Source organism: Georgenia halophila (assembly GCF_039541595.1).
In genome coordinates, this window is record NZ_BAABGN010000002.1 from 630,230 (window position 1) to 744,705 (window position 114,476).

Sequence of the window (114,476 nt, forward strand, 5' to 3'; positions counted from 1 at the left end):
GCGTACCACCGCGTCGGTGGCGAGCTCGATCCGAGGCCCCTGGACCGCCCCGACGTAGACGCTCAGGTGCCCGGAGGGGTCGGCGACCAGCACCTCGAGCTCGGTGGGGTCCGGTGACGGCGCGCCGGCGGTCGTCCGTACTGGTCGTGGCTGGCCGTCACCTTGGCCGTCCTTCGGCGGCGAGGCGACCGGACGCCAGTACGAGGTCTCGGTCGACCACAGCTGGCCCGGCACCAGGTTGGAAGCACCCTCGCGGCCGGTCATCTCGCGTTCGACCGGCGCTGAGGCCTCGGCGTCGGCCAGGTGGATGGTCGTGGTGGACCGGAGGTAGGGGCCGCCGTCGTGGTCGACCACGAGTTCCTGGACGAACGCGGCCTCGGGCACGCCGGGGTAGCCGAGCATGCCGAAGCCGCGCCAGGAGCCGAGCAGCCACGCGATCGGGTAGCACTCCGGGGCAAGGTCGTCGGGCAGAGAGATGGGCACGGCCCCAGGCTATCGCTCAGATGCCGGGGACACCGGACGTGAGGAGGCGGCTGACCAGGTACACCGGCACGCCCGAGACCAGCACGAGCAGGAGGGAGGCAGACACGGCCGGGCGTACCCGCCTGGAGGCCGGGAACTGGCCGAACAGGATGTGCAGGGCGGCGGTGAGGATGCCGGCCGCGAGGCCGACGAGAAGCCCGGGGACCATGCCGACGTCATCGAGCAGGAAGCCGGTCACCAGGCCCACGCCGCCGCCCGCCACCGCGGCGAGGCTGCCCACGACGGCGATCGACGCTCGTAGCGCCGTCACGGCGGCCGCGGCGGCGATGGTGGCCGCCGCCGTGACGACGAGCTCTGTGCTGGCCTGGTTCGCCTCGATGGCGACCCATCCGGCGGCCGAGACGGTCACGACGGCGCCCGAGACGACGCCGGAGATCGACTCGACCAGCCGCGGACGGCCGTCGCGGCGCAGCATCTGGTGCAAGATCGCCGCGACGACGGCGAGGCCGGTCACCAGCGACAGCTGTGCGAAGTCACCGAACCGGACCAGGAGCACGGACGCCAACGCCGCCAGCGCGATCACGAGGCTGCCACCGTGCGCCGTCGGGAGGTCGAGCAGACGGGGCCATCCGGCGGCGAACACCAGGCCGAGGGCGAGGACGACGCCCTGGAGCAGGTCGGCGGAGAGGAACCCGGCGACGGCGAGCGCGGCGGCGCCGAGCGCGGTCACCGCCGCTCGGCTCGCGGCCCCCATCATGGGCGTCCACCGCCCCGTGGGGTCGCCCCACCCGTTCCGGACGACGGGACGGACGTGACCACCCCGCGATTGTGGCAGATTCGTCCCGCGCGTCGCGCAGAGGTCGCGCCAGACCCAGCGCCGGACCGGGGCCCGGGCCGGCGCGGGACCCGGCCGCGGGCCGCACTAGAGTGGCCCGCACCCGTGAGGAGGGGATCCGTGGCGCAACTCGTGATGTTGACTGCCGAGTCCGGTGGCGCCGCCCGTGTGCTGCCCTCGTTGACGCTTCTGGGACATCACGTGACGGTCAAGGCCATGTCCCCGTCCGCCCTGGTCGAGCACGGCGACGCCTCGGTCGTGGTGCTGGACGCCCGCAAGGACCTGGTCGCCGCGCGCACGCTGTGCCGGATGCTCAGCGGCCCGGTCCAGGCGCCCCCCGTCCTGCTGGTGCTCGCGGAGGGCGGCTTCACCGCCGTCTCCCGCAGCTGGGGCGCGGCGGACATCATCCTGTCCAGCGCGGGGCCGACCGAGGTCGAGGCGAGACTCCGGCTGATCGCCGAGCTCGAGCGCCATGACGACCGCGGTCCGAGGCCCGACCCCGACCGGATCGAGGCCGGCGAGCTGGTCATCGACGCCTCCGCCTACACGGCCCGGGTCCGGGGCCGAGCGCTCGATCTGACCTACAAGGAGTTCGAGCTGCTCAAGCACCTCGCCCAGAACCCGGGCCGAGTGCTCACCCGCGCACAGCTGCTGCAGGAGGTCTGGGGCTACGACTACTTCGGCGGCACCCGTACGGTCGACGTCCACATCCGCAGGCTGCGCGCCAAGCTCGGCAACGAGCAGGAGCAGCTCATCGGCACGGTCCGCAACGTCGGATACCGGTTCGAGCTACGGGGGCGCAGCCACGACACCGACGACGACGACGCGTCGGCCCGTTGAACCGCCCGCGGATCGACCGGCGGAGCCACGGCTCCAGGGGGTTGCACGCACACTGTGCTGACGTAGAGTTGGGGGCGACGCCGGGTCGCGAAAGCCCCGGGCTCCAACATCAGCCGCTACGAGCGGCCTTCGCGCCGACTGGCGCTCTCCGGCCCGGCGTCCTCACTCCCCCACCGGTTTGCCGCCGACGTCGCTGTCGGGCCTAGCCTGTGCCCTGTTGTTCGCCCGGCCTTCGGGCGCCCGTCACCTCAGGAGCTCATGGTGCGATTCCGCCTCACCCCGCGCGACGGCGCCTTCTTCGATCTGCTGGCCAAGACCGCGGTGGAGGTGGTGCGCGGCACTGAGATCCTGACCCGCATGCTCGGCTCCGACCGCACGCAGCGCCTCGAGCTCGCCGAGCAGCTCCGTGCGGCCGAGAACGCCGCCGACGAGACGACTCACGAGTTCCTCCGCCGGCTGAACCAGACGTTCGTCACACCGTTCGACCGTGACGACCTGTACCACCTCGCCTCGTCCCTCGACGACTGCATGGACGACATCGAGGAGGCCGGTGACCTGATCGTGCTCTACGACATCGGCACCCTGCCGCCCGGCGTGGACAAGCAGGTCTCCGTCCTCAGCCGCTGCGCCGAGCTCACCGCGGAGGCGATGCCCAGGCTCGCCTCCCTCGACGGCCTGCGGGACTACTGGGTCGAGATCAACGGGCTCGAGAACCAGGCCGACCGGGCCTACCGACATCTGCTCGCGGACCTGTTCCGGGACGAGCCCGACCCGATCTCCGTCATCAAGCTCAAGGGGGTCATCGACGCGCTCGAGTCGGCGGCCGACTCCTTCGAGCATCTCGCGAACGGCATCGAGACGATCGCCCTCAAGGAGTCCTGAGCCGACGTGGACCTCGTTCTGATGCTCGTCGTGGTCGTCGTCACGATCGCGCTGGTCTTCGACTTCACGAACGGTTTCCACGACGCCGCCAACGCCATCGCCACCTCGGTCTCGACCCGGGCTCTGACGCCGCGCGCGGCCGTGGTGCTCGCCGCGGCGATGAACCTGCTCGGCGCTCTTCTGGGCACCGGTGTGGCGGAGACGATCGGCTCCGGCATCATCACTCCGCCCGACGGCGCGCACGGGTTGGGCGTGGTGCTGGCGGGACTGATCGGCGCCGTGGTCTGGAACCTCGTCACCTGGCGGCTCGGTCTGCCGTCCTCGTCCTCGCACGCGCTCATCGGCGGGCTCCTTGGGGCCGGAGTCGCGTCCGCCACCGACGTGCACTGGACGGTCATCGCCGAGCGGGTCGCGATCCCCATGGTCGCCTCGCCGCTCGTCGGGTTCGTACTGGCCTACGGCCTGATGGTCGGCGTGCTGTGGCTGTTCCGGGCGAGCCCGTTCCACCGGACCATGCGCCGCTTCCGGCTCCTGCAGACCGTCTCGGCGTCGGCGATGGCCCTCGGGCACGGCCTGCAGGATGCTCAGAAGACGATGGGGGTCATCGTGCTGGCCCTCGTGGCGGGCGGTTTCCACGAGGGCAGCAGCATCCCGTTGTGGGTCAAGCTGGCCGCGGCGGTGGTGATCTCCGCGGGCACCTACGCGGGCGGGTGGCGCATCATGCGGACCCTGGGCCGGCGGGTCATCGAGCTCGACCCGGCCCGCGGGTTCGTGGCCGAGACCGTGGCGGCCTCGGTTCTCTACACGACGGCGTATCTCTTCCACGCCCCGATCTCCACCACCCACACGATCACCTCGGCGATCATGGGCGTCGGCTCGACCCGTCGGCTGTCGGCCGTGCGGTGGGGGGTCGCGGGCAACATCGTGGCCGCGTGGGTGCTGACCATCCCGGCGGCGGCCGCCGTCGCGGCGGGGCTCTACCTGGTGCTCGCACCCGTCCTGCCGTGAGCGCGCGCGACGCGTCCCTGGACCTCCTGCTGCCACCGTGCGCCAGCCGCTACGGTGGTCGCGAACCCCGAGCCTAGGAGCCTCTGTGCGCGCTGCAGCACTGCCGTCTGTCGTCGCGACTGCCCTGCTGGTGGTCCCGCTCGCCGCTTGTGGCAGCGGAAACGTGATGTCCCTCGAGCCGGGCGACTGCCTCGACCAGTCCGACCTGGAGGGCGCGCAGGTCACCGACGTCGAAATCCTCGAGTGCAGCGAGGAGCACGATGCCGAGGTGTTCGCGGAGGTCACGCACTCCGGTGAGGAGTTCCCCGGAAACGACGCCGTGAAGCAGGAGGCGGAGGCGGAGTGCACCACGAGCTTCGAGGAGTTCGTCGGCGTGCCGTACGCGGAGTCGGAGCTGACCTTCTCGACCCTCAGCCCGAGCCAGGAGAGCTGGGAGAGCGCGGACGACCGGACATCCCTGTGCATCCTCACCGTGGACCAGCCGATGAACGGCTCGCTGGAGGGCGCGAACCGCTGACCCGTCGGGTCACGCGGCTCAGCCGAAGCGGCCGGAGATGTAGTCCTCGGTCGCCTTCTCCTTCGGCGTCGAGAACATCGTCTCGGTGTCGTCGTACTCGATGAGGCGGCCGGGCTTGCCGGTGCCCGCGATGTTGAAGAAACCGGTCTTGTCCGACACGCGCGCGGCCTGCTGCATGTTGTGCGTGACGATCACGATCGTGTACTCGGTCTTCAGCTCGGCGATCAGATCCTCGATGGCGAGTGTCGAGATCGGGTCGAGCGCTGAGCACGGCTCGTCCATCAGGAGCACCTCGGGGCGAACCGCGATGGCCCTCGCGATGCACAGACGCTGCTGCTGACCGCCCGAGAGGGAGGAGCCCGGCCGGCTGAGCCGGTCCTTCACCTCGGCCCACAGGTTGGCGCTGCGCAGGGTTCGCTCCACCAGGTCGTCGGCGTCGGACTTGGACATCCGGCGGTTGTTGAGCCGGGCGCCCGCGAGCACGTTGTCCGAGATGGACATCGTGGGGAACGGGTTCGCGCGCTGGAAGACCATCCCGATCTGGCGCCGCACCTGCACGGGGTCGACGGCAGCGCCGTAGAGGTTCTGCCCGTCCATCAAGGCCTCACCGGCGACCCGGGCCCCGGGGATGACCTCGTGCATGCGGTTGAGCGTTCGCAGGAACGTCGACTTCCCGCACCCGGACGGGCCGATCAGAGCGGTGACCGACCGGGGCTCGATCGTCATCGTGACGTCCTGCACGGCGAGGAAGTCGCCGTAGTAGACGTTGAGGTCCTTGACGTCGATGCGCTTAGACACGGTGGGTCCTTCCGGGACGAGCAGGGCGAGACCGGTGGGTCACGACATCCCCTTGGGGGCAAAGTAGCGGCCGACGAGGCGGGCGACGATGTTGAGCAGCATGACGATCGCGATGAGGGTGAGAGCGGCCGCCCAGGCGCGTTCCATGTTGATGCCGCCCTGGGCGAACGAGCGGTAGACGTACACCGGCAGCGTGGCCATCCGCCCCTCGAACGGGTTCTCGTTGATCGTGGTGATGAAGCCGACGGTCAGCAGCAGCGGGGCCGTCTCGCCGATGACACGGGCGATCGCGATCATGACGCCCGTGGTGATGCCGGCTACGGCGGTGCGCAGCACGACCTTGACGATGGTCAGCCACTTCGGCACGCCGAGCGCGTAGGAGGCCTCCCGCAGCTCGTTCGGGACGAGCCGGAGCATCTCCTCGCAGGACCGGACGACCACCGGCGTCATGAGCACGGCGAGGGCGACGGATCCCATGAACGCTGACCGGTACTGCGGGTCGAAGCTGGTGAACAGGACGAAGGCGAACAGACCGGCGACGATCGACGGGATGCCGGTCATCACGTCGACGAGCAGCGTGATGGCCCGCTTGAGCCGTCCCTGGCCGTACTCGACCAGGTAGATGGCGGTGAAGATCCCCAGCGGGATGGAGAAGAGCGAGGCCAGGCCCGTCACCCACGCGGTGCCGATGATGGCGTGCAGGATGCCGCCGCCGCGCAGGTCCCCGTAGATGCCCGTCATGTCCGAGGTGAGGAACTCCCAGGACATCATGGGCACGCCGCGGGAGACCACGAGCCAGATGAGAGCAAGAAGCGGTACCACCGCTACGAGGAACGCCGCGGTCACCAGCGAGGTGGCGAGCCGGTCGGTCGAGCGCCGTGCCCCCTCGACGATCCGCGAGACGAGCCAGGAGCCGGCGACGAAGAGCGCTCCCCCGAGTACCGCCACGGCAACGGGAGTGGGCTCGGATAGCACGGCGAGCGCCAGGTACGCGAGGGCCAGGGCACCGACGAGCATCGCCCACGGCGCGTAGGCCGGCAGACGCCCGGCGGTGGCGAGCGGGGGGCGCTTCGTGGATGTGGTCGCAGTCATCAGTTCGCTCCCGAGAACTCGGCACGTCGGGCGATGACCCATCGGGCGAGGAGGTTCACTCCGAAGGTGATGATGAACAGAGCCAGGCCGGTGGCCATCAGCACGTCGGCGGAGAGGCCGCTCGCCTCCGGGAACTGGTTCGCGATGTTCGCGGCGATCGACTGGTGCTGCCCCGGCTGGAGGAGGTAGAAGTTGATGAGGTAGCCGGGTGACAGGATCATCAGCACGGCCATCGTCTCGCCGAGGGCACGGCCGAGGCCGAGCATCGAGGCGCTGATGATGCCGGACCGGCCGAACGGGAAGACCGCCTGGCGGATCATCTCCCAGCGGGTGGACCCAAGAGCCAACGACGCCTCTTCGTGCAGGCGCGGCGTCTGCAGGAAGACCTCACGGATCGTCGCGGTGATGATCGGCAGGATCATCACCGCCAGCACGATCCCGACCGTGAGGATGTTGGTCGCCGGCCGCGTGTAGCCGGCGAAGAGCGGGATGAAGCCGAGCGTGGCGGAGAGCCACTGGAAGAACGGCTCGAGAAAGGGCATGAGCCAGGCGTAGCCCCACATCCCGTAGATCACTGACGGGATGGCGGCCAGCAGATCGATCAGGTAGCCGAGTCCCTGCGCGGCCCGTCGGGGCGCGTAGTGGGAGATGAACAGGGCGATGCCGATGCTCAGCGGCACGGCGATGAGCAGCGCCAGCACGGACGAGAGCGCCGTGCCGAAGATCAGCGGGGCGATGTAGCCGAGCAGGTCGTGCCCGCGCATGAAGTCGATCTCGGCGTACTGGTCCGTCTCGGCCACCAGCGCCGGCCAGGACCGGATGAGCAAGAATCCGGCGACCGCGGCGAGCACGGCGAGGATGACGAGGCCGGCGCCGGTGGAGATCCCGGCGAAGACGATGTTCCCGGTCTTGCCCGGCGCGTCGCGCAGGGCGGAGGTGCGATCGCGTGGGACGTCAGGTGCGGCAGATGCCACGAGTCCTCCGGGTTCTCGCTTGTCGTATCAGGCTGAAAGGTACGGCGTCGCCGCCACGGCGGCCAGCCTCCCGCAGGCTAGGCAGAGCCGGTGACCGGCAGGAAGGCGCAAGGTGAACGCACGGTGAACGTGACCTGTCACGTCGCTCACACATGGCGGCCAGCCCTTACCGGGCCACGCCGATCTGGTCGATCGCCCCGTACACCCGCTCGCGCAGGTCGTCGGAGATCGGCGCCGACCCCGCGACTGTGGGATCTGCGGCGAGCTGCTGCCCTTCCGGCGAGGCGACGTACCTCAGGAATGCCGTGAGGTTCTGAGCGTCCTGCTCGCTCTCGTAGCGCGAGCAGGCAATCGTGTAGGACACGAGCACGATCGGGTAGACCCCCGACTCGGTGGTGTCGCGGGCCAGGTCGATCGTCAGCCGCAGGTCGGTCGCACCCTCCGCCGGTTCGGACACGTCCACGACCCGTGCTGCCGCCTCGGATGAGTACGGCACGTACTCGTCCCCCACCTGCACGGCGACCGTCCCGGCGTCCTCCGGGACCTGGGCGGCATCGACATAGGCGATCGTGCCTTCCGCCGCCTGCAGGGTCTGGACGACGCCGTTGGTCTGGGCACCCGACTGCGTGCCGGAGATCGGCCACGTCTCGCTGGGCTCGTGCGGCCAGGCGTCACCACCAGCCTCGGCGAGGTACTCGGTGAAGTTCTCCGTGGTGCCGGAGTCGTCCGAGCGGTTGACGGGCACGATGTCCATGGACGGAAGCTCGGCGTCCGGGTTGTGCTCGGCGATGGCCGGGTCGTCCCAGGCGGTGATGTCGCCGTTGAAGATCTTGGCCAGCGTCTCCGGGTCGAGATTGAGGTGCTCGGACCCGAGGCCGGGCAGGTTGTAGGCGACGGCGATCGGCGAGATGTACAGCGGCAGCTCGATCACGCTGCCGCCGTTGCAGCGTTCGCGTCCGCGTTCGAGCTCCTCCGGTTCCATGGCGGCGTCCGAGCCGGCGAAAGCGGTCGCTTCGTTGAGGAACATCTCGCGGCCGCTGCCGGACCCGACGGGGTCGTAGGACACGAGCACGTCCGGATGCCGCTCGTTCATGCCGGCGATCCACGCCAGCATGGCGAGCTCCTGGGAGGACGCTCCGGCACCCGGCAGCGTCCCGTTCAGCCCCGGCCCGTCTTCCTCGCCGCAGGCGGTCAGCCCGGCGGCGACCAGTCCCGCGGCGGACAGCGCCACGACACCTCTGACTACGGTCCGCAGCCGGTCCCGCACACATCCGTTGGCTCGTCCCACGCCCGCAACCCTAGAGGGCGCGGACGGAACCGGCCTCCACGCGCCACGGCGGGCCCGTCCGAGGGGACGGGCCCGCCGCGCGGGTGGACCTCGGTCAGGAGCTGGCGACCGCGATCTGCTCGACCGCCGAGCCGATGCGCTCGCGCAGGTCGTCGGAGATCGGTGCGGATCCGGCCACGGACGGGTCCGAGGCGATCTCCTGGGCCTCCGCCGAGCTGATGTACTCGAGCAGGGCCTTGACGTTGTTGACGTCCTGCTCGTTGTCGTACTGCGAGCAGGCCATCGTGTACGAGACGAGCACGATCGGGTAGACGCCCGACTCCTGGGTGTCGCGCGCCAGGTCGATCGTCAGCCGCATGTCCGTCGCGTCCTCGGCGGGCGGGGACGCGTCCACGACCGCGGCCGCCGCCTCCGAGGAGTACGGGACGAACTCCTCGCCCACGCCGATGGCGACGGTGCCGAAGCCCTCCGGCACCTGAGAGGCGTCCAGGTAGGCGATCGTGCCTTCGGCCGCCTGCAGCGTCTGGACGACACCGGAGGTCTGGGCGCCGGACTGGGTGCCCGAGACCGGCCACGTCTCGCTCGGCTCGTGCGGCCAGGCGTCGCCTGCGGCCTTCGCGAGGTAGTCGGTGAAGTTCTCGGTCGTGCCCGAGTCGTCCGACCGGTTCACCGGGACGATGTCGCTGGACGGCAGGGTCGCGTCCGGGTTGTCCTCCGCGATGGCCGGGTCGTCCCAGCTGGTGATGTCGCCGTTGAAGATGCCGGCGAGGGTCTCCGGCGTCAGGTTAAGGTTCTCCACACCGACGTCGGGAAGGTTGTACGCGACAGCGATGGGCGAGATGTACATCGGCAGCTCGACCACCTCGCCGCCGAAGCAGCGCTCGGAGCCGGCCTCGAGCTCTTCGGCGTCGAAAGCGGCGTCCGTCCCGCCCCAGAGCGTGGCGCCGTTGAGGAACTGCTCTCGTCCGGTTCCGGAGCCCACCGGGTCGTAGGTGGCCTGGACCTCGGGGTACTGCTCGGTGAACCCGGAGAGCCAGGCGTTGACGGCGTTCTCCTGCGAGGACGCACCGGCACCGGGCAGCTGGCCGGACAGCTCGGCGGTCTCGTCTCCGCCACCGCCGTCCCCGCTGCCGCTGCCGGCGGCGTCGGATCCGCTGTCGCTGCCGCCACAGGCCCCCAGCGTGAGCGCGAGGGCGCTGATCGCAGCAATTCCCGCCAGTCGGCGGCTACCTGCAAGCTTCACGGTCATTCCATCCTTTGCGTCGGTGGGCTCAAGACGGGAGGGATGCGTTGTTGTCCTGGCCGTGCCCGACGCTAGGCAGCGATGGTGTCTGCCGAGCGGTCACTCGATGAACGGCGGGTGAATCCCGCGTGTTCATTGCGTCACAGTTCGGCTACGAGCCCCGGGGACTTGTCGGTCAGGCCTGCGCGCGGTGCTTCTCGAGCGCGGCGACGACGGCGCTGCGTCCGGGGCGCTGAGCGACGTGTACGACGAGGATCTCGGCCGTCTTCAGCCACGGGTCGGAGGCCGGGACCTGCTTCATGATGCGGTTCGGCGTGCGCTCGGCGATCTCTCCGACGATCGTCGGCAGGACCGGCCGGTGGGCGCAGATGGCGACCGGGACGTCACGGGCGGTCAGAGCGTGCCGGACGAGGTTGCGCACCGGCCCGGCCTTCTTCTGGTGGGCGGTCTCGGTGAGCTCAGGCGCCAGGATGGCGCCGACGCCGGTGGCCTCGAGGTAGGGCCGGACGGTGGCCGCGCAACGTTCCCAGGGCGAGGTGATGACCTCCTCGGTCCCGTACGCGGTCAGCAGCGGCACGAGGTGCTCGGCCTGCGCCTGGCCGGCGGGGGTCAGGGGCCGCGTCTCCTCGGCGCCGTGCCAGGCCGCCCGCTTTCGGGCACGCGCGTGCCGGACCAGGACCATGGTCCACGTCCGCAGCCGCTCGTCCTTCCACTGGTCGAGGAGGTGACCGAGGGGCTCACGGTCCTGGCGGTACGTGAGCAGGTCACCGGCTTCCTTGGCATCGACCCAGCGGACGCCGTCGATCTCGGAGGCGGTGGCGGGCTGCACGGCCCGGTGGCGGACGCTCTGGGCGCCGTCCTCGAGCTCCTGCGCCGCCCAGTAGTAGGTGACCTTCCGGCGGCCGTCGGCCAGGCGGTACCGGACGCCGGGCAGCGGCTGGCCGAGAGCCACGTGGACGCCGGTCTCCTCGGCCACCTCCCGGGCGGCGCACTCGGGAAGCGACTCCCCCGTCTCCAGCTTGCCCTTGGGCCACGACCAGTCGTCGTAGCGGGGACGGTGGACGAGGAGAACCTCGAGGCTGCGGCCGTTCGGGCGCCAGACGAGTGCCCCTGCGGCCCGGACGTCGGGCCGCTTCGTCACGGCGCCCTCACCGCGAGGCCGCGACGCGTCGGCGGGCCTTGGCCATCAGCACCTCCTGCAGGTCCTGGAGGGTCTGACCGTCGGGACCGCGGCTCACGCGGCGCCAGCCGTCGGCCTCCAGGTGCCAGGAGGAGGTGGTGTCGGCCATCGAGCGGTCGATCAGCTCGACGAGCTGGTCGACCTGGCTCGGGTCGTCGATCCGGATCAGGGCCTCCACGCGCCGGTCGAGGTTGCGGTGCATCAGGTCGGCGGAGCCGATCCAGACCTCGGGATCACCGCCGCCTGCGAACGCGAAGACACGGGCGTGCTCGAGGAACCGGCCGAGGATCGACCGCACCCGGATGTTCTCGCTCAGGCCGGGCACACCGGTACGGATCGCGCAGATGCCGCGTACGACGACGTCGACCGGCACCCCGGCGCGACTGGCCCGGTAGAGGGCGTCGACGATCCGCTCGTCGACGATCGAGTTGACCTTGAACTTCACCCATGCCGGTTTGCCCGCGCGGTGGTTGGCGATCTCCTGCTCGATGCGTTCCAGCAGCCCGGCACGCGCCGACCGTGGCGCGACGAGCAGCCGGTGGAACCGGGTGCGGGGCGCGTAGCCGGACAGCTGGTTGAACAGGCGGGTGAGATCCTGGCCGACGTCACGGTCGCAGGTGAGCAGGCCGAGGTCCTCGTAGCCCCGGGCCGTCTTCGGGTGGTAGTTGCCGGTGCCGACGTGGCAGTACCGGCGCAGCCCGTCGGACTCCTGGCGCACCACGAGGCAGAGCTTGGCGTGGGTCTTGAGCCCCACCATGCCGTAGACGACGTGCACGCCGGCCTGCTCGAGCTTGCGCGCCCAGGTGATGTTGGCCTCCTCGTCGAAGCGGGCCTTGATCTCGACGATGGCGAGCACCTGCTTGCCGGCCTGGGCGGCGTCGATGAGTGCGTCGATGATCGGCGAGTCGCCGGAGGTGCGGTACAGGGTCTGCTTGATCGCGAGCACCCGCGGGTCGGCCGCGGCCTGGGAGATGAATTGCTGCACCGACGTCGAGAACGAGTCGTACGGGTGGTGCAGCAGAATGTCCCGTTCCTGGATCGCGGCGAAGATGTCGGTCGGGTTCGCCGACTCGACCTCGGCCAGTCCCTGCGCCGTGACACCGACGAACTTCGGGTACTTCAGCGACGGCTTGTCGAGGTCGTGGATGATGTTGAGGCCCGTGAGATCGAGCGGGGCGGGCAGTCGGAAGACGTCCTGCTCGCTGACGCCGAGCTCGCGGACGAGCAGGTCGAGGACGTGGCTGCTGACACCGGTCGCGACCTCGAGCCGGACGGCCGGGCCGAAGCGGCGCCGCATCAGCTCCTTCTCGAGGGCCTTGAGGATGTTCTCGGCGTCGTCCTCCTCGACCTCGACGTCCTCGTTGCGGGTGACCCGGAAGGTGTGGTGCTCGACGATCTCCATGCCGGGGAACAGGGCGTCGAGATGGTGGCCGATGACCTCCTCGAGCGGCACGTACGCGGTCCGCCCGCCGGCGTCGGAGGGCACGTCCTCCGGCCGGTACGGCACCCCCTCGGCGTCGACGGCGATGAACCGTGGCAGCAGCGGCGGCACCTTGACGCGGGCGAAGTGCTCCTTGCCGGTGGCGGGATTGCGCGCGAGCACGGCCAGGTTCAGGGAAAGTCCCGAGATGTACGGGAACGGGTGCGCGGGATCGACCGCGAGCGGGGTCAGGACGGGGAAGATCTGCTTCTTGAAGAACTTGCGCAACCGGTCCCGCTCGCTCTCCCTGAGATCGTCCCAGTGGAGCAGGTGGATCCTTTCCTCGGCGAGCTTCGGCTGGATGTCCTCGGCGAACATCCGGGCGTGCCGCTCGGCCTGGTCGCGCGCGCGGCGCGAGACCGCCTCCAGCACCTGCCGCGGGGTGAGCCCGGACGCCGCGGTGACGGCCATGCCGGTGGCGATGCGTCGCTTCAGGCCGGCGACCCGCACCATGTAGAACTCGTCGAGGTTCGAGGCGAAGATCGCGAGGAACCAGGTTCGTTCGAGGATGGGCAGGCTCTGGTCCCCGGCCTGTTCGAGCACCCGCTCGTTGAAGGCGAGCCAGCTGAGCTCGCGGTCAGCGAAGCGGTCCTCGGGCAGGTCGTCGGCAGGCTCCGCGACCGTCGGCAGCTCGTCCGGCTCACCGCCGGGCGGGGGTGCTGGCGCCTCGGCCGACTGCTGAGACCCCGTGGCCACCTTGTCCTCGTCGACGGTGGCGCGCGAGAGCGTGCGGGCCTGGGCCACCAGCTCGTCCTCGTCGTCGGCCTCGAGACCGTCGAGCTCTGCCTCCTCGGCCTCTGCGATGTCCTGGGCCTGCAGCCCGTCACCGCTCACCGGACGGGTCGCGCCGTCACGCTCCCAGACCTCCTCAGCGCTGCTCATGGCACTCATAGTCCCATCAGAAAGTGACGATTGGGTGACCGGCGGACGCCAGCCGACACGTCTCATCGATACTGGACGTCGGTGGCGACGCACCTGAAGCCATTCCTCTCGTAGGTCCGCAGCGCCGGGGCGTTGTCGCCCTCGACGTAGAGCGTGGCACGGCGCAATCCTCTGGCAGCCATCTCCGCCAGCGCCAGCGACGTCAGCCGTCCGCCGAGGCCCCGGCCCTGCGCGTCGGGATGGACGCCCAGGGCGTAGATCTCGCCCTCCACGGGCGCCCCGCCGTCGTGGGGCTCGATCTTGACCCACATCGAGGCGAGCAGGCGCTCGTCGCCACCGCGCGCCTCGGGGTCCGGGACGAGCCACAGCACCGACGGGTCGAACCAGTCCTCCGCCTGGCGGGCGCGCAGGTCCTCCACGGTCATCCGACCCTGCTCCGGGTGCGTGGAGAACGCGCGGGCGTTGAGGCGGACCCATGCCTCCTCGTCCTGACCGGACCGGAAGGTCCGCACGCGGGTCAGCCCGTGCGCCGCGGGACGGGTGTCGTCGGGGACGCCGAGGACCGGCAGGTCGACCGCCATCTGCAGCAGCTCCCTGACGCGCTCCATGTCGGCGGACGCGGCGAGGGCGCGTGCGGCCGGCAGGTCGCCGTGGGCCCAGACGGCGACGCCGGGCGCGAGGTCGCGGACGGCGTCCAGGAGCGCCCGGCCGATGCCGCGGCGCCGGTGCCCGGGGTGCACGGCGAGCTCGGCGCTGCCCGCCACCACGTCCAGCTGGGCGTAACCGGCCAGCGCGCCGGACGGGTCGTCGTCGCCGCCGACCAGCACGTGGCGCACGTCGCGCACGGGATGTCGCAGCTCGAGCAGCGGCTGCTCGGACAGCGCCGCCACGCCGTCGTGCCCGGCGACGTCCTCCGCGAGCATCAGCACGCGGCCGGCGACCTCATCGGTCAGGCGTTCGAAGGTCCGCACGCTCAGTCGAGGCGCCCGGCGCGATAGAGCGCGGCCGCTTCCTCGAGCTCTTCGGCGGTGGTCAGCAGCGCGCCGGCGCGGCGGGTGACGCGGAAGGCGAGGTCGTCGTCGTCCTCCTCGATCCAGTCGGCGTCCAGCGCGGACCCGGTGGCGAGGACCCGGAGGAAGGCGCTGGCGCGGTCGAGGGCCACGCCGAGGTCGCCGTCGAAGAGCCCCGAGAGGACGCGGTCGACGACGTGGGTGACCTCGTCCGGACCGGGCGGTTCGGCCACGCCGGCGACCGCACCGGCGACCTCGGCGCGCTGGAGCCCGCGCCGGTACCGGTCGGCGACCGCGTCCGGGCCGCGGCGCACCCACTCCCGGAGCAGGTAGAGGCGCCAGAGGGTCCCCGGCAGGGTGGTGTGCGGGCTGCGCGACCACAGCGCCGCGACGGCGTCGAGTCCCTCGTCGTCGACGAGGGTGACGAGGCGGCGGACGAGCTCGACGTCTTCGCTGCCCTCCCGTCCACCGCGCACGAGCGCCTGGGCCGAGGTGTGCGCGACTTCCGACCGCAGGGCCGGATCCTCGTCGCCCTCGATGAGCTCGGCCTGGGCCGGGTCCAGCATCGCCGGCCGACGAAATCGACGTTCGCTCATGGGATCACGCCCCTCCTCGCTGGGCTCCTGCCTACATCCGCACGGTACTCGCCCATACCCTTGGCCCGTGCGATCTGACCTCTCCACACGCGGCCGGGTGGGCTGATGTCCACGGACCCCGAGGCGACGTGGGAGCAGCGTCTCGCCCTCCCTGTGCTGATCGCGGCACTCGTGTCCGTCCCGGCCGTCTGGCTGACGCTGCTCGAGGAGCCGTACGCGACCGTCGGGCGGGTGGGCAGCTGGCTGACCGGTGCGGTGCTCGTCGCGGAGACGGTCGTTCTCTTCTTCGTCACCGGGGACAAGATCGACTGGCTGCGGCGGCACGTGTGGTTGGTCCTGCTCACTATCGGCGTGGTGATTGCCGTCGTGCTGGCCGTCGGACCGGCACAGCTGCTTCGTCTGGTACGCCTGGTGGGGGCGCTGCGGGTGCTCCGAGTGCGGCACATCGTGCGTGCCGGCCGCACCCTGCAGGACCGGACCGGGCTGGGAAAGCGGTGGGAGCGTGTGACGACGGTCGTGGTGACCCTCGTGGTCGCCGCATTCGTGGCCATCATCTTGGCGGACCCGACCTCACGCACTCGTGTCCTCATCGAGAACTTCCTGGGTGAGGTGGGTTTCACGACGGCCGTGGTGCTCGCCGGGTTGCTCCTGGGTCTGGCGGTCTTCATCCTCGTGCGCAACCGGGGCCGGTCCGACGACGAGGCGGATCGCGAGACAAAGGACCGCGACGCACCCACGACCGAGTGAACCTGCGGAAGTGGTCGTTCACGACCACTTCCGCAGGCTCGTTCGGCGGGTCCGGTCAGGCGCCGGCCCGCTCGATGAATTCGAGCTGTTCGGGGCTCGGACCGCCGTGCTCACGCTGGATCTGCTCGGCGTTGTCCCGCTGCATCGCGTACAGCGAGTCACGCATCTGCTCGTCGCCCTGGTGGAACTGGCGGAGCAGCTCGTGCCACTCGCGGGCGAGCGCGCGGCCTTCCGCGCCGGTGGGGTCTGCACCACGGTCGACGGCGCTCTGGACGCGGGAGATCAGGTCCGGCCAGGCGGCCTCCACCGCGGCGATCTGCTCATCCTCCCGCTCCTTACGCTCGGCCAGCTCGGCGAGCTGCTGAGGGCTGAAGTACTTCTCGACGGTCTCGTTCACGACGACCACCTTTCTGATGAGGTCCAGGAAGTCGGAGGCGGACCGGTGCCCGTCGTCGGCGTCGAGGCTGGCCGCCAGGCCGGCGCGGAGCCGGCGCAGGGCCACGATCTGATCCTCGACGAGGGCGAGGTGCTTCTCGAGCACCTCGCTCACCGACTCTGAGCCTTCGAGCAGCGAGCCGATCGTAGCCAGCGGCACGCCCAGTCGGCGCAGGGCGAGCACCTGGTAGACGCGCTCGAGATCGTCCCCGGAGTACAGCCGGTGACCGGCGGACGTACGGCCCGAGGGCGCCACGAGGCCGAGGTCGTCCCAGTGGTGCAGAGTGCGCACCGTCAGGCCGGTGACCCGAGCCAGATCCCCCACCTTCCAGGTCTGCTGCTCCATGACTTCCCGTCCGTTCCGCTCCGGTTCCACCGGCACCCTCTGTGCCGGCGCCTGCGACGCTAGGACCTCACGTCGCGTGAGGTTCAAGCCCAAGATGCCGGACGGTTCGATACCCCGGATGCACGGTCCCTGAGCAGATCCACCACGTCGTTGAGCCCCATCTCGATGCGCCCGTAGACGCGCGGGTTGAGCAGGGTCGTGCCGTCGAAGTCGCCACCGGACGCGTAGAACGCAACGGGTACGGTCAGCGCCTGGAAGAAGGCGAAGAGGGGACGCAGGGCGTGCTCCAGGACGAGCGCGTGGCGGTCGGTCCCGCCGGTCGCGGCCAGCAGGACGGGCTTGTTGGCCAGGGCGTACTGGTCGACGAGATCGAAGAAGTGCTTGAAGATGCCGGGGTAGGAGCCGCGGAACACCGGTGCCGCGGCGACCAGGAGATCGGCACCCTCCGCGAGCCGGAGTGCTTCCTCGACCTCGGAGGCGACGCCGTCGCGCTCGAGCGCCTCGGTGAAGGCGGGGCCCAGGCGGTACACGTCGATGCGGGACGTCTCGACGGGGAGCATCTCGCCGAGCGTGTCGAGGACGACGTCGACGAGGCCCATCGTCTTGGACTGCTCGTTCGGGCTGCCGTTGATGACGACGACGCGCAACGCCGGGGTGCCTGCCTCCTGCGCCGCTGGTTGCCTGCGGATGACGGTCGGGGCGCTCACGCCGCGCTCTTCTCGCCCGCGGCGACCTCTCGGCGCACGACCGGGGCGACTTCGGTGCCGAGCCGTTCGATCGCCTGGAGGTGCTCCTTCTGCGGGACTCCGCCGAAGCCCATCTGGATGATGGCGCGGTTCAGCCCGTACAGCTCGTGATAGGCCAGCAGCTTGTCGATCATCTCCTGCGGGCTGCCGACCAGCAGGCCGGCGTGGGGAGCGGACTGCGCCTCGAATGCGCCCCGGGGCAGGTAGAACCCTTGGCCGCGCTGGTGGTTGTTGTCCAGCATGCCCCTCGCGAAGTACGGGTACATGGTGTCCCGTGCCTCCTGACTCGTCCGCCCGACGTAGCCGTGGGCATTGATGCTGACCGGCAGTGCCTCGGCGTCGTGCCCGGCCTGGGCGGCGGCCTCCCGGTAAAGCTCGACGGTCTGCTGGTGCGAGGTGATCGGGCCCAGCAGCAGCGCCAGGGCAATGGGCAGGCCCAGGCGTCCGGTGCTGATCGCGGACGCCGGTGATCCGCCGACGCCGACCCAGATCGGGATGCTGTCGCCGTCGGCGCGGGGCGCGATGTCGGCGTCGACCAGGGGGGCACGGAACCGCCCCTGCCAGGTCAGCGGATTCTGCCCACGGATCTTGAGCAGCAGCTCAAGCTTCTCCCGGAACAGGTCCGCATAGTCCTTGAGGTCGTACCCGAACAGCGGGAAGGACTCGGTGTAGGAGCCGCGCCCGGCGATGATTTCGGCGCGGCCGGCGGACAGCAGGTCGATGGTGGCGAACTGCTCCCACACGCGTACCGGATCCTCGGAGCTGAGCACGGTGACCGAGCTCGTCAGCTTGATGTTCTCGGTCTTCTCTGCGGCGGCCGCGAGCAGAATGGTCGGTGCGGATCCGACGAAGTCGGTGCGGTGGTGCTCGCCGACGCCGAAGATGTCCAGGCCAACCTGGTCAGCGACCTGAGCCTGCTCGATCGTCTCGCGAACGCGTTGCCGCGGCGACGGGAGTGCGCCTGTGGCCACGTCCTCCGTCACCTCGCCGAACGTCATGATGCCGATCTCGAATGCCATGGTGTTCCTCTCTGTCGATGCCGGCACAACTTATCTGCACAGACACCTATTCCGCCCAGCCCGCCTTGCGAGATCGGACGCGCGGTGGACGGACAGGAGCACCCCGATGCCTCCGATACCCTGGCTCCACCCGCTCACGGCCGTCCGTGAGCACCAACGGCTGACCTTCTCGGGCCGGCCGAGGGCCTCTAGCTCAATCGGTAGAGCAACGGACTTTTAATCCGTGGGTTGTGGGTTCGAGCCCCACGGGGCCCACCGAGCCAGGCGGATGACCGCGTCTCTGATCTGCGGGCGAACGTGCGCCGGTAGGCGTGGGCCACCGATGAACGGGTCTACCGCCCTTCCTGTTGCGGGCCCCTCGGGCCCGTGGTTCCGTCCGTGTCATGACAGAGACGACGGCAACACCCGACGAACGGCGCAACGTCTTCGTGCTCGGTATGACCGAGCTGCAGCGCAAGGAGCTGGAGTGCATTCGCGGGGCCGAGCGCTTCACCTTCCACTCGCTGCTGGACTTCGACACGCTGGTCCGGGACACCAACTACGACTTCGACGACCTGCTCGACCAGGCGCGGGCTCAGCTCGATGAGTTCCCGGGCTCCGTGGACGCGATCGTGTGCCACTGGGACTTCCCCAGCTCTGTCCTGGCACCCATCCTGGCCGACGAGCACGGCATCCCGTCGCCCTCGGTCACCAGCGTGCTCAAGTGCGAGCACAAGTACTGGAGCCGTCTGGAGCAGCTCGCGTCGGTGCCCGAGGTGGTGCCCGGCTTCTCGACCTTCGACCCCTTCAGCGACGACGCGCTCGAGCAGATCGACCTGCCCTTCCCGTTCTGGGTGAAGCCGGTGAAGGCGCACTCCTCGAACCTCGGGTTCGAGATCCACGACGCGGAGGAGTTCGCCGACGCGCTCGAGAAGATCCGAGCCGAGATCACCGACATCGGTGACGCCTTCAACCAGGTGCTCCACCGGGTGGACCTGCCCCCGGAGCTCAGCGAAGCCAGTGGCAACAACTGCCTGGCCGAAGGGATCATCAGCGGCATCCAGGCGGCACCCGAGGGCGTGATGTCCCAAGGCAAGTTCAGCGTCCACGGCGTCGTGGACATGTACAAGGACGGCGACGGACACAGCATCCAGCGGCTGGACTACCCGGCCGCGACCGTGCCACCGGACGTGCAGCAGCGGATGATCGACACGGCGGAGAGGTTCCTGCGTCACGTCGGCTACGACAACGGTGCGTTCAACGTCGAGTACATGTGGGACCGGGAGAACGACCACCTCTGGCTGATCGAGGTCAACACGCGCATCTCGCAGTCGCACAGCGAGCTGTTCCTCATGACCGACGGGACCTCCAACCACGAGGTGGCCATCGACGTCGCCCTCGGCGAACCCCCGGTCATGCCGCGCGGCGAGGGGCGGTACGCCGTCGCGTCGCAGTGCCACATCTTCCACGACGCCGACGGCATCGTGCGCCGGATCCCCGGCGAGGAGGACCTTGCGGCGCTCGAGCGCGCCTTCCCCGAGTCCCACGCCTCCTTCATGATCGCCCCGGGCGACCGCCTCTCGGAGCTGCCGCACCAGGACAGCTACCGCTACACGCTCGGCAGCGTCTATCTCGGGGCGGATGACCGTGAGGAGCTGGAAGAGCGCTACCGCCAGGCCCTGGAGTTGCTGCCCTTCGAGTTCGAACCCGCTCCCTGAGGAGGATGATGAATGCGGACCGTCACGGATCTTCCGCACGACATCGAGACCGTCGAGAACGTCTTCATCCCGCTGCGTGACGGCCAGCAGGTCGCGGCTCGGATGTGGCTGCCGGTGGATGCCGACGCACACCCGGTGCCGGCGGTGCTCGAGTACATCCCCTATCGCAAACGGGACAGCACCCGCGGCCGTGACGCGCTCAATCACCCGTACATCGCCGGGCACGGCTATGCGTGCGTGCGGGTAGACCTGCGTGGCAGCGGCGACTCCGACGGCATCCTGGTCGACGAGTACCGCGAGCAGGAGCACCGCGACGCCGAGGACGTCATCGAGTGGCTGGCCGAGCAGCCATGGTGCGACGGGAACGTCGGCATGATGGGGATCTCGTGGGGCGGCTTCAACGCCCTCCAGATGGCGGCCTTCTCGCCCCCGGCGCTCAAGGCGGTCATCAGCGCCTCGTCCACCGACGACCTCTACGTCGACAACATGCACTACATGGGCGGCTGCCTGCTCGCGGACAACCTCTCCGAGGCGACGGTGATGTTCGCCTTCAACAGCCTCCCGCCGGACCCGGCCGTCGTCGGCGACCGGTGGCGGAGCATGTGGCAGGAGCGGCTCGAGGGCAGCGGGCTGTGGCTGGATACCTGGCTGCGCCACCAGCGCCGGGACGACTACTGGAAGCCGGCGTCGGTCTGCGAGGACTACTCGCGGGTGAACTGCCCCGTCATGGCCGTCGGTGGCTGGGCCGACGGCTACACCAACGCGATCTTCCGGCTGCTCGACAACCTCGACGTGCCGCGCAAGGGACTGATCGGGCCGTGGGGCCACAAGTACCCGCACCTCGGCGTCCCGGGGCCGGCGATCGGGTTCCTCCAGGAAGTCGTGCGCTGGTGGGACCATTGGCTCAAGGGCATCGACACCGGCATCGACGACGAGCCCATGCTGCGGGCCTGGATGCAGGACAGCGTTCCGCCGAGCGCCTCCTACGAGGACCGGCCGGGCCACTGGGTGTCGGAACCGAGCTGGCCCTCGCCCGGCGTCGAGGACCGGGAGTACCGACTGACCGCCCACCACCTCATCCCCGCCACCGGCAAAAAGCACCACGCCGGCTCGCCGGACCCGGCCGAGGCCGCCGACAGAGAGCTCGGCCTGCAGTCGCCGCTCAGTGTCGGGATGTTCGCCGGCAAGTGGGCCTCCTACTCGGCCGTACCGGATCTCCCGTACGACCAGCGCGAGGAGGACGGCGGGGCCCTGGTCTTCGAGACCGAGCCGCTGGCCGAGCCGCTGGACATCCTCGGGCTGGGGCGCGTCTGCCTCGAGGTCTCCTCGGACAAGCCGGTCGCCCAGCTGGCCGTGCGACTCTCCGACGTCGCACCCAACGGTGAGGCGACCCGGGTCACCTACGGCGTGCTCAACCTGACGCACCGGGACAGCAGCGAGGACCCCACACCGTTGGAGCCGGGACGTCCCTACTCGGTCGAGGTGCCGCTGAACGGCGTCGCCCAGTCCTTCGCGGCGGGCCACCGCCTGCGGTTGTCCATCTCCACGTCCTACTGGCCGCTGATCTGGCCGGCACCGGAGCCGGCTGCGGTCACCATCGCCACCGGCCGGAGTTCACTCTTCCTGCCGGTTCGCGAGCCCCGGGACGACGACGAACACCTGCGCGAGCTCGGCCCCCCGGAGGCCACGGCCGAGGCGGACACCACCGTGCGCGAGACCGGGAAGCACTCCTGGCGCGTGACCCGAGACCTGGCCACGGACGTGTCGACCCTCGCGGTCGTCAACGACCAGGGCACCTTCAAGATCGAGGACACCGGCACGGTGATCCACCGGGACACCCGCGAGTGGTACAGCTTCCGCTGGAACGACGTGAACTCCGTGCGCGGCGAGACACGCACCGTCCGCCGGTTCGAGAACGGGAGCGACTGGCGGGTCGAGGTTGCGACCCGCACCGTGCTGACCTCGACGCCGACGCATTTCATCGTCAACGCCCAGCTGGACGCCTACGAGCTGGACGAGCAGCAGGGGCACCCTCGGGTCTTCTCCGAGAACTGGGAGCGGCACATCGAGCGTGACCTCGTCTGACCTCACGCCTGGTCCACCCGCAGGCGGAACGAGACGCCCCGTACATGCGAGAGCCGGTCACGCCGAACGGCGTGACCGGCCCCTGGGCGCTCAGGTGGTGCGCCTCCCCGCGATACCCATGTAGATGCCGATGAATATGACCGCCGCGACGATCGAGAGGATCCACCGGATCCAGTCGATGCCGTCGGTCTGACCGACACCCAGCATTCCACCGATCCAGTAGCCGACCAGTGCACCGAGGGCACCCAGGACGATCGTCCAGATGATGCCGATGTTCTGGTTGCCCTTCATGACCAGTCGTGCCAGGGCTCCGATGACAGCACCGAAGACGATGAGACCGATGATCTCGCCCACGAGGCACTCCTTCCTGGCCCACACGGGCCACGACTCGTTGTGGCGTTGCGTTGGGAAGCGTCCCAGCCCGCGGGGAGGACCGCATCTCGTAGGCGGCCCCTCACCCGCCGTCGGGGCACGCGCCTGTTCAGCCGAGCACCGCCACGAGCGCGAGGATCACGGGGATGCAGACGATGGTGGTGAGCAGGACGGCGTCGCGGACCATGGGCACGGCTCGGCCGTACCGCATGGCGTAGACGAACACGTTCTGGGCCGACGGCAGGCTGGCCACGATGAGGGGCCCGAGCAGCGCCTCGCCGGTGAGCCCGAAGACCTGGGAAGCGAGCACGTACGCGATGGCGGGACCGCCGAAGCACCGGAGGGCGACCGCGGCCCACATCGGTCCGCGAACGTGGCTCCGGCCGGGCAGCGGAGCGCCACGCAGCGAGAATCCGAACGCGACGAGCATGACGGGTACCGCCATGTCGGCGAGCAGGTCGACCGGCATCATGACGAGCCTGGGGATCTCCACCTCGAGCAGTGCCAGCAGCAGCCCGAGCGCGACGGCGAGCACGAGCGGGTTGCGCAGCGGCGTGGTGAGCACCTGGGTGCGGGAGACGCCGGTTCGTCCCGTCTGGGCGTCGAGGATGGTGAACCCGACCGGCACCATGACCAGCAGCTGCAGGAGCAGGATCGGTGCGATGTCGGCAGCGTCGCCGACGGCGAAGACGAGCAGCGGGATGCCGAGGTTCCCGGCATTGACGTAGCTGACGGTCAGCGCCCCCAGCGTCAGGTCAGCACCGCGCAGAGCGGTGAGCAGCCTGCCGAGGACGGCGTACACGACCGCGAGGAGGACAGCGGTCCCGACGGTCACGGCCGCGCTGGCGGAGAAGACCTCCGAGACGTCCGCATCCGAGAGGGTGCGGATCATGAGGGCGGGTGTGGCGGCGTAGAAGCTCAGGCGGGAGAGGACGGCGTCCGCACCGTCCGGCAGAGCGCCCCAGCGGGCGAGGAGATAGCCGAGGGCGGCGACGACGGCCAGACCGGCGAAGCCGGCGAGCACCTCGCCCACGCAATCCTCTCCCCTCGCCCTCGGCCGGCCCGTCGAGACGTCATCCTCCCATCACCGCGGCTCGGAGCAGGCCGCTGCCTCAGTGAGCGGCCCGCACGACGTCGACGCTCAGGCCGGCGTGGTCGGAGACGGTGAGGTGGTGGGCGCGGCCGGTCCCGACGGCGGCGACGCCGGAACCGAGCAGGTGGTCGATCTGCTTGCGAGGTCGGGAGTTGGTGAACGTCAACGCCGACGCGAGCGGAGCGAAACCTTGCTGCTCGGGCCCTCCGGCGACCGCGGCAACGGCCTTCGGCCCGAGGTTCAGGTCGCCTCCGAGCAGATGGGGACCGGGCAGGCTTTGCAGGGAGTCCACGCAGGTGGCCAGCTGGCTGCGGGCCGTGTCGTTCATGACCGACAGGTGCGCCACCGCCACGGACAGCGGTCCGTCGTCGGTACGCAGCACGGCGGCGAGGAAGACCCGGTCGACGTCGGGCCACCAACCCCGGTGGCTCCACCAGGGACCCGGTGCTCGGCGCAGTCCGCTGCCGCGCAGCGGGCGGACGTGCCAGGTCGACACGGGCAACCGGGTGAGCAGGGCGAGGCCGTACCCGCGGCGAACGTCGGACGTCCACGTCGGCACCGCGATCCCGCCGGGGCCACCGATCAGGTTCGCGGCGAAGCGATGCCGCATGCCCAGCTCGCCGGCGAGGAACGCCGCCTGGTCCAGACCGCCGGAGCGGGGATGGACCTTGTCGATCTCCTGGAGAAGGACCACGTCGGGGTCGACGTCGGCGATCTCCTCGGCTGCGCGGCGCAGCGTCACGGCGCTCGCGCGGGCACCGGCGTCGGGCGCCGTGGCGGCCGGGCGCCCGTGCTGAAGGTTGAGGGTCAGGACCCGCAACTCAGCCGGGCTCCTCCGCCGACTCGGCGAACGTCAACGCGACGGAGTTCATGCAGTACCGGTCGCCGGTGGGCGTCTGCGGGGCGTCCTCGAAGACGTGTCCGAGGTGGGAGCCGCAGGTGGCGCACCGCACCTCCGTACGGACCATGCCGCCGGAGCGGTCCTCGATCAGGTCGACGGCGTCGGAGTCCTCGGGCGCGTAGAAGCTGGGCCAGCCGCAGTGCGACTCGAACTTGGTGGTCGAGCGGAAGAGCTCCGCGTCGCACGCCCGGCACCGGTAGATGCCCTCGCGGTGCTCCTCGAGCAGCTCACCGGTGAATGGGCGTTCGGTCGCAGCGCGGCGCAGCACCTGGAACTCGAGCGGGTCGAGCTCGGCCTGCCACTCCTCGTCGCTCTTGGTGGTCTTCTGGGACTTGGTCATGACTCCATGGTGCGCCCTGCGGGCACCCTCGTGCAGCACATGGATCAGTCCAGCTCGCCCCACGACCGGCGCGGCGGCTCGGCCTCGGGCTCGTCCGTCGGCTCCTCCGCCGTGGACTGCTCGGCGGCGCGACGCTCGGCGGCCTGCTCGCGCTCGGTGTAGGCCTCCTCGCCCGGGCCGGTGAATCCCTGCGCCCGCTTCTCGTTCTCCGGGCTGCCGGTGAAGAGCGAGGACGCGTGAGCCTCGCTCGTCGTCGTCGAGTCCTCGTCGGTGCGGTCGGTGACCGTGCGGTCCCTGATCGACGTGCGTTCCTTGATCGAGGTGCGCTCGGGCATCGGCAGGCTCATCACGACCGTCTGATCGGCCGAGGGCCGGGGCCGTGGCTCACGCCTCGCCAGGCGCCCCTCGTTCTCCTTCGCACGACGGCGGTCCTCGCGCTCCGCCCTGCGCCGGGCCTTGCGAGCCTCCGCCTCGCGCGCCCTCCGGCGCTCCGGGTCCTCCTGCACGCGTGGCATGGCGAACGTGTCGCCGGGCTGATCCTTCGGCGTCGTGTCGGTCTTCGACAGCTCGGCCATCTCCTCGGCGAGGACGCCGGTGCTGAGCTCGCGGCCGTCGTCGACGACTTCGACGACGTCCTGCTCCTCGATGCGCATCCGTGGCAGCGCGTACGGGGCGTTGGTCTGGACCCAGTCGACGAGGGCCTCGCGCAGGTAGTACTTCAGGTCGATCAGGGTAGGCGTGTCCTGGCCCGAGACAAGCGCACGTACCCGAAGCTTGCCGTCGGTGGCGTCGTAGACCTGGAAGATCCCCACCCGGCCGTCCCACAGGTCGGTGGACGCCAGCAGCCGGTCGAGCTCCGCACGCATCGCCGGGACCGGAATGCGCCAGTCGACGTCGAAGTCGACGGTGCCCAGCAGGGCCGGCGCCCGCCGGGTCCAGTTCTCGAACGGCGTGGTGGTGAAGTAGGTGGAGGGCATGATCATCCGGCGGTCGTCCCAGATCCGGACGACGACGTACGTCAGGGTGATCTCCTCGATGTTCCCGAACTCGCCCTCGACGATGACGATGTCGTCCACTCTCAGGGAGTCGGTGAGCGCGATCTGCAGACCGGCGAAGACGCTGCCGAGAGTGGTCTGGGCGGCCAGACCGGCGACCACCGAGATGATTCCTGCCGAGGCGAGGACGGACGCTCCCGCGGCACGCGCGCCCGGGAAGGTCAGCAGGATGGCAGCGAAACCGAGCACGACGACGAGCGCGATCGCGACCCGGCGGATGACCTGGGACTGGGTCTGGATGCGCCTGGCCTTGTTGCTGAGGCTGTCCTCGCCGAGACGTTCGAGGATGACGTCCTCGGCTACCCGGATGAGGCCCGCGACGAACCACACGGCGCCGAGGATGAGGAGGACGAGAAAGACGTGCTGGGTGACGCCCCGCCAGCCCGGTTCGGCGATCCCGCGAGGCACCGGGGTGGAGCTGATGAACCCGACCCATGCGCCGACGACGGCACCGATGACGAAGAACGGCTTGCGGCAGCGGTTCCGGATGAAGCGTGCGACGGGCCGGCCGCGCGCGATGACATGGACGAGCGCCGCGATGAGCACCGCCGCCAGGAAACCGGCGACCAGGCCGACCGAGCTCCACAGCAGGACGGAGACGAACTGGAACGTCAGCTCGATGGTTTCGTCCGCATCCATGCTGGACAGGCTAGGCACGTTCCCTGGGAGTTCGCTGTGCCTGCGGGACGTGCTCAGAGCTCTTTGCCGAGGAAGACGTCCACGTACGGACTCTCCTCGTAGGGCTCGACCGGGCGGTAACCCGCCGCCTCGTACAGCGCCATCGCTTCCTGGAGCGACCGGTTGAGGCTGAGCACCACCCGTCTCGCCCCGAGCGAACGTGCACGGTTCTCGAGCGACCGCAGCAGGAACCGGCCGAGACCTTGGCCCCGCACGTCGGGTACCAGCCACATGCGCTGCAGCTCGGCCGTACCCTCGGCGGCCGTACCCTCGGCGTCGGTGCGGATCCGCACGCCGCCGCAGCCGAGCACCTTGCCCGTGCCGAGCTCGGTGACCAACAGGAAGTCGCCGCGCGGCGGTGTGACGTCGTCGTGCGGGACGGGGTCCAGGAGGTTCGGTTCGAAGCCGCCCTCGAGCAGCTCGTCCAGCTCGGCGTAGTACTCGGCGAGCGCCCGCGCGGCTCGGTCGCTCGCGGACTGCCCCTCGATCAGGCGGACCGGACGAGCCGTGTGCTCGGTCGGCGACGTCATCATCGCAACATGGTGCCTCGCCTGGTGGCTTGCCGCCAGGAGACCTAGGCTCCGGGCCCATGGACACGACCGCGGCCGGCGGGCGGCAGGAGCGATCGGCCGGCCCGGACCGGGCCGGCCGTGCCCCCCGGATCTGCGTCCTCGCGCCCACGCCCCTGCTCGTGATGGAGATCGCCGGCGACGCCGAGCATGCGGACGTCCACATGCATCCTGGCGGGCAGGGCCTGTGGGTCGCTCGCATGGCGGTGTCGCTGGGGGCGGAGGTCACCGTGTGCGCGCCGTTCGGCGGCGAGCTCGGCGGCTCGGTGGTCCAGATGCTCAGCACCGACCGGCTGACGATCCACCCGGTGAGCTCGTCGGGCGGCAACGGTGCCTACGTCTTCGACCTGCGCGCCGGGGACCGCCGGACGGTCGCCCACATGCCGCCCCCGCCGCTGACCCGTCACGAGCTGGACGACCTGTACGGCACGGTGCTCGTGGACGCGCTCGACTCCGACGTGCTCGTGGTGACCGGCGCGGAACCGGCCTCCGTGATGCCGGCCAGCTTCTTCGGTCGCATCGTCGGTGACGTGCGCGCCGCCGGGCGACCCGTGGTCCTCGACCTCTCCGGGGACGCCGCCTGTGCCGGCGCGCGGGCGGGTCCCGCCGTGCTGAAGATGAGCCACGAGGAGGTCGTGTCCGCCGGGCTGGCCGACGACGCGTCAGCGGAGTCCCTTCGGGCAGCCGCCGAGCGGTTCGTCGCGGGCGGCGTCGGCGCCATGATCGTCTCTCGCGCCGAGGACCCGGCACTGCTGGTCATGCCGGACGGCGCCCGCTCCGTCGTCGGGCCGGTGATGAGCCCGCTGGACCACCGCGGGGCCGGGGACTCGATGACGGCGGGGATCGGCGTCGGGCTCGGCCGTGGCCTCGACATGGTCGACGCGGTGCGCCTGGGTGCGGCCGCCGGTGCCCTCAACGTGACGCGCCGGGGACTCGGCACGGGGAGACGCGATCAGATAGAACGGTTCGCTGGCAGGATCAGCATCGAGGAGCTCGAGGTGACCACCTGACGTGCGCGTGCTCGTGACGAATGACGACGGCATCGATTCCCGGGGCCTGACCATCCTCGCCCAGACGGCGATCGACGCCGGGCACGAGGTCGCCGTCGTCGCGCCGCACCGGCAGTACTCCGGTGCCAGCGCGGCGCTGACGGCGCAGGAGGAGAACGGACATCTGGTCTTCGTCGAGAAGCGACCTCCCGGGCTGGCCGCGGAGGTACGGGCGTTCGGCGTCAAGGCGGCGCCCGGGCTCATCGGGTTCGTCGCCTCCTTCGAGGCCTTCGGGTTCCGACCTGACGTGGTCCTGTCCGGGATCAATCTCGGCGCCAACACCGGGCGGGCGATCCTGCACTCCGGCACGGTCGGTGCCGCACTGTCCGCGGCGTCGCACGGCATCCGCGCGATGGCGGTCTCGATCGCCTCCGGCGACCCGCAGCACTGGCAGACGGCCCGCAACGTGACGGACGAGGCCTTCGCGTGGTTGCTGGACAACGACGTGGACGATCGCGTCCTCAACGTCAACGTGCCCGACGTCGCCCCGGACCGGTTGCGCGGCATCCGCCCGGCCGGCCTGGCGAGCTTCGGTGCCGTGCAGGCGCGGGTGAAGGAGCTCGGGACCGGGTACGTGCAGCTGACCTACACCGGCGTCGAGGGTGAGGACGAGCCCGGCACGGACCACTATCTGCTGGCGCGCGGCTGGGCGACCATGACGATGCTGCGGGCGCCGGTCGCCGACGACACCGGCCTGACACTTCCACGGGTGGACGGGACGCAGTCGGCGGCCGAGGGCCACGAGGGCGAGCCCCTGGTCGACGTCTCGTCGGGCACGGTGATGTCGTCCGGCTCGGACGCGCCGACCGGGGAGATCAAGGGCGAGGAAGGGGACGGCGAGGTCGGCACATCGGTCTGAGGCTGCACGGCGGCCTGAGGCTCCTCGGCCGTCTGAGCCCCGAAAGGGTCAGCCCCAACCGAGGTCGTGGAGGCGGCGGTCGTCGATGCCGAAGTGATGGGCGATCTCGTGGACGACGGTGACCGCAACCTCCTCGACAACCTCCTCCTTGGACTCGCAGAGGCGCAGCGTCGGCCCGCGGAAGATCGTGATGCGGTCCGGCAGCGACCCGGCGGCCCACCAGGAGTCCCGCTCAGTCAGGGGCGTGCCCTCGTAGATCCCGAGCAGGTCCTCCGCCTCGGCGAGCTGGTCCGCCGTGGGCTCGTCCTCGACGAGAACGACCACGTTGTCCATGCGGTCCGCCAGCTCGGGCGGGATCAGGTCGAGCGCTTCGGAGACGGCGTCCTCGAACGCCTCTCGGGTCATGGTCACCACGGGACCCATGGTGCCGTGCTCGGCCGGCGAGGGTGCCCCGAAGGCGGTGACGATCGGCACATCTCCAGCATTTTGCTCCGCGCACCCGGATGCCCGTATGCTGTCCGAGGTCTTGGGGCGCTCCGGCGTCACGGGCGTCCACGGCAAAACACCGGGCCCCCATCGTCTAGCGGCCTAGGACCCCGCCCTTTCACGGCGGTAGCACGGGTTCGAATCCCGTTGGGGGTACGCATCTCCAGTAAGGTTCGCACCATAGAATGGTCAGGCCGAGTGTCTGGCACGAGGCCCCGTGGCGCAGTTGGTTAGCGCGCCGCCCTGTCACGGCGGAGGTCGCGGGTTCAAGTCCCGTCGGGGTCGCTGGTACGCCAGGCCCGGTCTTCGGACCGGGCCTGGTGTTCCTGGCTCTGTAGCTCAGTTGGTAGAGCGTTCGACTGAAAATCGAAAGGTCGGCGGTTCGACCCCGCCCGGAGCCACTCCGAGAAGGCCCCGCCTCGTGCGGGGCTTTCGTCGTGCGGGGACCGGCTCAGATCGCGTACTCGCTGGATCCGCATATTCGCCGACGCAGACCGCTCCGACCTGAGCGAGAATCGGGCCATGCCCCGGCTCGACATCCGCCACCTGCTCGGCCTCGTCACTGCTGGCAGGCGATCCCGCGGCCCCGTTCCCATCGTTCGTGCGGACGTGGTGCGCCCCGAACACTTCCCGCCGGTCGAGGATCCGATCGTCACGGCCAGGGACCTGACGAAGGTCTACGGCACCGGCAACACCCAGGTCCGGGCGCTCGACGGCATCGACGTCGATCTGGCCCGCGGCGAGCTGACGGCGATCATGGGGCCGTCCGGGTCAGGCAAGTCCACGCTCATGCACTGCCTGGCGGGACTGGACGCTCCGACGTCGGGAACGATCGTCGTGGACGGCGTGGAGGTGTCCGGGATGAGCCAGCGGCGCCTGACGGCGCTGCGCAGAACCCGCATCGGGTTCGTCTTCCAGTCCTACAACCTCGTGCCGACGCTGACGGCGGCCGAGAACATCACCTTGCCCCTCGACATCGCGCGGGCGCCCGTGGACCGGGAGCGGTTTGACATGATCGTGCGCACGCTCGAGCTCTCCGACCGGCTCCACCACCGGCCGACCGAGCTGTCCGGCGGCCAGCAGCAGCGGGTCGCGTGCGCGCGGGCACTGATCGCCGCCCCGGCGGTTGTCTTCGCCGACGAACCGACCGGGAACCTCGACTCGACCTCGGCGAACGAGGTCCTCGGCTTCCTTCGGCGCAGCGTCGACGAGCTCGGTCAGTCGGTGGTCATGGTCACGCACGAGCCGATGGCGGCCGCCTACGCTCACCGAGCGGTGTTCCTTGCCGACGGGCGGCTGGAGGCTGAGCTCCGCTCCCCCGACTCGGACACGATCCTGGAGGCCCAGCGTCAGCTGAGCGCCGACCGCGAGGCCGGCGCCGACGACGTAGCGGCGCCGGCGCGGGCATGATCCGCGTCGCCCTGCGCGAGATCCGTGCCCATCTGGTGCGGTTCGTGCTCAGCGTGCTCGCCGTGACGCTCGGCATCGCGTTCGTCACGGGCACCTTCTCGCTGCGCGCGCTACTCTCCGACACGTTCGGAGCGATCATCGCTTCCACGACGCAGGGCGATCTGTACGTGCGTGGCGTGGAGAGGGCCGAGGACGAGCCGGCCCCGAGGCCGACGGGGCAGGAAGGTCAGGTCGCGCCGTCGGATGGTGAGGGCGAGTCGGACCCGGCCGTGGGCGGAGGTACCGAACTCGTCGGCCCGCAGCGGGTGCCCGTCCCGCTCGACCTCGTGCCGGAGGTGGCTGCCGTCGACGGCGTCGACCAGGCGGTGCCGGACCTGCTGGGGACGGCCGTGCTGGTGGGTGCGGACGGGCAGCCGGTGGTGAACGGCCAGGCTCCGTCCCTCGGGAGCGCGCTGCGACCGAACGACCCGTCCGGAACGCTGCTGGCGGGCCGGGCACCCCGCGACGAGACCGAGATCGCGCTGGAGACCACGGCACTGGAGACTTCGGGTCTCTCGCTCGGGGACACCACTCAGGTCATCATCGGCGACAGCCCTCCGCGGGACGTCACCGTGGTCGGCGAGGTCACTTACGGCAACCCGATGGTCGGGACGACGCTGGTCCTGGTCGACGCCGAGACCGGGGAGGAAGAGTTCGCGCCGGACGGTCGCGTGCCGTCGATCGCGGTCTTCCTGGAGGACGGGGCAGACCGGGAGGCTGTCGCCGAGGACATCCGCTCCGTGGTGACGGACCAGTCCAACGTCGAGGTTGTGACCGGCGACCAGGCCCGCGAGGAGGGTACCGAGTCGATCAGCCAGATGCTCGGGTTCCTCGGGACGTTCCTGCTGGTCTTCGCGCTGATCTCGTTGTTCGTCGGCGCCTTCATCATCTCCAACACGTTCGCGATGTCGGTCCGCCAGCGGCAGCGCGAGTTCGCCCTGCTGCGCGCGGTCGGGGCATCTCCGGTCCAGGTGATGGTCACCGTACTGGGCCAGGCGGTGGTGGTCGGACTGGTCGGTTCTGCCGCTGGCATCGCCGGCGGGATCGGCCTGATCGCGGCGGTTCGAGAGTGGTTGGCGACGATGAACATGGAGCTCGGTGGCGAGGTGGTGATTTCGGCCGGGCAGGCGGCCACGGCCGTCGCGCTAGGGACGACGATCTCCCTGGTGGCGGCCGCGATCCCCGCGCGGCGGGCGGCGACCACGCCGCCGGTCGAGGCGATGCGGGACGACACGGCCGTCGTCGAGCGGTCGCTGCACGTGCGTGCCGCCGTCGGGACGCTTCTTCTCCTGGCCGGTGTCGCTGCCGTGCTGTGGTCCGTGCAGGAAGGCACCGAACGGGCCGGGACGTGGCTGGGCATCGGTGCGGGTGGTGTGCTGCTGGGGACGCTCGCAGTCTCCCCGGTTATCGCCAGGGCTGTGCTTCGAGTGCTGGCCTGGCCGTTCGTGGTCGCACTGCGTCCGATCGGCCGACTTGCCCACGGCAACGTCACGCGGAGCCCTCGCCGGACCGCCAACACGGCCGGCGCGCTGATGATCGGCATGGCCCTGGTGGGTGCTTGCGCGGTGCTGGCCGCGTCCGCCGAGGCGTCGACCAGCTCGATCGTGGCGACGGAGGCGCGGGCGGACTTCTGGGTCCAGTCGGCGACACGATCGGTACCGCCCGCCGCCTCGTCGACCATCACCGAGCTGCCCGAGGTGGGCCGCGCGGACAGGATCGTGAGCGGCCGCGCGTCGGTGCAGGGTCCGGACGGCGAGGAGAAGACCCTCGGCGTCCTGAGCGTCCCGGCCGATGCCTTCGGCGAGACGCTGGACGTCGAGGTCGTGGACGGTTCGGTCGACTCACTCGCCGAGGGCGAGCTCGCGGTGGCGCGCACCACGGCCGTGGAGAGGGATTGGGCGGTCGGTGACCAGCTGCGTATCAGTGGCCCGGAAGGTGCCCGGACGATGCAGATCGGCGCGGTGATCGCCTCGCAGATGCTGAACTCGCCGATGGTGATGGCGGCGGACGACTTCTCCTCTGCAGTCCCGGCCGGTCAGTCGATCATCCAGGCTCTGCTGGTCAATGCCGCCGCCGGCGTCGAGGCGAAGGGGCTGCGTTCGGCACTGGAGGAGGCGGTGCAGCCCTATCTCGTCCTGACGGTGCAGAACGCGGAGGAGCTGAGCAACTCACTCGCGGAGCAGGTCGAACAAGCCATGGTCATTCTCTACGCGTTGCTGGCCCTCAGCGTGATCATCGCGGTGCTCGGCATCATCAACACCCTGGCGCTGTCGGTGACCGAGCGGACCCGGGAGATCGGGCTGGTGCGCGCCGTCGGGCTCGGCAAGTTGCAGCTGGCCGGCACCATCACGGTCGAGTCGGTGCTGACAGCGGTGTTCGGGACGATCCTTGGAGTGGCGGTCGGCGTGGGCCTCGCCTCCGCACTCCCGAGCGTCTTCGCCGACCAGGGCCTGACGGAGCTGGCGGTGCCGTGGGACCTGGTCGGCGGCATCGTCCTGCTCTCCGGAGCGGTCGGTGTGGTCGCCGCTCTCTGGCCGGCGGCGCGGGCGGCGAACATGCCCGTGCTTGAAGCGGTCACCCACGACTGAGAGGCGGCTGCGACTTCCGCTGCCGGTCAGAAGGGTGGCGGGTCGTCGGTGTCGTCGGCGCCGAACGGGCCGGGCGAGCCGGGCGTACCGGGCGAGCCGTTGTGACGGGCGGGGAGGCTGGGCGGGGTCTTGATCTCGGTGAGGGTGATGGTGCCGTCGCGGTCGCGGCGGTAGGTGTGCCCGGTTGGGGTGGTCCAGACGAAGATGCCGTCTTCGGGCTGGATGACGTGGAACGCGCCGACGGTCTTGAGGAGGTGGTCGCGGGTGCACATCGGGCCGTTGTTGCCCGAGGAAGTCGTCCCGCCGCAGGCCCAGGACTCGGTGTGGTCGATCTGGCAGTCCTGGGCCGCGACGGTGCAGCCGGGACGCACGCAGGTCCGGTCGCGCAGGCGGACGAGTTCTTGGAGGGCGGCGGGCGGCCGGTAGCGGGTCCGGCCCAGATCGACCGGAGCACCGGTCAGGGGGTCGGTGACCAGGCGGCGCAGGTCGCCGTAGGCGGCCAGGGTCACGGCCTGGTCGGCGGTGATGGCGCCGTAGCCGGCGAGCACGGCGGCGGGTTCGGCGGTGTCGTCGAAATCTTCCTGCGGCGGTGTCTGCATCCCGTCGGTGCTGGGCAGAGTCGTCCCGGTGGTGGTGGGCAGAGTCGTGTCCGCGGGATCGGGTGTGCTGTCTCGGGTCTCTCGAGCGGGTTGCTGGTCGCGGTTGTGCTGCGCGGCCTGTCTGGCTTGGGCGGTGAGGAGGACGTCGAGGGGGACGGTGACCCGGATCTGGGGTCGGGTGATGCTCAGTCGTTCGCTGCCTCGGCGCAGGAGTGCGGCCAGCAGTGGTGAGATGACCGCGACCTCGGGGACGGCGCTGTCCAGGTCGGGGAAGCGTCCTTGCACGGGTGGGCCGGCGCGGTCCTTGCGTCGTCCGGTGTAGAGCTCGGCGGGAATCGCCCGACGCGCCTCACCCGCACGAGCGGCCTCGTCAGTGCGGCCGGCACCGTCGTCGCTGCTGGGCCGAGCGGTGTGGCTGCCGGTCTCGTTGTCGTCGTGCTCGGTGTCGAAGAGACGCGACTGGGTCTGATCGGCGCCCACGTCGGCGTCGACGGCGTTGGTATGCGGCGAGGCATCACCCGTCGGCTGGCGGGGCTTGCCCGCATCGGCCGGCTCGGTCGGCTCGTCCGGCTGGACGGTGGTGTGCTTCGTCGTGGTCGCCCCGGGTGTGGTCGCCGCTCTAGCGGTGCGCTCGTCGCCTTCGCCGTCCGGGCGGTGGTCCGCGCGCTCGTCGTCGGCCTTGCTGCCTGCGCCGGCGTCTGCGGTGCCGTCTGCTTCACCGGCCACGGATGTCGCCGGGTGGCAGGCCGGGCCGGTGCAGTCGCCGGTGGGTACCTCTTCGAGGCCGGCGATGGTGGCCGGGTCGGCGTGGGGGCCGGTGTCCCCGGTCAGGATCGCGGCGTGGGTCATCGCCAGGAGCACGTCCGCGCGGAGCTGGTCACTGGTCCGCGCGTCACCACCGGCGCGGGCGGTGGCCGCGGCCGCGGTCAGGCTCTGGTCGAGCTGGACACAGTCCTCCGCGGGCAGGACCGCGCTGATCGAGCCCATCCCGTCAGCCAGGACCCGCGGGCGGGTCACCCGGCGGCGGGACCGGGCCCGGTCATGACGGCGTTGCGCCTCTTCCGGGTCGACCTCCAGGAGCCGCTGCTGCAGATCCTCACGCAGCTGCACCACCGTACGACCGCTCGCCGCGGGGAGCACGTCTTGTTCGACCATCCACCCCACCGCCGTGGGCGAGGAATCCAGCGTGGTCACGATCGTCGCCGCCTTGCGGTAGTCCACCTCCCCGGTCGCCAACACCCGCCCGGTGTCCTCGAATGTTCCGCTCAGACCCCGCCCGACCCGGACCAAGGTGGTGGCCTCCCGACGCGTCAGGGCCAGCCGCATCGCGATCTCCTCACCGGTGGGATCGACCCTGGAACGCGGACCGAGCGCCGCGGGCTTCTCCTCGGGATGATCGAACAGCTCCGTCCCGCGCGACAGGGCCGCCGCCGCCCGCGCGGCCGTCGCCGCGGCCCAGGACTCCACCCGCCTGGCAGCGGCGAGGACCTCCACCCCCGCGACCCGGTCCACCTCCCGCGGGTCGATCCCGGCGAGTACCGCGGCAAGCTCCGGACCACCCGGCATCGCCGCGAACACCGAAACCCCCGCCCCCAACTGCTCCGCGGCAGCAGCCATCACCCTCGCCTGCTCCACCTCCCACACCGACCGGCCCTCACCATCCCCGGCCCCATCGCCGTCAGCGGCAGCGGCAGCGGCAGCGGCAGCGGCAGCAGCGTCCTCGACACCCTCGCGGCCGGGAACACCGCCCTCGCTAGCCATGTCCGCGCCCGGGCCGGGGCAAGCCGCGGCGTCGGCACCGCCCTCACGGGCGGCGCAGGCTCCGCCATGGCCATCGGCATGGGCATCGGCGTCGGCGTCGGCGTCGGCGTCGGCGTCGGTGTCGGATCGAGGAACCGGCTGCGCCAGGCCGGCCTCGGGAAAGGGATCGACCGGCAGATTGTCCGGCTCACCCGTCGGAAACGGGTCCTCACCCGCCCCGCACAGCACCTCCAGCATCTGGACCGCCCACGGATCTCCCGCGTCCGCCTGCACACCCAGACCCGCCAACCCGATCTCACGCACCACCCGCGCCTCAGCGATCCGGGCCTCGAGGTCCCTCTGCTGGACCAGAGCGCGCTGATGAGCGCACGGCCGGCCACCCACGCCGTCCTCGGCACAACAGAACCCGCCCCCCGCGAGCACCCGCCCTACATCCATACTCGAACACTAGTTCGGACCACTGACATCGACACAGACGGCATGCACAGACGTCGGCCGTAGGCCGCCTCTCGGAGGAGGAGAGTTCGGATCGATGGCCGACCCCGCTACCCGGCCCGTGAGAGACTCGTTGCGTCGTCCGTCGGTGACCTCTCGTCCGTCGGCGGGCTCTCGTCGGTCGGTCCCCCGCCGTCGGCGGGCGGCTCCTGGGACGCGTCCTCGGCCCCGGGCCGGACGTCTCGGGCTCACCCGGCTCGGACCCGGTAGCCGTGGCCACCTGCTCCTCACGGGTCGGTTCCTCGGGCGGCACCCCGCTCGGCTCTTCCGACCTCTCGGCCGACGTGGGCCGGTCGCGGATGTGTCTCCGGCGGGCTCGGAGACGGCGGGCCCTTGCGCGTACTACACGGACTCACAGATTACGCGGCCGCCGAAGTCGAGTCCGGTCCACAGTCCAAGTCCGCCCCGAGCAGGGCGACATCGAGGGCACGGCTCCGCCGCTGCGGGGACTGCCAGCTGGTGCCTGGCAGCTGGCTGCGAATGTCGATATAGGCAGTTCCGCCGAAAAGCGCGCTGAGAAGCCCGGAGCTCACCTGGACTTGCCGGATACCCGGGCTCGGCGTGGTGACCGGAAGCGGCTGACCACCGCGGATCGTCGCGGTGTAGGTGAACGGGTACGGCGTGGTGGTCGCCTGCCACTGGATGGTGGCGACATAGCGGAGGATCGGGTCAGTGTCGACGTCGCAGGTCGTCGCCTGCGGCGTGGGGAGCGTGTAGGAGCTGAACGCTCCGGTCGTCAGGCGCCCGTCGTCGCTCCACCGGGCCACGGTCGGCACGGCCGGGTTCAGCGACGCCCCGGTCAGCCCGACGGCGAGCACCAGACCGACGGTCACCACGGCGCGGCGGACCTCGCGGCGGTCGCGGGGCCACAGCAGCACGAGCGCGGCGCCGCCGACCAACGCGACGAGGCCGACCCGCACCGCGGTGGAGGAGGCGACGGTGGCGGCGGCGGGCAGCGTGGCGACGACGCGGTCCACCTCGTGCACGGTGTAGGACGACGGGTCGGGCACGGGATTGGTGTCGCCCTGCAGCACCAGCTCGGCGCCGTCCGCGGTGCTCTCGGTCTCGACCACGCGGTGCGTGATCCGCGTCCCGCCGTCGACGATCGAGACGACGTCCCCGACGCCGACGTCCGTCGCGGGGACCGTGCGGGCCAGCGCGATGCTTCCGGCGGGCATGTCGGGGCCCATGGAGCCCGAGCGGAACAGCAGGGGCTTGGTGTCGAGCGCGAACGCCAGGGCAGCGAGCAGGAGGCTCAGCGCACCCAGGACCGCCCCGGCCCAGAGGAGTGCGTCGGCGACGCGGCGCAGCATGGTCATGGCGCCACCTGCGTCGCGGTGAAGGTCAGCGTGAGAGTGCCGCTACTGCCCTGCGCGCTCGACGGCGCGGTGGGCACCAGGCCGACCCGCACGCACAGCGGCTCGGCCGTCCCACCGGCCGCGGTCGGCAGCGGACGAGCTGCGAAGATCGGGGCGTTCGCCGGGACCGTCCGAGGGGACCCGATCGACGACCCGGTGCAGGTGCCGTCGGCCTGCGCGGCGCCCAAGAAGGCGGATACCTCGACGACGCCGTCGCCGTAGCCCCAGGTGGAGCCGGCCGCGACGGTAAGCCCGTAGGTGAAGGCGGCGTCACCGGTGTTCCGGACCTCGGCGCCGAACGCTTGGTACTGCCCCGGCACGAGATTCGTCGCCGACCAGGTCCGCGTGGCCGTCCCGCCCGTCCCCGCGAGGTCGCCGTCGACCTGCAGGTCCAGCGTCCCCATCTCGATCGCGCCGACCTGCGCCGAGCCGCTCGCGCGCCACGAGGCCATTGTGCCGACCAGCGCCGGGACGATCAGCAGGCAGCACGCGAGGGACAGCCGGATCATGACCGACCGACGACGACGCTCGCCCCGCTGCGCCGTGGCCTGCCCCTGCGGCGTGGCGGCCGGGCGGCCCCGCCCCATCACGACGCCCCCTTCCTGCCGTGACGCATCAGGCCGGCCCCGACTCCCAGGAGGAGCATCGCTAGGACCGTCAGCCCCGCAGCGGCGGAGCTGCCGGTGCCCGGCAGTGGGCCGGCAGCTCCCTCGTCCGGACCAGCGCCGTCGTCGGGACCAGCGCCGTCACCAGAAACCGGCCCCTCCTGGCTGCCCGGGTCCTCCGTCTCGTTGGCCTGGGTGAGGGTGACCTCGAGGCCGAACCGCAGGCTGCGTCGCATCGACGCGTTGCCGGACTCCGGCTCGAACGACGCTCGCACCTCGAGCCTCTCATCGGCGCCGGCGACCACAATCCCCAGCTCTCTGGGATCCTGTGTCCGGAGGTCTTCCCAGTCGCCGCCCGCGCGACGGACCTGGAGGGACACCGCGCCGCCGGCGCCCAGGCCGTCGAGGTCCTCTACGGCTGCGGAGACCGACATGGCGGCTGCTCCCGCTCCGTCGTTGCGCACCCACAGGTCCGCGGTGCGCACGTCGCCCGGGGCCCAGCGCAGGCCCGGGTCGAACAGCGGACTCCCGAGGTCTGCGAACCAGGTCTGCCCGTCTGGGCTGAGCGCGACCTCGTCCTGTGCCCGAGCCTTCGCGGGAGCGGCGAGCAGGAGCGCCATGATCAGCGCGAGCACTACGCCGGCTCTCATGAGCCCTCCTCTCCTGGCTTCCTACGACGGCGGTCACGTACCGCACCGACGAACATGTACCCCGCGTACGCCAGCAGCAGCCCGGCGCCGACGGTACGGCCGACCACCCGTTGCTCCCCCGTCAGGACCGTGCTGACGTGACCGAGGTAGGGCACCGCGTACCAGAGCCGGCCTCGGATCTGCTCCGATCGAACCGGGGTCCGGTCGTCGGCATCGTTCGCGTCCCCCCTGGTGGTGTAGCGGTACGCGCCGGTCATGTCGGTCCCGACCGCGACGACGCGGTGGGTGGCGACCGCGGGTTCGCCCGACTCGAGCTGGTACGTGATCACATCGCCCACCCCGATCTGGTCGTGCGGCACCGGACGGACCACGACCAGCGTCCCCGGCGGGAGCGCCGGTTCCATCGAGCCGGTCGTGACCGTGTACGGCGTCGCACCGGCCGCGCGCGGCACGACGACCGCCGCGGCCAGGATCGCGACCGCACCGAGGATGACGACCCAGGCGAGCACCCGGCCGGCCCAGCCCAGTGCCGCGACACCAGGACGCGACTCGTCGGCCGGGTCGGCGCTCCGGGCGCGACCCAGCACCGCTGCGTGAGAACCCACCTGCTCGTCCGGGTCAGACTTCCGGGTTCGCCGTGTCCTGGGTCTGGGTGAGCGTCACCTCGAGCTGGTCCAGCGTGGCGGTGAGATCCTGCGTGTCATTGAGGTTGATCGCGGCCGCGTCGCCGAACGGGAAGGTCACGACGAACGAGGCGGTGAGCGTCTGGCCATCGTTGGCCTCGGTCACGACGCCGCCGTCGGCGATCGCGGTCCCGCCGATGTCGTAGGTCCCGTCCACCGTGAGCTCGAGCGACGCGGCGTCGGGCGTCGCCGTATAGGTGAGGGTGTCCGGCACCGACACCTCGGCGGACAGGTGATCACCGGTGGCCGAGACTGTGAAGGTGCAGTCCTTGGTGATGGCGTCACCCGGGACGATGGTGGTCACGGCCGTCCCGGCGTCGGAGCCGGTCGCGTAGACCCAGCCCGCGTCGCAGGTCCCTTCGCTGAGCGCAAGGCTGCCGGTGGTGACGTCGCCCCCCGCGGCGGTCCCGGTGTCGCTCCAATAGGCCAGTGTCGTGGCGCCACCTGTCAGGAGCAGCACGGCTGCCCCCGCGGCGAGAGCACCCTTGGCGGTCTTGTTCATCGTCCCCCCTGCTTCTTGTCATGTTTGCCGACGTTCGGCGGACCGCCATTTCGGACGAAGCGTCCCGCTCGAGTGAATTGGATCACAGCCGGGGCTGCGCCATGAGCTCTTCGGCGGGGAAAATTCGTGCAGACCCGGGGCGGGACGTCCCCGGGCCTGCGACGTCCCTGCCCCGGGAGTGCGAGAGATCAGCGCTCCAGCGGAACGAGCACCTCGGCCGTCGTGGTGGTCTCATTGCCGGCGCCGTCGACCGCCCGGAACGTGACCGTGTAGGTCCGCCCGTCGCCCTTTCCCGAGCGCTCGGCCCGGAGCCGGTAGGTCGTCTCGTCCACGACCACAACATCGTCGGTGGTGTTGCCGTCGCCCCTGCCGTTGTCGGCCTCGTCGGACGTCACCGACAGCAGCTCATAGCCCACGTCGCCCGAGTCGTCGGACGCCGAGACGTCGGCGGTCACGTCCACGTACTTGTGGTTAGGCGGCCCCAGCTCGTCATGGCTGAGCTGCACCGAGACGGTCGGCGCGGTGGTGTCCTGGCCGGCAAGGTCCAGGCCCACGAGCACCGGGTCGTGGTCGGACGAGCGGTACGCGTCAGCTGACCACAGATCCGCGGGACGGTCGTAGTCGAGGTTGTAGTCGAGCACGTCGGGCTCGTCGGCGTTGATGTGCCACTCGGACGTGCCCGTCACCTGCCCGGCCATCGTCTCGTTCGCGAGCGCGTGGTCGAGGTACCCGACCATGCCGTCGTACACGTACCCGTAGGCGTACTCGCCCCCGGCCCGCTTCACCAGGTCCGTGTACCCGTCGGCGACGAGTGCGTCGATCGGGTCCTCGTGGTCGTAGGAGTTCAGGTCCCCGATGACGAGGTGGTCCGGGTCGCCGCTCCCGGTCGGGTCGGCCGCCAGGTAGTCCACGATGGCCTCCGCGGCCTGGGTGCGAGTCACGTTGCAGTTGCCTTGCCCGTCCTCCGGGGTCGAGCCGTCGTCGCAGGCCGACCCCTTCGACTTCAGGTGGTTGACGGACACCGTGAAGATCTCGCCCGTCGCGGTCTCGCGGAAGGTCTGGCTCAGCATCGGCCGGTTCTTGGTGTCGTCGAACCGGGGGTCGTCGCTCGAGTCCAGCACGGCGACGTCACCGACCGGCTCCACGACGCCCGGCTGGTAGAGGAACCCGACCCGGATCGCGTCCGTCCCGACGACGCCGGTTTCGATCGCCTCGTAGGTGCCCTCGCCGAGGCGGTCGTTCAGACCGGCGGCGAGGTCGGCGGCCGGCTCGACGCCGGGCGTGTTCTCGATCTCCATGAGACCGACCACGTGCGCATCGAGCTCCTGCAGCGCGGTCAGCGTCGTCTGCCGCTGACGCTGAAGCTCCCCGGGGCTGTTCGCGCCACGGCAGTCCATGCTCTGGTCCGCGCCGCAGACAGGGTCGCCGTCGTCGAGCGTCAGGAAGTAGTTGAGGACGTTGTAGCTGGCCACCTGCACGGAGCCACCGACGTCCGGTGCCGTCGTCGGGCGCGGGTTGGCGGCGGAGTACTCGCCGTAGGCAGTGGGCTGCACGCGGTACACGCCGTGCGTGTGGTCGACGACGCCCTGCACTCCGGTGACGGTGTCGCCGCCGCGGAACGTGTGGGTCGCCGTGAACGGCTCGCCGGTGCCGGGGTGCGGGAGCGTCGCCGGGTTCTGCGTGCTCGAGGAGTCGTCGAGCGTGATGACGCGCCGTTCGTACTCCGCCTGCAGAGCCTGCGCCTCGGCGCCCGGCTCGACGACGGCGGTCGGCGTGTGCAGCCGGTTCCGGCCCTCCAGCGGCTTGCCGAGCACGACCTCGCCGAACCTGTCGTAGTTGAAGTACTCGCTGATGACCAACGTGTCGGTCAGCTCGACGACCATGCCCTCGACCGTCTCCAGGGCACCGGGGTGCGCCAGCGGGAAGGTCACGGGCGTCGGCTCGATCGGCGCGCCGTCGACCGCCCCGGGCTCGCCGAGCACCTCGACGGCGGCGTCCGTGAGCTGGGTCTGCGCGGAGCCGCTGGTGGAGTACTCCCCCACCGTCCCGGTGGCACGCACGAGCTGGCCTTCGGTCACGCCGTCGGTGGTGCCGTAGACGAAGAGGCCTTCCGACGTCGCAGCGTCACCGTCGCCGTCGGTCGCCTCCTCCTGCAGATAGAAGCCGCTCAGTCCCGGCTTGACGGCCGTGACGACGGCTTCGACGGTCTGTTCGCCCGCGCACGTCTCGTCGTAGGTCTCGCCCGCGCCCTGGATGTCCGAGATCAGGGCGACGGCCGCGCTCGGGTCGCCGCAGGTGTCGGCCGGCGGGTCGGTGGGCGGGTCCGTCGGCGGATCGGTCGGCTCCTCGGAGTTCACGGTGCCGAACGAGCTGGCGGCAGGGCCTTTCCAGGAGCCGTCGATGCGCTGCAGGGACTGCCCGGCCGGTGTGCTGGAGGCCTCGGCGACGCCGATGTCGGTGCTCGTCACGCCGTCCGCAGGACCGCCGACGGCGGCGAACGTGCCCTCGTAGGACAGGAGCTCGACGACCGTTCCGGCGTCGTCCACCAGTGCGACGCCGTCGGGCGAGCCGTTCTGGATGCCGGCGACCTCCCGGACGAGGACACCCGCGTCGGGGACCTGGCCGAGATCGGCGCTGTCGTACGGCGCGCCACCGTTGCCGTTGTAGAAGACCAGCGACCAGCCGGTCAGATCCGTCCCGGCGGGCGCCTGGACCTCCACGGCCTCACCGGTGTCGGCCCCGTCGTTGTCGTAGTGGATCTCGCTGATCACCGCGGGACCGGTGGCGTCCGCGCCGCCGGTCGCGGCGAGCGCGGGGACCACTCCGCCGAGGGAGGCGAGCGCGACGGCGCCGGCGGCCGCTGCCGCCACCCCCGTCGTCCTGGTACGGGTACGGGGATGGCTCACGACCACGTCCTCCTGGGTGTGTGCGCTGGTTCGGGGCGGTCACATCATCACAGCAGCCACCGACGTTCGGAACCGTTGCGGTTCCCGGTTCACGGGTCGTTCACCAGATCGACCACGAAAGGTCGACCCGTCGCCTTCGGAGCGCCCGCACGCAGGACGTGGCACTCTTGGGTCTGAAGGTGCACGACCGGGGGGGATAACGCCATCATTGGTCCCGTTCCGCCACCGTTGGTGCTGGTGGTAGCACCACCAGAGGATGTGCAGGAAGACGTGCAGGAAGGACCGGCGCCACGGCGCCGCGAGGAGGCGATCGTGTGACAACGCCAACGCAGAGGCCGACGAGGCCCGAGGCGGCGCCGCAATCGGCGCGACCCGCGCGCGAACGGACCGTGGGTGAGCTCGTCGCCACCCTCTCGGAGAAGGTCTCGACGGTCGTCCGCAGCGAGATCCAGCTGGCGATCGCGCAGGCGACGGAGAAGGGCAAGAACCTCGGCATCGGCACCGGTTTCCTGGCCGCGGCCGGCGTCGTCGGCCTCTACCTCGTCAACGTCCTCCTCGCCGCCGCCATCCTCGGCCTCGCGACGGTCCTGCCGGGCTGGCTCGCCGCGCTGATCGTCGCGGCCGTCCTGCTGATCGTCATCCTGGTGCTGGCGTTGCTCGGCAAGAAGAAGTTCGACGCCTCGAAGAAGTACGTCCCGGCACCCCAGGAGGGCTTCAAGGAGGACGTCGAGGCCGTGAAGAAGGGGATGCAGCAGTGAGCCGCCAGAGCACGGACAACGGCCCGGGCGCACCACAGCCGCCCAAGCGCACGATTCCTGAGATAGAGGCTCAGCTCGCCAAGTCGAGACTCGAGCTCACCAACGCGGTCGACGAGCTCAGCGACCGCCTGGATCCCCGCATGCAGGTGGAGGCGGCGAAGTCGCAGCTCCGGGACCTTGTCGGGCTGGCGAGCGAGCGCGCCAAGAGCTTCAAGGAGGATGTCACCTCCGGTGACCCGAAAAGCATCGGGATCGTCGTCGTAGGCGTCGCAGCCGTCGGAGTTGTGATTGCTGTCTCGCTCCGGCGCCGCTGACCGCTCTGACGTGCGGGAACACCGCAGGTCAGCGCCTACGGAATGGATGAGTGCCACCTGCACCATGTACGGTGGTTACACGACACAGATGACCACATAACGGGGCCGCACCGCTGGGTGCCTGCCCCGGTTCTATTGGAGGGGGTCGACGCCATGGGGCGCGGCCGTCAGAAGGCCAAGCAGACGAAGGTCGCTCGCAAGCTGAAGTACTTCAGCCCTGAGACCGACTACCGGGCTCTTGAGCGAGAACTCACGTCGCGTTCCGGTGACGCGGACGGTGAGGACTACGACGACATCCCTCCGGCTGACGAGATCCCTCCGGCCGAAGAGATCCCTCCGGCAACCTGGGACGACGTCCGCTCGAGTCGCTAGTCCAGTCAGGTGCGGTACGTACCGACCAGCCGGACGGCTCCGCCGTCGACGCCCTTCGTACCGCGTACGAGATCCCGGTCGTGACCGGGCGTGCCGTCGTCGTCGGTGACCTCGCCGAGGATCCACGCGTCGATGCCCTGCGCCGCCACCGTAGCCAGTGCGGCACCGGCCTGCTCGGCAGGCACGACGGCGACCATGCCGACGCCGAGGTTCAGGGTGCCCTCGAGGTCGCGCCACGGCACGTTGCCGAGCGTGCGTACCAGCTCGAAGATCGGCGGCACCACCCAGCTGGTCCGGTCGACGTCGGCCACGAGACCGGCCGGCAGGACCCGGGCGAGATTCGCCGCGAGCCCGCCGCCCGTGACGTGCGTGAACGCGTGGACCTCCAGCTCGAGGTCGTCGACGAGGGCGAGGCAGGCCGGCGTGTAGAGGCGGGTCGGCTCGAGCAGCTCCTGCCCCACGGTGCGGCCGAGCTCTTCAACGTGACGCTCCAGCGGCCAGCCGGCCACCTCGAGGACCCGGCGCACCAGGGAGTAGCCGTTGGAGTGCAGGCCGGACGAGGCCATCGCCACGAGCACGTCACCCGGACGCACACGCTCGGCGCCGAGCACCGCGTCAGCCTCGACCACGCCGGTGGCCGCACCGGCGACGTCGTACTCGTGCGGCTCGAGCAGGCCCGGATGCTCGGCGGTCTCCCCCCCGAGCAACGGGGTGCCGACGAGGGCGCACGCCTCGGCGATGCCACGCACGATGTCCGCGACCCGCTCCGGAACGACCTTGCCGGTGGCGATGTAGTCGGTCATCAGCAGTGGCCGGGCCCCGACCACCACGATGTCGTCGACGACCATGCCGACGAGGTCGTGGCCGATGGTGTCGTGGATGTCCATGGCCTGCGCGACGGCGACCTTGGTACCGACGCCGTCGGTGGACGTCGCGAGCAGCGGCCGCCGGTAGGCGGCGAGTGCGCTGACGTCCACCAGCCCGGCGAACCCTCCGACTCCGCCGACGACTGCGGGGGTGTGGGTGCCGCGGACAGCCTCCTTCATCAGCTCGACCGCCTTGTCACCCGCCTCGGTGTCGACGCCGGCGGCGGCATAGGTGATCTCGGGCGCGTCTGGCTCGCTCACGGGGCTCCTTCGGCGGACGGGATGGCGCAAGATGCCGGTCAGACGACCGGTTCCGGCGTCGGCAGGTTCTCGCTGGACCGGTCGGAGACCGTGGCACCCTCGCCGATCGGGATCGGGTAGTTGCCCGTGAAGCAGGCGGTGCACAGCCGCTCGCTCGGCAGCGTCGTGGCGGCCACCATGCCGTCGACGGAGATGTAGCCCAGCGAGTCGGCGCCGATGTTGGCGCGGATCTCTTCGATGCTCATCCCGTTGGCGATGAGCTCGGCACGGGTGGCGAAGTCGATCCCGTAGAAGCAGGGCCACTTCACCGGTGGGGAGGAGATGCGCACGTGCACCTCTGCGGCGCCGGCCTCACGCAGCATGCGTACGAGGGCTCGCTGGGTGTTGCCGCGCACGATGGAGTCGTCGACGACGACCAGCCGCTGCCCCTCGATGACCTCGCGGAGCGGGTTGAGCTTGAGCCGGATCCCGAGCTGGCGGATGGTGTCGGTCGGCTGGATGAAGGTACGCCCGACGTAGGAGTTCTTCACCAGGCCTTGCGCGAACGGCAGGCCCGACTCCTGGGCATATCCGATGGCGGCGGGAGTGCCGGACTCCGGGGTCGGGATGACGAGGTCGGCGTCGACGGGGTTCTCCCGGGCGAGGACTCGCCCCATCTCGGTGCGGGCAGAGTTGACCGGTACGCCGGCGATCTTGGTGTCCGGCCGCGCCAGGTAGACGTACTCGAAGACGCAGCCGTGCGGGGTGGCCTCGGCGAACCGGCGCGAGCGTAGACCGTCGGAGTCGATGATGATCAGCTCGCCGGGCTCGACCTCGCGCACGACGGAGGCGCCGACGATGTCCAGGGCCGCGGTCTCCGACGCCACGGCCCAGCCGCTGTGCAGGCGGCCGAGGACGAGGGGGCGCACGCCGTGCCGGTCGCGGGCCGCGTAGAGGGTCTCCTCGTCCATGAAACTCAGCGAGAACGCGCCGTCCAGCAGCGGCAGGACGGACATGGCGATGTCCTCGAGCCTCTCGCCCGGCTCGCCGGTGGTGCCCAGCAGGGCGGTGATCACGGAGGTGTCGGTCGAGGAGCCCTTGCCCATCTCGCCGGAGAGATCCTTTCCGGAGCGCTCCTTGACGATCTCGATGAGCTCGTGCGTGTTGGTGAGGTTGCCGTTGTGGCCCAGCGCCACGGTGCCCGAGGCCGTCGGCCCCAGGGTCGGCTGGGCGTTCTCCCACTCGGACGCGCCGGTGGTCGAGTATCGGGTGTGCCCGACCGCGATATAGCCCTGGAGGGACTCCAGCGCCCGGTCGTCGAAGACCTGGGACACCAGGCCCATGTCCTTGTAGACGAGGATCTGCTCACCGTTGGAGGTGGCGATCCCCGCCGACTCCTGGCCCCGGTGCTGCAGGGCGTAGATGCCGAAGTAGGTCAGCCGAGCGACCTCTTCGCCCGGCGCCCAGACGCCGAACACGCCGCACTCGTCCTGCGCCGTTCTCTCGCCCGGGAGCAGGTCGTGGTTGAGCCGTCCGTCTCCGCGTGCCACGGGCCCATGGTCCCACAGACCTGGGAAGGGGCGTCAGCGCGGTTGGTCACACCGGGCCGAGTGGGCGAGGATCGCCAGCTGGACCCTGTTGTCCAGACCGAGGCGGGTCAGCGCGCTCGAGAGATGGGCCTTCACGCTGGACGTCGACAGGTGCAGCCGCTCGGCGATCTCACCGTTGGACAACCCTTCCGCGACAGCGAGGGCGACGTCCCGCTCGCGCGCGGTCAGTGCCTCCAGGGCCTCCAGTGCGTCCCTGGAGCGGGTGCCGGGTTCGTCCGGCGCCGTCGCGCGGGCGATCAGGCTGCGTGTCACGGCAGGCGACAGGACGGGTTCGCCGTCGGCGACCTTGCGGATCGCCGCGACGATCTCCGTGGGTGGGGTGTCCTTCAGCAGGTAGCCCGCGGCCCCCGCGCGGAGCGCCTCCAGCACGGCTCGGTCGTGCCCGAAGGTGGTCAGCACGAGGACGGCCAGCCCGGGCGAGCGCAGGGAGCGGGTTGCCGCGATGCCGTCGAGCAGCGGCATCCGGATGTCCATCAGGACGACGTCGGGCGCGAGCCTGGCGACCGCGTCGGCAACCTGCGAGCCGTCCCCGACCTCGCCGACGACCTCGAGATCACCGGCGGCGAGCATGAGCCGCAGGCCGGAGCGCACGAGCGGGTCGTCGTCGGCCAGGAGGACACGGATCACGGCACCCACGGTATCCGGGCCTCCAGGCGGAACACGCCGTCCCGCAGTCCGTGCTCGAGCGTCCCGGTGCGGGCGCCGTCGCGATGGATCCGGACCCGTTCCGCAAGGCCGTGCAGACCCACGCGGGCACCGGCGAGCTCGCCCTCCGTGACCCCGACCGGTACGGGGTTGGTGACCGCGACGACGACGCACCCTTCGTCGGTCCTGACGCTCACCCTGACGCCCGCTCCCGGCGCGTGCTTGCGCGCGTTGGTCATGCCCTCCTGGACCACCCGGTAAACCGTCCGGCCGACGGCGTCCGGGATCCCGGCGACGTCGAGGGTCAGCTCGACGCGCTGCCCGCTCGCGGTGACCTCCTCGACCAGGTCCGCGACCTGGTCGAGGCCCGGCTGCGGTGGTGCGGTGGGTTCGTGGTCCGGTTCCGCCGCCCGCAGGACATGTAGCACGCCGCGGAGCTCCTCGAGGGCGACGTGGGCGTTGCGGCGGACGACACCGGCGGACTCCTGGAGCTCCTCCGGCGTCGGCGGGTCGGCCTTCCCGGCGGCGCTCTGCTCGGCCCGGAACTCCAGCGCGCCCGCGTGGACAGCCAGGAGCGAGATCCGGTGGGCGAGGACGTCGTGCATCTCGCGGGCCAGCCCGTCACGCTCGGCCTCCCGGGCCTTCTCGAGCCGCAGCTCGGACTCTCGGCGGACGGCGTCGGTCTGCTCGCGCAGGGCGAGCACCACCTGGCGCCGCGCACGCACAGCCAGCCCCGCGGCCACGGAGAGCGAGAGCGTCGCACCGATGAGGAGCATCCACACGAGCGGCAATCCGAGATACCCGGGGAAGTACTCCCACACGTACGGCGCACCGAGCAGCAGCGCGGCGGGCACCATGGGCACCGACCAGCGCCAGCCGCGGTGCACGGCCAGGTTGAAGAACGCCACCAGCACCGCGCCGGTCGCCGTGTTCGAGAACGCCGCGACGGCGACGGCCACGACGCCGAGGGCGACCGGGAACCGGCGCCTCCACCACAGCGCGAGGCAGAGCAGCGCGCCGGCGGAGAGGTCTGCCAGAAAGAGCCAGCGGGGCAGTGGCACCTCCGCGAGGAAGCTGTACCGCTCGCCCAGCCAGACCGCCACGGCGAGGAGGAAGAACGCGACGTCCACCGCCCAGTCCCGCCCGGTGCGGCGGCCCGGCGACCCGTTGACGACCGACGGGTCGGCGGCACGCGCCAGCTCGCCCGGGAGCATCCACGCGTCCAGCGGACGGTCCGTCGCCATGTGGACGAGAGTAGGGCTCCTTAAGTCTTCCGAGACCTGGCCGATCGGTCAGGATCCTGGCCGATCGGCCGTGGTGGCGGGTGGCCCGCACCCGCGAGCCTGGGACGCATGGGTGAGACAGCTCCAGCCGCCTTCGAGCTCGACGCGCTGACGAAGGACTTCTCGGGGACCCTCGCGGCCGATGCCGTGTCCGTGTCGGTGCCGGTCGGGTCACTCACCGGCCTGGTCGGCCCCAACGGCGCCGGGAAGACCACCTCCCTGTCGATGGCCGTCGGCCTGCTCCGGCCCGACTCGGGCACCGCGCGCGTCCACGGCATCGACGTCTGGGCCGGCCCCACCCGCGCGAAATCGCTGCTCGGTGTCCTTCCCGACGGACTGGCGCTGCCGGAGCGGCTCACCGCCGGTGAGCTCTTGCGGTACTGGGGCCTGCTGAGAGGGATGACCCCGGACGTCATCGCCTCCCGGACCGGCGAGCTGCTCCGCATCCTCGAGCTCGACGAGGCGGAGGCCAAGGGCGTCCGGGTCATCGAGTACTCCACGGGCATGCGGAAGAAGGTCGGGCTCGCGACCGCTCTCCTGCACGCGCCGAAGGTGCTCGTGCTCGACGAGCCGTTCGAGGCGGTGGACCCGGTGTCGGCGCGGGTGCTGCGCGCGATCCTGCGCCGGTTCGTCGCGGCCGGCGGGTCGATCGTCATCTCCTCCCACGTCATGTCGCTCGTGCAGGACCTCTGTGACCGGGTCGCGATCATCGCCCGGGGCCAGGTGGTCGCCGACGGCCCGCTGGCCGAGGTGCGCGGCGAGGACACCCTGGAGGATGTCTTCGTCCGGCTCGTCGGCGAGCGGACCATCGCGGAGGAGGAGCTGGCGTGGTTGGGCTCCTGATTCGTCTGCGGTTCGCGATCCAGTCACACACGCTGCCGTGGAAGCGGTTCCTGGGACTGACATTCGGGGTCGTCGGCGTCGTCCTGACCTGGGCGGCGGTCATCGCCTCCGAGCCGGCGGCCCGGCACGACGTCGCGGTCGTGGCGCTGACGATGTGGTTCGTGGGCTGGCTCGTCGGGCCCATCCTCACGTCGGGTGCCAGCGTGCTGAGGCCGGAGTACTTCACCCTGCTGCCGCTCGACGGCCGGCGGGTGGGACTCGGCCTGCTCGCCACCGTCTTCGTCGGGGTCGGCGGCGCCATCACGGTGCTCGGCCTGTCGGCCGTCGTGGCGTACGGCGTGATCAGTGCCGCCTGGTGGGCCGTCCTCGTGGCCGTGGTCGCGACGGTGTTGTTCACGGTGGCGACGGTCGGGCTGTCCCGCGCCGTCTACGCGCTGCTGGGCGCGGCGATGAAGTCGCGGCTCGGGGTCGAGCTGGCCGCCATCCAGTACGGGGCTCTGATTGCGTGCATGTTCGCCGGCTGGCTCGTCGTCGCTCCCGTGGTCACCGTCGTGCCGGTGTTCCTCTCCGGCGGGCTCGGCGGCGCCCCCGCCGCGGTGCTCGACCGGACACCGGCCGGCTGGGCCATCGGTTCCGTGGACGCCGCCGCCGCGGGCGACGCCCCGGGTGCCCTGGGACTGCTCGCTCTCCTCGCGCTGTTCGCGGCGGCCGCCGTCGTCGCCGCCGTCCATCTCCTCACCCCGGACGTCGACGGACGGGCCAGCAGGCGCCGGCTGCGACCGCCGACGGTCCGGGTCGCGCCGCGTCGACCCATCCTGCCTGCCACGCCGCTCGGGGCCGTCGTCGGGAAGGAGCTGCGGACCTGGTGGCGCGACCCCTGGCGCAGCCTCGAGGTTCGCTCGTCCATCTGGTTCGGGATCTTCATGGCGATATTCCTGACGATCGCCGGAGCGGGCGACTGGGCGGCGTGGGCCGCTGTCGCGGTCTGCCTGATGGTGGCGGCGAGCGGGGCGAACCTCTACGGGCAGGATGGCACCGCGCTGTGGCAGCTGGTGGTCGCGCAGTCCCCCGAGGCGATCCGGGCGGATGTCCGCGGCCGCCAGGTGGGGATCGTCGCCTCGATCGGACTGCCCGCCATCGCGCTCTGCGGGGCCATCACCGCCCTCACGGGCTCGTGGGACATGGCAGTGCTCGTGCTGACCGCGATCGTCGTGGTGCTCGGAGTCGGCAGCGGCATGTCCGCGCTGCTGTCCGTGCTGGCGGTGACTCCTGGTGTGGACCCCGCGCGACGCGCCAACCCCACTGACGCGGGCGAGAACAGCCTGGCGATCCAGGTCGCGATGTGGTTGACGATGACCATGGCCGTGCCGACGCTCCTGCCCCTGGCCCTCCACCTCTTCGGCGGCTGGGGCGCGGACGCCTGGTGGGCGCGGCCGGTACTGCTGCTGCTCGCTCTGCTCCACGGAGGAGTGGTCGCGTGGGCCCTGGGCGGGATCGCAACCCGCCGGCTCACCGCGCGGTTGCCCGAGACGTTCGCCCGCCTGCGCTTCCCGACGCTGCGGGTTGCGGGCGCGTCCGCCGGCGGCGGGCTGCTCGGCGCGTTCGAGCGGCAGACCGAGAAGGCCGCGCACGACGCCCGCAAGGCTGCCGAGGGCAAGCGGAAGGTCATCGAGGAAGTGACCGAGCCGACGTCGTCCTAGCTGGTGGGCCGGGCCAGCTCGGGCGGCGTCCAGCCGGAGAACCTAGCCATGCCGTCGAGCATGAGGCGGCTCGGAACTCTCCTGAGCGCGGCGTTGCGTACGGCCACCAGCAGCGGATCGCGGAGCTGTTCGCCGATCCGCGCGACGGCCCAGGCCGCGCGCAGCACCCCGGCTGTCCGGGGCTGCCGGGCGGCGTCGTAGGCGCTCAGCCCCTCGATGACGGACGCTGAGTCGGTGACCGCGGCGGCGAGAACCACACCGTCCTCGATCGCCTGGCAGCCGCCCTGGCCGACGTTCGGCGGCATGGCATGGGCGGCGTCCCCGACGAGGGCGACACGATCCCGCACGAGAGTCGGCAAGGGCTCGGGCAGCGCATGGAGGTCGAAGCGCTGGATCTGGTCCGGCGTCGTCGTCGCCAGCACGGCCGGGATCGGTTCGTGCCAGCCGCGGAAGGCTCGGCGGGCGGCCGCGAGATTGTCCGCGGGATCGTCGGTGCCCCGTCCGGGCGGTCCCACCGACGTCGCGTACCAGTACAGCCGCTCGTCCGCCATCGGGAGCACGCCGAACTCGCCGACCGGGCCCCACGTCTGCGTCATCCGGGTGACGCCTGGGTTCTCGGTGACCGCGAGCCAGGTGGTGGACCCGACGTAGCGCGGCGCCGGGGCGTCCGGGACGACGGCGGGGCGTAGCCGGCTCCAGGCACCGTCGGCGGCGACCACGAGATCCGCCTCCGTCCGGGTGCCGTCGTCGCGGACCACGGCGGCGGTGCGGTCGTCCGTTCCGGTCTCGACGGCGCAGACCGGGGTGGCGTACTCCACGGCGCGTCCGAGGCCGTCGAGCAGCGCGGCCTGCAACTCCGCACGGTGCAGGACCAGCGCGACGTCGCCGAGCCGGGACGCCATCTGCTCGGGATCGGCCTCGACGAGGTGCCGGCCCCGCGTGTCGCGCATCGCCGCTGGGTGCGCCGGGGAACCGAGGGCGCGTACGGCCTCCCCCACCCCGGCGGCGTCGAGCGCGCGCAGCGCGTTGGCGAGCAGGACGATGCCGGCGCCGGTGGTGCGTGGCTCGGGCGTACGCTCGAGGACGCGCACGTCCCAGCCGCACCGGCGCAGCGCCACCGCCGTGGTGAGGCCGCTGATGCCGGCTCCGACGACGATCGCGCTGCCCCTCATGGGACCACCTCGAACAGGGTGCGCCGCTCGGGCACGTCGACGGAGACGAGCTTGACGCGCACACGCTCGCCGACCGGCAGGTTCTCACCCTCCACCCGGCCTTGGACGGCAGCCGACCCGACGGCGACGGTGCCGCGCTGCACCCCGTCGCGCTCGCCGTCGTCCGTCTCCAGGATGACGCCGTCGAAGACCTCGCCGACGTGCCGCTCGAGGACCAGCGCCTCGAGGGCGTCCACGGCGCCGCGCTCGAAGGCGTTGGCGCGCCTGGTCGTCCTCGCCATGGTGCGGGGCAGCCCCGGCAGGGCGTCGAGGACCCAGGCCGGGACCTCGGTGCCCGCGCAGTGCGCCCGGCAGACCTCGAGGGCGTAGCGGTCCACGAGGCGGCGCAGCGGTGCGGTGACGTGCGCGTAGTGCGCGGCGATGGCGGCGTGCCGGGTGTTCGGCTCCTGCTCACCGGCGTCGCTCCGCTCGCCGACGCCGAGAGCGAGGTAGCCGGCGCCGCGAAAGAGCAGCGTCGCCTCGTCGAGGAAGGCCGCGTGCGACGGGACGGCGGAATCGAGCGTTCGGAGCAGCTCGCTGTACGTGGTCTCCTCGGGCCAGTCGATGCCCAGCGCCTTCGCGGTGCGGCGGAGCCTGGCGACATCACGCGGGTCGGCAGGAGGCAGGGTGCGCAGCACGCCGACCCCGGCCTCAAGCATCATCTCGGCGGCGGCCATTCCGGTGAGCAGCGAGATCTGGGCGTTCCAGCCCTCGGCCGGGAGGGTCGCCCGGTGCGTGAGGGTGAACCCGTGGTCGTTCTCCTCGACGCGCTGCTCAGGGATGTCGAGGGAGACACCGCCGCGGGCACGCTCGATCTTCTGCCGCAGCTCACCGACCGTGCGCAGCAGCATCGGCATGTGCTCGGGCACTCCGACGGGCAGGGCGCCGCCGTCGTCGTGGGCCGCCTGGACCTGCTCGTAGGTCAGCTGCGCGCGGGAGCGGACCATGGCGTGCTCGACGCGGGCCCGCACCAGCTGGCCGGCCCTGTCCAGGCGGAGCTGCCACAGGTACGCGGGGCGGTCCTGGTCGGGCAGCAGGCTGGCGGCACCGGCGCTGAGGGCCGGCGGGTGGAGAGGGAACGCTCCGGCCGGCCCGTACACGGTCACGCCACGCTCGTGGACCTCCCGATCCAGGGCCCCGCCGGGGGTGACGAACGTCGCGAGCGAGGCGATGGCGTACCGGACGAGGTAGCCCTCGCCGTCGGGCTGGATGTGCAGCGCCTGGTCCAGGTCGTGCGAGCCCGACGGGTCGATCGTGACGAAGGGGACGTCGGTGGCGTCCAGCTCGGGGACCGGGCTCGGGGGCGCATCCGCCGCGGCCTCCGCCTCGGCAGTCACCTCCGGAGGAAAGCCCGGGTCGATCTCCAGCTCCGCGCGGAGCCGCTCGAGCGCCACCGCCACCCGCTCCGGGGCAGCGACGTGCAGTGCGAGGTGGCGGGCGGGCACGGTCAGCTCTCCTCCTCGTTGCGCTGGCTCCCGGCGGCGGGCCGGCCGATGCGGTGCTCGCGGCTCGACAGGGACACCCGGTCCACGAGCAGGGCGACCGCCGCGCCGAGGAGGCCGCCGAAGAACCCGAGGCCCAGGAAGATCAGCCAGAACAGGTCGTTCCGGCTCAGTCCGCTGGACCCGGGCATACCGGAGAGCACGAGCGACGCGAGCGCACCGAGCAGGATCCCGACGAGGATGAACCGGCCGTATCGCGGCGCACGGCGCATCCTGCGGCGGTCCAGGGCCTTCGCGACCGGGACCTCCTCGGGCTCCGCCTTGGACTCAGGCTGTGTCACGCTGCGAACCTACCTTGATCAGGGGCAGCACCGGGCTGAGGTCGGCCCGGGCGCCGGAGGCGGACACGCCGCCGGAGGCGACGGCGTCGTCCCACGTGAGGCGGCCGGTCGCCAGGGCGAGCCAGGTGCTCTCGTCGGTCTCGACGACATTGGGTGGTGTGCCGCGTGTGTGCCGGGGGCCGTCGATGGCCTGCACCGCTCCGGCCGGCGGCACGCGCACCTCCACCGACCTGCCCGGCGAGCTCACGGCCAGCTCCTCGAGGGTGAAGCGGACGGCCTTGCGCACCGTCCGCGTGTCCGGCTCCGTCCGGGTCCGGGCGCCGTCGAACGCGCGCACCCACTCGGACAGGGCGCGCATGCCCTCGCTCTGGTCGATCCGTCGGCGCACACCTGAACGGTAACCGCTGGGGCGAGCGAGGACATGCGCGAGGCCGGACCCGGCGGGCCCGACCTCGCGGCTGGCGTTCTGTGTCAGGAGGTGCGCTCAGCCGGACGCCGACGGGCGGACACCATGGTCAGGATCCCGAGCAGGACCAGTGCGGCGGAAACGGCGCCCAGCATCGTCGTCCCCGCGCCGGTCTCGGGGAGGGTCTCGAGCGACCCGTCGTCCGTCGTCGGCCCCTGGCCCGGCGTCAGCCCGCCGTCGTCGAGCACCTCGAGCTCCAGCGGGACGGTTTGCATGCTGTCCTCGTTGGCGCCGAAGACGAGCTCGAAGGTGACGGCGTCGCCCACCTCGTAGGCTTCCAGGTCCGGCATGGTGAAGCTGATGGTCGCCCGACCGGTGTCGTCCAGGTCCGGGACCACGCTGTTGTCGATCGGGAACTCGCCGATCTGAGTACCGTCCATCAGCACGGTGACCGCCTCGGGCTTGGGCTCGTCGTTGGTGAACGAGAGCGAGGCCAGCTCGATCACGACCTCCTCGCCACCGGACGTGGCCGTCGGGTCGCTGACGAAGCTCACTCCGATCGAGCGCTGCGTGTACTCCGGTGCCACGGCCCCGGCCCCGGCCTCGACCTCGGCGAAGTAGTCCACCAAGAACTGGAGGTCGGTGGTCCCCGTGTCCAGGTAGTTCACGCCCTCGGTGAAGGTAGTGAAGTTGTCGCCACCCGCCAGGAGGAAGTTGTTGCCGGCCACCGTGTAGGTCGCATCGGGGTCGATCGGCTCGCCGTCGACCAGCACCTGGGTGATGTGGCTCCCGGCCTGGGCGCTCGGGTCGTAGTAGTAGGTCACGTTGCTGGACAGTCCCAGGCGCAGGAGCGGCCGGTCAGCGCCCTCCGGCTGCCACTGCTCCTCGAGCACCTGGATCAACTGGCCGCCGGTCAGGTCTACGGTCGCGATGGTGTTCCCGAAGGGCTGGACGTCGTAGGCCTCCTTGTACGTGACCTCACCCGCCGAGAAGTCGTTGCGGACGCCACCCGAGTTCATCACGCCGATGTCCGCGCCGGAGATCTGGTTGGCGCTCCACAGCGCCACGTCACCGAGGAAGTTCCCGATGGTGGACTCCACGCCGCGGTTCTCGCCTCCGGCGCCGCGGAGCAGGTCCTCGGAGGCCTCTCCGATGACCGCCTGGCCCGCAATGTCGGCCTGGGCGACGGCCGCTTCCACCAGGGCCGCGACCTCCGGGTCTGGGTCGTAGCCGCCGGCCGCGAGATCGATGTTCCCGGCGTCGCCGAACTCGACGGAGTCGTCCGCCGGGTCGTAGGTGAAGGCCAGGTGAGCGAGGTGGGATCCGAAGTAGCCGGGTTGGATCGTGACGACAGGGTTGCCCTCGATGCCGGTGATCGTGTCATCGACTGTGGTGTGGGTGTGGCCTCCGACCAGCGCGTCGACGTTGGCGTTGAGACCCGCCGCGACTCGAGTCGGCTCCGCGTGGGCGAGCGCGATGACGACATCGGCCTCACCGTTGTCGGGGTCGCCGTCGCTGAGGGCGTCGGCGGCCCGGTTGATCGACGGCGCCTCGTCCTCCCAGTTGATCCCGGCGATGCCCTTAGGGTTGACGAGGCTCGGCATCTCGGTGGTGACGGCTCCGACGAAGCCGACATCCACGCCGTTCGGCGAGGTCCAGACGTCGTACGGGCTCAGATCGTCGTCCGCCCCGTACTCGGCCAGGGGCGTACCTCCGGCATTGGCAGCAAGATGGCTGAACTCTGCGAGGTCACTCACGCGGCCAGCGAGGTCGTCGTACCCCTGGTCGAACTCGTGGTTCCCGGCGGCCGAGGTGAACAGGTCCATCTCGTTGAGGATCTCGATCGTGGGCACGTCGTCCTGCACGCCGGAGACGTAGGCTGAGCCCCCGATGTTGTCACCGACGGACACGAAGACGGTGTCCTCGTTCGCGTCGCGGAAGGAGTTGACAGCGCCTGCCAACAGGGCTGCACCGGGCTCTTCGATCGTCCCGTCGTCCTCGTCGGTTGTCGTCTCGATGTGTCCGTGGAGATCGGTGACGGCCAGCACGTCGACGGAGACAGAGCCGTCCGCCTCGACGCTCATCGGGGTCGTGGTCACGGTGTCCGCCGCCGCGGGCAGGGCGGTCAGACCGACGGCGCAGAGGGACAGGGCACCGAGCGTGGCAGCCGGGCGCACGGGGGCTGCGCGGCGGCGCGCGCGTGCGGATCGCATCAGGGAGACCTCGGAGGATGGGGAGCGGGGTTCGCTCGGATGCTAACGGCCCGGACGGGGCCCGGATCACGGTTCCGGTGCTCCATGGTCAAAGTTCACGGAGCGTTCACTCGACCGCTCGGCTGGCCGAGGTGCTAGACCAGGGTGGTGACCTCTCCCGCGCCCACCGACCCGGTGTCCGAGCGCGCCCGGTGGCGCGCCTTCGCGGTCTGCCTGGGCGCAGGATTCATGACGCTCCTCGACGTCTCCATCGCCAACGTCGCGCTGCCATCCATCGAGGACTCGCTCGACGCGGACCCGAGCGAGCTGCAGTGGATCATCGCCGGCTACAGCCTCGCGTTCGGTCTCATGCTCGTCCCGGCCGGGCGGTTCGGTGACGTGCTCGGCCGGCGCGGGGTGTTCGTCACCGGCCTCGTCGGCTTCGTCGTGTTCTCCGCGGCGTGCGGGCTCGCACCCTCCGCCGAGGCGCTGGCGGTGCTGCGGCTGCTGCAGGGACTGAGCGCCGGGATCCTCAACCCGCAGGTCGTCGGGCTGATCCAGGAGCTGTTCCGGGGGTCGGAGCGCGGTCGTGCGTTCGGATACTTCGGAGCGACCGTCGGGATCGCGACCGCCACCGGTCCGCTGCTCGGGGGCGTTCTCATCGCGATGTTCGGCCAGGACGAGGGCTGGCGCGCCGTCTTTCTCGTCAACGTCCCGATCGGTCTGGCGCTGGTCCCGCTCGCGTTGCGCTACATCCCGGCGGCACGACCTGCGCGGCGCCGGGCCTCGCTCGACGTCGACATCGTCGGTCTGGCGCTCGTGGGAGCAGCGGTCGTGTGCGTGATGCTGCCGTTCGTCGTGGCAGCCGAGGGGCAGGGCACCGGCTCGCCCTGGTGGCTGGTGGGCATCGGTGCCGCCCTGTTCGGCGCCTTCGTCCTGTGGGAGCGGCGGGTCGAACGGACGGGCCGCTCGCCGGTGGTGACGTCGTCCCTGGCGCGAACCCGTTCGTTCTCGTTCGGCATCGTGGTGGGCACCGCCTACTTCGGTGGCTTCACCGGAGTCTTCCTGCTCGGCACGCTCTACCTCCAGCAGGGCCTCGGGCTCACCGCGCTCCAGGCAGGGCTGACGCTGACGCCTTTCGCGCTGCTCGGTGCGCTCTCGGCCTCGCGCAGCGGACGCCTGGTCCAGCGCTTCGGCCGCTGGACGGTCGTCGGTGGCATCGTCGTGATGTGCCTCGGGATCATCGGTGTGGACCTCGTCGTCGCCTCCATCGACGGCCCGGGTGCCGCGGTGGCCATGGCCGCCTTCCTGGGCCTCGCCGGGCTCGGGAACGGCATCGTCATCTCGCCGAACCAGACGCTGACCCTCGCCGAGGTGCCGGTAGAACGGGGTGGATCGGCCGGTGGCGTGCTGCAGACCGCACAGCGGATCGGCGCGTCCATCGGCGTCGCGATCATCGCGTCCGTGTTCTTCGCGGGCCTCGGTGACAGCTCTGGCGCCGCCAACGGGTACGGGCCCGCGATGAGCCAGGGCCTGATCGTGACGTTGGCGCTGCTGGGCGTGGCCCTTGTCGCCGCGCTGACCGACGCGCTGCGCCGGCGTCGGCTGGCCCCGGCCGGCTGAGGTCAGACGCCGCCGAGCCGGTCCTCGACGCGGCGGACCTTCTCGGTCAGCTGACCGGTGTGGCCCGGCCGGATGTCGGCCTTGATCACCAGGCTCACTCGCGGGCTGACCGCGGTCACCGCCTCCGTGGCGCGCTTGATCACCCCGAAGACCTCGTCCCAGTCCTCGCCCTCGATCGTGGTGAACATCGCCGTCGTCTCGTTCGGCAAACCGGACTCGCGAACGATCCGGACGGCCTCGGCGACGGCGGCGCTCACCGACCCGTCGGGAGTGTCCGGGGTGGTCGGGGCGACGGAGAAGGCGACCAGCATGCGCTCAGAGTAGGGCGCCGACGGCGGACCGAGCCGCGGCGACACGGCCGGCATCCGTCGTCGTGAAGGTGTCGTCCCCGCCACCGGGGCCCGTCGGACCGGCAGTCGTCGCGGCGGAGGCGCTGAGGTGGACCGCGGTGGCGCCGGCGTCGCGCAGGGCGGGGACATGGTCGGCACGTACCCCTCCTGCGGCGATGATCTCCAGCCGACCCACCGCAGCCTCCGCGACTGCCTCGATCACCTGGACGCCCTCGAGGGCGCGAGGGACCCCGCCCGAGGTGAGCAGGCCAGAGACCCCGCAGGCGAGAAGATCGTCGACGAGGCGTGCCGGGTCGAGCCGGCCGGCACCGAGGAGCACGTCGACGCACCGGTGAACGACCACCGGGAGCCCTTCGGTCGCGCGGGTCAACAGCTTGAGCGTGCGACCGTCCAACCCGTCCTCCGCCAACGCTCCCATCACGACTCCGGATGCCCCCGCGTCGATCAGCGTCTCGACGTCGCGCACCATCGCCGAGACCTCGGTCGCGGTGTACCGGAAGCCGCCCGCGCGCGGCCGAACCAGTACACGGACCGGGATCTCCAAGGACGCCGCGAGCTCGGTCTGTCCGACGCTGGGGGTGAGCCCGCCGAGCGGCAGAGCCTGACAGAGCTCGATCCGATCGGCCCCGGATGCTCGGGCGACTCGCGCGCCTTCGACGTCACCTACCGCGATCTCGAGAAGCATCTCGGTCATGGTCCCACGCGTGGGACTCACGGCCCCCATGCGACGTAGTCGTCGAGGCTGTGGACGAGCTCGTACCTGACGCTCTGCGCCTTCTCGCTGCTGAGCTTCCAGTCGCCGTCCCGCCAGACGAGGTCCGCGGTGACCGCTACCAGGTGCGGCGGGCCGTCCTCCTCACCGGCCTCGACCACGATGGCGATGCTGGCGCTGTCCTCGTCTGCCTCTCGGACGGCGTACCCGGCGATCACCGGGTCGTAGGGGCCGACGTCGACCGTTCGGACCCGGTCGAGCATCTCCTCGCGACGAGGTCCGTCGGCCACCGCGTACTCGGCGAACGCTTCCACCAGGTCCGGGTTCACCGCCTGGGCCAGGCCGTTGGCGAGGAACAGCAGCGCGCCGCCCGTGCTGTGCTGGTAGCAGTAGCGGTAGCCCGCCTCGGCGGTGGCGGCAGGCCCGGCCTGCTCGGAGGCCGGGTAGCCCAGATGGGAATCCTCGACCCAGTCGACATCGAGGGCAGCGGGATCGACGTCCGGCTTCACCGACAGACCGCACACGCTCGCGTCCGCAGCCTCGCTGGTGGGTGCTGCGCCGCTGGGTGACTCGCTGCTGGGTGACTCGCCGCTGGGTGACTCGGAGGTGGGTTGGTCATCGCCACCTGACGTGGGCTCATCGTCGGAGGTGCACGCGCCGAGCATCAGACCGAGCGCCGCCACGGCGCCGAGCAGGAGACGGCGGCGCGGTGCGGGAGGTGTGGTGGTCGACATGGGGTGCTCCTCGTCCCTGGCGCCGGGTCAGGCGAAATGGCGCGGCAACGTACCCGCCGAGACCTCGCGCAGCTCGCTCACCGGAAGGTCGACCGCGGCCCCGCCCGGCAGGCCGAGGCGCAGCTCGTCGCCGCCGGTGGTGCCGATTCGCAGGGCCGGCACGCCGCGGGCGGCACACAGCTCCTCGAGCACGGGCTCCTGCCCGGTGGCGACGGCGACCAGGGCCCGGGCACCGGACTCGGAGAACAGGGCCGTCGCGGCGTCGATGCCGTCACGCTCGAGCACGCCGATCAGGTCGATCTCGGCGCCCACCCCGAACCGGGTGACGGCGTCGATCAGGGCCTGCGACAGGCCGCCGGCGGAGAGGTCGTGCGCGGCGTGCGCGGTCCCGCCGGCAGCACCGGTCAGGACCTCGGCGAGTGCCCGCTCGGCCTCGAGGTCCACGCGCGGCGGTACGCCCCCGAGGTGAGAGTGGACGACGTCGGACCAGACAGACCCGTCCAGCTCCTCCGCGGTCGTCCCCAGCAGGTAGACCGCTCGGCCGGTCTCGGTCCAGCCCGACGGCGTGGCCCTGGCGACGTCGTCGAGGACGCCCAGTACGCCGACGACCGGCGTCGGGTTGATGGAGGAGTCGATCCGGCCCGGCTCGCCGGTGCCGTTGTAGAGGGAGACGTTGCCCCCGGTCACGGGGATCGCGAGCTCCTGGCAGGCGTCCGCGAGGCCGGTGATGGCCTCGACGAGCTGCCACATGGCGTCCGGGTCCTCGGGCGAGCCGAAGTTCAGGCAGTCGGTGACGGCGAGCGGGCGGGCGCCGACCGTGGCAACGTTGCGGTACGCCTCGGCGAGCGCCTGCGCCGCACCCGTGCGCGGGTCGAGCTTGGTGAAGCGGCCGTTGGCGTCGGTGGCGACGGCGACCCCGAGCCCGGTGGCCTCGTCGACTCGCACCACGCCGGCGTCATCGGGCTGGGAGAGGGCGGTGTTGCCCTGGACGTACCGGTCGTACTGGTCCGTGACCCATGCCGCCGATGCCAGGTTCGGCGAGCCCGCGAGCGCGAGGATCTGGTCGCGCAGCGCGGCGGCGTCGCTCGGGCGGGCCAGCGCGGCTGCCGTGTCGGCGGCGAGCCGGTCCTGCCAGGCCGGACGGGCGTACGGGCGGTCGTAGACCGGCCCCTCGTGGGCGACGGTCTTGGGGTCGACGTCGACGATGCGGTGACCGTGGTGGTCGATGGTGAGCCTGCCGTCCCCGGTGACCTCACCGATGACGGCGGTCTCGACGTCCCACTTGCCGGTGACGGCGAGGAACTCGTCGAGCTTGTCGGGCGCGACGACGGCCATCATCCGCTCCTGCGACTCGCTCATGAGGATCTCGCCGGCGTTGAGGGACGGGTCGCGCAGCAGCACGTTCTCGAGGTCGACGTGCATGCCGGAGTCGCCGTTGGAGGCCAGCTCGGAGGTGGCGCACGAGATGCCGGCGGCGCCGAGGTCCTGGATGCCCTCGACGACGTGCGCGGCGTACAGCTCGAGGCAGCACTCGATGAGGACCTTCTCCATGAAGGGGTCGCCGACCTGGACGCTGGGCCGCTTGGTGGGCATCCCGTCCTCGAAGGTCTCCGACGCGAGGATGGAGGCACCACCGATGCCGTCGCCACCGGTACGGGCGCCGAACAGGACCACCTTGTTGCCGGCGCCGGAGGCGTTGGCCAGGTGGATGTCCTCGTGCCGCAGCACGCCGACGCACAGGGCGTTGACGAGTGGGTTGCCCTGGTAGGAGGCGTCGAACTCGGTCTCACCGCCGATGTTGGGCAGACCCAGGCAGTTGCCGTAGCCGCCGACGCCGGCGACGACGCCGTGCACCACGCGCGCGGTGTCGGGGTGGTCGACGGCGCCGAAGCGCAGCTGGTCCATGACCGCCACGGGCCGGGCGCCCATGGAGATGATGTCGCGAACGATGCCCCCGACGCCGGTGGCGGCGCCCTGGTACGGCTCCACGAAGCTCGGGTGGTTGTGCGACTCGACCTTGAAGGTCACGGCCCAGCCGTCGCCGATGTCGACGACGCCCGCGTTCTGCCCGATGCCGACCAGGAGGTGCTCGCGCATCGCGTCGGTGGTCTTGTCCCCGAACTGGCTCAGGTGCACCTTCGAGGACTTGTACGAGCAGTGCTCGGACCACATCACCGAGTACATGGCCAGCTCGGCAGCGGTGGGGCGGCGGCCGAGGAGGGCGACGATGCGGTCGTACTCGTCGCGCTTGAGGCCCAGCCCGGCGTACGGGAGAACTTCGTCCGGGGAGGCGGCGGCCCGCTCGACGGTGTCGGGTGCGGAGGCGGCGGTCTGGGTGGCCGGGTGGTCAGCGGGAGCGGTCACCGGTTGATTCTACCGGGGGCAGCACCCGTTTCCGGGGCGTGCGCCCGGGGGCTGGGCGATGATGAGGTGTGCTGCCCGAGATCACGGAGCCCGTCGACCTGTGCCTGCCCTCGGGTGCGCTCAACCCGGCGGCGGTGGGTTGGTCCCGCACGCCGCTGCACCGCGCCAACCTGCGGCTCAGCGGGCCCGCGGACCGCGCCGCGGGCGGCAGAGCGCTCGGCGACGCCCTGGGTCGAGCGGCCATGTGGAGCCGGACGAAGCGGTGGGAGTACTGGTGCGCCATCACCCCGACGCACGTGGTCAGCGTCACGGTCTCGTCATTGAACTACGCGGGCGTCCACCAGGTGTGGGTGCTCGACCGTGCCACCGACGAGGAGATCGACTGCTCGGTCACGACACCGCTCGGCGCGGACGTGCGGATGCCGGCCACCGTGGGTGGCGGACCCGTGCGTGCCCGTGCGGGCCGCCTCGCGATCGCCGTGGACCCGACGGGTTCCGGGCCCCGGCCAGGTGCCCGCCTACGGGTGGTCACGCCGCGCATCCGGCTCGACCTGCGCATCGACGTCCCGGCGGGGCACGAGTCCCTGGGCGTCGTCGTGCCGTGGAGCGACCGCCAGTTCCAGTACACGGTCAAGGACGTCGCGCTGCCGGTCTCCGGGACGTTGTGGGTCGACGACCGGGAGGTGCTGATCGACGCCGGTGCACCGTCCTGGGCGGTGATGGATGTCGGCCGCGGCCGCTGGCCGTACTCGGTGATGTGGAACTGGGCCACCGGCTCGGGCGTCGTCGACGGCGTCGTGACGGGTCTGCAGCTCGGCGGCAGGTGGACGGACGGCACCGGCTCCACCGAGAACGCGTTGATCCTCGACGGTCGGTTGCACTACGTGGGCGAGGACCTGTCGTGGGCATACGACGAGATCGACTACACCGCCCCGTGGTTCATCACCGGCCCGAGGGTCGACGTCCGGCTCGAACCCTGGGCGGAACGCTCGTCCGCCATCCGGCTCGGGATCATCTCCTCGGTGCAGCACCAAGTGTTCGGCACGTGGTCCGGCTGGGTGGTCGACGACGACGGCGAGCGCCGCAGCGTCGACGGCCTCGTCGGGTTCGCGGAGGACGTCGCGAACCGCTGGTGAGCCCCGCCGTCAGGTCGCCGGCGGCTCGCTCCCGGCTCGCTGGGTGCCGGCGTGCAGCACCTTCTCGTTCACCGGCTCCTGCCCGGACGCCCGGCGACGACGCAGGTAGGCACGCGCCTCCTCCTGCCGCTCCTGCTCGATCCCGGTGGCGATGGTGGCGCGCAGGTGCTCCGGCGAGTAGCCGAACGCGTCGACGAGGTCGCGGGCGTGCGGACGCAGCCGCGTGAGCAGGCGGTCGACGTAACTGGTGACCGTCTTGGCCCGCTGCGCCGAGATCCGCCCGTTCATCAGGTACCAGGCGAGGTTCTTCTCGACGAGCGTGAGCCCGTACAGGTCACGCAGCGTGGTGAGCACCTCCCGCGTGGCGGAGTCGCGCACGGTCGGCAACGCGGCGGTGAACGCCTCCCACTGCAGCAGCTCGGCGTGCGCACGGGCGGCCTCGATGAGTTCGTGCTGGTGCGCGTTGAACAGGGCGGCCGCCTCGGCAGGCGGCGCCTTGCGTACCGACCGCAACGCGAGCGCGATCTCCTCGATCATGGCCTCGACGCGGTCCTCGAGCAGCTCGCGCTGGGTGTCCGCCTCCCTGAGCTGACCGGCCGAGCGGGCACGCGAGCCGCTGTCGCGGATCGACTGGGCGGTGCGGCGCAGCGGCGTGCGGTGCAGGGTCATGTCGGCGGCGCGCTCGGCGACCCAGCGGACGGCGCCGGCGATGTCGACCTGCGCCATCTCCTTGCCGTAGTCGGTGAGCAGGCGCTTGCCGACCAGCTGGAGCAGGACGTTGTTGTCCCCCTCGAAGGTGACGTAGACGTCCATGTCCTGCCACAGTCCGGTCAGCCGGTTCTCCGCGATGTAGCCGGCGCCGCCGCAGGCCTCACGGGCCTCCTGGAGCGACTCGAGGGCGAGCCAGGTGGTGACCGGCTTGGCCGCCGCGGCGAGCGTCTCGAGATCCTGGCGGTCCTCGTCGCTGTCGTGCTCGCCGACGAAGACACCGTGGAAACGCTCGAGGAGCTCGGACTGGGCGAAGGTCGCCGCGTAGGTGCGAGCCAGCAGCGGCAGCAGGCGACGCTGGTGCTGCTGGTAGTCCATCAGCACCTCCTCGCGGTGCTCGTCGGCGGCGGTGAACTGGCGCCGCTCGGTGCCGTAGCGCACCGCGATGGCGAGCGCCATCTTCGACGTCGCGACGGCGGCGCCCGAGAGCGAGACCCGGCCCTGCACCAGCGTGCTGAGCATGGTGAAGAACCGCCGGCCCGGGCTGGCGATCGGCGAGGAGTACGTCCCGTCCGGTGCGACGTCGCCGTAACGGTTGAGCAGGTTGGTCCGCGGGACGCGCACGCCGTCGAACCAGAGCCGACCGTTGTCGACGCCGTTGAGGCCGCCCTTGTGGCCGTCGTCCTCACCGGCGACACCGGGGAGGAACTCGAGCGAGCCGTCATCGGTCCGCCGGCGCAGCGGCACGTAGAAGGCGTGCACGCCGTGGTTGACGTCCTTGCTGATCAGCTGGGCGAAGACGACGGCGGCGATGCCGTGGTCCGCGGCGTTGCCGATGTATTCCTTGCGGGCGGCCGTCACCGGGGTGTCGATGACGAACTCCTCGGTGCCCGGGTCGTAGGTGGCCGTGGTGCCGAGGGAGGCGACGTCGGATCCGTGGCCGATCTCCGTCATCGCGAAGCAGCCCGGCACGGTCATGTCCATGATGCCGGGGAGGAAGCGGCGATGGTGCTCCTCGGTGCCCAGGTGCGTGACCGCGGAGCCGAAGAGGCCCCACTGGACGCCCGCCTTGATCTGCAGCGACGGGTCGGAGACCACGAGCTCCTCGAAACCGGCGAGGTTGCCACCCGGGTCGCCGCCGCCGCCGACGGAGGTCGGGAAGCCGCGGTGCACCTCGCCCTGCGCGGCGAGGAGGTGTAGCTGGTGGAGGGCGCGCTCGCGATGGTCGGCGGTGGGCAGACCCTCGATCTTGCGCATGTCAGGGTCGAGGGCGAGGTCGCGCGCCGAGCGGCGCAGGTTCCACCAGCGGCCGTCGAGCAGGCGGCCCAGGGCGGCGACGTCGATGCCCTCCTCCGCGCGGGAGGGCGTGCCGGCCGATGCGGCCGTCCCGCCTCGGGTGCCGGCGCTGCGGCTGCCGGCGGTGGGAGCTGTCGTCATCGGGATCTCCGGTCCTCTCTGAGGGTGGTGGCGTTGCGAGACCGGCGCAGGACGCCCACGGCGCCGTCCCAGAGCCAGCCGGACAGGTGTGCTGCCAGGGCGTCGCGGTCGACGTCGGCGGCGGGTCCGCCGTCGTCCTCGGTGTCGAGCCGGTCCCCGAGCCACAGGTCGACGGCGCCGCGCACCAGGCCGACCACGCCGGCGGCCCACAGTCGGGCAGCCACGAGCGTGTCGTCGTCGACCTCGTGGCGAGCCGGGGGCGCGGGGTCGTCGAGGTCACCGAGCAGGGCGGGCAGCAGCGAGTCGACGACGAGGTCGCAGACCTGGGCGACGAATCCGCGCAGCTCGCCGGCGGTGGCCTCGGGCCGGGTGACGAAGGCGTAGACGTGTGGCGACGCGTCCACCATCTCGAGGTAGACGCCAACCATGGCCGCGATGCGTTCCCGCGGCCCGCCGGCGGCCGCCGCGGCCTCCTCCAGCACCTCGCGCATCCGGGCCAGCACGGCCTGGCCGACGGCGACCTGGAGCCCGGTCTTGTCGGTGAAGTAGCGGTACAGGATCGGCTTGGACGTGCCGACGTGCGCGGCGATCTCGTCCATGGAGACGTCCGGGCCCAGCTCGTGCACGGCATGGCGGGCGGCGCGCACGAGCTCGGCACGGCGGGCGGCGCGGTGGTCCGCCCAGCGGGCGGCACGGCCGTCGACCGGCGGCAGGTCGGTGATCGGTATCACGCTACTGACGGTATCAGGTACTGTCGGTACCGATAGCACGTTCGCTCCCGACAGAGAGACGAGGACGACGACGTGGCCACAGCGCCCTCAACCCCCAGGACCGGTCGGGCCGCCATCATCGGCGCCAACCGGATCCCCTTCGCCAAGGCCGGCAGCGCGTACGCCGCCGCCACCAACAAGGACATGCTGACCGCCGCCCTCGAGGGCCTCGTCGCCCGTTTCGGCCTCGCCGGCGAGCGCCTGGACGAGGTCGCCGCGGGTGCCGTCCTCAAGCACTCGCGGGACTTCAACCTCACCCGGGAGGTCGTCCTGGGTTCCGCCCTCGACGCCCGCACCCCCGCCTACGACGTCCAGCGCGCGTGCGGCACCGGCCTCGAGGCCATCATCGGCGTCGCCAACAAGATCGCGCTCGACCAGGCCGAGGTCGGCGTAGGCGGCGGTGTCGACTCCACCTCCGACGCCCCGATCGTCGTCTCCGACCGCCTCCGTGCCGCGCTGCTGAAGGCCTCGCGAGCCAAGACCCTCCCGGACCGCCTCAAGGCCTTCACCGGCCTGCGTCCCGCAGACCTCGCGCCCGTCGCGCCCGACGTCGCGGAGCCGCGCACCGGGCTCAGCATGGGTGAGCACCAGGCGCTCACCACCACCCGGTGGGGCATCTCCCGAGAGAGCCAGGACGAGCTGGCGCTGACGTCCCACCAGCGGCTCGCGGCGGCCTACGAGCGCGGCTTCTTCGAGGACCTGGTCACCCCGTACCGCAGATTGACGCGGGACGAGTCGCTGCGCGCGGACACCTCGATGGAGAAGCTCGGCAAGCTCAAGCCCGTCTTCGGCAAGGGCGCGGACGCACCCGCGACGATGACCGCCGGGAACTCCACGCCGCTGTCCGACGGCGCCTCCACCGTCCTGCTGAGCTCCGACGCCTGGGCGTCCGAGCGAGGACTGCCGGTCCTCGCGCACGTGGTGGACGCTCAGGTGGCCTCGACAGACTTCGTGGGCGGCGGCGAGGGCCTGCTCATGGGCGGTGCGTACGCCATCCCGACCCTCCTAGCCCGCAACGAGATGTCCCTGGCCGACTTCGACCTGGTCGAGATCCACGAGGCGTTCGCCGCCACGGTGCTGACCACGCTGGCGGCGCTGGAGGACGAGGAGTTCTGCCGGACCAGGCTCGGGCTGGACGCCCCGGTCGGCTCGGTGGACCGGGAGCGACTCAACGTCACCGGCTCCTCCCTGGCGGCCGGGCACCCGTTCGCCGCCACCGGTGGCCGGATCGTCGGCACGCTCGCCAAGCTCCTGCACGAGCGCGGCGAGTCCGAGGTCCGCACGGGCCAGCAGGCACGCGGCCTGATCTCCGTCTGCGCCGCCGGCGGCCAGGCCGTCACGATGATCCTGGAGGCCGCGTGATGACCGACACTTATCTCGAGCTCGTGAACACGGGCGCGCCCGCGAAGCTCGCCAAGAAGCTGGGGCTGCCCAAGCCGGTACGGCTGCGCCGCACCGATCCGGCGTCGGTCGACACCCCGCTGACGACCGGGCCGGTCCTCGTCCTCTCCGACGCCGCCTCCACCACCGAGGCGGACGCGGTCGCCGGCGACCTGCTCGGCTGGGACCTCGACGTCCGCCGCGACACCCGCCTCGGCGAGCACGACCGCTGGGGCGCCGTCATCGTGGTGCTCACCGGCCTCGGCCACCCGAACGACCTCTCCGAGCCCGCGCTCGCGCTCGGGTCCGTGCTGCGCCGCCTGGCCAAGGGTGCGCGGGTGGTCACCATCTCCCGCACGGTCGACCGGGCCGAGCCGGCCGTGGCCGCGGCCCGCAACGGCGTGGACGGCTTCCTGCGCTCCGTCGCCAAGGAGCTGCGCGCCGGCGCGACGGGCAACGGCCTCGTCCTCGCCGACGGCGTGGGCGTCTCCGCGCCGTCGGTCCGCGGGGGGCTGCGGTACCTGCTCTCGGCCCGCTCCGCGTTCGTCGACGGCCAGCTCATCACGGTCGGCACCGACGGCGGCAGCGAGCCGGCCGACTGGAGCCGGCCGCTGGTCGGCAGCGTCGCCGTCGTCACCGGTGCCGCACGCGGCATCGGTGCCGAGGTCGCGCGGGTCATGGCTCGCGACGGCGCGCGGGTCGTGGGCGTCGACGTGCCGGCCGCCGGTGAGTCGCTCAGCGCCGTGATGAACGATGTGGGCGGCACCGCGCTGCAGCTCGACGTCACTCGCGACGACGCCGCCCAACGCATTCTCGACGTCGTCCGGGCCCGCTACGGACACCTCGACATCGTCGTGCACAATGCCGGCATCCTGCGGGACAAGCTGCTCGCCAACATGACGCCGGACAAGTTCGAGGGCCTGCTCGCCGTGAACATCGCTGCGCCGCTGCGCATGAACGAGACGTTCGCCGCGCCGGGAGCGCTCGGCGGAGACGGCGCCGCTCCGCGCATCGTCTCGCTCGCCTCCACGTCCGGCATCGCGGGCAACCGGGGTCAGACGAACTACGCCACGGCCAAGGCCGGGATCATCGGGATGACGCGCGCGCTCGCCGGGCAGGTGGCTGACGCGGGCGGTACCGCGAACGCCGTCGCCCCGGGGTTCATCGAGACGGATATGACGGCCTCCATCCCGCCCGTGCCGCGGCAGATCGCCCGCTGGGGCAGCTCGTTGCAGCAGGGCGGGCACCCGGTCGACGTGGCCGAGGCGATCGCGTTCCTCGCCTCCCCGCAGGCGGGCGGCATCAACGGGCAGACCCTGCGGGTGTGCGGCCAGATGATGGTGGGGCAGTGATGACGCACCGACGTCCGGGCCACGGTCCGCCGGCCGGCTATCGCGAAGAGCTGCTGCCGACGATGCCGTCGCTGGGCAAGCTCTACGCCACGGCGATGGCCCGGACCGGCCGCCTCGTGCTCGCCAAGCCCGTCGCTCACGACTTGCCGAAGGTGGCGCTGCGGGTCGACGGCGTGCGGGCGGACGCCGCCGGCCTCTCGGACTACCAGCACCTCGTCGGCGAGCCGGGCACGGACGAGCTGCCGGCCGGGTACGTGCACGTCCTGGCGTTCCCGCTGGCGATGGCGGTCATGGTGCGGGAGGACTTCCCGCTACCGGTCCTCGGCATGGTCCACGTGGCCAACCGGGTCGAGCAGCACCACCGGCTGGACCTGGACGAGACGGTGACCGTGCGGGCCTGGGCGCAGGAAGCCCGGGAGCACGCGCGCGGGGTCACCGTGGACCTGGTCACCGAGGTGACCTACGACGGCACACTCGCGTGGCGGGGCGCCTCGACCTACCTGGCGAAGGGCCGGCCGCCGAAGGGGCTGCCCCTGAGGCCGGCGACCGAGCGTCCGGAGCGTGCAGACAGGGCAGAGCGCCCGCAGCCACCGTCGGAGCCGACGGCGGTCTGGCGCCTGTCCGGAGTCGCCGCCCGCTACGCCGAGGTCTCCGGCGACCGCAACCCGATCCACGTCTCACGGCTCGGGGCTCGGCTCTTCGGGTTCAAGCGGCCGATCGCGCACGGGATGTACACCGCGTCCCGCGCGCTGGCGGGGACGCCGGCAGCGCTGCGCCGTCGTCCGTTCGTCTGGACGGTGGACTTCGCCAAGCCGGTGCTGCTGCCGGCCACGGTCGAGTACGCGTGCGACCCGAGCGGCCAGCACGCCGTGTGGAGCCGACGGTCCAAGTCCGTCCACCTGACCGGGCGGGTCGAGGCGCTCTAGCCACCGGCGGCGCCCGGCCGCCCGGCCGGTCGAACCGCACGTGGTCGCAGCCATCACCACGGTGGCCGGGTTCGCCGGTGTCGTGAGGAAGTTGTGCACGGGTCGCGGTCGCTACCTGGGGATAACGCCTCGGCCGCATGACCAGCGGCGTTGGGTACCGCGTCAGCGCTTGTTCACCATCAGGTCAGGTTATCCACCGCGGCTGTCCACACGCTTGTGCACATACACACATTGGCGCCGATGCCCCTGTGGACGCCACCCGGGACCGCGTCACCCAGCCCGCCGAACAAGCCCGCCGAACACTTCCGCGAACAAGCCGGCGAACAAGCCCGTAGGTCCCGTCCGGCATCCCGGACGAGACATCAGAACTTGTTCGGCGTTAGGGGTTGCGGTTGACGCAACGTCAACCGGCAGGCTGTCCTCATCTGGCCGGCACAAGCGGAGGGAGCCGACATGACCGTGTCGACCGAGTGGTCGATCCACGAGATCACCAAGGCGACGGGTACCACGAGCCGGACCCTGCGCCACTACGACCAGATCGGCCTGCTCACGCCGTCCCGCACCGGGCACGGCGGCCTGCGGCACTACGACGAGGACACTCTCGTGCGCCTGCAGCGCATCCTGCTGCTGCGCGAGCTCGGCCTCGCCCTGCCGACGATCGCCGCGGTGCTCGACGGCGAGCGGGACACCACCGAGGCCCTGCGCACCCACCTCGCCCTGCTGCGGCAGGAACGTGACCGGGTGGAGCGCCAGATCGCGTCGGTGCAACGAACCATCGAGAGAAGGGAAGGAGGTGAACACCTCATGGCACAGGAGATGTTCGACGGCTTCGACCACACGCAGTACAAGGACGAGGTCACCCGCCGCTGGGGCGCCGACGCCTACGCCGCCGGCGACAGCTGGTGGCGCGGCCTGAGCGAGGACCAGCGCGCGTCGTGGCAGCAGCGCGCGAAGGACCTCGGTGCGGACTGGGTCGCGGCCGCCGCACGCGGCGCCGACCCGGCGGGTGACGAGGGCCAGGCCCTCGCGAGGCGCCACGTCGAGTGGCTGCGTGGCATCCCGGGCACGCCCGGGTACGACGACGAGCCGGTCAGGGAGTACATCCTCGGACTGGCCGACATGTACGTCGCCGACCCCCGCTTCGCCGCCAACTACGGCGGCGAGGAGGGCGCGACGTTCGTGCGGGACGCGCTGCACGTCTACGCGGATCGCCACCTGCCGGCCTAATCCGCTGGTTGTCGCGGGCATGCCTCCCTAATCTCGGGGCATGTCCGCGACGCCGCGCGTGCTACCCAGCCTCCGGGAGGCCGACGCGTCCGCACCGGGAGGATGCCATGGTGATCGAGGCTGAGACCCGCCCCTCGGACTCGCCGTACGTCGCCCGGGTCTGGCGCGGGCACGTCAGCGGTGTCGAGCGGATGAACTCGGTCGCCGTCTCGACCTGCGAGCTGGTTGTCTGGGAGGACGCCGGGCGGCTGCACGTCGCCGTCCGGCGTGCCGGAGACGGCCGCGAGCGTCGCCGAGGTCTCGGCCGAATCTGCCTCGTTCGGGATCGTCCTCGCGCACGGCGCGTCGATCCCCCACCTGCCGGCCCGCCGGCTCGTCGACACCCAGATCGAGAGCCCGCACGTCACGGCGCGAACCTTCGTGCTGGGCGGCGGGGAGTGGCCGCTCCCGGACTTCGAGAACGCCGAGGTGTTCGTGGACCGGCTCGTGCGGGCCGGCCTGGTTGTCCGCGACCCCCTCGTCACGGACGTGCTCGCCGGCGAGAAGTCCCGGCTGGGTACGCGCTCGGTGCAGCGGCGCGTCGTCGCGGCGACGGGCCTGACCCAGGGAGCCGTCCGCCAGATCGAGCGCGCCCGGCACGCCGCCATCCTGCTCGGCGACGGACTCGCGCCGCTGGAGACCGTCCACCGCCTGGGCTACTACGACCAGTCGCACCTCTCGCGCTCGCTCGCACGGTTCATCGGGCGGACCGCCACCGAGCTGCAGCGGCCGGGGCCGGCGGAGCCGCTGTCGCTTCTGTACAAGATCGACGACTGAACGGTCCCTACTGTCCTCATCGACGCAGTACGCCACGCAGGCCGAGCAAAGGGGACCATCGATGACCACCTCCGGGACCGTCACCTCGAAGGACGGCACCACCATCGCGTTCGACGTCCGCGGCGAAGGACGCCCTCTCATCTTCGTCGACGGCGCCACGGCATACCGTGCCAGCGCCCCGTGGAACGCCGAGACCGCCGACCTGCTGGCGGACGAGTTCCGGGTGTACTGCTACGACCGCCGCGGCCGCGGCGAGAGCACGGACACAGCTCCCTACGCGGTCGAGCGGGAGATCGAGGACCTGTCAGCCCTGATCGACGAGGCCGGTGGCGAGTCCATGGTGTTCGGCTGGTCCTCCGGAGCGGTGCTCAGTCTCGACGCCGGCGCGGCCGGCCTGCCCATCAGCCACCTTCTGGCGTTCGAGCCACCGTTCGTCGTCGACGACAGCCGCCCGCCGCTGCCGACCGACTACGTCGAGCAGCTCGAGACCGCCGTCGCGCAGGACCGACCCGGTGACGCCGTGGCGCTGTTCATGACCGCGGCCGCCGGCATGCCCGGCGAGGCCGTCGAAGGGATGCGGCAGGACCCGATGTGGCCGGGTCTCGAGGCGATCGCCCCCACCATCGCCTACGACGGCCGGATCATGGGCACCACCATGTCCGGCGCCCCGCTTCCGGATGCCCGCTGGGCCGCGCTGACCGTTCCCACTCTCGTCATGCACGGCACCGGCACCTTCCCGTCCATCGTGGCCGGCACCCAGGCGCTCGCCCATCTCCTGCCGACGGCGACGCTCCGTCCCGTGCCCGGCGAGAACCACAGCGCCCCGCCGGACGTCCTCGCGGACGCCATCCGACAGTTCGCCGCCACCAGCTGAGCGGCCATCCACCCGAGCACCAGCACACCGGAGGTACAGACATGGGAACGATCGCGGTGACCGAGTTCATCTCGCTGGACGGCGTGGTCGAGGCACCAGGCGGTGAGGACTTCAAGCACAAGAGCTGGAGCTTCGCGTTCGACCGCGGCGAGGACGGCGACGCGCTCAAGACGGACGAGGCCCTCGGTGCCGCGGCGCTGCTGATCGGTCGCCGGACCTACGAGTCCTTCGCCGGCGCCTGGCCGTCGTACGAGGGCCCGTTGGCCGACAAGTACAACAGCATGCCCAAGTACGTCGTGTCCGCCACCCTCACCGAGCCCGCGTGGAACAACACCCACGTGGTCTCGGGCGACGTCGTCCGGAACGTGACCCGACTCAAGGACGAGATCGACGGCGAGCTCCAGATCCCCGGCAGCATCCGCCTGGTCCAGGAGCTGATCGAGCACGACCTCGTCGACGAGATCCGTCTGATGACCTTCCCCGTCGTCCTGGGCACCGGGCGGCGCCTGTTCGGCGAGACCACCGAAAAGACGACGTGGCGGCTCGCCGATGTGACAACCGTCGGCGAGGGCATCCCGATCACGACGTTCCGGCGAGCCGACCGCCGATAATCCGGTGGTTGCCACCAGCGGCCCTCCGTAGGGTCGGGGGCATGCCCGCCACCCTGCACGTGACCGGCCTGGGCGCGTCCCGCGGAGCCCGCCGACTCTTCTCCGACCTCACGTTCACCATCGCACCGGGCGACGTCTGGGGTCTGGTCGGCGCGAACGGCGCGGGCAAGTCCACGCTGCTCACGGCGCTCGCCGACCTGCCGTCGACCGCCGAGATCGAGGGCCGCACCACCCTTGCGCCGCCCCACGCGAGCGTCGGCTACCTGGCCCAGGAGCCCGAACGGCGGGCGGGCGAGACAGTGCTCGGCCTGCTCCGCCGTCGGACCGGCGTGACGGCGGCGACGGAGGAGATGGACGCCGCCGCCCAGGCGATGTCCGAACGACCCGACGACGCCGCAGCGGCCGACGCCTATGGCGTCGCCCTGGAGCGGTGGCTCGCTCTGGGCGCCGCGGACCTGGAGGACCGTGCGGCCGCGGCACTCGCCGAGGTCGGGTTCGAGGGTGGCATCACGCTCGACTCAGTGACGACCACCCTGTCCGGCGGCGAGGCCGCCCGTGCGGCCCTGGCCTCCCTGCTGCTGTCCCGCTACGACGTGCTGCTGCTCGACGAGCCGACGAACGATCTCGACCTGGCCGGCCTGGACCGTCTCGAGCGGTTCGTCGCCGGGTCCCGCTCACCCCTCGTCGTGATCAGCCACGACCGCGAGTTCCTCGCCCGCAGCGTCACCGGCGTCGTCGAGCTGGACCTCGCGCAGCAGCAGGTCCGCGTCTACGACGGCGGGTACGAGGCGTACCTGACCGAGCGCGAGATCGCCCGCACGCGGGCACGAGAGGCCTACGAGGAGTACGCCGACAAGCTCGGCGGCCTCAAGGAACGCATTCAGACCCAGAAGACCTGGGTCGACAAGGGCGTGCGCAACGCCCGCAAGAATGCCTCCGACGGCGACAAGCACATCGTGCACGCCAAGGTCGCCCGCAGCGAGAAGCAGGCGGCCAAGGTCAGCCAGTCCGCGCGGGCCATCGAACGGCTCGAGGAGGTCGAGGAGCCCCGCAAGGAGTGGGAGCTGCGCATGTCCATCGCGGCCGCCCCACGCAGCGGGACAGTCGTGGCGGTGCTGGACTCCGCCGTCGTGCGGCGCGGCAGCTTCACGCTCGGTCCGGTGACGGCGCAGGTCGACTATGGCGACCGGGTCGTCGTCACGGGTGCGAACGGGTCCGGCAAGTCGACCCTCCTGGCGCTGCTGCTGGGACGGCTCGAGCCCGGTGACGGGCGGGCCTCGCTGGGTGCCGGCGTCGCCGTCGGGGAGGTCGACCAGGCCCGCGAGGCGTTCCGCGGTCGGCAGCCCGTGGCGGCCACCTTCGGGACGCTGCTGCCCGACTGGCCGGACGCACAGGTGCGCACGCTGCTGGCCAAGTTCGGGATCGGCGGCGAGCACGCCCTTCGGCCGGCCGCATCACTCTCCCCGGGCGAACGCACTCGCGCCGGACTGGCGCTGCTGCAGGCGCGCGGGACGAACCTGCTGGTCCTCGACGAGCCGACGAACCACCTCGACCTGCCGGCCATCACCCAGCTGGAGCAGGCCATCGAGTCGTTCCCTGGAACGGTCCTGCTGGTCACGCACGACCGCCGCATGCTCGCGAACGTGCGAGCGACCCGCCGCTGGGAGATGGACTTCGGCCGCCTTGACGAGACCATCGTCTGACCAGGCGCCCACGGACTCGTCCCGCCGGGGCGGCCCTAGACTGCCGAAGCAGCAGGGGCCGCACGGCGGCCCACACTGACACGGAGGCGGTGTCGCATGCGGATCGCGGTTCCCAGAGAAGTCAAGGACAACGAGTTCCGGGTGGCGATCACGCCGGCTGGGGTGCACGAGCTGAGCCGCCACGGGCACGAGGTCTGTGTCGAGAGCGGCGCCGGGAAAGGATCCGCCATCACGGACGCCGAGTACGTCTCGGCGGGGGCGACCATCTTTCCCGGGCCGGACGAGACCTGGGCGGCAGGCGACCTCGTCCTCAAGGTGAAGGAGCCGATCCCGTCGGAGTACGCCCGCATGCGTGAAGGTCAGCTGCTCTTCACCTACCTCCACCTCGCGGCGGACCGCGGTCTCACCGAAGAGCTGCTCCGCCGCCGGGTCACGGCGGTCGCGTACGAGACGGTCGAGCTGGCGGACGGGTCGTTGCCGCTGCTGGCACCGATGAGTGAGGTCGCCGGCCGGCTCGCACCGCAGGTCGGTGCGCACACCCTGATGAGCGTGCAGGGCGGACGCGGTGTGCTGATGGGTGGCGTGCCGGGCGTGCACGCCGCCAAGGTCGTCGTCATCGGTGCCGGCGTCGCCGGGATGAACGCCGCCGCGATCGCCGTCGGCATGCAGGCCGAGGTGCTGGTCCTCGACCGGGACATCGCCAAGCTGCGACGCGCCGACGAGATCTACCAGGGACACTGCCGGACCGTCGCCTCGAACGCGTTCGAGGTCGAGCAGGCGATCGCCGACGCGGACCTCGTCATCGCCTCGGTCCTCGTGCACGGCGCCCGGACGCCACGCCTGGTCAGCAACGAGCAGGTGTCACGGATGAAGCCCGGCAGCGTCGTCGTCGACGTCGCCGTGGACCAGGGTGGCTGCTTCGAGGACACCCGTCCCACGACCCACACCGAGCCCACGTACCGCGTGCACGAGACGATGTTCTACTGCGTCGCGAACATGCCGGGCGCCGTGCCGCACACCGCCACATACGCGCTGACGAACGTCACGCTGCCCTACACCGTCGAGCTGGCAGAGCGGGGCTGGCAGGAGGCCATGCGTGCGGACCGACCTTTCGCCCGCGGGCTGAACACCCACGCGGGGCAGCTGGTGTGCGAGCCGGTGGCCGCCGCCCACGGCATGGCGGCGACGCCGCTGAACGAGGTCCTCTAGCCCGCCCGAGGACCCACGGGGCCGTGTCAGCGGCCGTGTCAGGGCTGCGTCGGAGACGTGACAGGACGGGCGCCGATGCTGACCGCATGACCACCTCAGCGATGGCACCAGCCCCTACCCACGACGTCCGGAAGATCCAGTCGACCTACGACGCACCCGGACCGACCTCCGTCACGCTCGAGCCCGGCGTCGCCGAGGGCACCGCCGCCCGTCCCGGGACGGCGAGCGAGTGCGTCGAGGTGCGCGGCACGACCTCCTGCGGCGCCATCACCATCCACCGCTCATGACCATCAAGCCACGATCGAGAGAAACGGACACCGAGATGACCCTCATTCAGGACCAGACGCCTGCGATCCACGTGCAGGGCCTGGAGAAGTCGTACAAGGAGCTCAAGGTGCTGCGCGGCCTCGACCTCGACGTCACGCGCGGCAGCATCTTCGCACTCCTCGGCTCGAACGGAGCGGGCAAGACCACCGTCGTGAAGGTCCTGGCCACGCTGCTCAAGGCCGACGCCGGCACCGCCAACGTCAACGGATTCGACGTCGCCACCCAGGCCGCGGACGTGCGGGAGTCCTTCAGCCTCACCGGACAGTTCGCCGCCGTCGACGAGATCCTCACCGGGCGGGAGAACCTCGTCCTGGTCGCCAAGCTTCGACACCTCGAGGGCCCAGGCACGATCGCGGACGACCTGCTCGCCCGCTTCTCGCTGACCGACGCCGGAAGACGGAAGGTCTCGACCTACTCGGGTGGCATGCGCCGCCGCCTGGACATCGCGATGAGCCTCATCGGCGACCCCCCGATCATCTTCCTCGACGAGCCGACCACCGGGCTCGACCCCCAGGCACGTATCGACGTGTGGCAGGGCGTCAAGGCACTCGCCCACTCCGGCACGACCGTGCTGCTCACCACGCAGTACCTGGACGAGGCCGAACAGCTCGCCGACCGGATCGCGATCCTCCACGAGGGCCAGATCCTCGTCAGCGGCACGCTCGCCGAGCTCAAGCAGCTGCTCCCGCCCGCCGAGGTCGAGTACGTCGAGAAGCAGCCCACCCTCGAGGACGTCTTCCTCTCCCTCGTCGGCGACCGCAAGGACGGCGACACCGGCAACGACCGCAGCGTCGGCACACACCAGTAAGGAACACCGATGAGCAAGCACTACATCAGCGACAACACCGTCCTGCTAGGACGGTCCCTGCGCCACATCTCGCGCAGCCCGGACACCATCATCACCACCGCGGTCACGCCGATCGCCCTCATGCTCCTGTTCGTCTACGTCTTCGGGGGCGCGATCAGCACCGGCACCGACAACTACGTGAACTACCTGCTGCCCGGCATCCTGATCATCACGATCGCCTCGGGCATCGCCTACACCGCGTACCGCCTCTTCCTGGACATGCAGGCCGGCATCTTCGAACGGTTCCAGTCGATGCCCATCGCACGCTCGTCCGTCCTCTGGGCGCACGTGCTGACCTCGCTGGTCGCCAACATGATCTCGCTCGTCGTCGTCGTGCTCGTCGCCCTGCTCATGGGCTTCCGCTCCGGTGCCGGAGTGCTGGCCTGGCTCGCCGTCGTCGCGATCCTGCTCCTGCTCACCCTCGCGCTGACGTGGATCGCCGTGATCCCGGGCCTCACCGCCAAGACCGTGGACGGGGCGAGCGGGTTCTCCTACCCGCTCGTCTTCCTGCCGTTCATCAGCTCGGCGTTCGTCCCCACCGACACCATGCCCGGCCCCGTCCGCGCCTTCGCCGAGCACCAGCCGGTCACCTCGATCGTCAACGCCATCCGCGACCTGCTCGCCCAGCAGCCCGTGGGGAACGACATCTGGATCGCGCTCGCCTGGTGCGTCGGCATCCTCGTGGTCGCCTACGCCATCGCCACCGCCACCTACCGCCGCAAGATCTCCTAGCGGCCGGAGGAAAAGGCCTCGCGTCAACGGACTCTTGTAGTCGTCCGGACACTGTAATACTGTACTTAGACACAGACACAGTTAGGAGTGCCGTTGCGGATCGTGGTCTCGACCAGCTCGAGCACACCGATCTACGAGCAGATCAAGGCGCAGGCGCGTGCCTCGATCCTGTCCGGTGAGACGCCCGCCGGCCAAAAGCTTCCTTCGCTGCGACATTTGGCCGCCGAACTGCGCGTGAGCACGATTACGGTCACTCGGGCCTACAACGACCTTGCCGCCGAAGGCCTCGTTCACGGTGAGCACGGCCGCGGGTTCGTCGTGCTGGCGGTCGATCCTCTCGTCGCTGCTGCGGCGCTCGAAGCGCGTGTCGACGAGGTCCTGGACGAGCTGATCGCTGTCGCTCGCCAGGCTCGACTCCCCAAGAACAAAATCCACCACCGCCTCGACGAGATCTGGAGCAGAGATGACTGACCATGCGGCGCGGGTTCACGGCCTCACGGTCCGACGACCGGGGTTCGCGATCAACGACCTCTCCCTCACTCTTCCGCGCGGCACCGTCCTCGGGCTCGTGGGCCCGAACGGAGCAGGCAAGACCACCACCATCCGCGCGCTGCTGGGCCTTCTCGCGCCCGATGCCGGGCGCATCGAGGTCTTCGACCGTCCGGCCGGGTCCACCGAGGCCCTGGCCCGCACCGGGATCGTGCTGGATGAGCCCACAGCTGCGCCCGAATGGTCGGTGCACAGCATCAGCCGCCGCCTACGTCCGTTCTATCCGGGCTTCGACGAGCGATTTTTCGAGGAACTGCTGGCCCGGCTCTCGGTGCCGATCAGCCGACGCGTCGCCGAGCTCTCCCGAGGCGAAGGGATCAAGCTCTCCCTTGCCACCGCTCTGGCACAGCGCCCCGACCTGCTGATCCTGGACGAGCCCTCCAGCGGCCTCGACCCGGCATCGCGGCGGGAGATCGGCGATCTCATCCGGGAGTTCATGATCGATCCTGACCACGCCGTGCTGTTCTCGACGCACGTGACCACGGACCTCGCCGGCCTGGCCGACGTTCTCGTCATCCTCGTCGACGGCGCCATCGCCTACCAAGGCAGCCTGTTCGCGGTGACGGAAGAGTTCGCCATGGTGCGCGGATCGGGCGCTCCGCCCACCGGCCCCGTCCTGGGGCTACGAGGCACCGAGAACCAGTGGTCAGCCCTGATCCGGGTGCAGGACTCCGCCGGCTTCGGGCCGGACGTCGTGATCGACGACGCGAGCATCGACGACGTGATCGTCCACCTGGCCGCCGACACACCGGGAGTTCCAGCATGACCGCCACCTTCGCACGGTTCGACCTCATGGTCTGGTTCCCCCGACGCCAGACTCTTCTGACCCTTGCCTTCATCGCGGTGGCCGGTGTCCTGCTGCCTGTCCCGGGCCTGGCGATCGTCGCGGCAGCCCTGGTGGCCTCTCTCCAGATGTCGGCCCCGTTCCTGGCTGACGAACACGGCCGCATGGACACCCTTTATGGCGTCCTGCCGATCTCACGGGGGGCGGTGGTGGCCGGTCGGGCGCTGTCACTGCTGGCGTACTACGCGGCCGCGGCAGTACTGGCCACCGCTGTCACGATCACGATGGCGAGCGTTCGCGGCGACCAGATCACCGTCGAACTGGTGCTGATCGCACACGCCTGCGCCGCCGGCGTCGTCGGGATCGCCATGTCGCTCCAGCTGCCCATACTCTTCCGTGTCGGCTACTCGCGAGGTCGCCTGATGGTGGTCTACGCGCCGACCATCGTCATGTTCGGCGCCGCCTGGCTCCTACAGGCGACGGGCCTTCACACGCCGCTGCTGAACGCACTGTCCGACGTCCCCGCCGCCCTGGTGATCGGTGCGGGCCTGGCCGTCGCGGTGCTCGGCGTACTCGTCGCCGTCGGAGTCTCGACGCGGTTCTATCGCACCCGCGAGCTCTGACACACGTGGGGAACGCCATCGTCGCGAGCGGGCTCCGCCACCTGGAACCCTTCGAACGCGTCCTCGACCAGCTCGGACCAGTGCGTCCCTGCGCCGTCCCGCGTCACTTCGGCGAACCGTTGGTCGCCGAGGTGACGCCGCGCGTCCCGCTCGATCCTGGCAGCATCCGGGTGGGAGAGGTCGGGCAGCCCGCGCACGTCGACGCTGGCCGCGAGCAGGCGGGCCGCCTGCTCGTGCTGGTCGTGGCGACCGGCCAGGTCCGCGACCCCGACGAGCATCTGGGCGATCACGGGTGGGGCTCCTGCCTCGGACGCCGCCTGCCAGGCGGCCACACGATGGGTACGGGACTCCCGAACATCGCCGGCCAGATAGCCGAGCAGGTCGTGAATCTGGGCGCGGACGTGGGGTCGCTCCGCGATGTCGCCCAGGAGCGTGGTCGCGAGCCCGAGCTGCCGGCGGGCCTCTCTGACGTCACCGCCCAGGCGCGCGAGCCGCGCCTTGGCGAGCGCCAGGGCGATCAGTGCATACGGCCAGGTGACGCCTTCGGCCCTGCGCTCGGCGTCGGCGATGGCGGCGGTGCTGGCGGCGCGATCGCCGGCGAGCCAGTACAGCGGGGCCTGCTGGGTGCGCGCCTCGATGACGTCTTCGACGGCACCGAGCTCGGTGAGGACCGTGATCGCTTGTTCGTAGTACTCGCAGGCACCTGCGAGCTCGCCCCGCGCGGCACGCCGTCCCGCCAGCTCGGACAGGACCAGGTACGTTCCGAACCGCTCCCCGAGCGCACGGAACTCCGTGAGCGCCACCTCCAGCTGGACCTCCACCTCCGGACCACCCCGGCCCAGCATGGTCCGCATCTTGCCGGCCTGCCACCGACCCATGGCGCCTACCCAGGGGTCGACGCTGTCCAGCAGCGACTCGAACGCGGTCACGGCCTCCTCCGGTGCCCGCAGGAGGCGTTCCAGCGGGATCGCGAACTCCAGCAGCGGATGGTCGTGCATGCTGAGCCGGCTGAACCGATAGGCCTTGTGGATCCACTCCGCGCCCACATGCTCGTCGCCCTGCCCGGAGGTCACATAGAGCACCACCAGCCCGTACGTCGTGGCCCGGATGTCGTCGGCCACCTCGCCCGGGAGGTCGGCTGCCGCCACCAGCAGCTCGAGGCCTTCGGTCCGCCGCCCGGCGAGCCACCAGTACCAGCCGGCCGCGGCCGCGAGCCGCATCGCCGCCTGCGCGTCATCGGCCGAGATCGCCCCGCGCAACGCGGCGCCGAGGTTGTCGTGGTCGGCGTCGAGCGTGCCGAGCCACTCGAGCTGCTCGGCGCGACGCAGGTGCGGCTCCGCCGTCTCGGCGAGGTCGGTGAAGTAGGCGAGGTGCGCCTGGCGAGCCAGGTCCGACTCCCCCGCGTCGGCGAGCCGGTCCCGGGCGTATTCCTTGATCGTGCCGAGCATCCGGTAGCGCGGTGTGCCATCACCCTCGCTGACAAGGAGCGACTTCTCGGCCAGCGAGGTGAGGAGCTCGAGCACCTGATCCGGCTCGACGGCGTCGCCGGCGCAGACGCTCTCGGCCGCCTGCAGACCGGCCCCGCCAGAGAACACCGAGAGCCTACGCAGGACGGTCCGCTCGGCGTCGCTGAGCAGCTCCCAGCTCCAGTCGACCATCGCGCGCAGCGTCTTGTGCCGCGGCAGTGCGGTGCGGCTCCCGCTGGTCAGCAGGCGGAACCGGTCGTCGAGCCGATTGGCGAGCTGGTCGATGGACATCGTCCGCAGCCTGGCTGCGGCGAGCTCGATCGCCAGCGGCATCCCGTCCAGCGCCCGGCAGACCCGCGCCATCGTCGACAAGGTGTCCTCGTCGGCACCGAGGTCCTTGCGTACCGCGCCGGCACGGTCCCGCAACAGGCGGACGGCCGAGGAGGAGGCGATCTCGCCGGGCCCGGCGCCCTCCGCCGGCAGGCCCAGCGGCTCGATCGGCCACAGCGCCTCGCCGGTGATGCCGAGCGGCTCCCTGCTCGTCGCCAGGATCCGGAGGCGTCGGCACTCCCCGAGCGCGCGATGGGCGAGCGTCGCCGCCGCGTCGATCACGTGCTCGCAGTTGTCCAGGATCAGCAGCACCTCCCGCTCGCGGATCGCGGCGATGAGCCCGTCCACCGGGTCGTTCGGTGTCTCGCCGAGCAGTGCGTCCCGCAGCCCGAACCCGGCGAGCGCCGCCTGCGCGACGTCTCCGTCGGCGGCGACGGGCGCGAGGTCCACCAGCCAGGCGCCGTCCGGCAGGTCGCCGACCATGGTGCGCGCGGTCTCCGTGGCCATCCTGGTCTTTCCCGAGCCGCCCGGCCCGGTCAGGGTGGTCAGCCGATGCTTCGTGATGAGCTCCCGAACGGCGTCGACATCGGCGTCCTTGCCGACGAAGCTGCTGAGCTCGGCGCGCACGTTCGTCTTCCGGTCCTCCTCGCGTGATGGCCTCAGCTCGCCCCGCAGGATCGAGACGTGCAGCGCCGACAGCTCCGGCGAAGGATCGACGCCCAGCGCGTCGACCAGCGCTTCTCTCGTGCGCTCGTACACGACCAGCGCCTCGCTGTCGCGTCCGGAGGCGACCAGGGCGCGCATCAGCGCCGCGACCAGCCGCTCCCGTACCGGGTGCTCGGCCACCAGGTCGGCCAGCTCCGGAACCTGCTCCGCAGCGCCGCCCTGCCGGATCTCCGCCTCGAACCGGTCCTCCATCGCCGTCAGGCGCAGCCGCTCGAGGCGAGTCACCACCGCGTCGAACGCTGCGCTGTCCTCCAGGCCCACGCCCTGCAGGGCCGCACCACGCCACAGGGCGAGGGCCTCGCGCAGCAGCCGCACGCGCCCCGAGCCCTCCGCGTCGCGGGCCCGGCCGACGAGGTGCTCGAAGCGCCGGGCGTCGACGGCGTCGGGCTCCACCCGCAGGCGGTAGCCGCCCGCCCGGCTCTCTACCACCCCGACGGGCAGGAGCTTGCGCAGTCGCGAGGCCAGGCGTTGCAGGGCATTCGAGGCGTCGGCGGGCGGATGCTCGCCCCAGACCCAGTCGATGAGCGTCGCCCTCGAGACGACGCGGCCTGGTTCGAGCGCCAGGGCGACCAAGAGTGCGCGCAGCCGGGCACCCGGTACGTCCGGCCGCACGCCGTCGCCCGTATGTACCTCGAGCGGGCCAAGGATCCGGATCTGCAGGTCAGGGGTGACCATGGTGCTCCTGGTACTAGTTCCGGGGCGTCCCGGAGACGTCAGATGTCGAGGTCCTCCACCTCGGGCTCGTCGGCATTCGCCTCGACGAGCTGGTAGAGCTCGGCGGGCACGGACGCCCTCAGCTCCTCGAGGCTCTCGTGGACCTCGAGGGTCGCCGACGGGGCGACCGTGCCCCACTGCTGCTCGGACGAGACGTGCTTGCGCCAGCCGGTGAGCTGACCGTCCTGGCCCGCGGTGTGCACGAAGTCCTGGGAGCGTCTCGTGTGCACTGCGAACCGGCCCGTACGCGTGCGGTACACGCGGAACTCCTCCACACGGTTGGCGGTGGACCGGGCCCACTCGACAAGTTGCACACCTTGGAAGCGCTGCAGCCGGCCCTGGCCGGCGCCGATTCGGACGGTGATCTCGTCGAAGCCCTCGAGGCGGCCCTCCTCGACCTCGACGAGCCGGCGCAAGGCCTTGGAGATGGCGCCTGACAGATTGCCGCCAGCGAGCTTCTGCGCGCGATCGAAGACGGGCAAGTCTGCGTCGGAGACGTAGATCGTCTTGTTCGGCACGACACCATCGTAGCCACTTGACGCGTATACGTATACCTATACCTATGCCCAGGCGCGAAGAGACCCCGGCGAGGGCTGAACCCCTTCGCCGGGGCTGGTCTGCGCGCCGATGGGCGCCGCACGCGGCATATCGGCGACGCCGCTCGATTGGTCCCTTCTAGCCCTTCAGGACGGGCTCAGGCGACGGCCTCCGAGCGTCCGTTCTCCGCACGCGCTGTCGCAGCCGCGAGCGCCTCGATGGCCTTGCGAGGCGCTCGCCGGGCGGGCAACTCGATCTCGTTGCCCGGCTCGGCGAGCCACGCCGCCCAGTCCGTCACCTCCGGATGGTTCTTCAGCAGCGCGCGCCGCTCCCGCTCCGTCATCCCGCCCCAGACGCCGAACTCGATGCGCGAGTCGAGCGCCTCGGAGAGGCACTGCATCCGCACCGGACATCTGAAGCACATCTCCCGCACCGCGCGCTGCGCGGCCCCCCGGACGAAGAACTTCTCTGGCTCCCTCTCGACGCAGGCAGCCCCCGATGCCCACCCTTTGTCCCCGGTCATGTACGTCTCCTGATCACACATGCATTGCCCCCGCGCAGATGCGCGAGTGCCGTGACGCTAGCCCTCCCGGGGCCCGCGCCAGAAGTGCTTAAGCGATGAAGGACTCGCGTTGTGTCCTGACTGTGACCATTGAATCGCTCATGCACCGATCGGAGCGTGGGACGGGCCGTTGCTCAGGCTGTGACGAGCGCGCGGACCGCCGAGGTGAAGAGGCCCAGCCCGTCCGTCCCGCTGCGTGGGGCGCGGGCCCGGTCGGGTCCGAAACCGGGCTCGACGGCGTGCTCCGGGTGCGGCATGAGACCGACGACGTTGCCGCGCTCGTTCGTCACGCCGGCGATGTCACGAAGCGACCCGTTCGGGTTCCCGCCCTCGTACCGGAAGACGACCTGCCCCTCTCCCTCGAGCCGGTCGAGGGTCTCGGGATCGGCGACGAAGCCGCCCTCGCCGTTCTTGAGCGGGACGGTGATGACGTCTCCGGCGGTGAGGTCCCGCGTCCAGGCGGTGGTGTCGTTGACGACGCGCAGCTCCTGGTCGCGGCAGATGAAGTGCTGGTGGTCGTTCCGGATGAGCGCGCCGGGCAACAGGTGTGCCTCGCACAGGATCTGGAAGCCGTTGCAGATGCCCAGGACGGGCATGCCGCGGTTCGCCGCGTCGACGACCTGCGTCATGACGGGCGAGAACCGCGCGATGGCGCCGCATCGCAGGTAGTCACCGTAGGAGAACCCACCCGGCAGGATGACGGAGTCGACGCCACGGAGCTCGGCGTCGGCGTGCCAGAGTGCGACGGGCTCGGCACCGGCCAGGCGCACGGCGCGGGCGGCATCGCGGTCGTCGAGGCTGCCGGGGAAGGTGACGACGCCGATACGTGCGGTCACCGCGAGACCTCCGCGGCCGCCTCGTTCAGCTCGTAGACGCCGACGACGTCCTCGATGATCGGGTTCGACAGGGTGGTCGAGGCCGCCTCGCGTGCCGCGGCGAGGTGCTCGGAGGTCACCGGACCCTCGACCGTGAGGGTGAAGCGCTTGCCCTGGCGCACGTCGGTGAAGCCGGCGTGCCCGAGACGGTGCAGCGTGCCGACGACGGCCTTGCCCTGCGGATCGAGGATCTCCTGCTTGGGCATGACCTCGACGACGATGTGACCCACGTGTGCTCCTATCTGACCGGCGGCACGCTCATCGTAACGGCGTGCGCGCTCAGGCGCGGAGCTGGCGCTTGGAGGAGATCACGCCGGTGTTGAAGCCGGCGAGGTTGAGGCCGCCGTGGAACCGTGCGTGCTCGATCTTGAGGCACCGGTCCATGACGACGCGCAGGCCGGCCGCCTCGGCGTCGCGGGCGACGTCCTCGTGCCAGGACCCGAGCTGGAGCCACAGGGTCCTGCCGCCTGCGACCCGGGCCTCGTCGAGGACCGTCGGCAGGTCGTCGTGGCGCCGGAAGACGTCGACGACGTCGGGTGGCTCCGGCAGGTCGGCGAGCGAGGCGTACACGGGCCGGCCGAGCACCTCCTGCAGGGCCGGGTTGACCAGGTAGACGCGGTACGGCGTCGAGGAGAGCAGGTACGTGGCGACGAAGTAGGAGGCGCGGGACGGCTTGTCCGAGGCCCCGACGACGGCGACGGAGCCGGCTCGGCGCAGGATGCCCAGCCGCTCGGTGGCCGAGGGACCCTGCCAGGTGCGCCCGGTCATTCGACGGCCGCCAGGGCCTGGTCGAGGTCCCACAGGATGTCGTCCAGGTCCTCCAGGCCGACGGAGATGCGGATGAGGTCCTCCGGGACGCCCGCGACGTCGAGCTGCTCGGCCGAGAGCTGGCGGTGCGTCGTCGAGCCCGGGTGCAGGACGAGCGTGCGGGCGTCGCCGACGTTGGCCAGGTGGCTGGCCAGCTGGAGCGCCTCGATGAAGGTGGCGCCGGCCTCTCGCCCGCCACGCAGCCCGAAGGAGAACACCGACCCCACGCCGTCGGGCAGGTACCGCCTGGCTCGATCGTGATGGACGTGCGAGGGCAGGCCGGCGTGGTTGACGTAGGCGATGCGCGGGTCGTTCTCCAGCCACTCGGCGACCGCCTGGGCGTTGCGGACGTGCTCGTCCATACGCTGCGGCAGGGTCTCGACGCCTTGCAGCAGCTGGAAGGCGGCCTGCGGGGACAGCGCCGGGCCGATGTCGCGGAGCTGCTCCGAACGCAGCTTGGTGAGGAACCCGTACTCGCCGAAGTTGCCCCACCACGTCACGCCGCCGTAGGAGGGCACCGGCTCGGTCATCTGCGGGAAGTTGCCGTTGCCCCAGTCGAACCGGCCGGACTCGACGACGACGCCGCCGAGCGTGGTGCCGTGCCCGCCGAGGAACTTCGTCGCCGAGTGGACGACGATGTCGGCGCCGTGCTCAAACGGCCGGAAGAGGTAGGGCGTGGTCAGGGTCGAGTCGAGGATGAGGGGCAGGCCGGCGTCGTGGGCGACGGTGGCCAGCCCCGCGACGTCGGCGACCTCGCCGGAGGGGTTCGCGACCACCTCGGCGTAGACGGCCCTGGTCTCGGGCCGGATCGCGGCCGCGTAGTCGCCGGGATCGGTTCCCCGCACGAAGGTGGTCTCGACGCCGAAGCGGCGCAGTGTGACGTCGAGCTGGGTGACGGTGCCGCCGTAGAGCTGGGAGGAGGCGACGATGTGGTCGCCCGCCCCGGCGAGCGAGGCCAGGGTGATGAACTCCGCCGACATGCCTGACGCCGTCGCGACTGCGCCGATGCCGCCCTCGAGCGAGGCGATGCGCTCCTCGAACGCCGCCACGGTGGGGTTGCCGATGCGGGAGTAGATGTTCCCGTACTTCTGCAGCGCGAAGAGGTTGCCGGCGTCCTCGACGTCCTCGAACACGAACGACGTGGACTGGTAGATCGGCACGGCGCGGGCTCCGTGCACGGCGTCGGGCGTGCCGCCCGCGTGCAGAGCGCGGGTGCGGAACCCGAACGGGTGCTCGGTCATGCCCATCGCCGGATGGCCCACCTCTCGAAGACGCGCAGCAGGGCGTCGGTCAGCGTGCCCAGGATCGCGAGCAGGACGATCGCCAGGAGCAGGCGGTCGACGCGGCCGTTGTTCTGGCTGTCCGTGAGCAGGAACCCGAGGCCGATCGACGAGGCGAGCAGCTCTGCCGCGACCAGGAAGAGCCAGGCCTGGGCGAGGGCGAGGCGGAGTCCGGAGATCACCGACGGCACGACGGCGGGCAGCTGCACCGTGGTGAACAGCGTGAGGCCGCGCAGACCGAACGCTCGGCCGGCCTCCACCAGCTGGGTGTCGACGTGCCGCAGGGCCATCGACACCGTCGTGAACACGGGGAAGAACGCACCGATCGCGACGAGGGTGACCTTGCTGTCCTCGCCGATGCCGATCCACAGGAGGAGAAGCGGCACCCAGGCCAGGGAGGGCACCGCCCGCAGCGCACCGATCGACGTCGAGAGCAGGGTGTCGGCCACGCGCGAGAGGCCGAGGAGCGCGCCGAGCGCCAGACCGGCGGCGGCACCGAAGAGGAACCCGAGGATCACCCGCTGGGTCGAGATGGCGATGTGCAGTGCGAGGTCGCCCCGCTCGATCAGCCCGGCGGCGGCGTCGAGGACGGCGAGCGGGCCGGGCAACGTGACCGGGCTGATCCAGCCGGCGACGGCGGCGACGTGCCAGACGACGAGCAGCACGGCGGGGACGGCGAGTCCGGCGAGGACGCGGCCGACACCCCGGCCCGACGTCGACGGCCTGCCGGCACGGGGTCCGCCGTCCTTGCCGATCTCCTCGGTCCGGACGTTCAGCGCACCCTTGCCGTTCAGCGCGACAGTCACGATCCGCCCTCGGCCACGGCGGCGATGGAGTCCGGATCGGCCTCGCTGACGAGGGAGTCGTCCAGCAGGGTCTCGAGTGCCTCGTCGATCTGGGACTGCTCCGCGACGTCACCGGTCTCGACGAGCATGGGACCGATGGTGGTCAGCACGTCGAGCTGGGCCTGGCCGGGCGCAGGGTCGACGTCGAGGTTGCTGCGCTCGGTGATGACGGTCTCGGCGACCGAGGTCTCGATGCCGGCGACGTCGGCGAGGATGGCGACCGTCTCGTCCGGGTGCTCCTGCGCCCAGGCGCGGGCGTACTCATAGGTGTCGACCACCGTCTGAGCGAGCTCGGGCTCGTTCTCGAGAAAGTCCTCGCGGGCGTTGAGGAAGCCGTAGGTGTTGAAGTCGACGTTGCGGTAGAAGAGCTCGCTGCCCTCCTGTTCCGCGGCCGCCATGATCGGGTCCAGCCCGGACCAGGCGTCGACCGAACCGTTCTGCAGCGCGGTGTTGCCGTCCGCGTGCTGGAGGTTCTGGATGGTGACCTCGTCGGGGTCCACGCCCGCCTCGAGCAGCGACTGGAGCAGGAAGAAATAGGGGTCCGTGCCCTTGGTGGCGGCGATCGACCGGCCACGCAGGTCCGTGACCTCGTCGATGCCGGAACCGGGGAGCGTGACCAGTGCGGACCACTCGGGCTGGCTGTAGATGTCGATCGTGCGGATCGGTGAGCCGTTCGCGCGGGCCAGCAGGGCCGCGGACCCGGCGGTGGACCCGACGTCGAGCTCGCCGGAGCGGAGCAGCTCGTTGGCCTTGTTGGACCCGGCCGACTGGGTCCAGGTGACGTTGACGCCCTCGTCGGCGAGCGCGTCCTCGAGCCAGCCCTGCTCGCGGATGATCAGGCTCAGCGGGTTGTAGGTGGCGAAGTCGACGGCGAGCTCTTCGCCGCCGGCCTGTCCGCCGTCGTCGGCCTCACCGGCCAGACAGCCGGTCAGCGTCAGGGCGATCACGGTCGTGGCGGCTGCGATACGGGTGCGCTTCATAAGTCCTTCTGGGCGTCGATGGGGCGGTCAGGGCACAGGCTCAGTGGCGGTGGATGTCGACGCCGAGGCACTCGAGCAGCTCGCTGCGCAGGGCGGCGAGCTCGGCCGACCCGCGGTTGCGTGGCCGGGCGCCCGGCACCGTGACGAGCCGACTGACGCGCGCGCCGTCGTGGCCGTCGGGGGCGGCGAGCACGACGATGCGATCGGCCAGCTGCAGCGCCTCGTCGACGTCGTGCGTCACGAGCAGCACCGTGGTCGGGGCGGCCTCGTGGACGTCGAGGAGCAGATCCTGCATCTGCAGCCGGGTGAGGGCGTCGAGCGCGCCGAACGGCTCGTCGAGGAGAAGGACGCCGGGATTGCGGGCCAGCGCCCGGGCGAGCGCGGCCCGCTGCGCCATACCGCCGGAGACCTCCCTGGGCCGCTGGCCGGAGAAGGCGGAGAGGCCGACGAGCTCGAGCAGGCGGGCCACGTGGGCACGGCCGGTAGCGCGGTCGGTGCCGTGCGGCAGCCCGATGGCGACGTTTCCGGCGAGGCTCCGCCAGGGCAGCAGGCGTGGCTCCTGGAAGGCGACGGCGCAGCGGGGGTCGGAGCCCGTGACGACCGAGCCGTCGATGAGGACCTTCCCGGCGGTGGGCCGGTCGAGGCCGGCCGTAAGGCGCAGCAGCGTCGACTTGCCGCAGCCGCTGGGCCCGAGCACGGCGACGATCTCACCGGCGGGCACGTCGAGGTCGATCCCGTCGAGGACGGTCCGTGCCGTGGCGTCCTGGCCGAAGCTGCGCCCGGTGCCGGCGTAGGACACGGCCATGGCGGGCGTGCCGCCGTCGTGCGGGACCCGGACGGGTGCGGTCGCGACCGTCGACATCACGTCCTCCTCGCTCGTCGTCGCCGGGCGCCTGGCGCGCCCGTGGCCCAACACCTACCGGGACGGCGTGCGGGCGTGACGTGGCGTCGTGGCGGATCCCGATCCTTGAGACGGTGGTCCAGATTCCGTCCGGTCTCTGGCCACTCTCTGGCCACGTCCCGCCCGGGTCAGGTGCGCGCGAGGGCGTCCGTCGTCGTGACGGTGATCTGCGGGCTGTAGCCGGCCATGACGTCGAGCGCGCGCCGGTGCGCGTCGTCGCTCGAACCCGCGCACGCGTCGGCGATGACCTCGACGGTGGCTCCGGCGTCGGCCGCGGCCAGAGCGGTGGAGATGACGCAGCAGTCGGTGGCGACGCCGGTGAGCCGGAGGTGCGGGGCGGGGCCGGTCACGGCGGCGAGCGCGGGCGTCCACTTGCCGAAGGTGGCCTCCGTGACCACCGGTCCGGACGCCTCGGCCAGCTCTGCCAGGTCGGGGACGACGGCGTAGAGCGGGTCACCGTCGGGCACGAGGGCGAAGGTGTGCTCGCGGTAGTAGGCCTGCCAGGAACCCGTCGGCTTCTCCGGGGCGACGAACCGGGTGGTGACGACGCGGTCCACGTGCGCGCCGGCGAGCCGGTGGACCGGTTCCACGATGCCGGCGAAGCCGGGCGCCGCCCACGGGCTGTGCTCGTCGGCGAAGATGTTCTGCGGGTCGACGACGACCAGCCAGGGCCGCGCGTCCCCGCCGCGGGTGCGGCCTGCCTCCCACTCGCGCCGCAGCACGGCGTAGGCCACGGACGTGAGCGGTTCTCCGTCGTCAACCGGCCAGCCCTCGCGGTACGCGGCCTCGAGGGTGAACCCCGCGCGCAGGAACGTGGCCCGCATGGCGGCGTTGTCCTCGCGCGTCTGCCCCTCGAGGCGGCGCACCGGCAAGGCGGTGAAGACGTGGTCGGCGAGCGCCCGCAGCGCCGCCGTGCCGAGCCCATGGCCGCGGTGCTCGGGGGCCAGCCGCAGGTCGAACATGGGGGTGTCGTCGGTGAGGTCCTCGATGACAACGACGCCGACGCGTCCCGAGGTCGCGTCCTCGACCCAGAGCGCGGCGTGGCCCTCGTCGTCGTACAGGCCGTCGTCGATCGACTCGGCGATCTGCTCCCGCGTGCGGCGAGGCCGCACGTGGAAGGGCCACTCGTACGACGCGAGGAAGCCGATCAGCGCATCACGGTCGGCGCCCCGGACGTCGGCGGGTACGAGCGAGACCCGTGGATCGAGGCGCATACCGGTCGTCGGGACGTGTCAGACCCGGTACTGGGCCGCCAGGGGGCACTGCCAGACGTCGAGACCGCCGCGACCGACCTGGTTGATGTAGCGGGTGACGGCGACGTAAGACTGACCGATCGAGGTCTCGGTGTAGCGCACACCGAGCTGTTCGCAGTACTCGCGCACCATGGGTGCCACCTGGCGCAGGTGCGGCCGGGCCATCGACGGGAACAGGTGGTGCTCCACCTGAAAGTTCAGGCCGCCCATGAAGGTGTCGACCCAGCGGCCGCCGGTGACGTTGCGGCTCATGAGGACCTGACGGCGCAGGAAGTCGATCTTCATGTCTTTGGGCACGATCGGCATGCCGATGTGGTTGGGCGCGAACGACAGGCCCATGTAGAGCCCGAAGACCGCGAGCTGGATCCCCATGAAGGCCAGCGCCTTACCCGGCGAGAGCACGAGGAAGACGAGCGCCACGTAGCTGATGAGCCGGAAGGCGATGAAGGACAGCTCGACCCAGCGCCGCTTGACCGGCTCACGGGAGACGACCCGCTTGACGCCCTGCACGTGGAGGTTGATTCCCTCGAGGAGGAGCAGCGGGTAGAAGAAGTAACCCTGCTTGCGGGCGAACCACCGGGTGATCGGGTTCGTCCGCGATTCGGCGGCCTCCGGGGTGAACGCGACCACCCCGGGCGCGATGTCCGGGTCGGCGTCCACCTTGTTCGGCGCGCCGTGGTGCTTGTTGTGCTTGCGGTTCCACCAACCGATGCCCATGCCGGCGAACAGGTTGATGACGACGAGGGATACCCACTCGTTCCACTTGCCCGACTTGAAGATCTGCCGGTGCGCGGCGTCGTGGCCGAGGAAGGCGATCTGGGTGAGCAGCAGGGCGAGGACCACCGCGGTCACCATCTGCCACCACGAGTCGCCGATCATGACGAACGCGACCGCCAGCGCGAGGCCGGCGAGTGGCAGTCCGATCAGCTTGGACCAGTAGTAGCCGTAGCGCCGTCGCATCAGGCCGGACTCCTGCACCATCTGTGTGAGCGCCTTGAAGTCGCTCAGGTGCCGCTCGCGCGGCCGCTCGGGTGCGTCCGGCGATTCTGGGGCTTGCGATTGGAGGGTTTGGCTCATGGGCCGCCGCCTTGACGTTCGAGGGGGCACGACCAGGGGCCGCACTGGCAGCAGGCGCCGCCTAAAATGAGTCTGTCACGGATGGCGAGCCGGTGCCTTTCGAGCGGCGAGCCGGCGCCCTGTCAGGTGCTCGTAAGCCTCCAGATACCGCGCTCGCGTGCGGTCCACGATGTGGTCGGGCAGGGGAGGTGGCGGCGCGTCCGAGGCCCGGTCCCAGCCGGAGTCCGCCGAGGTCAGGAAGTCACGGACGTACTGCTTGTCGTAGCTGGGCTGAGGGCGGCCGGGCTCCCAGGTGGCGGCGGCCCAGAACCGGGAGGAGTCCGGGGTGAGAACCTCGTCACCAAGCACGACGGCGGCGCCCGGCCGCCCGCCGACGTCCGGCACGGCGCCGAACTCGAGCTTGGTGTCGGCGAGCAGGATCCCGGCCTCGGCCGCCAGCGCGGCGGCTCGGGTGTACACGGCGAGCGTCGTGGTGCGCAGCTCCTCGGCGACGTCCGGGCCGACCATTGCGGCGACCCGCCCGAGATCGATGTTCTCGTCGTGCTCACCGATCTCGGCCTTGGTGGCCGGGGTGAAGATCGGCTCAGGCAGCCGGTCGCCGTCGCGCAGACCCTCCGGGAGCTCGTGCCCCGCCACGGAGCCGGTCGCGCGGTACTCGGCCAGCACCGAGCCGGTGAGGTACCCACGGGCCACGCATTCGACCGGGTACATCTCCAGCCGGCGGCACACCATCGCCCGGCCGGCGACCGCATCGGGGACGTCCGTGGAGACCACGTGGTTGCCGACCAGGTCGGCCAGCCGGTCGAACCACCACAGGCTCATCGCGGCGAGGATGCGGCCCTTGTCCGGGATCGGCGTCGGCAGGACGTGGTCGTAGGCGCTGATGCGGTCGGAGGCGACGACGAGGACGACGTCGTCCTCGCCGTCGGACGGGCTCTCCGGCACATAGAGGTCCCGCACCTTGCCGGAGTAGGTGTGGGTCCAGCCGGGGAGCGAGGAAGGCGCGGCGGCCGTCTCGGCTGTCTCGTCTGTGGGGCTCATGCGGTCCATCTTCCCAGCCCCGCGTAACGTTCCGACCAACGACATCTCTCGACCGTCATTTCTCGACGACCCGATCCAGGAGGACGACGATGACCGAAGCCACCGCAGACGTCGGCGTGACCGGCCTGGCCGTCATGGGGGCGAACCTGGCCCGCAACCTGGCCAGGCATGACCACACCGTCGCCGTGCACAACCGCACGTACGCGCGCACGGAGAAGCTGATGAGCGAGTACGGCGACGAGGGCGAGTTCGTGCCGTCCGAGTCGGTCGCCGACTTCGTCGCGTCGCTGAAGAAGCCGCGCGTGGCGATCATCATGGTCAAGGCCGGCGCCGGGACCGACGCCGTGATCGAGGAGCTCGCCGCCGAGATGGAGCCGGGCGACATCATCGTCGACGCCGGCAACGCCCACTTCCCGGACACCATCCGCCGGGAGAAGGCGCTGCGCGAGAAGGACCTGCACTTCGTCGGCACCGGCGTCTCCGGCGGGGAAGAGGGCGCGCTCAACGGCCCCTCGATCATGCCCGGCGGCACCGCCGAGTCCTACGAGCGCCTCGGCCCGATCCTCGAGGACATCTCCGCCAAGGTCGACGGCGTCCCGTGCTGCACGCACGTCGGGACCGACGGCGCCGGGCACTTCGTCAAGATGGTGCACAACGGCATCGAGTACGCCGACATGCAGCTCATCGCCGAGGCCTACGACCTGCTGCGCAAGGGTCTGGGCGCCTCAGCCGCCGAGATCGCCGAGATCTTCTCGAACTGGAACACCGGTGACCTCGAGTCCTACCTCATCGAGATCACCGCGGAGGTCCTCGCCCACGTCGACGAGCGGACCGGCACGGCCTTCGTCGACGTCGTCCTGGACCAGGCGGAGCAGAAGGGGACCGGACGCTGGACCGTGCAGAACGGCCTCGACCTCGGCGTGCCCATCACCGGCATCGCGGAGGCGACGTTCGCCCGCTCGCTGTCCGGGTCGGTGCCGCAGCGCGAGGCCGCGCACGGGACCCTTCCGGCGCACACGGCCGAGTGGTCGGTACAGGACCGAGAGTCCTTCGTCGAGGACGTCCGCAAGGCGCTCTACGCCTCGAAGGTGGTCGCCTACAGCCAGGGTTTCGACCAGATCGCCGCGGCGTCCGCCGAGCACGGCTGGGACATCGACCGTGGCGCCATGGCGCGGATCTGGCGCGGCGGCTGCATCATCCGCGCCCGCTTCCTCGACCGCATCACCGAGGCGTACGAACGCACGCCCGGGCTGCCGCTGCTGCTGGCGGACCCGTACTTCACCGACGCCGTGGGCAACGGGCTGGAGTCGTGGCGTCGGGTGGTGGCCGGAGCGGCGCAGAACGGCGTGCCCACGCCCGCGTTCAGCTCCTCGCTCGCCTACTACGACGCCGTGCGGGCCGAGCGGCTGCCGGCGGCCCTGGTGCAGGCGCAGCGGGACTACTTCGGCGCGCACACCTACCACCGGGTCGACGCCGAGGGCACCTTCCACACGCTGTGGTCCCAGGACCGCTCGGAGGAGAAGCAGGACTGAGCTGATGACCGGCACCCGGGTGCTCGTCAGCTGACGAGCACCTGGGTGGAGGACTCCTTCAGCTTGCCGTTGGCCCACCGCATCTGCCGGAGGGTGTCCGGGTGGCAGCGCTTGGTGAGCTGCAGGAGGTCGCGGTGCTTGATGCCCTGGGCGGCCTGGCCGAGCATCTCCCAGTCCACCGACACGCCTCCCGCCTTCATGTAGATCTCCCGGAGGTCGCGCAGGAGGAGCAGTCCGGGAGCCTTCGCGCGCCCGACGAGCTCGCTGCTCCTCTCGAGCGCCCGCCCGACGAGGCCGGACTCGCCCTCGGCCTCCGGGTCGAGCTGCTCGCCGTACGCCTCGGCGATCTCGGCGATCTCGCGCACGTGGCGCTGGGACCATTCGGCGAGATCGCGGGCCACGTGGAAGATCTCGTGGTCGACCTTGTGCCGGTCCGCCACCTGCAGCAGCTCATGGGCGAGGTCGTTCTCCGAGCGGTGCAGCTCGCGCAGCACGATCCCGATCTTCATCGCCGACCTCCCGCCGTCTCCTCGATCTCCTCGTCGACCTGGGCGCCCGGGCCGCCACGGGTGGCCGGCACGTGCGCCGAGAGGGGCGCGGACGCCGTCGTCGTCGGGGCCTCCGACGGCGGACCGGCGCCCTGGCCGACCTTGCTCACCCTGGCGGCCGCCGTCTTGAAGATCGGCTGCTTCGACGCCGGGTCCCAGTCGGTGAGGGTGAGTTCGTTGGCGGCTCGGCCGGCGCCCTCGTGCTGATCACCGACGTCCCAGTACCCGTAGTGGAACGGCAGGAAGACGACGCCCTCGCGGATCCCGCTGACCCGTGCCCGCGCCCGGACGCCACCGCGCGGCGTGGTGATCTGCGTCAGGTCACCCTCGGTGATCCCGAGCAGTTCGGCGTCACCGGCGGAGATCTCGACCCACACGTCGGGTGCGGCCGCCTGCAGCTGGGGAATCCGCCCGGTCTTGGTGCGCGTGTGGAACTGGTAGACGGTCCGTCCGGTGATGAGCTGGAGCGGGAAGTCCTCGCTCGGCATCTCGTGCGGGGGCACGTACGCCGCCGCCTTGATGATCGCCTTGCCGCTCGGGTTCATGGCCTTGTACTCGACCGGCTCGAGCGGTGCGCCGGTGACCATGTCCCGGCCGTAGCTCTCGCAGTACTGCGGGTCGGCGAAGAACTTCCCGTCCGCGTACAGGCGTTCGGTGCCCTCCGGATTCTCGTCGTTGCACGGCCACTGGACGCCGCTGCCGCCGCGCAGCTTGTCGTAGGTGATGCCGGTGTAGTCGCACGGGCGGCCGCGGCTGCACTCCTTCCACGCCTCGAACGCGGACTCGGGGTCGTGCCACTTCACCAGCGGCTCGCCGTCCTTGTCCCGCAGGTCCATCCGCTCGGCGTAGTCGAGGAGGATTTCGAGGTCGGACCGGGCCTCGCCGGGCGGGTCGACCGCCTTCTCGGACAGGTGCACCGTGCGGTCGGTGTTGGTGAAGGTGCCGGTCTTCTCGCCCCACGTGGCCGCCGGGAGGACGACGTCGGCCAGCTGCGCCGTCTCCGAGAGGAAGATGTCCTGCACCACGAGGAAGAGCCGCTCCTGCTCGAGGATCGAGCGGATGCGGCCGAGCTCGGGCAGGGAGACCGCCGGGTTCGTGGCCTGGACCCACAGCATGCGGATCGACCCCTGCTCGGCGTAGCGCATCATCTGCATGACGTGCGTCGGCGGGGAGTAGTGCGGGATCTCCATCGGGTCGATGTTCCAGACCCGCGCCAGGTCGGCCACGTGGGCGTCGTTGGACCAGTTCCGGAACGCGGGCAGGTCGCCGTCGGCACCCGCTTCGCGAGTGTTCTCCGCCGTCGGCTGGCCGTTCATCTGCAGCAGGCCGCAGCCGGGGCGGCCTAGCATCCCCCGCACGAGGTGGACGTTGTTGACCTGGACGGCCGCGGCGGTGGCCTGGTGGGACTGGTAGAAGCCCTGGAGGACGGTGGACAGCAGGCGGTCCGTGGTGCCCAGGAGCCGTGCCGCCTCGCGGAGGTCGACCTCCGGGACGTCGCAGATCCGGGCGACCTTCTCCGGCGGGTACTCGCGGACCCGCTTGGCGAGCTCGTCGAAGCCGACCGCGTGGGCATCGACGTAGTCGTGGTCCACCCAGTCGTTGGCGATGATCTCGTGGAGCAGGCCGTTCATCAGGGCCACGTTGGTGCCCGGCCGCGGCGCCAGGTGCACGGTCGCCGCCCGCGCCACCGGCGTCGGCCTCGGGTCGACGCAGACGATGGCAGGAGGGTCCGGGCCGTCGAGGCGGTCGAGCACCCGCATCCACAGCACGGTCTGGGTCTCAGCCATGTTGTGTCCGAACAGGGCGATGACGTCGGCGTGGTCGATGTCCGTGTACGAGCCCGGCTGGCCGTCGCAGGCGAACGACTCCTTGAGCGACGCGGCCGCCGTCGCCGTGCACAGGCGTGTGTTGCCGTCCACGTGGTTGGTCCCGATGCCGCCGTGGGCCAGGACGCCGAGCGTGTAGTACTCCTCGAGGAAGAGCTGGCCGGTCGTGTAGAAGCCGACGGCGCTCGGGCCCTGCTCGGCGAGGAGCTCCTTGGTGCGCGAGGCCACGAGGCCCATCGCCTCCTCCCACGACGTCTCGACGAGCTCGCCGCCCTTGCGCACCAGCGGACGGGTGAGGCGGTCCGGCGAGGCGTTCGCCTGCCAGCCGTAGAGGTCCTTCGGACCCAGCCGCCCGTGGTTGACCCGGTCCTCGGCACGGCCCCGGACACCGACGATGCGGCCGTCGTCGACGGCGATGTCCAGGGCATCGCCGTTGGAGTGCAGGATCGACGCGGTCTGGACCCAGTCGACGGACTCGAGGTCCGCGCCGTCCTCGAGGTGGGTGTCCACCCGCACCGGCCAGGTGGCCCCGCGGGCATAGGGGGTTCGCGTCCCCCAGACGTCGGCTATCCGGTCGGTCCTGGCCATGCTGTCTCCTCGCAAGCCTCGTCGCCCTCGTCTCGCCGTTCGAGGCAACCAGCGAGCGAGGAGGGCCGCAACCGGAGCGGCTCAGTGCCGCCCGAGCTCAGACGCCCGCGGCGATGTCGCTGCGGTGCTGGGAGCCGGCCAGGCTGACGCGCTCGACGCCGGCGTAAGCGGCGGCCCGGGCGGCCTCGACGTCCTCACCGGTGCCGACCACGCTGAGGACGCGTCCGCCGGAGGAGACCAGCGCTCCGCCACCGTTGGTGGACGTGCCGGCGTGCAGCACGTGCACCCCGTCGAGGCTCTCGGCGTCCGGGAGGCCGGTGATCTCGTCGCCCTTGCGGACCCCGCCGGGGTAGCCGTGCGCGGCGACGACCACCGTCACGGCGCCGCCGCGGCTCCACTCCAGCGGTGGGGCGTCCGCCAGGTCGCCCTTGGCGACGGCGAGCAGTAGCGCCCCGAGGGGGGAGGCCAGGCGCGCGAGGACCACCTGGGTCTCCGGGTCCCCGAACCGCACGTTGAACTCGACGACGCGCAGTCCGCGGGAGGTCAGCGCGAGCCCGCAGTACAGCACGCCGGTGAACGGGGTGCCGCGCCGGGCCATCTCGGCAACCACCGGTCGGGCGACCCGGTCGAGGACCTGGGTGGTGAGGTCCTCGGGCGCCCAGGGCAGCGGCGAGTACGCGCCCATCCCGCCGGTGTTGGGTCCGGCGTCGCCGTCGCCGAGACGCTTATAGTCCTGGGCGGGGGCGAGGGGGACGACGTCGGCGCCGTCGCTGAGGCAGAACAGGGAGACCTCGGGACCGTCGAGGTACTCCTCGACGACGACGGCGGCCGCTCCGCCGGTGGCCGGATCGCCGCCGTCGTGCGCGAGGCAGGCGCGGGCGTGCGCCAGGGCGGCCTCCTTGTCGTCGGTGACGACGACGCCCTTGCCGGCCGCCAGCCCGTCGTCCTTGACGACGTAGGTGGGCCCGAAGGCGTCGAGGGCGTCGTCGACCTGCTCCTCGATGGTGCACACGCGAGCCATGGCAGTCGGCACGCCGGCAGCCGCCATGACCTCCTTCGCAAAGGCCTTCGAGCCCTCGAGGCGGGCGGCGGCGGCGTCGGGTCCGAAGCAGGGGATGCCGGCGGCGCGGACGGCATCGACGACACCGGCCACAAGCGGGGCCTCAGGGCCCACCACGACCAGGTCGGCGCCCATGTCTCGCGCCGCGGCGGCCACCGCCGCACCGTCGAGGATGTCGACGGCGACGGTGCGCGCGAGCGCCGCCATGCCGGGGTTGCCCGGTGCGACGACGAGCTCGTGGGACGACGGGTCCGTGGACAGGGTGCGGGCGAGGGCGTGCTCACGCGCGCCCGACCCGATCAGCAGGATCCTCACGAGGCCCGAGGGTAGCTGCTGCGGCAGGCCCGGCGCCTAGCCCGCCAGCCGCTGCCGCAGGGCGCGCAGCTGATCGGTCATCTCGGCGGGCAGACGGTCGCCGAACCGGGCGAAGTACTCCTCGGTGAGGTCGGCCTCGGAGGACCAGCTGTCCGGGTCCACCTCGAAGAGCAGGTCGAGGTCTTCCTGGCCCAGGTCGAGGCCGTCCAGGTTGAGATCCCGCGGCCTCGGCAGGCGCCCGGTGGGGGCGTCGACGGCAGCGACTTCACCGTTCACGCGTCGCAGTGCCCATTCGAGCACGCGGGAGTTCTCCCCGAAACCGGGCCAGACGATGCGGCCGTCACCGTCCCTGCGGAACCAGTTGACCTGAAAGATCCGCGGGGCCCCGTCGCCGAGGGTCTCGCCCATCTCGAGCCAGTGCGCCCAGTAGTCGGCCATGTTGTAGCCGCAGAACGGCAGCATGGCGAACGGGTCGCGGCGCAGCTGTCCGACGGCGCCCTCGGCCGCGGCGGTCTGCTCGGAAGAGACGGTCGCGCCGATGAAGACGCCGTGCTCCCAGTCGTAGGCCTCGGCGATCAGCGGGACGTTGGTGGCGCGGCGTCCGCCGAAGAGGATCGCGTCGATCGGGACCCCGCCGCGGTCTTCCCACTCGGGGGCGATGGAGGGCGCCTGGTCCGCGCGCACGGTGAACCGCGAGTTCGGGTGGGCGGCGGGCGTGCCGGACTCCGGCGTCCAGTCGTTGCCCTGCCAGTCGGTCAGGTGCTCGGGCGGGGTGTCGGTCAGTCCCTCCCACCAGACGTCGCCGTCGTCCGTCAGCGCCACATTGGTGAAGATGACGTCGTGATCGAGGGCGGCGATCGCCGTCGGGTTGGTGGACTCGCCGGTCCCCGGCGCGACCCCGAAGAACCCTGCCTCGGGATTGATGGCGTACAGCCGGCCGTCGGGCCCGGGACGCATCCAGGCGATGTCGTCGCCGATGGTCTCCACCTTCCAGCCCGGGATGGTGGGGCGGAGCATGGCGAGATTCGTCTTGCCGCACGCCGAGGGGAAGGCGGCAGCCAGGTGGTAGACGCGACCGTCCGGGCCGGTGATCTTCAGGATGAGCATGTGCTCGGCCAGCCAGCCCTCGTCGCGGCCGAGGACGGAGGCGATGCGCAGCGCGTAGCACTTCTTGCCGAGCAGGGCGTTGCCGCCGTACCCGGACCCGTAGGACCAGATCTCCCGCGTCTCCGGGAAGTGGCAGATGTACTTGGTGTCGTTGCACGGCCACGGCACGTCGCGCCTGGTGACGACCTCGTTCCCGTGCGTCACCACGAGCGGGTGGCCGACGGAGTGGACGGCCGGGACCCAGTCGGCCCCTTGCTCGATCCGCTCCAGGGCCGCGGCGCCCATGCGGGTCATGATCCGCATCGAGGCGACGACGTAGGCCGAGTCGGTGATCTCCACGCCGATCCGGGAGATCGGGCCGCCGACGGGACCCATGGAGAACGGCACCACGTACATCGTCCGGCCGCGCATGGAGCCGGCGAAGACCTCGCGCAGCTCCTCGCGCATGACGCCGGGCTCGGCCCAGTTGTTGGTGGGCCCGGCGTCGGCCTCCTGCTCCGAGCAGATGAAGGTGCGGGACTCCACGCGCGCGACGTCGGACGGCTCGGACCGGGCGAGGAAGCTCCTCGGGCGCTTGGCATCATCGAGCCGGACCAGCGTCCCGGCGGCGACCAGCTGGGACGTGAGCCGGCCGTACTCCTCCCGGGAACCGTCGCAGACGTAGATCCTCGCCGGCCGCGTGAGCGCCGCGATCTCCTGCACCCAGTCCACCAGGTCCGGGTCGGTGATCCTCAGACCGTCGAAGTCGGCGGCGGTCCTCGGCGCCGCATGGGTCATGACCATCGAACATCCTCCGCGTTCCGCAACGCTCGTCCGGCGCCGCTCTGTCCACTGTCCGCCCACCTCGAAGGGTCTACAACCGCAGGAGGGCTGAAACATCGGCCAAAGTTTCGGTACGGTCAACTCGTGAGCATCCAGCAGACCTCGACGGCCGCCAACGGCGCGACGGGTGGCGTGGCCGCCGACCCGATCGTGCTGGGGCGCCGCATCCGGCACGCCCGCACCTCCCGCGGCATGACCCTGCGCGAGCTCGCGGGGCTTGTCCGCTCGACGACGAGCCAGCTGTCCCTGATCGAGAACGGCCGCCGCGAACCGCGGCTCTCCCTGCTGACTGCGCTTGCCGACGCGCTGGGCACCACCCCGGGCGAGCTGCTGAGCCCGGAGCCGCCGCCGGACCGGCGCGCCGCCCTGGAGATCGCGCTCGAGCAGGCGCAGCGCGGACCACTCTTCGCCTCGCTCGGCGTGCCGGCGGTCAGGCCCGGCCGGCGTCTGCCGATGGATGCGCTGGAGTCGTTGGTGGCCCTGCACGGTGAGCTCGAGCAGCGTGCCCGTTCCACCATCGCGACGCCGGAGGAGGCGCGGCGCATCAACACCGACCTGCGCCACAAGGCACAGGCGCGTGACAACTACCTGCCGGACATCGAGGCGCTCGCCGAGGAGCAGGTGCGCGCCGTCGGGTACGCCGGCGGCGCGCTCACGCACCGCATGGTCGCGCAGATGGCCGAGCGGCTCGGGTTCACGATCATCCACGTCGACGACCTGCCCCACTCGACCAGGACGGTCACCGACCTCGAGAACGGCCGCATCTATCTGCCGCCCGCGTCGATCCCGGGCGGGTACGGGCTGAGGTCCCTGGCGCTGCAGGCCATGGCCCACCGCCTCTTCGGCCACAGTCGCCCGTCGAGCTACGGCGACTTCCTTCAGCAGCGCCAGCAGATCGCCTACTTCAACGCCTGCTGCCTCGTGCCACGGTTCGCCGCCGAGGAGTTCCTCGAGCGGACCAAGGCGGCGAAGGACCTTGCGATGGAGGACTTCCGGGACGCGTTCGGCATCACCCACCACGCGGCCGCGCAGCGGTTCACCAACCTCGCGACGTCGCTGCTCGGCATCCCCGTCCACTTCATCCGCGCCAACGACGACGGCGCCCTCTATCGCGGCTACGCCAACGACGGCGTGCCGCTCCCCGCGGATCCGTCCGGCGCCATCGAGGGCCAGCCGCTGTGTCGCAAGTGGGCGGCCCGGTCCGCGTTCGCCCGGCGCAACCGGTCCACCGAGTACCACCAGTACACCGACACCCCGGCCGGCACCTACTGGTGCAGCACCCAGACGGGCTCGGGCCGGGAGTCGGAGTTCTCCATCACGCTCGGGGTCCCGTTCGCGCACGCGAAGTGGTTCCGCGGCCGGGAGACGACCCGGCGCACGGTCTCGACCTGCCCCGACACCTCCTGCTGCCGGCATCCCGAGCCCGAGAAGGCGCAGCGGTGGCAGGACCGGTCCTGGCCGAGCGCCGCCATGCACGCACACGTGCTGAGCCCGCTGCCGACCGGGAACTTCCCCGGCGTCGACGACGTCGAGCTCTACGACTTCCTCGAGCGCCACGCCCCCGGCGACGACTGAGGACAGCGCGGCCCCGGCGCCGGACCTGTCCGGCGCCCGTCCTCAGCCGAGCAGGTCGTGCCGCACGATCGTCGCCTCGCGGTCCGGTCCGACGCCGATCGAGGAGATGCGCGTGCCACTCATCTCCTCGAGCGCGAGGACGTACTTCTGCGTGTTCTCCGGCAGCTCGTCGAAGGCCCGTGCCTGCGAGATGTCCTCCCACCAGCCGTCGAGGTACTCGTAGATCGGCGTGGCGTGGTGGAACGAGGACTGGTCGGGCGGCATCTCGTCGTGCCGGACACCGTCCACGTCGTACGCCACGCACACCGGGACCTTCTCCAGCCCGGTGAGCACGTCGAGCTTCGTCAGGACGAGATCGGTCAGCCCGTTCACCCGTCCGGCGTACCGGGCGATGACGGCGTCGTACCAGCCGGTGCGCCGTGGACGGCCGGTCGTGGTGCCGTACTCGCCACCGGTCTTGCGCAGGAACTCGCCGTCCTCGTCGAGCAGCTCGGTAGGGAACGGCCCCTCGCCCACCCGGGTCGTGTAGGCCTTGACGACACCGACGATGCGGTCGATGCGCGTCGGCCCGATCCCCGAACCGGTGCAGGCGCCGGCCGAGACGGCGGAGGAGGAGGTGACGAACGGATAGGTGCCGTGGTCGACGTCGAGCATGGTGGCCTGGCCGGCCTCGAAGACGACCGTCTGCCCGTCGTCGAGCGCCTTGTTGAGCGCCAGCGAGGTGTCCGCCACCATGGGGCGCAGCCGCTCGGTGTAGCCGAGCAAGGTCTCCGTGACCTCGTCGACGTCGACGGCGCGGCGGTTGAACACCTTGACCAGCAGCTGGTTCTTCTGCTGCAGCGCGCCCTCCACCTTCTGGCGAAGGATCGAGGCGTCGAACAGGTCCTGCACGCGGATGCCGACCCGGCTCATCTTGTCTGCGTACGTCGGTCCGATGCCGCGGCCGGTGGTCCCGATCTGCCGCTTGCCCAGAAAGCGCTCGGTGACCTTGTCGAGCGTGCGGTTGTACGGCGGGATGAGGTGGGCGTTCGCCGAGACGAGGAGCTTGGAGGTGTCCATGCCACGAGCCTCGAGCCCGTCGATCTCCTCGAAGAGCACCTCGAGGTCGATCACTACGCCGTTGCCGATCACCGGTACGCACCCCGGGGAGAGGATCCCGGATGGCAACAGGTGCAGGGCGTACTTCTCGTCGCCGACGACGACGGTGTGACCCGCGTTGTTCCCGCCGTTGAACTTCACGACGTAGTCGACCCGAGACCCGAGCTGGTCGGTCGCCTTGCCCTTGCCCTCGTCGCCCCACTGGGCTCCGACGACCACCACGGCTGGCATCTTGACTCTTCCTCTCGCTGCCACCGGCGCCGGTCGACGCCCCGAAGAGGCTACCCCGCTGCATCACGTGCGCAGACAGGCGGCTCAGGTTACGGTCGGTCGGCCACTACCCGACGGAGGCTACGAGTGATCGAGATCTCGGTGTCCGCGTCAGCCGCGACACTGACGGTCATCGGGGACCTGGACCTTGCCGAGCGGAGCCGGTTCCCCGAGGTGACCGCCCGGGTGGCGGGACTGCGCTCGGGACGGCTGGTGGTGGACCTGTGCCGGGCCACCTTCGTCGACTCCACCGGCGCGGCGTTCCTGATGACCCTCGCGAGCAGCACCACCAAGAGCGGTGGCTCCGCCGTCCTGCGGGGCGCTGAAGACAAGGAGCTGTTCGTCCTCGAGGTCTGCGGCGCCCTCGAGCTGTTCCAGCTCGAGAAGGATCACCGCTGCGACGACCGCGGGGAGCCGCCGGCCTGACGGTCCCGCGATCACCCCGGCGCTCTCGCCATCGTTCAGCGGCGCACGCGCGCCCACACCACCTTGCCGCCGGGTGCCGGCCGCCAGCCCCAATCGGCGAGCCTGTCCACGATGTGCATGCCGTACCCGCCAACGCGCGAGGTGTTCTGTTCCCTGGTCACCGGCGGTGCCGGGTTGCCCTCCTCGACCTCGATGCGCAGGCCGTCGCTGGTGGCCTGGAGTCGTAGCCCGACCCGACCCCATCCGTGCATGACGGCGTTGGACATCAGCTCGGAGACGACGAGCTCGGCGGCACTGACGTCCGCGACGTCCCAGGCGGCGCAGGCACGCCGGACCTCCTGCCGGGCGCGCGCGATCGAGCTCGGGTCGGAGGGCAGCTGCCAGCGGCGCCGGCGCGGTGCGGAGTCCTCCTCCTGTCCCCGACCGCCCGGCACGCGGATGACGACGACGGCGATGTCGTCCTCCGGCGCGTCGGCGAGCTGCAGCAGCTCCTCCCCCACGCCGGCGGCATCCGGTGCGTGCACCCCCCGCGTGAGCTGGATGAGTTCCTCCAGGCCCTGCCGCATGCCTCGGTCCCGGCGCTCGACGAGCCCGTCGGTGTACAGGACCAGCACATCGCCGGGCCGCACCCGTACCTGTGCGGTCTCCCGGGTCCCCCCGTCGAAGCCGATCAGGGGGCCACCGGCCTCGTCGAGCGTGATGACCTCGGAGCCGCGGCGCAGCAACGCCGGGAGGTGACCGGCACGGGCGTACCGGAGGTCCCACTCGTCTCCCCGACGTGTCATCGTCGCGTACACCAGGGAGGCGGTGCGCGGGATCCGCATCCCGGTGACCAGGCTGTCAACGCGACTCAGCACCGTGGCCGGGTCCGCGAGCTCCTGCGCGTAGGCCCGCACGACGGACCTGAGCTGGCCCATGGCAGCGGCGGCCTCGACGTCGTGACCGACGACGTCTCCGATGACGACGGCGACGGTGTCCTCGGCAAGGTTGACGACGTCGTACCAGTCACCGCCGACCTGGGCGTGCTCCACGTTCGGGGCGTAGTACGTCCAGACGTCGAGCTCCGGCACGTCGGCCTGCTCGGGGAGCATGGAGCGTTGCAGCGTCTCGGCGAGGAGGTGCTCCCGGGCGTACAGCTGTGCGTTGTCCATCGCCATGCCGACGCGGCGGGCGACCAGCTCGAGCACCGTGCCGACCTCGTCCGGAAGGATCGCGATGGACTCCTCCGCAGTCTCGCTGCCCAGCACGCCGCTGATCCGTGCCGAGGCCGGGCCGTGGTACGGCAACGCGACGAAGAGGCCCAGCGCCCGCAGACGTCCGAGCACGGGCAGGACCAGCACGCTGCCCTCGGCCTCCGGAGCCTCGGCCAGGCGCGGTGCCAGCAGGTCAAGGAGTCTGGCCGTGGCCGTGCCGGGCTCCCCGTGCGCGTCCGGCTCGAGACGCACGGTGCGCATGACGTTGCCCTCGAGAAGCTCCAGCACCGGGTCGCGCGCAAGGTCTTCCGCAGTGACCCGGCGGCGGTGGTCCGGCCGGTCGACGATCCGCTCGACCTCCTCCAGGTCGCGGCCCAGCACGAAGAAACCGCACCAGGCCACCACCTGACGCGTGACGAGATCGGCGATGGCGCGCAGGACGTCGGAGGAGTCCGGTTCCTGCAGGATGTCGGAGACGCGGGCGACGATGCTCAGGGCCAGCCGCGCTCGGCGCTCGATGTCGAGTCGCACCTGCTCGAGATGGGCGTTCTCCACCTGGGCGGAGACATCGCGGGAGACCGCCACCCACAGGGAGACCGATTCGTCGGCGGCCGGAGCAACCAGCGGGGTCAGCTCGATCGTCGCCCACACGCGCGAGCCGTCGCCACGCGTGACCAGGACTGTGATGTTGCCCGCCTCGCGGGACCTGAAGGTCTCGGCGATCTGCCGGGCACCGGCCTCGTCGATACCCGTCTGACGCAACAGCTCCGGCCCGCCGGCGCCCACGACGTCTGCGGGGAGCGCATACAGCTCGAGGGCTGCATCGTTGGCCATGAGCACCTCCCAGCCGCTGGCCGGGTCGCTCTCCTCACAGGCGAGCAGGACCACGCCCTCGGGCAGCTGACGCAGCACCTCGAGCGAGCCACCGAGCATGTCCTCCACCCGCCTGTCGGCGGCCTCGTTCCCCACTAGCCTCTCCGATCGTCTAACGTTCATCCACGTGTCCCCACTGCGAGAGGGGCCGCCCAGCGAGAGGACGAATTGTGACCGAACCACCCCTGCAGCCACAGGACGACGAGACGGCGGGCGCCACGACGGCAGCCGAGAGTGGGTCGGTGCACGTCATGGTCTCGCAGGAGCGGACCCGGCTCGTGCTTTCCGGCGAGGTCGACGTCGCCCTCAGCTCGGAGCTCGGCGAGGCGGTCACCGAGGCGGAGCGCGCCGGGCTGCCGGTGGAGATCGACGCACGGCACATCACGTTCATGGACTCCTCGGGCGTCTCGGTGCTCGCTCGTCTGGCGCGCCGGACGCCGGGCCGGCTCACACTCATCCAGCCGCCCGACGTCGTGCGCTTCCTTCTCGACGTGACTCGGATCGGCGAGGTCGTGGACGTCGTCGACGACGCACCGGGCTTCCCGAGAACGACGCCCGGCGGCGCCGCCTGAGCCGTCACGAAGACGCACGAGGCCCGGCACCCGCTCTCGGGGCGCCGGGCCTTTGCACATCCCGTCTCGTTCAGCGCTTCTGCCCGGCCGAGCGCAGCCACTCGCAGGCCTCGGTGACGCGCTGCGCCATGCCGGCCTCGGCGGCCTTGCCCCACGCACGGGGGTCGTAGGCCTTCTTGTTCCCGACGTCGCCGTCGACCTTCAGGACGCCGTCGTAGTTCTTGAGCATGTGGTCCGCGACGGGACGAGTGAAGGCGTACTGGGTGTCGGTGTCGATGTTCATCTTGATGACGCCGTTGTCGACCGCGAGGCCGACCTCCTCGGAGGTGGAACCGGAACCGCCGTGGAAGACGAGGTCGAAGGGCTTGTCCTTGCCGACCTCCTTGCCGACAGCCTCCTGGATCTGGCCCAGCAGCTCGGGACGCAGCTTGACGGCCCCGGGCTTGTACACGCCGTGCACGTTGCCGAAGGTGAGGGCGGTGAGGTAGCGGCCCTTCTCCCCGGTGCCGAGGGCGCGAACGGTCGCCAGCCCGTCCTCGGGCGTGGTGTAGAGCTTGTCGTTGATGGCGGCCTCGTGGCCGTCCTCCTCGCCGCCGACCACGCCGATCTCGATCTCGAGGAGGGTCCGTGCCTGCTGGGAGAGCTCGAGGAGCTCCTCGGCGATGACGAGGTTCTCGTCGATCGGCACGGTCGAGCCGTCGAACATGTGGGACTGGAAGGTCGGCAGCTTGCCGGCCGCGACCTCCTCGGCCTCCAGGGCGAGCAACGGCCGGACCCAGCTGTCGAGGTTTTCCTTGGTGCAGTGGTCGGTGTGCAGCGCGATGGTGACGCCGTAGTTCTTCGCCACCTCGTGGGCGTACCGGGCGAGCGCGACGGTTCCGGTCACGCGGTCCTTGATCGTGGACCCGGACGCGTACTCGCCGCCGCCGACGGACACCTGGAGGATGCCGTCGCTCTCGGCCTCGGCGAATCCGCGCAGCGCCGCGGTCACGGTCTGGGAGGACGTGACGTTGATCGCCGGGTAGGCGAAGCTGCCGGCCTTCGCCCGGTCGATCATCTCGGCGTAGGACTCGGGGGTTGCGATGGGCACGGTGGTGTCTCCTGGAGGGTGGGCTGTCAGGGGCTGAGGCACTGATCATCCCACCATGGGGCGCCGAGACGCGAAGTCCGTTCACGATGCGCACCGGCACGAGTCTCGACGGCGGAGGATCAGGCCGGCTCGGCGTGCTCGAGCATCCACGAGTGCATCGCGACGGCGGCCGCGGCACCGGCGTTGATGGACCGCGTCGACCCGTACTGGCTGATGTGCAGGATCTCCGCGCACGCCTGACGCGCCGCGGCGCTCAGCCCGGCGGACTCCTGCCCGAACAGCATGACCAACTCCCGCGGCAGGGCCCGCCCCTCGATCGGCACCGATCCGGGGACGTTGTCGATCCCGACGACCGGCAGGCCGGCGTGGCGCGCCCAGTCGAGCAGACCGGCGACGTCCTCGTGGTGACGCAGGTGGACGTAGCGGTCGGTGACCATGGCGCCGCGCCGGTTCCAGCGCCGTCGTCCGACGATGTGAACCTCGGCGACGGCGAAGGCGTTGGCGGTGCGCACCACCGATCCGATGTTCATGTCGTGCGCGAAGTTCTCGACGGCGACGTGCAACGGGTGCCGCCGGGTGTCGAGATCGGCGACGATCGCCTCGACCGTCCAGTACCGGTACCGGTCGTCGACGTTGCGCCGATCCCCGGCCGCCAGCAGCTCTGGGTCGTAGCGCGGGTCGTCGGGCCACCTCTGAGGTCCGCCCGGCCACGGGCCGACGCCGACCTGCCGGTCCGCCATCTCGCTCGCCTGCTCCACCCCGGTAGTGTCGCGCACGGAGGAGGTGCGATGACCGAGACTGCGCCGATCGAGAACTGGCTGACCGACATGGACGGGGTCCTGGTCCACGAGGGCATGGCGCTCGACGGGGCGCCAGAGTTCATCGCCCGGCTGACCGAGAAGGGCCGGCCGTACCTGGTCCTGACGAACAACTCGATCTTCACGCCCCGGGACCTCGCGGCCCGCCTGTCGGCCTCGGGCATCGAGGTGCCGGAGGAGCGGCTGTGGACCTCGGCGCTGGCCACGGCGACGTTCGTGGCCCAGCAGATGCCGGGCGGGCGCGCGTACGTCATCGGCGAGGCCGGACTGACGACGGCCCTGCACGAGGCCGGCTACATCCTCACCGACACCAGGCCCGACTACGTCATCCTCGGCGAGACCCGGACGTACTCGTTCTCCTCGATCACGACGGCGGTCCGGCTGATCAAGGGCGGCGCCCGGTTCATCGCCACCAACCCGGACTCGACCGGGCCGTCCGCGGACGGCCCGCTGCCCGCCACGGGCGCGGTCGCCGCGATGATCAGCAAGGCGACCGGCCGCGAGCCGTACTTCATCGGCAAGCCCAACCCGGTGATGATCCGGGCGGCGCTCAACCGGATCGAGGCGCACTCGGAGGCGACGGCGATGGTGGGCGACCGGATGGACACCGACGTGCTCGCCGGCATGGAGGCGGGCCTGCGCACCTTCCTGGTGCTCACCGGCTCCACGTCGGTCGACGAGGTCGAGCGCTACCCGTACCGGCCCAACGAGGTGCGCCCGTCGGTGAAGGACCTGATCGACCTGGTGTGAGCCGGCGTCAGGTCACTGCTCGCGCAGCTCGTCGGGGTAGCCCTGCGGCTGTTGCCCCTCGGTCGGACGTCCGGCGTCCCGGCTCGGGTCGTAGCCGCCGCGCTGCCCGCCGAAGGACGGCGTGGCCTGCCCCGGTGCCGGCTGCTGCGTGGTCGGCGCGTAGGTACCGGTGCTGCCCTGGGTGTCGGCGAAGCTCACGCGCGGCGCGGTACGCACCACGGCGTCGTTGACCTCGAAGTACTCGGCCCGGCGGAAGCCGAACATCGACGCGATGACGTTCGGGGGGAAGGCCTCGACCCTGGTGTTGAGCTGGCGGACGTTGCCGTTGTAGAAGCGGCGGCCCGCGGCGATCCGGTCCTCGGTGTTGGTGAGCTCGTCCTGCAGCGCGAGGAAGGACTGCGAGGCCCGCAGATCCGGGTACGCCTCGGCGACGGCGAAGAGGCGCCCGACGGCGGCGGAGAGCTCGTTCTCCTGCCGCGCCTGCTGCGCGGGCGTGGACCCCGGTGTGGCGGCCTCGGCGCGGGCGCGGGTGACCTCCTGGAAGAGCTGACGCTCGTGGGCGGCGTAGCCCTTGACCGTCTGCATGAGGTTGGGGATCAGCTCGTAACGGCGGTGGAGCTCGACGTCGATCTGCCGCCAGGCTTCCTGGACCAGGTTCCGCAAGCGCACGAAGCCGTTGTAGGTCGCGATCGCCCAGATGAGGACGACCACGACCACCACACCGACGATGATCAGGATCGGGACGATGGCGTCCATGGCGGTCTCCCCCGCTCGAGGTTTGTTCGCCGGGCGATTCAACCACAGCGGCCGGTCTGGCTCAGTCGAGCTGCAGGTCCGCCTTGTCGAGCGCGAAGAGGTAGGGCAGAGCCGCCTCGGCGATGCGTTCGCGGACGCCGGTGTCCCGGTCGACGACGACCGCGGCGGCGACCACCTCGGCGCCCGCCTCCCGCAGCGCCTCGACCGCCGTGAGGACGCTCCCGCCGGTGGTGGAGGTGTCGTCGAGCGCGACCACCCGCCGACCGGCGACATCGGGCCCCTCGACGCGCCGCTGCATGCCGTGCGCCTTGGCCTCCTTGCGCACGACGAAGGCGTCCAGCTCGAGACCGCGGGACGCGGCCGCGTGCAGGATCGACGCCGCCACGGGGTCCGCGCCGAGGGTCAGGCCGCCGACCGCGTCGATCTCTTCCGGGCCGAAGCCGTTCTCCTCGAGCAGGTCGAGCATGACGTGGCCGATGAGCGGCGCGGCGGCGTGGTGCAGGGTCGCGCGGCGCATGTCGACGTAATGGTCGGAGGTCCGGCCGGAGGAGAGGGTCACCTGGCCGTGCACGACGGCGATCTCGCGCACGAGCGCGGCCAGCTGGGAACGCGGGGTGTCGTTGGGGATGCTCACGGCGGCCAGCGTAGCCGTGCCCTCAGAGCAGGGCCCGCGCCGAGGCGCCGGGGCCGGCGACCCGCCGCACGAGGGCCCGCGGAGCCACCTTGAGCACGGCGGCGATCGCGCCGTACCGCAGGGTCGGGACACAGACCACCTGGCCGCGGCGCACCGCACGCAGCCCGGCGGTGGCGACCCGCTCGACGTCGATCCACCCGATCGAGGGCCACACGGACGGGTCGACGCCGGCACTGGCGTGGAACTCGGTCCGGACCAGGCCCGGACACAGTGCCGTCGCCGTCACCCGGGTGCCGGAGAGCTCTGCGGCGAGGCCTTCGGTGAACCTGACGACCCAGGCCTTGTGCGCCGCGTAGGTGCCCATGGCGGTACCGGCGGCGACCGAGGCGACGTTGAGGATCGCGCCATGCCGGCGGGCGACCATGGACTCGGCGGCCACCTTGGACAGCACGAGCACGGAGTGGACCATGACGGCGAGCGCCTGCTCCTCCCGCGCGGTGTCGCCGCCGACGAACCGCTGCCCGAGGCCGAACCCGGCGTTGTTGACGAGCAGCCCGATGGCGCGCTCGTCCCGGCGGATGCGTGCGGCGACGACCTCGCGGCCGTCCGCCGTCGCCAGGTCCGCGGGCAGGACCTCGACGTCGACGCCGGCGGCGGCCCGGATGCGGCGGGCGGTGGACTCGAGGCGCTCGGCGGTGCGGGCGACGAGCACCAGATGGTGGTTTGCGGCGGCCAGCTGCCAGGCCAGCTCGAGCCCGATGCCCGACGTGGCCCCGGTGACGAGGGCGGTTCCCATGGGGCGAGCGTAGAAGAACCGCACCGGTGGCTGCAGTAGCGTGTCGATCCATGAGGTTGGCGACGTGGAACGTGAACTCGATCCGCGCCCGCGTGGACCGCGTCGTCGCCTTTCTCGAGCGGGCCGACGTCGACGTGCTCGCGATGCAGGAGACCAAGTGCTCGGACGAGCAGTTCCCGCACCTGGCGTTCCAGCTCGCGGGCTACGACGTGGTCACGCACGGGCACAACCAGTGGAACGGCGTCGCCGTCGCCTCGCGGGTCGGCCACGAGGACGTCGAGACCGGGTTCGCGGGCATGCCGACCTGGGGCGACCCGCCGGCCGAGGAAGCCCGCGCGCTCGGCGTGACTTGCGACGGCGTGCGGGTGTGGAGCCTGTACGTGCCGAACGGCAGGGTCCTGGCGGACCCGCACTACGCCTACAAGCTGAACTGGCTGGACGCGCTGCGGGAGGCCGCTGCCGGCTGGGTGCGAGCAGACCCGGGGGCGAAGGTCGCCCTCGTCGGCGACTGGAACATCGCCCCGCGGGACGAGGACGTCTGGGACATGACGCGCTTCGAGGGCGCGACGCACGTCTCCCCGGCGGAGCGGGAGGCGTTCCGTGCCTTCGAGGACGTGGGGTTCACCGAGGTCACGCGGGACCTGGTCACCCAGTACACGTACTGGGACTACAAGCAGCTGGCCTTCCCGCGGAACAAGGGCATGCGGATCGACTTCGTGCAGGCCTCCCGGGCGCTGGCGGAGCAGATCACCGGGGCATCGATCGAGCGTGCGGAGCGCAAGGGCAAGGGGCCGTCCGACCACGTGCCCGTCGTCGTCGAGGTGGCCGGATGAGCGGCGGCGAGGCGTGGGCGCCGCCGGGTCGGGTCGATCCCCCGCCGAGGGAACCGGGCGAGCGGGCACCCGCCCCGGTCGGTGCTGAGGGGCCGGATCCGGCCGGCGCGGCGCCCGGCGGGCGCGAGCCGGTCAGCGTGGCGGCCCTGGTCGCCGGCGTGCTGCCCACCGGACCGGTCGCCGTCGTCCTGGGAGTCATCGGACTGGTCCGGACCCGGCGTCGCCGCGGCCGGATCTTCGCCGCCGTCGGCCTGGTGCTGGGGCTGGTGTGGAGCGGGCTCGCCGCGGTGCTCCTGCCCGCGATGCTGGACCCGGTGGTCGAGGACGACGCCTCCGAGGTGGTCGTCGTACCAGCGGTGAACATGCAGCGCGGCAACTGCGTGCGCGACCTCCCGGACGGAC

The 114,476-nt window shown here is 71.2% G+C and carries 107 protein-coding genes, 4 tRNA genes and 1 pseudogene (2 of these 112 running past the window's edge); 44 read left to right on the top strand and 68 right to left on the bottom strand.

What is annotated here, in order from left to right; all coding sequences use genetic code 11:
* Window positions 1-483, bottom strand: partial view of a heme-binding beta-barrel domain-containing protein gene (locus ABD907_RS04380; protein WP_345215248.1) — the 5' portion only. Its footprint begins 141 nt before the window's first position; only the first 483 of its 624 coding nucleotides appear in the window; it begins with the start codon at window positions 481-483; its stop codon lies off the left edge, out of view.
* A gap of 16 nt (window positions 484-499) precedes the next feature.
* Window positions 500-1,240 (bottom strand): hypothetical protein, encoded by a 741-nt coding sequence (locus ABD907_RS04385; protein WP_345215249.1) that lies wholly within the window; start codon window positions 1,238-1,240, stop codon window positions 500-502.
* 198 nt (window positions 1,241-1,438) lie between these two features.
* Between ABD907_RS04385 and ABD907_RS04390 the strand changes: the two genes are divergently transcribed.
* The 4 genes from ABD907_RS04390 to ABD907_RS04405 all read left to right on the top strand — a co-directional run bounded on the left by ABD907_RS04390 (window position 1,439) and on the right by ABD907_RS04405 (window position 4,565).
* Window positions 1,439-2,158, top strand: a complete 720-nt coding sequence (locus ABD907_RS04390; protein ID WP_345215250.1) for a winged helix-turn-helix transcriptional regulator — start codon at window positions 1,439-1,441, stop codon at window positions 2,156-2,158.
* A 261-nt stretch (window positions 2,159-2,419) separates the two neighbouring features.
* Window positions 2,420-3,040, top strand: a complete 621-nt coding sequence (locus ABD907_RS04395) for a DUF47 domain-containing protein (RefSeq protein ID WP_345215438.1) — start codon at window positions 2,420-2,422, stop codon at window positions 3,038-3,040.
* A 6-nt stretch (window positions 3,041-3,046) separates the two neighbouring features.
* A complete protein-coding gene (locus ABD907_RS04400; RefSeq protein ID WP_345215251.1) occupies window positions 3,047-4,048 on the top strand; it encodes an inorganic phosphate transporter in 1,002 nt (333 codons plus the stop codon).
* Window positions 4,049-4,133: 85 nt separating this feature from the next.
* On the top strand, window positions 4,134-4,565 hold the full coding sequence (locus tag ABD907_RS04405; RefSeq protein WP_345215252.1) for a septum formation family protein: 432 nt from the start codon (window positions 4,134-4,136) through the stop codon (window positions 4,563-4,565).
* A gap of 18 nt (window positions 4,566-4,583) precedes the next feature.
* Here the strand turns inward: ABD907_RS04405 and pstB are convergent, their stop codons facing one another.
* The 9 genes from pstB to ABD907_RS04450 form a co-directional block, all read right to left on the bottom strand.
* Window positions 4,584-5,363: a phosphate ABC transporter ATP-binding protein PstB gene (pstB, locus tag ABD907_RS04410; protein WP_345215253.1), complete on the bottom strand. Its 780-nt coding sequence runs from the start codon at window positions 5,361-5,363 to the stop codon at window positions 4,584-4,586.
* A 39-nt stretch (window positions 5,364-5,402) separates the two neighbouring features.
* Window positions 5,403-6,455, bottom strand: coding sequence for a phosphate ABC transporter permease PstA (pstA, locus tag ABD907_RS04415; protein ID WP_345215254.1), 1,053 nt, complete (start codon window positions 6,453-6,455; stop codon window positions 5,403-5,405).
* Complete coding sequence (gene pstC, locus ABD907_RS04420) at window positions 6,455-7,429, bottom strand: phosphate ABC transporter permease subunit PstC (protein WP_425555683.1); 975 nt, start codon at window positions 7,427-7,429, stop codon at window positions 6,455-6,457. The genes pstA and pstC overlap by 1 nt, the downstream gene beginning before the upstream one ends.
* A 166-nt stretch (window positions 7,430-7,595) precedes the next feature.
* The gene (locus tag ABD907_RS04425) at window positions 7,596-8,660 is read right to left on the bottom strand and encodes a phosphate ABC transporter substrate-binding protein PstS (protein WP_345215255.1); all 1,065 of its coding nucleotides are present in this window, start codon (window positions 8,658-8,660) and stop codon (window positions 7,596-7,598) included.
* A gap of 151 nt (window positions 8,661-8,811) precedes the next feature.
* Window positions 8,812-9,966, bottom strand: a complete 1,155-nt coding sequence (locus tag ABD907_RS04430; RefSeq protein ID WP_345215256.1) for a phosphate ABC transporter substrate-binding protein PstS — start codon at window positions 9,964-9,966, stop codon at window positions 8,812-8,814.
* 169 nt (window positions 9,967-10,135) lie between these two features.
* Complete coding sequence (locus tag ABD907_RS04435) at window positions 10,136-11,101, bottom strand: NUDIX hydrolase (protein WP_345215257.1); 966 nt, start codon at window positions 11,099-11,101, stop codon at window positions 10,136-10,138.
* A gap of 7 nt (window positions 11,102-11,108) precedes the next feature.
* Complete coding sequence (locus ABD907_RS04440; RefSeq protein ID WP_345215258.1) at window positions 11,109-13,502, bottom strand: RNA degradosome polyphosphate kinase; 2,394 nt, start codon at window positions 13,500-13,502, stop codon at window positions 11,109-11,111.
* 62 nt (window positions 13,503-13,564) lie between these two features.
* Window positions 13,565-14,473 (bottom strand): mycothiol synthase, encoded by a 909-nt coding sequence (mshD, locus tag ABD907_RS04445; RefSeq protein WP_345215259.1) that lies wholly within the window; start codon window positions 14,471-14,473, stop codon window positions 13,565-13,567.
* A gap of 2 nt (window positions 14,474-14,475) precedes the next feature.
* Window positions 14,476-15,108: a hypothetical protein gene (locus ABD907_RS04450; RefSeq protein WP_345215260.1), complete on the bottom strand. Its 633-nt coding sequence runs from the start codon at window positions 15,106-15,108 to the stop codon at window positions 14,476-14,478.
* Between the two features lie 105 nt (window positions 15,109-15,213).
* Between ABD907_RS04450 and ABD907_RS04455 the strand changes: the two genes are divergently transcribed.
* Window positions 15,214-15,855 carry a hypothetical protein gene (locus ABD907_RS04455; protein ID WP_345215261.1) on the top strand — a complete coding sequence of 214 codons (642 nt, stop codon included), beginning with the start codon at window positions 15,214-15,216 and terminating at the stop codon, window positions 15,853-15,855.
* A 55-nt stretch (window positions 15,856-15,910) separates the two neighbouring features.
* On the opposite strand, the gene ABD907_RS04460 is transcribed toward ABD907_RS04455, so the two are convergent.
* The 3 genes from ABD907_RS04460 to ABD907_RS04470 form a co-directional block, all read right to left on the bottom strand.
* A complete protein-coding gene (locus ABD907_RS04460) occupies window positions 15,911-16,636 on the bottom strand; it encodes a MerR family transcriptional regulator (RefSeq protein WP_345215262.1) in 726 nt (241 codons plus the stop codon).
* 83 nt (window positions 16,637-16,719) lie between these two features.
* Complete coding sequence (locus tag ABD907_RS04465) at window positions 16,720-17,343, bottom strand: NAD(P)H-dependent oxidoreductase (RefSeq protein ID WP_345215263.1); 624 nt, start codon at window positions 17,341-17,343, stop codon at window positions 16,720-16,722.
* On the bottom strand, window positions 17,340-18,401 hold the full coding sequence (locus ABD907_RS04470) for an LLM class flavin-dependent oxidoreductase (protein WP_345215264.1): 1,062 nt from the start codon (window positions 18,399-18,401) through the stop codon (window positions 17,340-17,342). The genes ABD907_RS04465 and ABD907_RS04470 overlap by 4 nt, the downstream gene beginning before the upstream one ends.
* Window positions 18,402-18,583: 182 nt before the next feature.
* On the opposite strand from ABD907_RS04470, the gene ABD907_RS04475 reads away from it, so the two are divergent.
* The 3 genes from ABD907_RS04475 to ABD907_RS04485 all read left to right on the top strand — a co-directional run bounded on the left by ABD907_RS04475 (window position 18,584) and on the right by ABD907_RS04485 (window position 22,183).
* Window positions 18,584-18,656 (top strand) — tRNA-Lys (locus ABD907_RS04475).
* A gap of 128 nt (window positions 18,657-18,784) precedes the next feature.
* On the top strand, window positions 18,785-20,098 hold the full coding sequence (locus tag ABD907_RS04480) for an ATP-grasp domain-containing protein (protein ID WP_345215265.1): 1,314 nt from the start codon (window positions 18,785-18,787) through the stop codon (window positions 20,096-20,098).
* Window positions 20,099-20,110: 12 nt separating this feature from the next.
* Window positions 20,111-22,183: a CocE/NonD family hydrolase gene (locus ABD907_RS04485; protein ID WP_345215266.1), complete on the top strand. Its 2,073-nt coding sequence runs from the start codon at window positions 20,111-20,113 to the stop codon at window positions 22,181-22,183.
* Window positions 22,184-22,273: 90 nt separating this feature from the next.
* Here ABD907_RS04485 and ABD907_RS04490 read toward each other — a convergent pair whose 3' ends face one another.
* The 6 genes from ABD907_RS04490 to ABD907_RS04515 all read right to left on the bottom strand — a co-directional run bounded on the left by ABD907_RS04490 (window position 22,274) and on the right by ABD907_RS04515 (window position 27,155).
* Window positions 22,274-22,537, bottom strand: coding sequence for a GlsB/YeaQ/YmgE family stress response membrane protein (locus tag ABD907_RS04490; RefSeq protein WP_345215267.1), 264 nt, complete (start codon window positions 22,535-22,537; stop codon window positions 22,274-22,276).
* 127 nt (window positions 22,538-22,664) lie between these two features.
* Window positions 22,665-23,588: an AEC family transporter gene (locus ABD907_RS04495; RefSeq protein ID WP_345215268.1), complete on the bottom strand. Its 924-nt coding sequence runs from the start codon at window positions 23,586-23,588 to the stop codon at window positions 22,665-22,667.
* Window positions 23,589-23,667: 79 nt separating this feature from the next.
* The gene (locus ABD907_RS04500) at window positions 23,668-24,468 is read right to left on the bottom strand and encodes an endonuclease/exonuclease/phosphatase family protein (protein ID WP_345215269.1); all 801 of its coding nucleotides are present in this window, start codon (window positions 24,466-24,468) and stop codon (window positions 23,668-23,670) included.
* A 1-nt stretch (window position 24,469) separates the two neighbouring features.
* Complete coding sequence (gene msrB / locus ABD907_RS04505) at window positions 24,470-24,889, bottom strand: peptide-methionine (R)-S-oxide reductase MsrB (RefSeq protein ID WP_345215270.1); 420 nt, start codon at window positions 24,887-24,889, stop codon at window positions 24,470-24,472.
* A gap of 44 nt (window positions 24,890-24,933) precedes the next feature.
* A complete protein-coding gene (locus tag ABD907_RS04510; RefSeq protein WP_345215271.1) occupies window positions 24,934-26,583 on the bottom strand; it encodes a mechanosensitive ion channel family protein in 1,650 nt (549 codons plus the stop codon).
* A 53-nt stretch (window positions 26,584-26,636) separates the two neighbouring features.
* Entirely contained in the window at window positions 26,637-27,155 is a 519-nt protein-coding gene (locus ABD907_RS04515; RefSeq protein ID WP_345215272.1) for a GNAT family N-acetyltransferase, read from the bottom strand.
* A gap of 56 nt (window positions 27,156-27,211) precedes the next feature.
* Here ABD907_RS04515 and ABD907_RS04520 point away from each other — a divergent pair, with 56 nt between their 5' ends.
* Window positions 27,212-28,201, top strand: a complete 990-nt coding sequence (locus ABD907_RS04520; RefSeq protein WP_345215273.1) for a 1-phosphofructokinase family hexose kinase — start codon at window positions 27,212-27,214, stop codon at window positions 28,199-28,201.
* Window position 28,202: 1 nt separating this feature from the next.
* Complete coding sequence (surE, locus tag ABD907_RS04525) at window positions 28,203-29,099, top strand: 5'/3'-nucleotidase SurE (protein WP_345215274.1); 897 nt, start codon at window positions 28,203-28,205, stop codon at window positions 29,097-29,099.
* A gap of 48 nt (window positions 29,100-29,147) precedes the next feature.
* On the opposite strand, the gene ABD907_RS04530 is transcribed toward surE, so the two are convergent.
* Window positions 29,148-29,522 carry a metallopeptidase family protein gene (locus ABD907_RS04530; protein WP_345215440.1) on the bottom strand — a complete coding sequence of 125 codons (375 nt, stop codon included), beginning with the start codon at window positions 29,520-29,522 and terminating at the stop codon, window positions 29,148-29,150.
* 146 nt (window positions 29,523-29,668) lie between these two features.
* On the opposite strand from ABD907_RS04530, the gene ABD907_RS04535 reads away from it, so the two are divergent.
* From ABD907_RS04535 to ABD907_RS04555, 5 genes are all read left to right on the top strand, one after another.
* Window positions 29,669-29,741: transfer RNA gene (locus ABD907_RS04535), tRNA-Glu, on the top strand.
* Window positions 29,742-29,796: 55 nt separating this feature from the next.
* A tRNA-Asp gene (locus tag ABD907_RS04540) sits at window positions 29,797-29,870 on the top strand.
* A 43-nt stretch (window positions 29,871-29,913) separates the two neighbouring features.
* A tRNA-Phe gene (locus tag ABD907_RS04545) sits at window positions 29,914-29,986 on the top strand.
* 121 nt (window positions 29,987-30,107) lie between these two features.
* Window positions 30,108-30,995 (top strand): ABC transporter ATP-binding protein, encoded by an 888-nt coding sequence (locus ABD907_RS04550; RefSeq protein WP_345215275.1) that lies wholly within the window; start codon window positions 30,108-30,110, stop codon window positions 30,993-30,995.
* Entirely contained in the window at window positions 30,992-33,622 is a 2,631-nt protein-coding gene (locus ABD907_RS04555) for an ABC transporter permease (protein ID WP_345215276.1), read from the top strand. Before ABD907_RS04550 ends, ABD907_RS04555 begins: the two co-directional genes overlap by 4 nt.
* A 26-nt stretch (window positions 33,623-33,648) precedes the next feature.
* On the opposite strand, the gene ABD907_RS04560 is transcribed toward ABD907_RS04555, so the two are convergent.
* From ABD907_RS04560 to ABD907_RS04590, 7 genes are all read right to left on the bottom strand, one after another.
* A complete protein-coding gene (locus tag ABD907_RS04560; RefSeq protein ID WP_345215277.1) occupies window positions 33,649-36,420 on the bottom strand; it encodes an HNH endonuclease signature motif containing protein in 2,772 nt (923 codons plus the stop codon).
* Between the two features lie 416 nt (window positions 36,421-36,836).
* On the bottom strand, window positions 36,837-37,796 hold the full coding sequence (locus tag ABD907_RS04565) for a signal peptidase I (protein WP_345215278.1): 960 nt from the start codon (window positions 37,794-37,796) through the stop codon (window positions 36,837-36,839).
* Window positions 37,793-38,425, bottom strand: a complete 633-nt coding sequence (locus tag ABD907_RS04570; RefSeq protein WP_345215279.1) for a hypothetical protein — start codon at window positions 38,423-38,425, stop codon at window positions 37,793-37,795. The genes ABD907_RS04565 and ABD907_RS04570 overlap by 4 nt, the downstream gene beginning before the upstream one ends.
* Window positions 38,422-39,090 carry a hypothetical protein gene (locus tag ABD907_RS04575; protein ID WP_345215280.1) on the bottom strand — a complete coding sequence of 223 codons (669 nt, stop codon included), beginning with the start codon at window positions 39,088-39,090 and terminating at the stop codon, window positions 38,422-38,424. Before ABD907_RS04575 ends, ABD907_RS04570 begins: the two co-directional genes overlap by 4 nt.
* Entirely contained in the window at window positions 39,087-39,695 is a 609-nt protein-coding gene (locus ABD907_RS04580) for a signal peptidase I (protein WP_345215281.1), read from the bottom strand. The genes ABD907_RS04575 and ABD907_RS04580 overlap by 4 nt, the downstream gene beginning before the upstream one ends.
* Window positions 39,696-39,708: 13 nt before the next feature.
* On the bottom strand, window positions 39,709-40,275 hold the full coding sequence (locus ABD907_RS04585) for an alternate-type signal peptide domain-containing protein (RefSeq protein ID WP_345215282.1): 567 nt from the start codon (window positions 40,273-40,275) through the stop codon (window positions 39,709-39,711).
* 188 nt (window positions 40,276-40,463) lie between these two features.
* Window positions 40,464-43,181, bottom strand: a complete 2,718-nt coding sequence (locus tag ABD907_RS04590) for an ExeM/NucH family extracellular endonuclease (protein ID WP_345215283.1) — start codon at window positions 43,179-43,181, stop codon at window positions 40,464-40,466.
* 314 nt (window positions 43,182-43,495) lie between these two features.
* On the opposite strand from ABD907_RS04590, the gene ABD907_RS04595 reads away from it, so the two are divergent.
* From ABD907_RS04595 to ABD907_RS04605, 3 genes are all read left to right on the top strand, one after another.
* Window positions 43,496-43,939: a phage holin family protein gene (locus ABD907_RS04595; protein WP_345215284.1), complete on the top strand. Its 444-nt coding sequence runs from the start codon at window positions 43,496-43,498 to the stop codon at window positions 43,937-43,939.
* Window positions 43,936-44,253: a DUF3618 domain-containing protein gene (locus tag ABD907_RS04600; RefSeq protein ID WP_345215285.1), complete on the top strand. Its 318-nt coding sequence runs from the start codon at window positions 43,936-43,938 to the stop codon at window positions 44,251-44,253. Before ABD907_RS04595 ends, ABD907_RS04600 begins: the two co-directional genes overlap by 4 nt.
* Before the next feature lie 153 nt (window positions 44,254-44,406).
* Complete coding sequence (locus ABD907_RS04605; protein ID WP_345215286.1) at window positions 44,407-44,625, top strand: DUF3073 domain-containing protein; 219 nt, start codon at window positions 44,407-44,409, stop codon at window positions 44,623-44,625.
* Window positions 44,626-44,630: 5 nt separating this feature from the next.
* Here the strand turns inward: ABD907_RS04605 and purM are convergent, their stop codons facing one another.
* From purM to ABD907_RS04625, 4 genes are read right to left on the bottom strand one after another with little or no spacing between them, the layout of a single operon-like run.
* On the bottom strand, window positions 44,631-45,752 hold the full coding sequence (gene purM / locus ABD907_RS04610) for a phosphoribosylformylglycinamidine cyclo-ligase (protein WP_345215287.1): 1,122 nt from the start codon (window positions 45,750-45,752) through the stop codon (window positions 44,631-44,633).
* 38 nt (window positions 45,753-45,790) lie between these two features.
* The gene (gene purF, locus ABD907_RS04615) at window positions 45,791-47,281 is read right to left on the bottom strand and encodes an amidophosphoribosyltransferase (protein WP_345215288.1); all 1,491 of its coding nucleotides are present in this window, start codon (window positions 47,279-47,281) and stop codon (window positions 45,791-45,793) included.
* 33 nt (window positions 47,282-47,314) lie between these two features.
* The gene (locus tag ABD907_RS04620) at window positions 47,315-47,968 is read right to left on the bottom strand and encodes a response regulator (protein ID WP_345215289.1); all 654 of its coding nucleotides are present in this window, start codon (window positions 47,966-47,968) and stop codon (window positions 47,315-47,317) included.
* Window positions 47,965-49,230, bottom strand: coding sequence for a sensor histidine kinase (locus tag ABD907_RS04625; RefSeq protein WP_345215290.1), 1,266 nt, complete (start codon window positions 49,228-49,230; stop codon window positions 47,965-47,967). Before ABD907_RS04625 ends, ABD907_RS04620 begins: the two co-directional genes overlap by 4 nt.
* 108 nt (window positions 49,231-49,338) lie before the next feature.
* Here ABD907_RS04625 and ABD907_RS04630 point away from each other — a divergent pair, with 108 nt between their 5' ends.
* Window positions 49,339-50,112: an ABC transporter ATP-binding protein gene (locus ABD907_RS04630; protein ID WP_345215291.1), complete on the top strand. Its 774-nt coding sequence runs from the start codon at window positions 49,339-49,341 to the stop codon at window positions 50,110-50,112.
* Window positions 50,097-51,812: a hypothetical protein gene (locus ABD907_RS04635; RefSeq protein ID WP_345215292.1), complete on the top strand. Its 1,716-nt coding sequence runs from the start codon at window positions 50,097-50,099 to the stop codon at window positions 51,810-51,812. The genes ABD907_RS04630 and ABD907_RS04635 overlap by 16 nt, the downstream gene beginning before the upstream one ends.
* On the opposite strand, the gene ABD907_RS04640 is transcribed toward ABD907_RS04635, so the two are convergent.
* The 5 genes from ABD907_RS04640 to ABD907_RS04660 form a co-directional block, all read right to left on the bottom strand.
* A complete protein-coding gene (locus ABD907_RS04640) occupies window positions 51,809-52,984 on the bottom strand; it encodes an FAD-dependent oxidoreductase (RefSeq protein WP_345215293.1) in 1,176 nt (391 codons plus the stop codon). The two genes, ABD907_RS04635 and ABD907_RS04640, sit on opposite strands and share 4 nt — an antisense overlap.
* Window positions 52,981-54,468, bottom strand: coding sequence for an RNB domain-containing ribonuclease (locus tag ABD907_RS04645; RefSeq protein WP_345215294.1), 1,488 nt, complete (start codon window positions 54,466-54,468; stop codon window positions 52,981-52,983). The genes ABD907_RS04640 and ABD907_RS04645 overlap by 4 nt, the downstream gene beginning before the upstream one ends.
* Before the next feature lie 2 nt (window positions 54,469-54,470).
* Window positions 54,471-54,806 carry a hypothetical protein gene (locus ABD907_RS04650; RefSeq protein ID WP_345215295.1) on the bottom strand — a complete coding sequence of 112 codons (336 nt, stop codon included), beginning with the start codon at window positions 54,804-54,806 and terminating at the stop codon, window positions 54,471-54,473.
* Window positions 54,793-55,164 carry a sterol carrier family protein gene (locus ABD907_RS04655; protein ID WP_345215441.1) on the bottom strand — a complete coding sequence of 124 codons (372 nt, stop codon included), beginning with the start codon at window positions 55,162-55,164 and terminating at the stop codon, window positions 54,793-54,795. The genes ABD907_RS04650 and ABD907_RS04655 overlap by 14 nt, the downstream gene beginning before the upstream one ends.
* A 113-nt stretch (window positions 55,165-55,277) precedes the next feature.
* On the bottom strand, window positions 55,278-57,425 hold the full coding sequence (locus ABD907_RS04660; RefSeq protein ID WP_345215296.1) for a bifunctional metallophosphatase/5'-nucleotidase: 2,148 nt from the start codon (window positions 57,423-57,425) through the stop codon (window positions 55,278-55,280).
* Between the two features lie 228 nt (window positions 57,426-57,653).
* On the opposite strand from ABD907_RS04660, the gene ABD907_RS04665 reads away from it, so the two are divergent.
* Window positions 57,654-59,027 (top strand): MFS transporter, encoded by a 1,374-nt coding sequence (locus ABD907_RS04665; protein WP_486334055.1) that lies wholly within the window; start codon window positions 57,654-57,656, stop codon window positions 59,025-59,027.
* 2 nt (window positions 59,028-59,029) lie between these two features.
* Here ABD907_RS04665 and ABD907_RS04670 read toward each other — a convergent pair whose 3' ends face one another.
* From ABD907_RS04670 to purL, 4 genes are read right to left on the bottom strand one after another with little or no spacing between them, the layout of a single operon-like run.
* Complete coding sequence (locus ABD907_RS04670) at window positions 59,030-59,338, bottom strand: thiamine-binding protein (protein WP_345215298.1); 309 nt, start codon at window positions 59,336-59,338, stop codon at window positions 59,030-59,032.
* Window positions 59,339-59,342: 4 nt separating this feature from the next.
* Entirely contained in the window at window positions 59,343-60,071 is a 729-nt protein-coding gene (locus tag ABD907_RS04675) for a copper homeostasis protein CutC (protein WP_345215299.1), read from the bottom strand.
* A gap of 17 nt (window positions 60,072-60,088) precedes the next feature.
* Entirely contained in the window at window positions 60,089-60,823 is a 735-nt protein-coding gene (locus ABD907_RS04680) for a DUF8175 domain-containg protein (protein ID WP_345215300.1), read from the bottom strand.
* Window positions 60,824-60,850: 27 nt separating this feature from the next.
* Entirely contained in the window at window positions 60,851-63,187 is a 2,337-nt protein-coding gene (purL, locus tag ABD907_RS04685) for a phosphoribosylformylglycinamidine synthase subunit PurL (protein ID WP_345215301.1), read from the bottom strand.
* A gap of 68 nt (window positions 63,188-63,255) precedes the next feature.
* Between purL and ABD907_RS04690 the strand changes: the two genes are divergently transcribed.
* Window positions 63,256-64,323: a DUF2804 domain-containing protein gene (locus ABD907_RS04690; RefSeq protein WP_345215302.1), complete on the top strand. Its 1,068-nt coding sequence runs from the start codon at window positions 63,256-63,258 to the stop codon at window positions 64,321-64,323.
* 9 nt (window positions 64,324-64,332) lie between these two features.
* Here ABD907_RS04690 and ABD907_RS04695 read toward each other — a convergent pair whose 3' ends face one another.
* Together ABD907_RS04695 and ABD907_RS04700 are read right to left on the bottom strand one after the other, a co-directional pair.
* Window positions 64,333-66,468, bottom strand: coding sequence for an acyl-CoA dehydrogenase family protein (locus ABD907_RS04695; RefSeq protein WP_345215303.1), 2,136 nt, complete (start codon window positions 66,466-66,468; stop codon window positions 64,333-64,335).
* Window positions 66,465-67,199, bottom strand: coding sequence for a TetR/AcrR family transcriptional regulator (locus ABD907_RS04700; protein ID WP_345215304.1), 735 nt, complete (start codon window positions 67,197-67,199; stop codon window positions 66,465-66,467). Before ABD907_RS04700 ends, ABD907_RS04695 begins: the two co-directional genes overlap by 4 nt.
* Window positions 67,200-67,271: 72 nt before the next feature.
* On the opposite strand from ABD907_RS04700, the gene ABD907_RS04705 reads away from it, so the two are divergent.
* The 15 genes from ABD907_RS04705 to ABD907_RS04775 all read left to right on the top strand — a co-directional run bounded on the left by ABD907_RS04705 (window position 67,272) and on the right by ABD907_RS04775 (window position 81,198).
* Entirely contained in the window at window positions 67,272-68,600 is a 1,329-nt protein-coding gene (locus tag ABD907_RS04705; protein WP_345215305.1) for an acetyl-CoA C-acetyltransferase, read from the top strand.
* A complete protein-coding gene (locus ABD907_RS04710; RefSeq protein WP_345215306.1) occupies window positions 68,600-69,970 on the top strand; it encodes a 3-oxoacyl-ACP reductase in 1,371 nt (456 codons plus the stop codon). The genes ABD907_RS04705 and ABD907_RS04710 overlap by 1 nt, the downstream gene beginning before the upstream one ends.
* The gene (locus tag ABD907_RS04715; RefSeq protein WP_345215307.1) at window positions 69,970-70,896 is read left to right on the top strand and encodes a MaoC/PaaZ C-terminal domain-containing protein; all 927 of its coding nucleotides are present in this window, start codon (window positions 69,970-69,972) and stop codon (window positions 70,894-70,896) included. Before ABD907_RS04710 ends, ABD907_RS04715 begins: the two co-directional genes overlap by 1 nt.
* Before the next feature lie 453 nt (window positions 70,897-71,349).
* Window positions 71,350-72,123: a MerR family transcriptional regulator gene (locus ABD907_RS04720; RefSeq protein WP_345215308.1), complete on the top strand. Its 774-nt coding sequence runs from the start codon at window positions 71,350-71,352 to the stop codon at window positions 72,121-72,123.
* A gap of 267 nt (window positions 72,124-72,390) precedes the next feature.
* Entirely contained in the window at window positions 72,391-72,939 is a 549-nt protein-coding gene (locus tag ABD907_RS04725; RefSeq protein WP_345215309.1) for a helix-turn-helix domain-containing protein, read from the top strand.
* A 61-nt stretch (window positions 72,940-73,000) separates the two neighbouring features.
* The gene (locus ABD907_RS04730) at window positions 73,001-73,813 is read left to right on the top strand and encodes an alpha/beta fold hydrolase (RefSeq protein ID WP_345215310.1); all 813 of its coding nucleotides are present in this window, start codon (window positions 73,001-73,003) and stop codon (window positions 73,811-73,813) included.
* Between the two features lie 41 nt (window positions 73,814-73,854).
* On the top strand, window positions 73,855-74,424 hold the full coding sequence (locus tag ABD907_RS04735) for a dihydrofolate reductase family protein (RefSeq protein WP_345215311.1): 570 nt from the start codon (window positions 73,855-73,857) through the stop codon (window positions 74,422-74,424).
* 41 nt (window positions 74,425-74,465) lie between these two features.
* Window positions 74,466-76,127: an ABC-F family ATP-binding cassette domain-containing protein gene (locus ABD907_RS04740; RefSeq protein WP_345215312.1), complete on the top strand. Its 1,662-nt coding sequence runs from the start codon at window positions 74,466-74,468 to the stop codon at window positions 76,125-76,127.
* Window positions 76,128-76,223: 96 nt separating this feature from the next.
* On the top strand, window positions 76,224-77,336 hold the full coding sequence (ald, locus tag ABD907_RS04745; protein WP_345215313.1) for an alanine dehydrogenase: 1,113 nt from the start codon (window positions 76,224-76,226) through the stop codon (window positions 77,334-77,336).
* Between the two features lie 86 nt (window positions 77,337-77,422).
* On the top strand, window positions 77,423-77,623 hold the full coding sequence (locus tag ABD907_RS04750) for a hypothetical protein (RefSeq protein ID WP_345215314.1): 201 nt from the start codon (window positions 77,423-77,425) through the stop codon (window positions 77,621-77,623).
* Window positions 77,624-77,658: 35 nt separating this feature from the next.
* Window positions 77,659-78,471 carry an ABC transporter ATP-binding protein gene (locus ABD907_RS04755; RefSeq protein WP_345215315.1) on the top strand — a complete coding sequence of 271 codons (813 nt, stop codon included), beginning with the start codon at window positions 77,659-77,661 and terminating at the stop codon, window positions 78,469-78,471.
* 9 nt (window positions 78,472-78,480) lie between these two features.
* Window positions 78,481-79,242 carry an ABC transporter permease gene (locus ABD907_RS04760; RefSeq protein ID WP_345215316.1) on the top strand — a complete coding sequence of 254 codons (762 nt, stop codon included), beginning with the start codon at window positions 78,481-78,483 and terminating at the stop codon, window positions 79,240-79,242.
* A gap of 102 nt (window positions 79,243-79,344) precedes the next feature.
* A complete protein-coding gene (locus ABD907_RS04765; protein WP_345215442.1) occupies window positions 79,345-79,713 on the top strand; it encodes a GntR family transcriptional regulator in 369 nt (122 codons plus the stop codon).
* A complete protein-coding gene (locus ABD907_RS04770; protein ID WP_345215317.1) occupies window positions 79,706-80,557 on the top strand; it encodes an ABC transporter ATP-binding protein in 852 nt (283 codons plus the stop codon). The genes ABD907_RS04765 and ABD907_RS04770 overlap by 8 nt, the downstream gene beginning before the upstream one ends.
* A complete protein-coding gene (locus ABD907_RS04775; protein WP_345215318.1) occupies window positions 80,554-81,198 on the top strand; it encodes an ABC-2 transporter permease in 645 nt (214 codons plus the stop codon). Before ABD907_RS04770 ends, ABD907_RS04775 begins: the two co-directional genes overlap by 4 nt.
* Here the strand turns inward: ABD907_RS04775 and ABD907_RS04780 are convergent.
* The 14 genes and pseudogenes from ABD907_RS04780 to ABD907_RS04840 all read right to left on the bottom strand — a co-directional run bounded on the left by ABD907_RS04780 (window position 81,177) and on the right by ABD907_RS04840 (window position 94,592).
* Window positions 81,177-84,380 carry an AfsR/SARP family transcriptional regulator gene (locus ABD907_RS04780; protein WP_486334056.1) on the bottom strand — a complete coding sequence of 1,068 codons (3,204 nt, stop codon included), beginning with the start codon at window positions 84,378-84,380 and terminating at the stop codon, window positions 81,177-81,179. The two genes, ABD907_RS04775 and ABD907_RS04780, sit on opposite strands and share 22 nt — an antisense overlap.
* A 53-nt stretch (window positions 84,381-84,433) precedes the next feature.
* Complete coding sequence (locus ABD907_RS04785; protein WP_345215320.1) at window positions 84,434-84,952, bottom strand: EXLDI protein; 519 nt, start codon at window positions 84,950-84,952, stop codon at window positions 84,434-84,436.
* 176 nt (window positions 84,953-85,128) lie between these two features.
* Complete coding sequence (locus ABD907_RS04790) at window positions 85,129-85,494, bottom strand: WhiB family transcriptional regulator (RefSeq protein WP_345215321.1); 366 nt, start codon at window positions 85,492-85,494, stop codon at window positions 85,129-85,131.
* A gap of 173 nt (window positions 85,495-85,667) precedes the next feature.
* Entirely contained in the window at window positions 85,668-86,369 is a 702-nt protein-coding gene (purQ, locus tag ABD907_RS04795; protein WP_345215322.1) for a phosphoribosylformylglycinamidine synthase subunit PurQ, read from the bottom strand.
* Window positions 86,366-86,638, bottom strand: coding sequence for a phosphoribosylformylglycinamidine synthase subunit PurS (locus ABD907_RS04800; RefSeq protein WP_345215323.1), 273 nt, complete (start codon window positions 86,636-86,638; stop codon window positions 86,366-86,368). Before ABD907_RS04800 ends, purQ begins: the two co-directional genes overlap by 4 nt.
* Window positions 86,639-86,687: 49 nt before the next feature.
* Window positions 86,688-87,176: a CoA-binding protein gene (locus ABD907_RS04805; RefSeq protein WP_345215324.1), complete on the bottom strand. Its 489-nt coding sequence runs from the start codon at window positions 87,174-87,176 to the stop codon at window positions 86,688-86,690.
* Entirely contained in the window at window positions 87,173-88,456 is a 1,284-nt protein-coding gene (locus ABD907_RS04810; RefSeq protein ID WP_345215443.1) for an O-acetylhomoserine aminocarboxypropyltransferase/cysteine synthase family protein, read from the bottom strand. The genes ABD907_RS04805 and ABD907_RS04810 overlap by 4 nt, the downstream gene beginning before the upstream one ends.
* Window positions 88,453-89,250: an ABC transporter permease gene (locus ABD907_RS04815; RefSeq protein WP_345215444.1), complete on the bottom strand. Its 798-nt coding sequence runs from the start codon at window positions 89,248-89,250 to the stop codon at window positions 88,453-88,455. The genes ABD907_RS04810 and ABD907_RS04815 overlap by 4 nt, the downstream gene beginning before the upstream one ends.
* A 47-nt stretch (window positions 89,251-89,297) precedes the next feature.
* The gene (locus ABD907_RS04820) at window positions 89,298-90,320 is read right to left on the bottom strand and encodes an aliphatic sulfonate ABC transporter substrate-binding protein (protein ID WP_345215325.1); all 1,023 of its coding nucleotides are present in this window, start codon (window positions 90,318-90,320) and stop codon (window positions 89,298-89,300) included.
* Window positions 90,321-90,360: 40 nt separating this feature from the next.
* Window positions 90,361-91,182, bottom strand: a complete 822-nt coding sequence (locus ABD907_RS04825) for an ABC transporter ATP-binding protein (RefSeq protein ID WP_425555689.1) — start codon at window positions 91,180-91,182, stop codon at window positions 90,361-90,363.
* A 167-nt stretch (window positions 91,183-91,349) separates the two neighbouring features.
* Window positions 91,350-91,940: a cysteine hydrolase family protein gene (locus ABD907_RS21210; RefSeq protein ID WP_486334057.1), complete on the bottom strand. Its 591-nt coding sequence runs from the start codon at window positions 91,938-91,940 to the stop codon at window positions 91,350-91,352.
* An 84-nt stretch (window positions 91,941-92,024) separates the two neighbouring features.
* A pseudogene (locus ABD907_RS21215) lies at window positions 92,025-92,435 on the bottom strand (GNAT family N-acetyltransferase); the annotation flags it as partial.
* Between the two features lie 18 nt (window positions 92,436-92,453).
* Window positions 92,454-93,551, bottom strand: a complete 1,098-nt coding sequence (locus ABD907_RS04835; RefSeq protein WP_345215327.1) for a fatty acid desaturase family protein — start codon at window positions 93,549-93,551, stop codon at window positions 92,454-92,456.
* Window positions 93,552-93,626: 75 nt separating this feature from the next.
* On the bottom strand, window positions 93,627-94,592 hold the full coding sequence (locus ABD907_RS04840) for a phosphoribosylaminoimidazolesuccinocarboxamide synthase (protein WP_486334048.1): 966 nt from the start codon (window positions 94,590-94,592) through the stop codon (window positions 93,627-93,629).
* 89 nt (window positions 94,593-94,681) lie between these two features.
* Between ABD907_RS04840 and gndA the strand changes: the two genes are divergently transcribed.
* Window positions 94,682-96,124 (top strand): NADP-dependent phosphogluconate dehydrogenase, encoded by a 1,443-nt coding sequence (gndA, locus tag ABD907_RS04845; RefSeq protein WP_345215329.1) that lies wholly within the window; start codon window positions 94,682-94,684, stop codon window positions 96,122-96,124.
* 26 nt (window positions 96,125-96,150) lie between these two features.
* Here gndA and ABD907_RS04850 read toward each other — a convergent pair whose 3' ends face one another.
* The 4 genes from ABD907_RS04850 to ABD907_RS04865 form a co-directional block, all read right to left on the bottom strand.
* Window positions 96,151-96,633, bottom strand: a complete 483-nt coding sequence (locus ABD907_RS04850; RefSeq protein ID WP_345215330.1) for a hypothetical protein — start codon at window positions 96,631-96,633, stop codon at window positions 96,151-96,153.
* A complete protein-coding gene (locus ABD907_RS04855; protein WP_345215331.1) occupies window positions 96,630-99,086 on the bottom strand; it encodes a molybdopterin oxidoreductase family protein in 2,457 nt (818 codons plus the stop codon). The genes ABD907_RS04850 and ABD907_RS04855 overlap by 4 nt, the downstream gene beginning before the upstream one ends.
* Window positions 99,087-99,183: 97 nt before the next feature.
* Window positions 99,184-100,461, bottom strand: coding sequence for a phosphoribosylamine--glycine ligase (gene purD / locus ABD907_RS04860; RefSeq protein WP_345215332.1), 1,278 nt, complete (start codon window positions 100,459-100,461; stop codon window positions 99,184-99,186).
* 36 nt (window positions 100,462-100,497) lie between these two features.
* Entirely contained in the window at window positions 100,498-102,345 is a 1,848-nt protein-coding gene (locus ABD907_RS04865; protein WP_345215446.1) for a phosphoenolpyruvate carboxykinase (GTP), read from the bottom strand.
* 129 nt (window positions 102,346-102,474) lie between these two features.
* On the opposite strand from ABD907_RS04865, the gene ABD907_RS04870 reads away from it, so the two are divergent.
* Window positions 102,475-103,965, top strand: a complete 1,491-nt coding sequence (locus ABD907_RS04870) for a helix-turn-helix domain-containing protein (RefSeq protein ID WP_345215333.1) — start codon at window positions 102,475-102,477, stop codon at window positions 103,963-103,965.
* Window positions 103,966-104,007: 42 nt separating this feature from the next.
* Here the strand turns inward: ABD907_RS04870 and ABD907_RS04875 are convergent, their stop codons facing one another.
* A complete protein-coding gene (locus ABD907_RS04875) occupies window positions 104,008-105,294 on the bottom strand; it encodes an adenylosuccinate synthase (protein WP_345215334.1) in 1,287 nt (428 codons plus the stop codon).
* Between the two features lie 126 nt (window positions 105,295-105,420).
* Here ABD907_RS04875 and ABD907_RS04880 point away from each other — a divergent pair, with 126 nt between their 5' ends.
* A complete protein-coding gene (locus tag ABD907_RS04880; protein WP_345215335.1) occupies window positions 105,421-105,759 on the top strand; it encodes an STAS domain-containing protein in 339 nt (112 codons plus the stop codon).
* Window positions 105,760-105,794: 35 nt separating this feature from the next.
* Here ABD907_RS04880 and ABD907_RS04885 read toward each other — a convergent pair whose 3' ends face one another.
* Window positions 105,795-107,921, bottom strand: coding sequence for a SpoIIE family protein phosphatase (locus ABD907_RS04885; protein ID WP_345215336.1), 2,127 nt, complete (start codon window positions 107,919-107,921; stop codon window positions 105,795-105,797).
* A gap of 74 nt (window positions 107,922-107,995) precedes the next feature.
* On the opposite strand from ABD907_RS04885, the gene ABD907_RS04890 reads away from it, so the two are divergent.
* Window positions 107,996-108,397 (top strand): STAS domain-containing protein, encoded by a 402-nt coding sequence (locus ABD907_RS04890; protein ID WP_345215337.1) that lies wholly within the window; start codon window positions 107,996-107,998, stop codon window positions 108,395-108,397.
* Window positions 108,398-108,467: 70 nt separating this feature from the next.
* Here ABD907_RS04890 and fbaA read toward each other — a convergent pair whose 3' ends face one another.
* Window positions 108,468-109,487 (bottom strand): class II fructose-bisphosphate aldolase, encoded by a 1,020-nt coding sequence (gene fbaA / locus ABD907_RS04895; protein WP_345215338.1) that lies wholly within the window; start codon window positions 109,485-109,487, stop codon window positions 108,468-108,470.
* 119 nt (window positions 109,488-109,606) lie between these two features.
* On the bottom strand, window positions 109,607-110,227 hold the full coding sequence (locus ABD907_RS04900) for a TrmH family RNA methyltransferase (RefSeq protein ID WP_345215447.1): 621 nt from the start codon (window positions 110,225-110,227) through the stop codon (window positions 109,607-109,609).
* Window positions 110,228-110,275: 48 nt separating this feature from the next.
* On the opposite strand from ABD907_RS04900, the gene ABD907_RS04905 reads away from it, so the two are divergent.
* Window positions 110,276-111,055 carry an HAD-IIA family hydrolase gene (locus ABD907_RS04905; protein ID WP_345215339.1) on the top strand — a complete coding sequence of 260 codons (780 nt, stop codon included), beginning with the start codon at window positions 110,276-110,278 and terminating at the stop codon, window positions 111,053-111,055.
* A 12-nt stretch (window positions 111,056-111,067) separates the two neighbouring features.
* Here the strand turns inward: ABD907_RS04905 and ABD907_RS04910 are convergent, their stop codons facing one another.
* The 3 genes from ABD907_RS04910 to ABD907_RS04920 all read right to left on the bottom strand — a co-directional run bounded on the left by ABD907_RS04910 (window position 111,068) and on the right by ABD907_RS04920 (window position 113,241).
* Entirely contained in the window at window positions 111,068-111,811 is a 744-nt protein-coding gene (locus tag ABD907_RS04910) for a LemA family protein (protein WP_345215340.1), read from the bottom strand.
* A gap of 61 nt (window positions 111,812-111,872) precedes the next feature.
* The gene (gene pyrE / locus ABD907_RS04915; protein ID WP_345215448.1) at window positions 111,873-112,439 is read right to left on the bottom strand and encodes an orotate phosphoribosyltransferase; all 567 of its coding nucleotides are present in this window, start codon (window positions 112,437-112,439) and stop codon (window positions 111,873-111,875) included.
* Between the two features lie 28 nt (window positions 112,440-112,467).
* Complete coding sequence (locus ABD907_RS04920) at window positions 112,468-113,241, bottom strand: SDR family NAD(P)-dependent oxidoreductase (protein ID WP_345215341.1); 774 nt, start codon at window positions 113,239-113,241, stop codon at window positions 112,468-112,470.
* Between the two features lie 50 nt (window positions 113,242-113,291).
* On the opposite strand from ABD907_RS04920, the gene ABD907_RS04925 reads away from it, so the two are divergent.
* Entirely contained in the window at window positions 113,292-114,074 is a 783-nt protein-coding gene (locus ABD907_RS04925) for an exodeoxyribonuclease III (protein ID WP_345215342.1), read from the top strand.
* Window positions 114,071-114,476, top strand: the 5' portion of a protein-coding gene (locus ABD907_RS04930) for a hypothetical protein (protein WP_345215343.1). It continues 245 nt past the right edge of the window; the window shows 406 of its 651 coding nt (coding positions 1-406); the start codon lies at window positions 114,071-114,073; the stop codon falls past the right edge of the window. Before ABD907_RS04925 ends, ABD907_RS04930 begins: the two co-directional genes overlap by 4 nt.

Coding starts and splice junctions, on each gene's coding strand:
- ABD907_RS04385 (WP_345215249.1), bottom strand. CDS start 1,240: ATGATGGGGGCCGCGAGCCGAGCGGCGGTGACCGCGCTCGGCGCCGCC.
- pstA (WP_345215254.1), bottom strand. CDS start 6,455: ATGACTGCGACCACATCCACGAAGCGCCCCCCGCTCGCCACCGCCGGG.
- ABD907_RS04430 (WP_345215256.1), bottom strand. CDS start 9,966: ATGACCGTGAAGCTTGCAGGTAGCCGCCGACTGGCGGGAATTGCTGCG.
- ABD907_RS04440 (WP_345215258.1), bottom strand. CDS start 13,502: ATGAGCAGCGCTGAGGAGGTCTGGGAGCGTGACGGCGCGACCCGTCCG.
- ABD907_RS04450 (WP_345215260.1), bottom strand. CDS start 15,108: ATGAGCGAACGTCGATTTCGTCGGCCGGCGATGCTGGACCCGGCCCAG.
- ABD907_RS04455 (WP_345215261.1), top strand. CDS start 15,214: ATGTCCACGGACCCCGAGGCGACGTGGGAGCAGCGTCTCGCCCTCCCT.
- ABD907_RS04460 (WP_345215262.1), bottom strand. CDS start 16,636: ATGGAGCAGCAGACCTGGAAGGTGGGGGATCTGGCTCGGGTCACCGGC.
- ABD907_RS04470 (WP_345215264.1), bottom strand. CDS start 18,401: ATGGCATTCGAGATCGGCATCATGACGTTCGGCGAGGTGACGGAGGAC.
- ABD907_RS04480 (WP_345215265.1), top strand. CDS start 18,785: ATGACAGAGACGACGGCAACACCCGACGAACGGCGCAACGTCTTCGTG.
- ABD907_RS04485 (WP_345215266.1), top strand. CDS start 20,111: ATGCGGACCGTCACGGATCTTCCGCACGACATCGAGACCGTCGAGAAC.
- msrB (WP_345215270.1), bottom strand. CDS start 24,889: ATGACCAAGTCCCAGAAGACCACCAAGAGCGACGAGGAGTGGCAGGCC.
- ABD907_RS04510 (WP_345215271.1), bottom strand. CDS start 26,583: ATGGATGCGGACGAAACCATCGAGCTGACGTTCCAGTTCGTCTCCGTC.
- ABD907_RS04515 (WP_345215272.1), bottom strand. CDS start 27,155: ATGATGACGTCGCCGACCGAGCACACGGCTCGTCCGGTCCGCCTGATC.
- ABD907_RS04520 (WP_345215273.1), top strand. CDS start 27,212: ATGGACACGACCGCGGCCGGCGGGCGGCAGGAGCGATCGGCCGGCCCG.
- ABD907_RS04530 (WP_345215440.1), bottom strand. CDS start 29,522: ATGGGTCCCGTGGTGACCATGACCCGAGAGGCGTTCGAGGACGCCGTC.
- ABD907_RS04550 (WP_345215275.1), top strand. CDS start 30,108: ATGCCCCGGCTCGACATCCGCCACCTGCTCGGCCTCGTCACTGCTGGC.
- ABD907_RS04555 (WP_345215276.1), top strand. CDS start 30,992: ATGATCCGCGTCGCCCTGCGCGAGATCCGTGCCCATCTGGTGCGGTTC.
- ABD907_RS04560 (WP_345215277.1), bottom strand. CDS start 36,420: ATGGATGTAGGGCGGGTGCTCGCGGGGGGCGGGTTCTGTTGTGCCGAG.
- ABD907_RS04565 (WP_345215278.1), bottom strand. CDS start 37,796: ATGACCATGCTGCGCCGCGTCGCCGACGCACTCCTCTGGGCCGGGGCG.
- ABD907_RS04575 (WP_345215280.1), bottom strand. CDS start 39,090: ATGAGAGCCGGCGTAGTGCTCGCGCTGATCATGGCGCTCCTGCTCGCC.
- ABD907_RS04585 (WP_345215282.1), bottom strand. CDS start 40,275: ATGAACAAGACCGCCAAGGGTGCTCTCGCCGCGGGGGCAGCCGTGCTG.
- ABD907_RS04605 (WP_345215286.1), top strand. CDS start 44,407: ATGGGGCGCGGCCGTCAGAAGGCCAAGCAGACGAAGGTCGCTCGCAAG.
- ABD907_RS04625 (WP_345215290.1), bottom strand. CDS start 49,230: ATGGCGACGGACCGTCCGCTGGACGCGTGGATGCTCCCGGGCGAGCTG.
- ABD907_RS04630 (WP_345215291.1), top strand. CDS start 49,339: ATGGGTGAGACAGCTCCAGCCGCCTTCGAGCTCGACGCGCTGACGAAG.
- ABD907_RS04640 (WP_345215293.1), bottom strand. CDS start 52,984: ATGAGGGGCAGCGCGATCGTCGTCGGAGCCGGCATCAGCGGCCTCACC.
- ABD907_RS04655 (WP_345215441.1), bottom strand. CDS start 55,164: ATGCGCGCCCTGTCCGAGTGGGTGCGCGCGTTCGACGGCGCCCGGACC.
- ABD907_RS04660 (WP_345215296.1), bottom strand. CDS start 57,425: ATGCGATCCGCACGCGCGCGCCGCCGCGCAGCCCCCGTGCGCCCGGCT.
- ABD907_RS04665 (WP_486334055.1), top strand. CDS start 57,654: ATGACGCTCCTCGACGTCTCCATCGCCAACGTCGCGCTGCCATCCATC.
- ABD907_RS04670 (WP_345215298.1), bottom strand. CDS start 59,338: ATGCTGGTCGCCTTCTCCGTCGCCCCGACCACCCCGGACACTCCCGAC.
- ABD907_RS04675 (WP_345215299.1), bottom strand. CDS start 60,071: ATGACCGAGATGCTTCTCGAGATCGCGGTAGGTGACGTCGAAGGCGCG.
- ABD907_RS04680 (WP_345215300.1), bottom strand. CDS start 60,823: ATGTCGACCACCACACCTCCCGCACCGCGCCGCCGTCTCCTGCTCGGC.
- ABD907_RS04695 (WP_345215303.1), bottom strand. CDS start 66,468: ATGACGACAGCTCCCACCGCCGGCAGCCGCAGCGCCGGCACCCGAGGC.
- ABD907_RS04710 (WP_345215306.1), top strand. CDS start 68,600: ATGACCGACACTTATCTCGAGCTCGTGAACACGGGCGCGCCCGCGAAG.
- ABD907_RS04715 (WP_345215307.1), top strand. CDS start 69,970: ATGACGCACCGACGTCCGGGCCACGGTCCGCCGGCCGGCTATCGCGAA.
- ABD907_RS04720 (WP_345215308.1), top strand. CDS start 71,350: ATGACCGTGTCGACCGAGTGGTCGATCCACGAGATCACCAAGGCGACG.
- ABD907_RS04730 (WP_345215310.1), top strand. CDS start 73,001: ATGACCACCTCCGGGACCGTCACCTCGAAGGACGGCACCACCATCGCG.
- ABD907_RS04735 (WP_345215311.1), top strand. CDS start 73,855: ATGGGAACGATCGCGGTGACCGAGTTCATCTCGCTGGACGGCGTGGTC.
- ABD907_RS04740 (WP_345215312.1), top strand. CDS start 74,466: ATGCCCGCCACCCTGCACGTGACCGGCCTGGGCGCGTCCCGCGGAGCC.
- ald (WP_345215313.1), top strand. CDS start 76,224: ATGCGGATCGCGGTTCCCAGAGAAGTCAAGGACAACGAGTTCCGGGTG.
- ABD907_RS04750 (WP_345215314.1), top strand. CDS start 77,423: ATGACCACCTCAGCGATGGCACCAGCCCCTACCCACGACGTCCGGAAG.
- ABD907_RS04755 (WP_345215315.1), top strand. CDS start 77,659: ATGACCCTCATTCAGGACCAGACGCCTGCGATCCACGTGCAGGGCCTG.
- ABD907_RS04760 (WP_345215316.1), top strand. CDS start 78,481: ATGAGCAAGCACTACATCAGCGACAACACCGTCCTGCTAGGACGGTCC.
- ABD907_RS04770 (WP_345215317.1), top strand. CDS start 79,706: ATGACTGACCATGCGGCGCGGGTTCACGGCCTCACGGTCCGACGACCG.
- ABD907_RS04775 (WP_345215318.1), top strand. CDS start 80,554: ATGACCGCCACCTTCGCACGGTTCGACCTCATGGTCTGGTTCCCCCGA.
- ABD907_RS04790 (WP_345215321.1), bottom strand. CDS start 85,494: ATGACCGGGGACAAAGGGTGGGCATCGGGGGCTGCCTGCGTCGAGAGG.
- ABD907_RS04805 (WP_345215324.1), bottom strand. CDS start 87,176: ATGACCGGGCGCACCTGGCAGGGTCCCTCGGCCACCGAGCGGCTGGGC.
- ABD907_RS04810 (WP_345215443.1), bottom strand. CDS start 88,456: ATGACCGAGCACCCGTTCGGGTTCCGCACCCGCGCTCTGCACGCGGGC.
- ABD907_RS04820 (WP_345215325.1), bottom strand. CDS start 90,320: ATGAAGCGCACCCGTATCGCAGCCGCCACGACCGTGATCGCCCTGACG.
- ABD907_RS04825 (WP_425555689.1), bottom strand. CDS start 91,182: ATGTCGACGGTCGCGACCGCACCCGTCCGGGTCCCGCACGACGGCGGC.
- ABD907_RS04835 (WP_345215327.1), bottom strand. CDS start 93,551: ATGAGCCAAACCCTCCAATCGCAAGCCCCAGAATCGCCGGACGCACCC.
- ABD907_RS04840 (WP_486334048.1), bottom strand. CDS start 94,592: ATGAGCCCCACAGACGAGACAGCCGAGACGGCCGCCGCGCCTTCCTCG.
- gndA (WP_345215329.1), top strand. CDS start 94,682: ATGACCGAAGCCACCGCAGACGTCGGCGTGACCGGCCTGGCCGTCATG.
- ABD907_RS04850 (WP_345215330.1), bottom strand. CDS start 96,633: ATGAAGATCGGGATCGTGCTGCGCGAGCTGCACCGCTCGGAGAACGAC.
- ABD907_RS04855 (WP_345215331.1), bottom strand. CDS start 99,086: ATGGCCAGGACCGACCGGATAGCCGACGTCTGGGGGACGCGAACCCCC.
- ABD907_RS04865 (WP_345215446.1), bottom strand. CDS start 102,345: ATGACCCATGCGGCGCCGAGGACCGCCGCCGACTTCGACGGTCTGAGG.
- ABD907_RS04875 (WP_345215334.1), bottom strand. CDS start 105,294: ATGCCAGCCGTGGTGGTCGTCGGAGCCCAGTGGGGCGACGAGGGCAAG.
- ABD907_RS04900 (WP_345215447.1), bottom strand. CDS start 110,227: ATGGCGGACCGGCAGGTCGGCGTCGGCCCGTGGCCGGGCGGACCTCAG.
- ABD907_RS04905 (WP_345215339.1), top strand. CDS start 110,276: ATGACCGAGACTGCGCCGATCGAGAACTGGCTGACCGACATGGACGGG.
- ABD907_RS04910 (WP_345215340.1), bottom strand. CDS start 111,811: ATGGACGCCATCGTCCCGATCCTGATCATCGTCGGTGTGGTGGTCGTG.
- ABD907_RS04920 (WP_345215341.1), bottom strand. CDS start 113,241: ATGGGAACCGCCCTCGTCACCGGGGCCACGTCGGGCATCGGGCTCGAG.
- ABD907_RS04925 (WP_345215342.1), top strand. CDS start 113,292: ATGAGGTTGGCGACGTGGAACGTGAACTCGATCCGCGCCCGCGTGGAC.